The sequence below is a fragment of the Synechococcus sp. PCC 6717 genome (assembly GCF_022698185.1).
Taxonomy (GTDB): domain Bacteria; phylum Cyanobacteriota; class Cyanobacteriia; order Thermosynechococcales; family Thermosynechococcaceae; genus Thermosynechococcus; species Thermosynechococcus lividus.
In genome coordinates, this window is sequence record NZ_JAKLTV010000001.1 from 115,343 (window position 1) to 230,685 (window position 115,343).

105 protein-coding genes, 3 tRNA genes and 2 pseudogenes (1 of these 110 cut by a window edge) are annotated in these 115,343 nt (G+C 53.8%); 59 read left to right on the forward strand and 51 right to left on the reverse strand.

All coding sequences use genetic code 11. The annotated features are described in order from the left end of the window. The first annotated feature begins 140 nt into the window (after window positions 1-140). Window positions 141-935, forward strand: a complete 795-nt coding sequence (locus L5470_RS00570) for a TrkA C-terminal domain-containing protein (protein ID WP_499497504.1) — start codon at window positions 141-143, stop codon at window positions 933-935. A 78-nt stretch (window positions 936-1,013) separates the two neighbouring features. On the opposite strand, the gene L5470_RS00575 is transcribed toward L5470_RS00570, so the two are convergent. From L5470_RS00575 to L5470_RS00640, 14 genes are all read right to left on the reverse strand, one after another. After that, window positions 1,014-1,538: a transposase family protein gene (locus L5470_RS00575; RefSeq protein WP_499497506.1), complete on the reverse strand. Its 525-nt coding sequence runs from the start codon at window positions 1,536-1,538 to the stop codon at window positions 1,014-1,016. A gap of 128 nt (window positions 1,539-1,666) precedes the next feature. Beyond that, entirely contained in the window at window positions 1,667-2,512 is an 846-nt protein-coding gene (locus L5470_RS00580; protein WP_499497508.1) for an aminotransferase class IV, read from the reverse strand. A gap of 12 nt (window positions 2,513-2,524) precedes the next feature. Then, complete coding sequence (locus L5470_RS00585; RefSeq protein WP_448515072.1) at window positions 2,525-2,848, reverse strand: DUF1825 family protein; 324 nt, start codon at window positions 2,846-2,848, stop codon at window positions 2,525-2,527. Between the two features lie 100 nt (window positions 2,849-2,948). Next, a complete protein-coding gene (gene pdxA / locus L5470_RS00590) occupies window positions 2,949-3,992 on the reverse strand; it encodes a 4-hydroxythreonine-4-phosphate dehydrogenase PdxA (RefSeq protein ID WP_499497509.1) in 1,044 nt (347 codons plus the stop codon). A 1-nt stretch (window position 3,993) separates the two neighbouring features. After that, window positions 3,994-4,977 carry a 30S ribosomal protein S1 gene (locus tag L5470_RS00595; protein WP_099799021.1) on the reverse strand — a complete coding sequence of 328 codons (984 nt, stop codon included), beginning with the start codon at window positions 4,975-4,977 and terminating at the stop codon, window positions 3,994-3,996. Window positions 4,978-5,879: 902 nt separating this feature from the next. Then, complete coding sequence (gene sbcD, locus L5470_RS00600) at window positions 5,880-7,157, reverse strand: exonuclease subunit SbcD (RefSeq protein ID WP_099798516.1); 1,278 nt, start codon at window positions 7,155-7,157, stop codon at window positions 5,880-5,882. A gap of 2 nt (window positions 7,158-7,159) precedes the next feature. Then, on the reverse strand, window positions 7,160-8,794 hold the full coding sequence (locus L5470_RS00605) for an alpha-D-glucose phosphate-specific phosphoglucomutase (protein WP_099798515.1): 1,635 nt from the start codon (window positions 8,792-8,794) through the stop codon (window positions 7,160-7,162). Window positions 8,795-8,855: 61 nt separating this feature from the next. Further along, the gene (locus L5470_RS00610) at window positions 8,856-9,035 is read right to left on the reverse strand and encodes a hypothetical protein (RefSeq protein WP_099798514.1); all 180 of its coding nucleotides are present in this window, start codon (window positions 9,033-9,035) and stop codon (window positions 8,856-8,858) included. An 11-nt stretch (window positions 9,036-9,046) separates the two neighbouring features. Next, a complete protein-coding gene (lepA, locus tag L5470_RS00615) occupies window positions 9,047-10,858 on the reverse strand; it encodes a translation elongation factor 4 (protein WP_499497510.1) in 1,812 nt (603 codons plus the stop codon). A gap of 136 nt (window positions 10,859-10,994) precedes the next feature. After that, entirely contained in the window at window positions 10,995-12,173 is a 1,179-nt protein-coding gene (locus L5470_RS00620) for an LL-diaminopimelate aminotransferase (protein WP_499497511.1), read from the reverse strand. A 2-nt stretch (window positions 12,174-12,175) separates the two neighbouring features. Continuing rightward, complete coding sequence (gene ftsY / locus L5470_RS00625; RefSeq protein WP_099798511.1) at window positions 12,176-13,540, reverse strand: signal recognition particle-docking protein FtsY; 1,365 nt, start codon at window positions 13,538-13,540, stop codon at window positions 12,176-12,178. A 278-nt stretch (window positions 13,541-13,818) separates the two neighbouring features. Continuing rightward, a complete protein-coding gene (locus L5470_RS00630) occupies window positions 13,819-14,646 on the reverse strand; it encodes an alpha/beta hydrolase (RefSeq protein WP_099798510.1) in 828 nt (275 codons plus the stop codon). Next, window positions 14,646-16,226 carry a photosynthetic/respiratory NAD(P)H-quinone oxidoreductase subunit D1 gene (ndhD1, locus tag L5470_RS00635; RefSeq protein ID WP_099798509.1) on the reverse strand — a complete coding sequence of 527 codons (1,581 nt, stop codon included), beginning with the start codon at window positions 16,224-16,226 and terminating at the stop codon, window positions 14,646-14,648. Before ndhD1 ends, L5470_RS00630 begins: the two co-directional genes overlap by 1 nt. Before the next feature lie 70 nt (window positions 16,227-16,296). Next, entirely contained in the window at window positions 16,297-18,270 is a 1,974-nt protein-coding gene (locus L5470_RS00640; RefSeq protein ID WP_499497514.1) for an NAD(P)H-quinone oxidoreductase subunit 5, read from the reverse strand. A gap of 284 nt (window positions 18,271-18,554) precedes the next feature. Here L5470_RS00640 and L5470_RS00645 point away from each other — a divergent pair, with 284 nt between their 5' ends. The 4 genes from L5470_RS00645 to gap all read left to right on the forward strand — a co-directional run bounded on the left by L5470_RS00645 (window position 18,555) and on the right by gap (window position 22,393). Beyond that, window positions 18,555-19,286, forward strand: a complete 732-nt coding sequence (locus L5470_RS00645) for a lipid-binding SYLF domain-containing protein (RefSeq protein WP_499497516.1) — start codon at window positions 18,555-18,557, stop codon at window positions 19,284-19,286. Between the two features lie 101 nt (window positions 19,287-19,387). After that, window positions 19,388-20,926 (forward strand): NAD(P)H-quinone oxidoreductase subunit N, encoded by a 1,539-nt coding sequence (locus L5470_RS00650; RefSeq protein WP_499497518.1) that lies wholly within the window; start codon window positions 19,388-19,390, stop codon window positions 20,924-20,926. A 68-nt stretch (window positions 20,927-20,994) separates the two neighbouring features. Further along, on the forward strand, window positions 20,995-21,333 hold the full coding sequence (locus tag L5470_RS00655) for a rhodanese-like domain-containing protein (protein ID WP_499497520.1): 339 nt from the start codon (window positions 20,995-20,997) through the stop codon (window positions 21,331-21,333). A 37-nt stretch (window positions 21,334-21,370) separates the two neighbouring features. Continuing rightward, the gene (gap, locus tag L5470_RS00660; protein WP_099798505.1) at window positions 21,371-22,393 is read left to right on the forward strand and encodes a type I glyceraldehyde-3-phosphate dehydrogenase; all 1,023 of its coding nucleotides are present in this window, start codon (window positions 21,371-21,373) and stop codon (window positions 22,391-22,393) included. On the opposite strand, the gene L5470_RS00665 is transcribed toward gap, so the two are convergent. From L5470_RS00665 to gyrB, 3 genes are all read right to left on the reverse strand, one after another. Next, window positions 22,390-23,064, reverse strand: coding sequence for a lysophospholipid acyltransferase family protein (locus L5470_RS00665; protein WP_227517580.1), 675 nt, complete (start codon window positions 23,062-23,064; stop codon window positions 22,390-22,392). The two genes, gap and L5470_RS00665, sit on opposite strands and share 4 nt — an antisense overlap. Next, the gene (gene fabD / locus L5470_RS00670; RefSeq protein ID WP_499497523.1) at window positions 23,037-23,921 is read right to left on the reverse strand and encodes an ACP S-malonyltransferase; all 885 of its coding nucleotides are present in this window, start codon (window positions 23,919-23,921) and stop codon (window positions 23,037-23,039) included. Before fabD ends, L5470_RS00665 begins: the two co-directional genes overlap by 28 nt. Window positions 23,922-24,015: 94 nt before the next feature. Then, window positions 24,016-25,938 (reverse strand): DNA topoisomerase (ATP-hydrolyzing) subunit B, encoded by a 1,923-nt coding sequence (gene gyrB / locus L5470_RS00675; RefSeq protein WP_099798502.1) that lies wholly within the window; start codon window positions 25,936-25,938, stop codon window positions 24,016-24,018. A 127-nt stretch (window positions 25,939-26,065) separates the two neighbouring features. Between gyrB and miaA the strand changes: the two genes are divergently transcribed. Beyond that, window positions 26,066-26,953 carry a tRNA (adenosine(37)-N6)-dimethylallyltransferase MiaA gene (miaA, locus tag L5470_RS00680; RefSeq protein WP_499497526.1) on the forward strand — a complete coding sequence of 296 codons (888 nt, stop codon included), beginning with the start codon at window positions 26,066-26,068 and terminating at the stop codon, window positions 26,951-26,953. Here the strand turns inward: miaA and L5470_RS00685 are convergent. After that, entirely contained in the window at window positions 26,936-27,709 is a 774-nt protein-coding gene (locus L5470_RS00685) for a type 1 glutamine amidotransferase (RefSeq protein WP_499497528.1), read from the reverse strand. The two genes, miaA and L5470_RS00685, sit on opposite strands and share 18 nt — an antisense overlap. 27 nt (window positions 27,710-27,736) lie before the next feature. Then, the gene (locus L5470_RS00690; RefSeq protein ID WP_499497530.1) at window positions 27,737-29,332 is read right to left on the reverse strand and encodes a DUF6930 domain-containing protein; all 1,596 of its coding nucleotides are present in this window, start codon (window positions 29,330-29,332) and stop codon (window positions 27,737-27,739) included. Between the two features lie 93 nt (window positions 29,333-29,425). On the opposite strand from L5470_RS00690, the gene L5470_RS00695 reads away from it, so the two are divergent. The 4 genes from L5470_RS00695 to L5470_RS00710 all read left to right on the forward strand — a co-directional run bounded on the left by L5470_RS00695 (window position 29,426) and on the right by L5470_RS00710 (window position 34,405). Further along, window positions 29,426-30,535, forward strand: coding sequence for a zinc-dependent dehydrogenase (locus L5470_RS00695; protein WP_499497532.1), 1,110 nt, complete (start codon window positions 29,426-29,428; stop codon window positions 30,533-30,535). Continuing rightward, the gene (locus tag L5470_RS00700) at window positions 30,535-30,855 is read left to right on the forward strand and encodes a DUF2499 domain-containing protein (protein ID WP_099798497.1); all 321 of its coding nucleotides are present in this window, start codon (window positions 30,535-30,537) and stop codon (window positions 30,853-30,855) included. Before L5470_RS00695 ends, L5470_RS00700 begins: the two co-directional genes overlap by 1 nt. Window positions 30,856-31,029: 174 nt before the next feature. Then, the gene (locus L5470_RS00705) at window positions 31,030-32,907 is read left to right on the forward strand and encodes a cation:proton antiporter (RefSeq protein WP_499497534.1); all 1,878 of its coding nucleotides are present in this window, start codon (window positions 31,030-31,032) and stop codon (window positions 32,905-32,907) included. A 142-nt stretch (window positions 32,908-33,049) separates the two neighbouring features. Then, the gene (locus L5470_RS00710; RefSeq protein ID WP_099798495.1) at window positions 33,050-34,405 is read left to right on the forward strand and encodes an S-layer homology domain-containing protein; all 1,356 of its coding nucleotides are present in this window, start codon (window positions 33,050-33,052) and stop codon (window positions 34,403-34,405) included. Between the two features lie 26 nt (window positions 34,406-34,431). Here the strand turns inward: L5470_RS00710 and L5470_RS00715 are convergent, their stop codons facing one another. The 9 genes from L5470_RS00715 to argZ all read right to left on the reverse strand — a co-directional run bounded on the left by L5470_RS00715 (window position 34,432) and on the right by argZ (window position 43,840). Further along, window positions 34,432-35,373: an SWIM zinc finger family protein gene (locus tag L5470_RS00715; protein ID WP_499497537.1), complete on the reverse strand. Its 942-nt coding sequence runs from the start codon at window positions 35,371-35,373 to the stop codon at window positions 34,432-34,434. Between the two features lie 145 nt (window positions 35,374-35,518). Then, on the reverse strand, window positions 35,519-36,682 hold the full coding sequence (locus tag L5470_RS00720; RefSeq protein ID WP_099798493.1) for a pyridoxal phosphate-dependent aminotransferase: 1,164 nt from the start codon (window positions 36,680-36,682) through the stop codon (window positions 35,519-35,521). A 77-nt stretch (window positions 36,683-36,759) separates the two neighbouring features. Then, window positions 36,760-37,863, reverse strand: a complete 1,104-nt coding sequence (gene arsB, locus L5470_RS00725; protein ID WP_099798492.1) for an ACR3 family arsenite efflux transporter — start codon at window positions 37,861-37,863, stop codon at window positions 36,760-36,762. A gap of 184 nt (window positions 37,864-38,047) precedes the next feature. Next, window positions 38,048-38,629, reverse strand: a complete 582-nt coding sequence (locus tag L5470_RS00730) for a CPBP family intramembrane glutamic endopeptidase (protein WP_448533638.1) — start codon at window positions 38,627-38,629, stop codon at window positions 38,048-38,050. A gap of 8 nt (window positions 38,630-38,637) precedes the next feature. Further along, window positions 38,638-38,964 (reverse strand): 2Fe-2S iron-sulfur cluster-binding protein, encoded by a 327-nt coding sequence (locus tag L5470_RS00735; protein ID WP_099798490.1) that lies wholly within the window; start codon window positions 38,962-38,964, stop codon window positions 38,638-38,640. A 197-nt stretch (window positions 38,965-39,161) separates the two neighbouring features. Beyond that, entirely contained in the window at window positions 39,162-39,821 is a 660-nt protein-coding gene (locus L5470_RS00740) for a response regulator transcription factor (protein WP_499497540.1), read from the reverse strand. 5 nt (window positions 39,822-39,826) lie between these two features. Next, a complete protein-coding gene (locus tag L5470_RS00745) occupies window positions 39,827-41,035 on the reverse strand; it encodes a M20 metallopeptidase family protein (protein ID WP_499497542.1) in 1,209 nt (402 codons plus the stop codon). A 97-nt stretch (window positions 41,036-41,132) separates the two neighbouring features. Then, on the reverse strand, window positions 41,133-41,573 hold the full coding sequence (dcm, locus tag L5470_RS00750) for a DNA (cytosine-5-)-methyltransferase (protein ID WP_499497544.1): 441 nt from the start codon (window positions 41,571-41,573) through the stop codon (window positions 41,133-41,135). Window positions 41,574-41,740: 167 nt separating this feature from the next. Beyond that, window positions 41,741-43,840: a bifunctional arginine dihydrolase/ornithine cyclodeaminase gene (gene argZ / locus L5470_RS00755; protein ID WP_499497545.1), complete on the reverse strand. Its 2,100-nt coding sequence runs from the start codon at window positions 43,838-43,840 to the stop codon at window positions 41,741-41,743. A gap of 275 nt (window positions 43,841-44,115) precedes the next feature. On the opposite strand from argZ, the gene tig reads away from it, so the two are divergent. The 4 genes and pseudogenes from tig (at window position 44,116) to L5470_RS00775 (ending at window position 47,819) form a co-directional block, all read left to right on the forward strand. After that, the gene (gene tig / locus L5470_RS00760; protein ID WP_499497547.1) at window positions 44,116-45,561 is read left to right on the forward strand and encodes a trigger factor; all 1,446 of its coding nucleotides are present in this window, start codon (window positions 44,116-44,118) and stop codon (window positions 45,559-45,561) included. Window positions 45,562-45,701: 140 nt separating this feature from the next. Beyond that, a pseudogene (gene clpP / locus L5470_RS00765) lies at window positions 45,702-46,316 on the forward strand (ATP-dependent Clp endopeptidase proteolytic subunit ClpP); the annotation flags it as partial. Between the two features lie 41 nt (window positions 46,317-46,357). Beyond that, the gene (gene clpX, locus L5470_RS00770) at window positions 46,358-47,680 is read left to right on the forward strand and encodes an ATP-dependent protease ATP-binding subunit ClpX (RefSeq protein WP_499497549.1); all 1,323 of its coding nucleotides are present in this window, start codon (window positions 46,358-46,360) and stop codon (window positions 47,678-47,680) included. 52 nt (window positions 47,681-47,732) lie between these two features. Then, window positions 47,733-47,819: transfer RNA gene (locus L5470_RS00775), tRNA-Ser, on the forward strand. Between the two features lie 286 nt (window positions 47,820-48,105). Here the strand turns inward: L5470_RS00775 and L5470_RS00780 are convergent. Further along, a tRNA-Arg gene (locus L5470_RS00780) sits at window positions 48,106-48,179 on the reverse strand. 66 nt (window positions 48,180-48,245) lie between these two features. On the opposite strand from L5470_RS00780, the gene nblR reads away from it, so the two are divergent. From nblR to L5470_RS00805, 5 genes are read left to right on the forward strand one after another with little or no spacing between them, the layout of a single operon-like run. After that, window positions 48,246-48,935 carry a response regulator transcription factor NblR gene (gene nblR / locus L5470_RS00785; RefSeq protein WP_499497552.1) on the forward strand — a complete coding sequence of 230 codons (690 nt, stop codon included), beginning with the start codon at window positions 48,246-48,248 and terminating at the stop codon, window positions 48,933-48,935. Next, window positions 48,916-49,443 (forward strand): DUF192 domain-containing protein, encoded by a 528-nt coding sequence (locus L5470_RS00790; RefSeq protein ID WP_099798481.1) that lies wholly within the window; start codon window positions 48,916-48,918, stop codon window positions 49,441-49,443. The genes nblR and L5470_RS00790 overlap by 20 nt, the downstream gene beginning before the upstream one ends. 32 nt (window positions 49,444-49,475) lie before the next feature. Beyond that, window positions 49,476-49,679: a DUF751 family protein gene (locus L5470_RS00795; protein WP_099798480.1), complete on the forward strand. Its 204-nt coding sequence runs from the start codon at window positions 49,476-49,478 to the stop codon at window positions 49,677-49,679. Window positions 49,680-49,693: 14 nt separating this feature from the next. After that, a complete protein-coding gene (locus L5470_RS00800) occupies window positions 49,694-50,302 on the forward strand; it encodes a DUF3038 domain-containing protein (protein WP_499497555.1) in 609 nt (202 codons plus the stop codon). Next, entirely contained in the window at window positions 50,302-51,438 is a 1,137-nt protein-coding gene (locus L5470_RS00805) for a DUF4335 domain-containing protein (protein ID WP_499497557.1), read from the forward strand. The genes L5470_RS00800 and L5470_RS00805 overlap by 1 nt, the downstream gene beginning before the upstream one ends. Before the next feature lie 530 nt (window positions 51,439-51,968). Here L5470_RS00805 and L5470_RS00810 read toward each other — a convergent pair. Both L5470_RS00810 and L5470_RS00815 read right to left on the reverse strand, forming a co-directional pair. Next, window positions 51,969-53,450 carry a carotenoid oxygenase family protein gene (locus tag L5470_RS00810; protein WP_499497559.1) on the reverse strand — a complete coding sequence of 494 codons (1,482 nt, stop codon included), beginning with the start codon at window positions 53,448-53,450 and terminating at the stop codon, window positions 51,969-51,971. Continuing rightward, window positions 53,447-54,817 carry a folate/biopterin family MFS transporter gene (locus tag L5470_RS00815; protein ID WP_499497561.1) on the reverse strand — a complete coding sequence of 457 codons (1,371 nt, stop codon included), beginning with the start codon at window positions 54,815-54,817 and terminating at the stop codon, window positions 53,447-53,449. Before L5470_RS00815 ends, L5470_RS00810 begins: the two co-directional genes overlap by 4 nt. A gap of 232 nt (window positions 54,818-55,049) precedes the next feature. On the opposite strand from L5470_RS00815, the gene rpsB reads away from it, so the two are divergent. The 3 genes from rpsB (at window position 55,050) to L5470_RS00830 (ending at window position 57,581) form a co-directional block, all read left to right on the forward strand. Next, entirely contained in the window at window positions 55,050-55,826 is a 777-nt protein-coding gene (rpsB, locus tag L5470_RS00820; protein WP_099798477.1) for a 30S ribosomal protein S2, read from the forward strand. 17 nt (window positions 55,827-55,843) lie between these two features. Then, entirely contained in the window at window positions 55,844-56,638 is a 795-nt protein-coding gene (gene tsf, locus L5470_RS00825) for a translation elongation factor Ts (protein ID WP_099798476.1), read from the forward strand. Window positions 56,639-56,711: 73 nt separating this feature from the next. Further along, window positions 56,712-57,581: a tRNA (5-methylaminomethyl-2-thiouridine)(34)-methyltransferase MnmD gene (locus L5470_RS00830; protein ID WP_499497564.1), complete on the forward strand. Its 870-nt coding sequence runs from the start codon at window positions 56,712-56,714 to the stop codon at window positions 57,579-57,581. 299 nt (window positions 57,582-57,880) lie between these two features. On the opposite strand, the gene L5470_RS00835 is transcribed toward L5470_RS00830, so the two are convergent. From L5470_RS00835 to hslO, 4 genes are all read right to left on the reverse strand, one after another. Continuing rightward, window positions 57,881-58,546 (reverse strand): M50 family metallopeptidase, encoded by a 666-nt coding sequence (locus L5470_RS00835; protein WP_499497566.1) that lies wholly within the window; start codon window positions 58,544-58,546, stop codon window positions 57,881-57,883. Window positions 58,547-58,560: 14 nt separating this feature from the next. After that, window positions 58,561-59,055: a translation initiation factor IF-3 gene (infC, locus tag L5470_RS00840; RefSeq protein WP_376787932.1), complete on the reverse strand. Its 495-nt coding sequence runs from the start codon at window positions 59,053-59,055 to the stop codon at window positions 58,561-58,563. 177 nt (window positions 59,056-59,232) lie between these two features. Next, on the reverse strand, window positions 59,233-60,609 hold the full coding sequence (locus L5470_RS00845; RefSeq protein WP_499497568.1) for a 1-acyl-sn-glycerol-3-phosphate acyltransferase: 1,377 nt from the start codon (window positions 60,607-60,609) through the stop codon (window positions 59,233-59,235). Between the two features lie 22 nt (window positions 60,610-60,631). After that, the gene (gene hslO / locus L5470_RS00850) at window positions 60,632-61,531 is read right to left on the reverse strand and encodes an Hsp33 family molecular chaperone HslO (protein WP_448514819.1); all 900 of its coding nucleotides are present in this window, start codon (window positions 61,529-61,531) and stop codon (window positions 60,632-60,634) included. Window positions 61,532-61,721: 190 nt separating this feature from the next. Between hslO and mazG the strand changes: the two genes are divergently transcribed. Beyond that, window positions 61,722-62,819 carry a nucleoside triphosphate pyrophosphohydrolase gene (mazG, locus tag L5470_RS00855; RefSeq protein WP_499497569.1) on the forward strand — a complete coding sequence of 366 codons (1,098 nt, stop codon included), beginning with the start codon at window positions 61,722-61,724 and terminating at the stop codon, window positions 62,817-62,819. A gap of 110 nt (window positions 62,820-62,929) precedes the next feature. Here mazG and L5470_RS00860 read toward each other — a convergent pair whose 3' ends face one another. Then, on the reverse strand, window positions 62,930-63,652 hold the full coding sequence (locus L5470_RS00860) for an ACT domain-containing protein (protein WP_099798473.1): 723 nt from the start codon (window positions 63,650-63,652) through the stop codon (window positions 62,930-62,932). 89 nt (window positions 63,653-63,741) lie between these two features. Between L5470_RS00860 and L5470_RS00865 the strand changes: the two genes are divergently transcribed. Further along, complete coding sequence (locus L5470_RS00865) at window positions 63,742-64,272, forward strand: GNAT family N-acetyltransferase (protein ID WP_099798472.1); 531 nt, start codon at window positions 63,742-63,744, stop codon at window positions 64,270-64,272. Here L5470_RS00865 and L5470_RS00870 read toward each other — a convergent pair. Together L5470_RS00870 and L5470_RS00875 are read right to left on the reverse strand one after the other, a co-directional pair. Then, window positions 64,238-65,377, reverse strand: a complete 1,140-nt coding sequence (locus L5470_RS00870) for an NAD(P)/FAD-dependent oxidoreductase (RefSeq protein ID WP_099798471.1) — start codon at window positions 65,375-65,377, stop codon at window positions 64,238-64,240. The genes L5470_RS00865 and L5470_RS00870 overlap by 35 nt on opposite strands. Then, on the reverse strand, window positions 65,374-65,727 hold the full coding sequence (locus L5470_RS00875; protein WP_499497573.1) for a hypothetical protein: 354 nt from the start codon (window positions 65,725-65,727) through the stop codon (window positions 65,374-65,376). Before L5470_RS00875 ends, L5470_RS00870 begins: the two co-directional genes overlap by 4 nt. A 216-nt stretch (window positions 65,728-65,943) precedes the next feature. Here L5470_RS00875 and tmk point away from each other — a divergent pair, with 216 nt between their 5' ends. Continuing rightward, entirely contained in the window at window positions 65,944-66,630 is a 687-nt protein-coding gene (tmk, locus tag L5470_RS00880) for a dTMP kinase (protein WP_227517575.1), read from the forward strand. Window positions 66,631-66,763: 133 nt separating this feature from the next. On the opposite strand, the gene L5470_RS00885 is transcribed toward tmk, so the two are convergent. Both L5470_RS00885 and L5470_RS00890 read right to left on the reverse strand, forming a co-directional pair. Further along, entirely contained in the window at window positions 66,764-66,970 is a 207-nt protein-coding gene (locus tag L5470_RS00885; protein ID WP_099798468.1) for a glycogen debranching protein, read from the reverse strand. 106 nt (window positions 66,971-67,076) lie between these two features. Then, on the reverse strand, window positions 67,077-67,748 hold the full coding sequence (locus L5470_RS00890) for a hypothetical protein (protein ID WP_499497575.1): 672 nt from the start codon (window positions 67,746-67,748) through the stop codon (window positions 67,077-67,079). Between the two features lie 379 nt (window positions 67,749-68,127). On the opposite strand from L5470_RS00890, the gene L5470_RS00895 reads away from it, so the two are divergent. Next, complete coding sequence (locus tag L5470_RS00895) at window positions 68,128-71,217, forward strand: FHA domain-containing protein (protein ID WP_499497577.1); 3,090 nt, start codon at window positions 68,128-68,130, stop codon at window positions 71,215-71,217. On the opposite strand, the gene L5470_RS00900 is transcribed toward L5470_RS00895, so the two are convergent. Beyond that, window positions 71,218-71,288: transfer RNA gene (locus tag L5470_RS00900), tRNA-Gly, on the reverse strand. It abuts the gene before it with no gap. 5 nt (window positions 71,289-71,293) lie between these two features. Between L5470_RS00900 and L5470_RS00905 the strand changes: the two genes are divergently transcribed. Continuing rightward, on the forward strand, window positions 71,294-71,437 hold the full coding sequence (locus tag L5470_RS00905; protein WP_157768327.1) for a hypothetical protein: 144 nt from the start codon (window positions 71,294-71,296) through the stop codon (window positions 71,435-71,437). Between the two features lie 156 nt (window positions 71,438-71,593). Here L5470_RS00905 and L5470_RS00910 read toward each other — a convergent pair whose 3' ends face one another. Then, window positions 71,594-72,256 (reverse strand): lysophospholipid acyltransferase family protein, encoded by a 663-nt coding sequence (locus L5470_RS00910; protein WP_099798466.1) that lies wholly within the window; start codon window positions 72,254-72,256, stop codon window positions 71,594-71,596. Window positions 72,257-72,326: 70 nt separating this feature from the next. Here L5470_RS00910 and L5470_RS00915 point away from each other — a divergent pair, with 70 nt between their 5' ends. After that, window positions 72,327-74,270, forward strand: coding sequence for an ABC transporter ATP-binding protein/permease (locus L5470_RS00915; RefSeq protein WP_499497580.1), 1,944 nt, complete (start codon window positions 72,327-72,329; stop codon window positions 74,268-74,270). 123 nt (window positions 74,271-74,393) lie between these two features. Further along, the gene (locus tag L5470_RS00920) at window positions 74,394-75,983 is read left to right on the forward strand and encodes a glycoside hydrolase family 57 protein (protein ID WP_499497581.1); all 1,590 of its coding nucleotides are present in this window, start codon (window positions 74,394-74,396) and stop codon (window positions 75,981-75,983) included. Here L5470_RS00920 and L5470_RS00925 read toward each other — a convergent pair. Next, window positions 75,980-77,350, reverse strand: a complete 1,371-nt coding sequence (locus L5470_RS00925; protein ID WP_499497583.1) for an NAD-dependent succinate-semialdehyde dehydrogenase — start codon at window positions 77,348-77,350, stop codon at window positions 75,980-75,982. The genes L5470_RS00920 and L5470_RS00925 overlap by 4 nt on opposite strands. A gap of 95 nt (window positions 77,351-77,445) precedes the next feature. Between L5470_RS00925 and L5470_RS00930 the strand changes: the two genes are divergently transcribed. Continuing rightward, window positions 77,446-77,892, forward strand: a complete 447-nt coding sequence (locus tag L5470_RS00930) for a fasciclin domain-containing protein (protein ID WP_099798463.1) — start codon at window positions 77,446-77,448, stop codon at window positions 77,890-77,892. 17 nt (window positions 77,893-77,909) lie between these two features. Here L5470_RS00930 and L5470_RS00935 read toward each other — a convergent pair whose 3' ends face one another. Further along, window positions 77,910-80,054: an HAD-IIB family hydrolase gene (locus L5470_RS00935; protein WP_499497585.1), complete on the reverse strand. Its 2,145-nt coding sequence runs from the start codon at window positions 80,052-80,054 to the stop codon at window positions 77,910-77,912. A 73-nt stretch (window positions 80,055-80,127) separates the two neighbouring features. On the opposite strand from L5470_RS00935, the gene L5470_RS00940 reads away from it, so the two are divergent. Beyond that, window positions 80,128-80,859: an energy-coupling factor ABC transporter ATP-binding protein gene (locus L5470_RS00940; RefSeq protein WP_499497587.1), complete on the forward strand. Its 732-nt coding sequence runs from the start codon at window positions 80,128-80,130 to the stop codon at window positions 80,857-80,859. On the opposite strand, the gene L5470_RS00945 is transcribed toward L5470_RS00940, so the two are convergent. Next, complete coding sequence (locus L5470_RS00945; RefSeq protein ID WP_099798460.1) at window positions 80,836-81,162, reverse strand: slr1957 family protein; 327 nt, start codon at window positions 81,160-81,162, stop codon at window positions 80,836-80,838. The genes L5470_RS00940 and L5470_RS00945 overlap by 24 nt on opposite strands. A gap of 321 nt (window positions 81,163-81,483) precedes the next feature. Between L5470_RS00945 and hemC the strand changes: the two genes are divergently transcribed. Together hemC and mrdA are read left to right on the forward strand one after the other, a co-directional pair. Next, a complete protein-coding gene (gene hemC / locus L5470_RS00950) occupies window positions 81,484-82,452 on the forward strand; it encodes a hydroxymethylbilane synthase (RefSeq protein ID WP_499497589.1) in 969 nt (322 codons plus the stop codon). 86 nt (window positions 82,453-82,538) lie between these two features. Beyond that, complete coding sequence (gene mrdA, locus L5470_RS00955; protein ID WP_499497591.1) at window positions 82,539-84,308, forward strand: penicillin-binding protein 2; 1,770 nt, start codon at window positions 82,539-82,541, stop codon at window positions 84,306-84,308. Between the two features lie 460 nt (window positions 84,309-84,768). On the opposite strand, the gene L5470_RS00960 is transcribed toward mrdA, so the two are convergent. Both L5470_RS00960 and L5470_RS00965 read right to left on the reverse strand, forming a co-directional pair. Next, on the reverse strand, window positions 84,769-84,891 hold the full coding sequence (locus L5470_RS00960) for a photosystem I reaction center subunit VIII (protein WP_099798457.1): 123 nt from the start codon (window positions 84,889-84,891) through the stop codon (window positions 84,769-84,771). Window positions 84,892-84,947: 56 nt separating this feature from the next. After that, window positions 84,948-85,415 carry a photosystem I reaction center protein subunit XI gene (locus L5470_RS00965; RefSeq protein WP_099798456.1) on the reverse strand — a complete coding sequence of 156 codons (468 nt, stop codon included), beginning with the start codon at window positions 85,413-85,415 and terminating at the stop codon, window positions 84,948-84,950. Window positions 85,416-85,842: 427 nt separating this feature from the next. Between L5470_RS00965 and L5470_RS00970 the strand changes: the two genes are divergently transcribed. The 3 genes from L5470_RS00970 to rnhA all read left to right on the forward strand — a co-directional run bounded on the left by L5470_RS00970 (window position 85,843) and on the right by rnhA (window position 87,214). Continuing rightward, window positions 85,843-86,196, forward strand: a complete 354-nt coding sequence (locus L5470_RS00970; protein WP_099798455.1) for an MgtC/SapB family protein — start codon at window positions 85,843-85,845, stop codon at window positions 86,194-86,196. A gap of 215 nt (window positions 86,197-86,411) precedes the next feature. After that, entirely contained in the window at window positions 86,412-86,717 is a 306-nt protein-coding gene (locus L5470_RS00975; RefSeq protein ID WP_499497593.1) for a hypothetical protein, read from the forward strand. 26 nt (window positions 86,718-86,743) lie between these two features. Continuing rightward, window positions 86,744-87,214 carry a ribonuclease HI gene (gene rnhA, locus L5470_RS00980; RefSeq protein WP_227517570.1) on the forward strand — a complete coding sequence of 157 codons (471 nt, stop codon included), beginning with the start codon at window positions 86,744-86,746 and terminating at the stop codon, window positions 87,212-87,214. Here the strand turns inward: rnhA and L5470_RS00985 are convergent. After that, a complete protein-coding gene (locus L5470_RS00985; protein WP_499497595.1) occupies window positions 87,162-87,941 on the reverse strand; it encodes a TIGR01548 family HAD-type hydrolase in 780 nt (259 codons plus the stop codon). The genes rnhA and L5470_RS00985 overlap by 53 nt on opposite strands. A 101-nt stretch (window positions 87,942-88,042) precedes the next feature. On the opposite strand from L5470_RS00985, the gene L5470_RS00990 reads away from it, so the two are divergent. The 22 genes and pseudogenes from L5470_RS00990 to L5470_RS01095 all read left to right on the forward strand — a co-directional run bounded on the left by L5470_RS00990 (window position 88,043) and on the right by L5470_RS01095 (window position 111,406). After that, window positions 88,043-88,342 carry a 30S ribosomal protein PSRP-3 gene (locus tag L5470_RS00990; RefSeq protein WP_198406159.1) on the forward strand — a complete coding sequence of 100 codons (300 nt, stop codon included), beginning with the start codon at window positions 88,043-88,045 and terminating at the stop codon, window positions 88,340-88,342. Between the two features lie 43 nt (window positions 88,343-88,385). Further along, window positions 88,386-88,478 (forward strand): cytochrome b6-f complex subunit PetL, encoded by a 93-nt coding sequence (gene petL, locus L5470_RS00995; protein ID WP_099798452.1) that lies wholly within the window; start codon window positions 88,386-88,388, stop codon window positions 88,476-88,478. 52 nt (window positions 88,479-88,530) lie between these two features. Beyond that, window positions 88,531-89,952, forward strand: a complete 1,422-nt coding sequence (gene ffh, locus L5470_RS01000) for a signal recognition particle protein (RefSeq protein ID WP_099798451.1) — start codon at window positions 88,531-88,533, stop codon at window positions 89,950-89,952. A 2-nt stretch (window positions 89,953-89,954) separates the two neighbouring features. Further along, on the forward strand, window positions 89,955-90,794 hold the full coding sequence (gene budA / locus L5470_RS01005) for an acetolactate decarboxylase (RefSeq protein ID WP_499497598.1): 840 nt from the start codon (window positions 89,955-89,957) through the stop codon (window positions 90,792-90,794). An 8-nt stretch (window positions 90,795-90,802) separates the two neighbouring features. After that, window positions 90,803-91,786 (forward strand): hopanoid-associated sugar epimerase, encoded by a 984-nt coding sequence (gene hpnA, locus L5470_RS01010; RefSeq protein ID WP_099798449.1) that lies wholly within the window; start codon window positions 90,803-90,805, stop codon window positions 91,784-91,786. A 10-nt stretch (window positions 91,787-91,796) separates the two neighbouring features. After that, window positions 91,797-92,525 (forward strand): phosphoribosylaminoimidazolesuccinocarboxamide synthase, encoded by a 729-nt coding sequence (gene purC, locus L5470_RS01015; protein ID WP_099799830.1) that lies wholly within the window; start codon window positions 91,797-91,799, stop codon window positions 92,523-92,525. 15 nt (window positions 92,526-92,540) lie between these two features. Beyond that, window positions 92,541-93,521, forward strand: a complete 981-nt coding sequence (locus L5470_RS01020; protein ID WP_499497600.1) for a glucokinase — start codon at window positions 92,541-92,543, stop codon at window positions 93,519-93,521. Window positions 93,522-93,609: 88 nt separating this feature from the next. Next, on the forward strand, window positions 93,610-96,192 hold the full coding sequence (locus L5470_RS01025) for a M1 family aminopeptidase (protein WP_499497602.1): 2,583 nt from the start codon (window positions 93,610-93,612) through the stop codon (window positions 96,190-96,192). An 88-nt stretch (window positions 96,193-96,280) separates the two neighbouring features. After that, window positions 96,281-97,060, forward strand: a complete 780-nt coding sequence (gene fabI / locus L5470_RS01030; protein ID WP_099798447.1) for an enoyl-ACP reductase FabI — start codon at window positions 96,281-96,283, stop codon at window positions 97,058-97,060. Window positions 97,061-97,162: 102 nt separating this feature from the next. After that, window positions 97,163-97,981 carry a PspA/IM30 family protein gene (locus tag L5470_RS01035; protein WP_099798446.1) on the forward strand — a complete coding sequence of 273 codons (819 nt, stop codon included), beginning with the start codon at window positions 97,163-97,165 and terminating at the stop codon, window positions 97,979-97,981. A gap of 538 nt (window positions 97,982-98,519) precedes the next feature. Next, the gene (pflB, locus tag L5470_RS01040; protein WP_499497605.1) at window positions 98,520-100,775 is read left to right on the forward strand and encodes a formate C-acetyltransferase; all 2,256 of its coding nucleotides are present in this window, start codon (window positions 98,520-98,522) and stop codon (window positions 100,773-100,775) included. A 144-nt stretch (window positions 100,776-100,919) separates the two neighbouring features. After that, entirely contained in the window at window positions 100,920-101,477 is a 558-nt protein-coding gene (locus tag L5470_RS01045) for a hypothetical protein (protein ID WP_499497607.1), read from the forward strand. Window positions 101,478-101,557: 80 nt separating this feature from the next. Continuing rightward, a complete protein-coding gene (locus tag L5470_RS01050) occupies window positions 101,558-102,340 on the forward strand; it encodes an ABC transporter permease (RefSeq protein ID WP_448525204.1) in 783 nt (260 codons plus the stop codon). Between the two features lie 80 nt (window positions 102,341-102,420). Further along, a complete protein-coding gene (locus L5470_RS01055) occupies window positions 102,421-103,359 on the forward strand; it encodes a tetratricopeptide repeat protein (RefSeq protein ID WP_227517568.1) in 939 nt (312 codons plus the stop codon). A 2-nt stretch (window positions 103,360-103,361) separates the two neighbouring features. Then, on the forward strand, window positions 103,362-103,907 hold the full coding sequence (locus L5470_RS01060; RefSeq protein ID WP_499497609.1) for a GNAT family N-acetyltransferase: 546 nt from the start codon (window positions 103,362-103,364) through the stop codon (window positions 103,905-103,907). A gap of 990 nt (window positions 103,908-104,897) precedes the next feature. Continuing rightward, a pseudogene (locus L5470_RS01065) lies at window positions 104,898-105,254 on the forward strand (cell division protein SepF); the annotation flags it as partial. Then, complete coding sequence (proC, locus tag L5470_RS01070; protein WP_099798374.1) at window positions 105,247-106,050, forward strand: pyrroline-5-carboxylate reductase; 804 nt, start codon at window positions 105,247-105,249, stop codon at window positions 106,048-106,050. The pseudogene L5470_RS01065 and the gene proC, both read left to right, overlap by 8 nt. A gap of 7 nt (window positions 106,051-106,057) precedes the next feature. Next, window positions 106,058-106,534 carry a hypothetical protein gene (locus L5470_RS01075; RefSeq protein WP_499497612.1) on the forward strand — a complete coding sequence of 159 codons (477 nt, stop codon included), beginning with the start codon at window positions 106,058-106,060 and terminating at the stop codon, window positions 106,532-106,534. Continuing rightward, window positions 106,534-107,421: a 4-hydroxy-tetrahydrodipicolinate synthase gene (gene dapA, locus L5470_RS01080; protein ID WP_448526821.1), complete on the forward strand. Its 888-nt coding sequence runs from the start codon at window positions 106,534-106,536 to the stop codon at window positions 107,419-107,421. The genes L5470_RS01075 and dapA overlap by 1 nt, the downstream gene beginning before the upstream one ends. A gap of 75 nt (window positions 107,422-107,496) precedes the next feature. Beyond that, window positions 107,497-109,248 (forward strand): ribonuclease J, encoded by a 1,752-nt coding sequence (locus L5470_RS01085; protein WP_099798377.1) that lies wholly within the window; start codon window positions 107,497-107,499, stop codon window positions 109,246-109,248. A 210-nt stretch (window positions 109,249-109,458) separates the two neighbouring features. Next, a complete protein-coding gene (locus tag L5470_RS01090) occupies window positions 109,459-109,848 on the forward strand; it encodes a hypothetical protein (protein ID WP_099798378.1) in 390 nt (129 codons plus the stop codon). A gap of 10 nt (window positions 109,849-109,858) precedes the next feature. Then, a complete protein-coding gene (locus L5470_RS01095; protein WP_099798379.1) occupies window positions 109,859-111,406 on the forward strand; it encodes a YcjF family protein in 1,548 nt (515 codons plus the stop codon). Here the strand turns inward: L5470_RS01095 and gcvT are convergent. Genes gcvT through folB form a run of 3 tightly spaced genes read right to left on the reverse strand, consistent with a single transcriptional unit; the run spans window position 111,403 to window position 114,955 of the window. Beyond that, the gene (gene gcvT / locus L5470_RS01100) at window positions 111,403-112,485 is read right to left on the reverse strand and encodes a glycine cleavage system aminomethyltransferase GcvT (RefSeq protein ID WP_499497615.1); all 1,083 of its coding nucleotides are present in this window, start codon (window positions 112,483-112,485) and stop codon (window positions 111,403-111,405) included. The genes L5470_RS01095 and gcvT overlap by 4 nt on opposite strands. Window positions 112,486-112,505: 20 nt before the next feature. After that, window positions 112,506-114,563, reverse strand: a complete 2,058-nt coding sequence (locus L5470_RS01105) for a thioredoxin domain-containing protein (protein ID WP_499497617.1) — start codon at window positions 114,561-114,563, stop codon at window positions 112,506-112,508. Beyond that, window positions 114,560-114,955: a dihydroneopterin aldolase gene (gene folB, locus L5470_RS01110; protein WP_499497619.1), complete on the reverse strand. Its 396-nt coding sequence runs from the start codon at window positions 114,953-114,955 to the stop codon at window positions 114,560-114,562. Before folB ends, L5470_RS01105 begins: the two co-directional genes overlap by 4 nt. On the opposite strand from folB, the gene cax reads away from it, so the two are divergent. Then, window positions 114,954-115,343: the 5' portion of a calcium/proton exchanger gene (gene cax / locus L5470_RS01115; protein WP_499497621.1), read on the forward strand. Its footprint extends 687 nt past the window's final position; 390 of the gene's 1,077 nt are visible here — the first part of the coding sequence; the start codon lies at window positions 114,954-114,956; the stop codon falls past the right edge of the window. The two genes, folB and cax, sit on opposite strands and share 2 nt — an antisense overlap.

The following is a 115,343-nucleotide window of genomic DNA, read 5'->3' on the forward strand; positions in this document are numbered from 1 at the left end:
TGATTACGAGCTATCTCAGCGTATGCTAAGGATTGTGGCTTAGAACCACAGAGACACTGAGGGCATGGAGAAGTGGCGCTGTATCTCTGTGGTGAAATTTCAGGTTATGGAGTCCTCTAGTCAGTTAGGAGGTGCTTTGCTTGGCAGCGCTAATCTCTGTTTTAGTGACCATTACTCTGTCGCTATTGATCACTCGGATTGCCGCTGAAGCATTGACCTTGACTGGGCTATCTCGTGAGGCGGCTAAATTTCAAGCCCATTCTGCCATCACAGGTTCGGGTTTCACGACAAGTGAATCTGAGCTGGTGGTTGCTCACCCTGTACGCCGCCGTATTTTGATGTGGCTGATGTTGCTGGGTAATGCTGGGCTGATTACGGTGATTTCTTCACTGGTGTTGACGTTTATTAATGTGGCAGGGCCGCAAGAGTGGCTGCCTCGGCTGGGGTTGCTTTTGTTGGGAATTGCGGTACTGTGGGTGCTGTCAACGAATCGCTGGGTCAGTCGTTTGCTCTCGCATTGGGTGGAGTGGGCGCTCCGGCGTTGGACCCATTTAGACGTGCGAGATTATGCCAGCCTGCTGCGCCTTGCGGAAGATTATGGGGTGATCGAACTACAAATTGACCCCGACGATTGGCTGGCAGACAAGCCGTTGCAGGAAACGGATCTGTATCAGGAGGGGATGCTGGTGCTAGGAATCCAACGGTCTGATGGAACATATATTGGGGCACCTCAGGGTTCGACGGTGATTCATCCTGGAGATGTGGTGATTTTGTATGGTCGCCTAGATGCCTTCAGTGAGTTAGATTCTCGAAAAGCAGGGAGTGCGGGAGATCAGGCGCATCAGGAGGCGATCGCCCATTATCAAGAGCAGATCCGTTTAGCTGAGAGGGGGGTAGATCAGCCCCGCACTGTACCGTCGAGAGGTGGTCAGTGACGGGATACAGCCCCCGGCGCCAGTCTGCGACTGGCAGTCGTGACACTCCCCGCCGTGGAACGGCGAGGCTTCTCTGAGTTAGGCTAGAGCAAAGCCAATCTGCTCTAACTTGACCTTAGAAGGGGCTGCCACAGCCCCTCTACACACTCCACTCAAATCGATATTGAGCTTTGTGCTTTTTTTACTGACATACTGTACCATTGACCATACTTCTTCATCAGTGAGACCATTTGAAATTGCAACATTATGAATGTCGCTGTGCAAAACCTGTTGCACGATTGACTGAGCAAATCGATCCGTTTGCTTGCGACGATTGCCGATGAAATCGAGCGTTTCACTGAATGGCTTACCACAAGTTCGACACTTAAACTGGCGACGATTGATCTTAAGAATCTTAAGAAATACGGTTCGTCCACTGATGCTTAAATCTCGCACTAGATACCAATGATTCTGGTGTAAATGACAACTTTTTTGTTGGCAACGTGGGCAAATCGCCTCGGTTGTCTTTGCTTCCACTATAAGAATCAATTCTCCCGCAATATCGGTATAATCTTCAACCTCAATTCCAGGTAGGTTGAGTAGATCAGTTAGAAGTAGCTGCATATCTTAGATTTCGTATAGCATGTTACATTAGCATACCAAGTCCGATAGACCCTTTGAAGTTTCAAACAGTACCTGTTCCCCTCTAATTCATAGCTCCATTCAGCAATGCCTTCTGTGCAACGCCCGAATTAGTGGTTCTCCATCACCTCCAGTAAAGCGTCCCATAGCCGTTGGCTAACGGGTCCCGGGCAGGGGAGCAGAGTTTCATCCACTTGGCGAATGGGCATCAGTAAGCGCACAGAGGAGCTTAAAAATGCTTCGGAAGCGTTGGCCAAGTCCACTGGGGTGAGAATGGTTTCACGATGGGGTATCTCTAGCTGTTGCAAAATCTCTAATAGGGTGGCGCGGGTAATGCCGTGGAGAATGCCGACGCTAGGGGGAGGGGTTTCCACCACCCCAGCCCGCACTATCCAAACATTACTGGTGGTGGCCTCGGTGATCTGGCCTGCCCCGTTCAGCAGCAGGGCATCATCAAACCCACGCTGCTGCGCCTCTAGGAGCGCCAAGATATTGTTCAGGTAATTGCCAGTTTTAGCAGCAGGGTCAAGGGCTTCAATACTGGTGCGCTGCCGCTGGGCAATGGTTAAACGCACTCCTGCCGAGTTGAGATGGGGTTCGGGGGCGATCGCCATCAGGACAATGAGCAATCGCGGCTGGGTCGTCGGTTCAGGGCACAGGCCAATCCGTTGGTCCGCTCCCCGGGTCACCACAATGCGAATATAGTACTCCCCTTTAGGGGCAGCGGCTAAGGTACGCTCAACCTCCCTAATAATATGGGCATCGTCCCAAGGCACCGCCATGTATAGGTAAGCTGCCGACGCTCGCAGGCGAGCCAGATGATCTAGCAAGGCAAAGGGAACACCACCGTAGGTACGGATCACTTCATAGACGCTATCCCCGTAGAGAAACCCGCGATCTAAAACAGAAATGCTAGCTTCGGTACTGATAACACCGTCAAGATTAAATAGCAGCACAGCCGCAATGTCCTAGGGTTGGCGCTCTACCTCGGCCTTCATGCGCTCAAGCGTTTGATGCATCTGATCAAACATTGCTTGAGCTGACAGCCCAAACTGACTCAACTGGGTTTCTAGCTGCTTGACCGTCATCTGCGCCATAAAATCATCGGATAGCTCAAACCGCTTCATAAAGATACGGTAGCGCTCCATCAATTCTTCCATTTTTTCGATGTAGATTTTTTTACCCTCACGGTCAAATTTGCCGTACTCAGAGCCAAGCTGCATCAACTGCTGGTAATCCAGAAACAGGTTTTGCGCCTCTTGCTGAACAATTTCTGAATCAAAAAATCCCATAGTGGTTTCTGCCCGACACAGCAATCAATGGAGTTTATCCTTAAGTGCTAAAGAGTTGGCAATACGGGTGGTGACCGTTTAGTCCTCTGCTGGCATTCTATCAAACTCCCCTGAGGCAAGTATGGGCGGGAAAACCGATCTTGCCGGTGGTGGTCAGCTCTTGTGCCCAATGGATTGCTGCGAGGAGGCTGCGGGGGTCGGCAATGCCCTGACCGGCAATATCAAAGGCGGTGCCGTGATCGGGAGAGGTGCGAATAAAGGGCAGCCCAATGGTGGTGTTCACCGCGTCATGAAAGGCTAGCATCTTAACTGGAATCAGACCTTGATCGTGGTAGAGGGCAAGGTAGGCATCGTAACTGGGGTGCTGAGAGGGGGTGCCCCACCATGCGTGCGCCGCACCAATCCAGAGGGTATCCGGTGGCACAGGTCCAACAATTTGAACGTGGGGGTACTGCTGCTGAGCCGTTGTTAACCACGGGATGAGCCACTCCACTTCTTCGCGGCCAAGGTGCCCCTGCTCGCCACTGTGGGGATTGAGGCCAGCAACGGCAATGCGCGGCCGTGCTAATCCCCGGCAGTGCTGCAAAAAACTGACAAGTAACTCTAGTTTCTGGGTTAACAGGGCTGGGGTTAAGTGATGCGGCACTTGGGACAGGGGAATATGGGTTGTAGCCAGCAGGGTCGTGAGTACCCAGTGGGTCTGGGGCGATCGCCCCAAAAAGAGCATCCCCACCTCAGAACCACCCGTATGGCAAGCCAGAACCTCCGTTTGGCCAGAGTAATCATAGCCGGCTGCGTGCCACAACGCCTTACTAATGGGTGCGGTCACAATACCCGCCACCGTTCCAGTTTTAGCAGCAGCAATGGCGGTTTCTAGGTAAGCAAAACTCATTGCCCCCGTTGCTGAGCTGGGGTAGCCGGGACGTACATTGGAGATCAGGGGATGATCCCATACCTGTAGCAGGGCTGGATGCACAACGGCTTGACCGCGCTGGCTGAGCCAACCGTAGGTGTCCTCAAGGAGGGAGCGACTGCCACTGATAAAAAACTGGCCTAACGCCTCAGGAGGGAAGTGCGCTAGGGCTTTGAGAACAATTTCAGCGCCAATGCCAGCGGGATCCCCAAGGGTAATGGCGAGAGCCAAGCTATGCCTCTTGTAGCATGGGTTCAGCAGCGTCTTCGTCGGTGGCTGCGGGGAGGTCGTCAGTCTCTTGTTCTGCCATAGCCGCTTGCTGTTGTTGCAGGAGTTGCTGACGGTAGCGAGCGGCCATTTCCTCCGCCTTCTCATAGACTAACTGCGGATTTCTGACCATGTCGCCCGGCTCTGGCTCTAACTGTTTGGTGGAGAGGGAGATACGTCCGCGCTCAGCATCGAGATCAATGATCATCACCTTCAACTGATCATTGACATTGAAGACACTGTGGGGCGTATCAATGTGATCATGGGAGATTTCGGAGATGTGGAGCAGGCCACTGACCCCGCCGATGTCAATAAAGGCACCGTAGGGCTTAATACCCCGCACCGTCCCAACCACTACTTCGCAGACTTCCAGCTTGTTCATCTTACGTTCAACAAGGGCACGGCGATGACTGAGGACAAGGCGGTTGCGCTCTTCATCCACTTCTAGGAATTTTAGGGGGAGCTCCTCACCGACCAGTTCTTCTTTGTTGACACGGGTACTAATGTGGGAACCGGGAATAAAGCCTCGCAGCCCTTCAATGCGCACTAAGGCACCGCCACGATTAGTGGCAAAGACCTGAGAGCGCACCGTGGCATCTTCAGCCTGAAGCTGGCGTACCCGCTCCCATGCCCGCATGTACTCAATGCGACGGATGGAAAGGGTAAGTTGCCCTTCTTCGTTTTCATCCGCAAGAATGAAAAACTCCCGGGTTTCATTGGATTGCAGGACTTCTTCGGGGCTATCGATGCGGTTGATTGACATTTCTTGAATGGGGATGTAGGCCGCAGTTTTTGCGCCTATGTCAATCAGGGCGCCTTTTGGCTCGATGCTAAAAACTGTCCCTGCTACAATATCGCCGGGATTGAAATGATAGTCGTATCGGTCGAGTAAGGCTGCAAAATCAGCGTGCGTAAAGCCCACATCTAACGTTTTTTCCTGATTGACCATGCGAGTATGTTCCTAGCTCCTTTAACGAAAATTAAGATGTATAGTGAGTTCTCAAGCGGGCAGAGTGGGTGCCATACGCAATGATACCAGCGATCGCTCGAACACTTTCTGACTGGATCTATAATAGTAGCCTAGAGTTCCCGTATTGGCTAGGCACGTCAGAAAAATCCTGCTGCGTCCAGTAAATCAACTGGAGTGGTAGGAGAGCGTGTCCCTTATCGGAAGAAAAAGGTGCTGAGGATCGCGGCAGCCGTTGAGATAAGTGCAACGGCGGGCTAGCACTTKGGGKGCATGGGGKGGATGCCAGCTGGCTCCTGATCGTTGAACCCGTCGGTCAATCCGTGTCACCCAAGACTCAACACATCCACAGCCAATGGCACAAACAATTTGAGGATGCCTCAATTCTGAGTGTTCTACTCAGTCTGAGTGTTCTACTCAGAAGGTGGCACGCCCCTAGATATACCATTGTCCTCTGAAAGGGAATAGATTAGTAAAAGGAGAGGAGTGCTATCAACGAGTAGAGAATCTGATGTGGGTAGCGGGAGCAAAGGAAGTAAAGGAGGAGTACAGTAAACGATGCAACGTTGATATTTTTATCGAGAATTAAAACAGACAGCTGGGGTAGCAAATTGCCAATGCTGCAAAGCCCAGATTCAGCACAATTATATTGCTTGTGCATTGTTAGTGGGGGTCAACCTAAAGGAATTTGCGAACGCCTGTAAGACTTCTGTCTATGCCATCAAACAGAAAATTACGTCTCACATCCTGCAATCCAAAACCAATCCCTMCCCCCAGACCGCCAATAAAAGCGAGGTCGTTTGACCTGTTTACCAGCAGAATGTGACATCCTCCCGACGCTGACCTTTCAGGTACAGTGCGGGACTTATAGCCCCCTGAACCCCTCAAATTAGCCGTAGCTGCTCAATCTTCAGTTCAGTCTCCTCGGTGAGCTGTGGAGTGATCTCGGTATCGCTGGGGCACAGCGTATGCAGGGCGTTTAATAAGTCTTGCCGCAGTGGCTCTAGCTCAGGATGGTGGTCGAGGTAGAGGTGCAGGGCATGGCTCGGATCGAGGGCTTGTTCTAGGGCTGTGCTAGGAAGACGGGCGATCGCCTGCGTATTCACCAGTTGGGGTAAAAAGCTAACGCTGTGGGCATCTGTCAGGGATTGTTGCAGTTCCCCAAGGTTAATCTGCGAGAGTTGATCGCTACGCAGTTGGTAAATCACCCGAATCACAGCACCACGTGTGGGGCGATGGGCGATCGCCGCTAACAATGCGGCTTGGGGATCTCCTTCAATCTCCGTTAGGTCAACTCGAATTGTCTGAAATGGTCGGGTTGGCAGGGGGCAAAACTGAAAGTGGGTTTTACCCTTGTGCAGATCAATCAGGACGTACCCTTTCTCCTCTGCCTCTTCGCCAAAGTCCACCCGCTCAATACTGCCGGGATAGACCACAGGCGGATCATAGCACAGCACTTGATGGCGATGGACGTGCCCCAAGGCGACATAGTCGAAACAGGGGCGAGCCAACAGGCTGAGGGGAAGCGTGAACCCTTTGCCAGCACTTAAGTAGCGTTCGGAACCGTACTGCGCAGTATCCACCATGGCATGAGCCAGTAGCACCGTTGGCAGTGCTGGATCTAGCTGGCGAATTTCGCCCTCAAGAGCAACACTCAGGCGATCCAGCAGCAGTTGATGAACCTCTGCAAGGGACAACCCCACGGTTTCCGGGCGGGTTAACAGTGCCGAGCGGGTCAACCACGGCAGGGTGATGATTTGAACAGCACCAGCGCGGGTGTGCAGGCGATGGGTGGCTAGGCGATCGCCAACAATAAACCCAGGGACACCGAGGGTGCGGTAAAGGGATAAACTCGCGCCCCCCTGCCCTTGGGCGTGTTGATCGTGGTTGCCCACCAGCAGTACCGTAGGAATTTGGGCATCGGCTAAACGGCGAAACTGCTGGGCAAAGGCTTCGTGAACAAAGGGAGGGGGCGTTGCATCGGGAAAGGCATCGCCCCCAAATAGAACTAAATCCACTGGCTCGGCAAGTGCGCGATCAATGCAGGTGCCCAGCGCAGCAATAAAGTCCTCCAGCCGCGTATTGAGTCCTGTGGCCGGATTGATGTGGCCATGACTGAGGCCACTGCCAAGGTGAATGTCAGAAACGTGGAGGACGTTCATGTCTAGGTAATCACGGTGGGGCGATCGCGACCCGTTAACCCTTGGATATTGGCCACTTGGTTGGCCAATTCAATGAGATCCGCAAGGGCAACTTGGGCATCTAGGTGCTGGTGGTGGGGATTCGGCTCAAAGCGCTCCAAATACACCCGTAAGGTCGAGCCTTGCGTTCCTGTACCCGAGAGGCGATAGACAATGCGGCTGCCGTCGTCAAAGATCAGACGCAGACCCTGCTGGGTACTAACACTGTGATCCACCGGATCGGTGTAGCTAAAGTTATCGGCGATCGCCACGGTGTACGCCCCAAAAGACTGCCCCACCATCTGCGGTAGCTTTTGCTCGAGTTGGGTCATCAGGGTATGGGCGCGATCGCTGTCGATGCCTTCGTAATCGTGGCGGGAATAGTAATTACGGCCATAGGTGCGCCAATGAGACTGCACAATATCTGCCACTGACTGTTGCTTGATCGCCAGAATATTGAGCCAAAATAGCACCGCCCAAAGCCCATCCTTTTCTCGCACATGGTTAGAGCCAGTGCCAAAACTTTCTTCGCCGCAGAGGGTTGCTTTGCCCGCATCCAAGAGATTGCCAAAAAACTTCCAACCCGTTGGGGTTTCGTAGCAGTCAATGCCTAGGGTGGCCGCTACACGATCGGCCGCTTGGCTGGTGGGCATGGAACGGGCAATGCCCGCCAGACCCTCCTTATAGCCGGGCACTAAGGTGGCGTTTGCCGCTAAGATGGCCAGACTATCACTGGGGGTAACAAAGCAATTCGCGCCTAAAATCATGTTGCGATCGCCATCGCCATCAGAGGCAGCACCAAACACCGGCGGATCGTCACCAAAGAGTTGCTGCACCAAGTCATGGGCATAGACCAAATTAGGATCCGGGTGACCCCCGCCAAAATCCGGCAGCGGCACCCCATGTTGCACGGTGCCCCGGGGTGCCCCTAGGCGCGTCTCTAAAATCTGGTGGGCATAGGGACCTGTGACAGCATGCATGGCATCAAAGATCAGGGACAGTCGCCCACCCGTGATGGCATCGTGAATACAGTCAAAGTCAAACAGGCTTTCCAAAAGCGCCTGATAGTCAGCAACCGGATCAATCACCTCAACAATCATTTCCCCTAGGGGGAACTCCCCAAGGGTATGCAGGCTCACATCGGGTGCTGTGTAGATGGTGTACTGGCGGAGGCTACAGCTGCGTTCATAGATTGCATTGGTGACTTTTTCCGGTGCGGGGCCACCATTGGCGGTGTTGAACTTAACGCCAAAGTCGCCTTGGGGACCGGCAGGGTTGTGGCTAGCTGAAAGGATAATCCCACCAATGGCACCGTACTTGCGGATGACGCAGGAGGCCGCAGGGGTAGAAAGAATTCCGTTTTGCCCTACCTTGACGCGGGAAAAGCCATTGGCCGCCGCCATCTTGAGGATCGTTTGAATCGCTTCAGCATTGAAATAGCGACCATCACCCCCTAGGACAAGGGGTCGCCCTTGGGGATCGCCAATGGTGTCGAAAATTGCTTGGATAAAGTTTTCAAGGTAGTGGGGTTTCTGGAAGACCGGTACTGCTTTGCGAAGTCCGGACGTGCCCGGTTTTTGATCACTAAAGGGAGTCGTAGGAATGACTTGAATACCCATGTCGCGTCCTAAGCCTGTCAAGGCTAGTGTACTGCGAGTTGGGGCGCTGCGGTAGGCAACATCAAAGAACGTTGGAGGAGTACCATCCCCCAAGCTGCAAGGCGAATCTAAGTAGTAGTCCCATCGGTGCGGGCTGGAAGTCGCCCCGCCAATCTAAAAGCTGCACCAGTAGGAGGTAGCCCACCCCCAGCAGTAAGGAAATAACGCCGGTGACGACGGCCACCCATTTTGATGTGGACATCTGTATGCTCCCTATTCGTCCTTCAGCCGCAGAACGGCCATAAATGCTTCTTGGGGCACATCGACACTCCCGATGGCTTTCATGCGTTTTTTACCCGCCTTTTGCTTCTCTAGCAGTTTACGTTTGCGCGAGACATCCCCGCCATAGCATTTGGCTAGCACATCTTTGCGCAAAGCAGGAATACTCTCACTGGCAATAATGCGCGAACCAATGGCCGCCTGAATGGGAATCTTAAACTGATGCCGTGGAATCAAGTCTTTGAGTTTGCTGACAAGGGCACGGCCAACGTAGTATGCCTTATCGCGATGGACAATGGCCGCTAGGGAATCCACCGGATCATTGTTAATGAGCAAATCCAGTTTCACCAAGTCGTTTTCACGGTAGCCAATCAGGTGGTACTCCATACTGGCGTAGCCTCGCGATCGCGACTTCATTTGGTCGAAAAAGTCAGTAACAATTTCCGCTAGGGGCAGCTCGTAGATGAGGGTGGTGCGCCCTTGCGTGAGATAGCGCATATCCTTAAAAAYCCCCCGCCGTGATTGGGCTAACTCCATCAGGGTGCCGACGTAGGTTTCGGGGGTAATCATTTCCACTTGGACGTAGGGTTCTTCAATTTTCTGGCGGTATTGCGGCTCAGGCAGGAGGCTGGGGTTGTCAATGGTCAGCACATCCCCCTTCAAGGTGGTGACCCGATAGACCACGGACGGAGCGGTAATGATTAAGTCTAGATTGTACTCGCGCTCTAGGCGCTCCTGAATAATTTCCATGTGCAGCAGCCCCAAAAAGCCACAGCGGAAGCCAAATCCCATGGCACTGGAGGTTTCCGGCTCATAGTGCAAGGACGCATCGTTCAGCTTGAGCTTTTCAAGGGCATCCCGCAGGTCTTCAAACTGCGCTGCATCGGTGGGGAATAACCCGCAAAATACCATGGGCTTGGCCTCGGTATAGCCCGGCAGGGGAGCCTTGGCTGGTTTGGTGGCAAGGGTAATGGTATCGCCGACCCGGGCATCTCCTACCGCTTTAATAGCTGCGGCGAGGTAGCCCACTTCTCCGGCGTGGAGGCTCTCAACGGGTGTTTGGTTGGGGGCAAGCACCCCTAGTTCGTCAATCTCGTACTCTTTGCCGGATGCCATTAAACGGATGCGATCGCCCCGGTGCACCACCCCATCCATGACGCGGAAATAGACGATGACACCGCGGTAGGGGTCGTAGTAACTGTCAAAAATCAACGCCCGTAGGGGATCCGCTACGGTATCTTGGGGCGGCGGCACGAGGTGGACAATCGACTCAAGAATCTCGGCAATGCCAATCCCCTCTTTCGCAGAGGCCAAGACAGCTTGGGAGCAATCTAGCCCCACAATTTCCTCAATTTCCCCCTTCACTCGCTCCGGCTCTGCCCCCGGTAGGTCAATTTTATTGAGGACTGGAATAATTTCAAGGTTGTGCTCAAGGGCAAGATAAACGTTGGCGAGGGTTTGGGCTTCCACCCCTTGGGACGCATCCACGACGAGCAAGGCGCCTTCACAGGCGGCCAAGGAGCGGGACACTTCGTAGGAAAAGTCCACATGGCCGGGGGTATCAATCAGGTTGAGGATGTAGGTTTGGCCATCGCGCCCTGTGTAGGTCATTCGTGCTGCTTGCAGCTTAATGGTAATCCCCCGCTCCCGCTCTAAATCCATATTGTCGAGGAACTGTTCCTTCATGTCCCGCGCATCGACGGTGCCAGTAAATTGCAAGAGGCGATCGGCAAGGGTCGATTTACCATGATCAATGTGGGCAATAATCGAAAAATTACGAATATGGGAAACTGGAACGTCAGTCATAAAAATGCAGCCGCAAACTTGTAGAAATGTTAAAAGACCCCTGACTTGATTTTGACATACTACTTACTCATACGAGGTTGATTGGGGTTTTGATGACGTGTTGGCGATCGCCTGAGGCACAGGGTGACGTGCTGCTCTAAAGAAGTGAACCTTCTTTTAGGGTAAAGGCGGCAATATGAGCTGCCGCAATTTCTAAACAGGGGCGATCGCGCACAAGGGCAAACCGGACATAGCCTTCGCCGCCTTGGCCAAAGCCAGATCCAGGTGCGGCTGCAATGCCAGTCGCTTTGACCAAGGATTGACAAAAGCCAAGGGAGTCTTGGTGCCACGGCGGGGGGRGCTGAGCCCAAACGTACATGGTGGCGGGTGGCAGGGGTACGAACCAGCCGTGATCTGCGAGGGCTTGGACAAAGGCATCCCGCCGCGTCCGGAACGTCTCGCAAGTTTGGCGCACGCAGGCTTGATCCTCGGTGAGAGCAGCGATCGCCCCGCGTAAAATTCCCGCATACTGGTTAAAGTCAATGACCGATTTCACCTGACGCAACCCAGCAATGCAGTCAGTGCGACCAATGGCAAAGCCAATGCGAAAGCCGCCCATATTGTAAGACTTTGATAGGCTATAAAACTCAATCCCCACTTGGCGATCGCGATCCACCTCAAAAATCGAGGGGGCGCGCTCACGATCAAACACTAAATCAACGTAGGGAAAGTCGTGCACCAGAATAATACCGTGGCGATCGCAAAAGGTCACCGCCTCTTCAAAAAATGCTAGGGGGGCGACTGCTGCGGTAGGGTTATGGGGATAGCTGAGAATCAGGAGTTTGGCCTGCTCACGAACAGCTAAGGGGACAGCCTCTAAGTCCGGTAAAAACTGGTTCTCTGCCCGTAGCGGCAAGGGATAGACCTGCCCGCCTGCCAAATAGACCCCACCCACATGGGACGGATAGCCCGGATCGAGCACAAGAGCATACTCGCGGGGATTCATCACCGCAAGGGGGAGGTGAGCCGTTCCCTCCTGTGAGCCAATCAGCGTGAGCACTTCCCGTTCCGGGTCAACTTTGAGGCCAAATCGCCGTTCATACCACGTTGCCACTGCCACCCGAAAGGCAGCGGTGCTGGCAAATAACTGGTAGCCATAGGTACTCGGATCCTGCAGGGCGGCTTCAATCGCCCTCAGAATATGGGGGGCAACCGGTAAATCCGCAGAGCCTAAGGATAAATCCACAATCGACTGCCCTGTGGCCGCCACGGTTGCTTTAACCCGATCCATGGCATCAAAGACATTGCTGCGGAAGTACCCGAGGCGATCGGCCAAGATCACGCCGCCACCTCCACCTCACTGGAGAGCAAGGCCTCTACAAACTCAAAACTGGAAAACGGTCGTAAATCCTTAATGCCTTCGCCTGCCCCCACAAAACGGATCGGTAGCCCCAACTCTTGAACCACAGCTAAGGCAACCCCCCCCTTGGCCGTGCCATCCAACTTCGTCAAGATCACCCCCGTAAGCTGTGCCGCCTCAGCAAACACCTGCGCCTGCCGCAGGCCGTTTTGCCCTAGGGTGGCATCGAGCACTAGTAGCGATTCAATGGTGGCATTGCTGGCTTTTTTATCAATAATGCGGCGAATTTTTTTGAGTTCTTCCATGAGGTTGGCCTTATTTTGCAGCCGTCCGGCGGTATCCACCAACAGCAGTTCGGTGCCCCGGGCTTGGGCAGCACCGATCGCATCAAACACAACTGCCGCCGGGTCAGTATTTTTACCGGGATTGGCAATAACCTCAACATTGGAGCGTTGCCCCCAAACTTTAACCTGTTCTGTGGCCGCGGCTCGAAAGGTATCCGCCGCCGCAATCAAACAGCGATAGCCCGATTGGCTGGCAATATGAGCCAATTTGCCAATGGTCGTCGTTTTACCTACACCGTTCACCCCAGCGATCAGCCAAATGTTGAGCTGCCCTTTCTGGGGGGCAAAATCTTGGGCATAGCCGTTGCGAAAAGGGGCATCTAGCGTATCGCGCAGAATTTGCTTGAGGTAGGCGATCGCCTGATCGGCGGGTAAGGTCTCTTGGCGAATTTTGGCTTGCAGTGCGGCGATAATCTGATCCGTGGCCTTCACCCCCACATCAGATTGCAGCAGCAGCATTTCAATCTCTTCAACCGCATCACGCCCTAACGGGCCTTGACCCACAATGGAGCGCAGTTGATGCACCAGCCCGCGGCGGGTCTTGCCTAAGCCTTGACGTAGTCGTTGTAGCCACGTAATTTCCTCGAGATCCACCTCTTCAGGGCGACGACCTTGGGCAGCTAACACTTCCGCTGACCACAAAAATCCAGCATCGAGAGCAACCGGTGCCACGGTCTCTGCGGCCTCCGGTTCCTCTGCTGCCACTGGATGTACGATGTCCGGAGGGGGTGCCTCGGACACAGCATCTGGTGGTGCATCGCTGACCTCAGTTGCAGTGATTGTTTCCGCTGTTTCCGTCGTCCTAGGATTCTGGCGCGACTGGATAGATTGCAGAGCCGTTTTCGCCCAATTGAGAAGGCCGCCCTCAGCCGCCTGGGAGTCTGGTTCTAGGTCTGGTGGCGCTGCGGAAGCCTCTGGCTGCGGCGTGGCAACCGTATCAGCGGGTACCTCACTCTCGCCACTACCACCAAACTTACGCCGAAACCAGTTAAAAACCATCCGCTCTTCTCTCTTTATTCCTTCTAGATCAATCCCTGACAGATTATTGTATGTCTCACCGTTGCGGCAATCTGCCGGTAGTTAGTTGTACAGGTAGCGCAACCGATGGAGCCACTGCTCCATGGGGGACTGTTGCGCGTAGACCTGCGATCCCTTGTACTGGCAGGCTGGTGCCATGGCATTATCGTAGCAGACATAGAAAGGTGTGCGACCGATGCAACCGGTCTCCAAAATCAACCTTTACTTGGACGAGGCGGCAACATACCTATGGCACACCGCTAGTCGTTAGTTCGCAAACCGTGCAGAATGTGGGCAAAGTCTTGCAGTGCCTGCCGGTGGCGATCGCCCGCAACAGCACTAAAATCGTTGTGACCAGCACCCTCAACCCACAGGGAAAATTTGGGGGTGGCCGCAGTGGCAAATAGGGCTTGGGCATGCTCAAAAGGCACGACCTCATCGGCAGTCCCGTGCAGGATTAAAACCGGCACCGGCACCTGCGGTAGCTTGGCTTGATTGGTGAATTTATCGAACGGAAACAAGGGAAAAGGCACCACAACCCGAAAGGCAGAGGTAAACGTGCTTTCTAAGATCAGCCCAGCAACAGGTACGTGGGTCGCCAGTTCTGTGGCGACACCGCCCCCGAGCGATCGCCCGTACAGTATGACCTGCTCTGGTGGAACGTTGAGAGTCTGGGTCAGGTACTTGTAGGCGGCTCTGGCATCTTGGTAGGCATTGGCTTCGCTGGGGGTGCCCGTACTCAGCCCATAGCCACGGTAGTCGTAGGCCAACACAGCAAACCCCCAATCGCGGTACTGGGTCAAGAGGGGTTCAATTACCCCCAAATCTTCGGCATTGCCGTGACTGTACAGCAGCGTGAACGTAGCTGCGGGATTCGGTAAATACAGCACCGCGAGGCGATCGCCCCCCTCCATGGGGATAAGGCGCATCTGAGCCAACAAATCATAGGTGGGAGGCGGCGGCCGAAAGATCATAGCATCAGCACGGACGTAAACGTAGGCCGCCACAAGGACGTAGATCAGGACTGCTGAGCGCACCAGCCGCTGCCAACTAACCTCCCCCAGCAGGTAGTGCCGCAGCTGCCCCATTAGGCGTTTAGCTCTGGTGCCACCTTCGGCATGTCGGCCACTGAGGAGCTAGGGTGTTGGGCAAGGGTCGGTACGACCTCGCGCACTCGCGCAATCACCTGTACGGTGGTGGCATCGTAAATTTGCGTCAGCAGCTTGGGATATAGGCCAATACCAATAATCGGCACCAACAGGCAGGCAATAATAAAGACCTCCCGGGGTTCAGCATCGATCAGCGCCTCATGCTCCGTCAGTTCCTTGTTTTCTGGCCCAAAGAAAATTTCCCGCAACATCGACAGAAGGTAAATGGGCGTGAGGATAACCCCCACCGCTGCTAAAAAGACCACAAGAATCCGAAAGGGCAAGGAGTAGGCATCACTGGTGGCAAAGCCGATAAATACGAGTAGCTCCGCCACAAAGCCACTCATCCCTGGCAATGCCAAGGAGGCCAGCGAGCAGGCCGTAAACATCGCAAAGATCTTCTTCATTTTTTGGCCAACCCCCCCCATTTCCTCGAGGATCAGCGTATGGGTGCGATCGTAGGTTGCCCCAACTAAGAAAAAGAGGCTGGCGCCAATGAGACCGTGAGACACCATTTGCAGAACAGCACCGCTCATCCCCAAATTAGTAAACGAAGCAATGCCAATGAGCACAAACCCCATATGGGAAATTGACGAGTAGGCAATTTTGCGCTTGAGGTTGCGCTGGGCATAGGACGTCAGAGCAGCATAGATAATATTCACCACCCCCAAAATCACCAAGACTGGTGCAAAGGTGGCGTGGGCTGCCGGCAGCATATCCACATTCATACGAATAAGCGCATAGCCACCCATTTTCAAGAGAATACCGGCTAAGAGCATGTGCACCGGGGCGGTTGCCTCACCGTGGGCATCCGGTAGCCATGTGTGCAGCGGTACAATCGGCAGTTTTACCCCATAAGCTACCAAAAAGCCAGCATAGACCAGCAGTTGAAAGCCCATGGCATAGTCTTTCATCGCTAGGGTATGCATATCAAAGCTAATGGTGTCGCCGTAGAAGGCCATGGCCAAGCCCGCTACCAGAATAAACAGGGAGCTACCCGCGGTGTAGAGAATAAATTTTGTGGCGGCGTACTGCCGCTTATAGCCCCCCCAAATGGCCAGCAGCAGGTAAACCGGAATCAACTCCAGTTCCCATGCCAAAAAGAACACCAGCATATCCTGGACGGCAAAGACAGCAATTTGACCGCCGTACATCGCCAACATCAGGAAGTAGAAAAGACGCGGCTTGAGGGTAACAGGCCAGGCCGCTAAAATTGCCAGCGTGGTAATAAAGCCCGTCAGCAAAATTAAGGGCATTGAGAGACCATCCGCCCCCACAGACCAGCGCAACCCCAAGGTCGGAATCCAATCATAGCTTTCCCACAATTGCAGCCCAGGGGTATTTAGGTCGTAGAAGTTCGTGAAGGCATAAACAATGGCCGCAAAATCAATCAGGCCAATGACAAGGGCATACCAACGAATGGGTCGTCCTTTCCCTTCAGGGTCGGGAATCAGGGGAATCGCAAAGGAGGCCACAATCGGAAAAAGGATGATTGCAGTCAACCAAGGAAAGTTACTCATGGGGGTACTCGTTACTCCTCAAGGAATAGATAATGTCCATGATGGTCAATGGTGGGGTAAGAAGAAGCGCTTAAGTTTGCACCGAGAAGATCACGAAGCCCAGCACCGCCAGTAAAACAATGAGGGCGTAGAATTGGGCACGACCATTCTGAAAGTACTTCAGCCCTTCACCGGTGACCATGGTGACAAAGCCGGTGAGGTTGACCACACCATCCACGACGTTGTAGTCCACTTCCAACACCTGCCGTGCTAAGCGGCGGCAGCCTTTGACAAATACTGCGTCGTACAGCTCATCAAAGTACCACTTGTGCAGGGAAAACTGGTAGAGGGGTTCGATCGCCTTGGCAATGCTTTGGGGGCTGGGCGTGCCCTTGAGGTACATCAAGGAGGCAACAGTAATGCCAATGAGGCCAATGCCAACGGAGCTGCCCGCCAGCACTAAAAACTCCGTTAAATCAAAACTATGGGCTGCGATCGCCTCTCCGGGAGCATGAACAAACGCTTCAAAGAGATTGTTAAAGGGGGTGCCCAGCAAACCAATGAGCATTGAGGGAATAGCCAACACGACCAAGGGAACCGTCATTGTCCAAGGCGATTCGTGGGGTGCGGCAGCATGGTGCTTGCCATGCCCCTGATCGTGATGTGCTTGAAGCTCGGCAGGGACGTTACGAAACGGCCCCTCAAAGGTCATGAAATACATCCGAAACATATAAAAGGCCGTTAGACCCGCAGTCAGCCAAGTCAGTACCCACATCGCAGGGTTGGCATGGAACACCGCCCCAAGAATCTCATCCTTGGACCAAAACCCAGCAAAGGGAGGAACCCCAGAAATGGCTAAGCACCCAATTAAAAAGGTTAGCCCCGTAATGGGCATATATTTGCGCAAGCCTCCCATATAGCGCATATCTTGGGCAAGGTTAGGATCGTGACCCACAACGCCTTCCATGCCGTGAATGACAGAACCTGACCCCAAAAAGAGCATGGCCTTGAAGTAAGCGTGGGTCATCAGGTGAAATAATCCAGCACTGTACGCGCCCACGCCCATCCCCATCACCATGTACCCGAGCTGAGAAATGGTGGAGTAGGCAAGGCTTTTTTTAATGTCGTTTTGGGTAATGGCAATGGTGGCACCCATGAAGGCGGTAAATGCCCCTGTCCAAGCAATGATGTCCATGACGATAGGGAGTTGCTCAAAGACCGGGAACATACGGGCAATGAGAAACACTCCCGCCGCCACCATTGTTGCCGCGTGGATCAGTGCCGAAATGGGGGTGGGACCTTCCATGGCATCGGGAAGCCAGACGTGCAGGGGAAATTGGGCGGATTTGGCCACCGGACCGAGAAACACAAGGATGGCCAGAATGGCGGCCAACTGCGAAGAGAGCAAGCCACTGTTTAGTAACTCGGTGAGGCGATCGCCCATTTCACCAAATTCAAAGGTACCGGTTGCCCAAAAGAGACCCACCATCCCCAGCAGCAGGCCAAAGTCGCCAACGCGATTGGTAACAAACGCTTTTTGAGCCGCTTCTGCCGCACTTTTGCGGTCGTACCAAAACCCCACCAGTAGGTACGAGCACATCCCCACCAGTTCCCAGAAAATATAGACCTGTACCAAGTTAGGGCTGACCACTAACCCCAGCATCGAGGAGCCAAACAGGCTGAGGTAGGCATAAAACCGTACATACCCCGGATCGTGTGCCATGTAGCCATCGGTGTAGAGCATCACCAGAAACGCAACGCTGGTAACCACCACGAGCATCATGGCTGCGAGGGGGTCAATGACATAGCCCATGACGATATGCAGGCTGCCCGCTGCCGCCCATTCAATCATCTGGGTATAGGGAGCGTGCCCGTGGCTTTGGCTCCACAAAATGGCGAGGGAATGGCCAAGGGCGATCGCCATGAGAGCCATGATGAAAATGGCGCTGGGTCGCCGCAGGCGGCTGGTGGTCTCAGAGAAGGAAATGAGGCCAAAACCAACAACTAAGGCACCCAGCAAGGGTAAGACGGGAATGAGCCATGCGTATTGATACAGGGGTTCCATGTGTGCAACCTAACCTTGAGCTGATCTGCTCTATCTAGGGATATACTCTAGGTCTATGGGGACTTTAGTAGGTATTAATCGCTAGTCTAGGCAAAACCCTTTACATTCTGCCATATCCCCTCACGAACACGGGTAGTGGTGCTGGTTACAGAAAATTACAAAACAGATTTTCTTTAGATTTGGTCAGGCCTTGGGGGCACGATGGAAAGAGAGGCGATCGGGAACGTGGGCTGCCGCGACTGCCGTCAATAATTTCTATGGTTGATTTGAGGTAACTTGAAGCGATGACGGTTGTACACGTACATTTGCTGTGGGGGGGAGTACTCCGGCAATGGGGTTTGATTGCCCTAGGGGCGATCGCCGTGGTCTTTTTTCCCCGATGGGTTACTGCTCAAACTGTACCCGATCCCGCTATGGTGCAGCGGGTAGAAAACGCCACCTTTGTCCTCGGACAGTTTAGCTTCAATAACAATCAACGCATTCCGCCACGGATTATCCAGCGGGCACAGGGGATTGCCATTGTTCCCAATGTTGTGCAAGCTGGGTTCCTCTTTGGTGGTCGCCGTGGGGCAGGCATTTTGCTAGTGCGCGACAACAATAACGATTGGAGTAAACCCGCCTTCATCACCATTACTGGCGGCAGTTTTGGCCTGCAAATTGGTGCCCAGTCCAGCGATGTCATTTTGGCCTTTATGGATAAATCCGTTGTCCTGCGCAGTTTAGCGCAGTCCTTTCGGCTGGGGGGCAATGTCTCGGTGGCTGCCGGACCTGTGGGCGGCGATATTGTCAGCCCTACGGATCCTAGCCCTCAAGTCTATTCCTATGCCCGCAATGCTGGGTTGTTTGCCGGGGTTGCCATCGAAGGGGCAACCATTAGCTTTGACCGCAATGCCAACACCCGCTTCTATGGCCAGCGCAACCTGACACCAACTCAAATTTTCGAGAATGCTGTTGCGCTGCCGTCCCCGCCGGTACTCAACGGTCTGTACAATGCCCTAGCGCGTGCTGCCCGTTAAAAAACCTATCCTAGGTATAAGCAGAACCTGATCGCAGTGCCCCCATTAAACGAAAACGCGGGTGATATGATATGGGGGACTCAATCAATGCGCGGATAGTTATGGATCTGGTAACACTGGCGGCACAGTTGAATGCGGGTACCATTGTACCTGAGACAATTGTTATTGTTACTCTTCTCATCGTCCTTCTTGCCGATCTGATTCAGGGGCGCAGCGCCGATCGCTGGACTCCCTACTTGGCGATCGCTGGCTTGGCCGGTGCAGTGTTGGCCATGATTCCGCAATGGGGACAGGCAGAGACGGCGAGCTTCTTGGGCAGCTTCCGCTCCGATAACCTCAGCCTTGTCTTTCGCGGCTTGATTGCCCTGTCGGCCTTGGGCACAATTTTGATGTCCATTCGCTACGTGGAGCAAACCGGTAGCTCCTTGGGCGAATTTATGACGATTTTGTTAACGGCCACTGTTGGCGGTATGTTTGTGTCCGGTGCCGAAGAGCTAGTCTTTATCTTTATTGCCCTTGAAACCCTGAGTATTGCCTCCTACCTATTAACTGGCTATACAAAGCGCGACAGCCGCTCTAACGAAGCTGCCTTGAAGTACTTGCTGATTGGTGCAGCGAGTTCCGCTATCTTCCTATACGGGTCGTCCCTCCTTTACGGCCTCTCCGGTGGGCATACCCACTTACCCGAAATTGCCCACGCCTTATCCTCCCAATCCCTTGGCTTAGTCGTGGCCTTGGTGTTTGTGATTGCTGGCATTAGCTTCAAAATTTCCGCTGTGCCCTTTCACCAGTGGACGCCAGATGTCTATGAAGGGGCACCGACCCCTGTTGTCGCCTTTCTCTCGGTTGGGTCAAAGGCAGCGGGGTTTGCCTTGGCCATCCGCTTTTTGACCTTGGCCTTTCCCAGTGTGACGGCGCAATGGCAGTTAATCTTTACGGTACTGGCCATTCTCAGCATGATCTTAGGCAATATTGTTGCCCTTGCCCAAACCAGTATGAAGCGGATGCTGGCCTACTCCTCCATTGCCCAAGCGGGGTTTGTGATGATTGGCTTTGTGGTGGGCACCGAAGCAGGCTATGCCAGTATGCTGTTTTATTTGCTGGTCTATCTGTTCATGAATTTGGGCGCCTTTACCTGTGTGATCCTGTTCTCACTGCGTACGGGCACCGATCAAATTAGTGAGTATGCGGGGCTGTACCAAAAAGATCCACTGCTGACCCTTGGTTTAAGCCTCTGTCTGCTGTCCTTGGGCGGCATTCCTCCCCTAGCGGGGTTCTTTGGCAAAATTTATCTGTTCTGGGCTGGTTGGCAGGCGGGAGCCTACGGTCTGGTGATTTTGGGGCTATTGACCAGTGTGGTCTCGATCTATTACTACATCCGCGTTGTCAAGATGATGGTGGTCAAGGAACCCAAGGAAATGTCCGTGGCAGTGCAACGCTATCCAGAGGTCTCGTGGTCTGCTTTTGGGATGCGTCCTTTGCAGGTAGGGCTAGTGACGATGGTGGTGGCCACCTCTTTGGCCGGGATTCTGGCCAACCCAATCTTTAACTTGGTGAATACCGCGATCCTTGATGTGCCGAGTGTGGCGGCTCAGCCCCTCAGTGTTGAGGTGGCCTATCAGCCGCTCCAATCCCCCTAAGCTTAACGATGATTTAACTGGGATCGCTGGCATCCTCTGGCACAATCGGGGGATGATTTGGGGAAGGGATGATGCTGGGGCAAATTAGCGTGAAGGAGCTGGCGCAGCGGCTGGCTAGTGAGGCGCAGGTGCTGCAACTTGTCGATGTTCGTGAACCCTCAGAGTGGGCGATCGCCCACCTCCCTCACTTTAGGTTGTTACCCCTGAGCCAGTTTGCCGAGTGGTCACCCCAAATTTGCCAGATTCTTGATCCGGCCAAAGAAACCCTAGTGCTGTGTCACCATGGGGTACGCTCCGCCCAAATGGGTCACTGGCTTGTGCAGCAGGGCTTTTKCAATGTCAAGAACATTGTCGGTGGCATTGATGCCTACGCTACTGCGGTTGATCCCACCCTACCCCGCTATTAATCTTGATTAATCTTGTTGTTGCCTCAGGAGATTCTCCATGACTCTAAAAGTTGGCATTAATGGCTTTGGCCGCATTGGTCGCCTAGTTCTACGGGCTGGCTTAGCCTGTAACACTATCGAATTTGTCGGCATTAACGATCTCGTTCCTGCGGATAACCTTGCTTACCTGTTTAAGTACGATTCCACCCACGGTATCTATGGCGGCAGTGTCAAGGCAACGGGCGATGGCATTGAGATTGATGGCCGCTTTATTCCCTGCACCGCTATACGCAACCCCGCCGAATTGCCTTGGGGAAAAGTGGGAGCAGATTATATTGTGGAGTCAACTGGACTGTTTACGGGGTTTGAGGGGGCGACTCAGCACCTACAGGCAGGGGCAAAGCGCGTCGTCATTTCGGCTCCGACGAAGGATGCGGATAAGGTAAAAACCATTGTGGTGGGTGTGAACCACGATACCTTTGATCCGGCGGTGGATGTTGTGGTCTCCAATGCCAGTTGCACAACGAATTGTCTGGCGCCAGTGGCTAAGGTGCTCCACGAGCAGTTTGGCGTGGCGGAAGGGTTAATGACCACCGTCCACTCGGTAACTGCCACCCAGCCTACTGTGGATGGCCCCAGTAAGAAAGACTGGCGCGGTGGGCGCGGTGCTGGCCAAAATATTATTCCTGCCTCCACCGGAGCGGCCAAGGCGGTGACATTGGTGCTCCCGCAACTGAAGGGTAAGCTAACGGGGATGGCCTTTCGGGTGCCTACTCCCGATGTGTCTGTGGTGGATCTGACCTTCAAAACAGAGACAGCAACCAGTTATGCCGAGATCTGTGCTGCGATGAAGGCTGCCGCCGCAGGGGAACTCAATGGCATTCTGGGCTATACCGAGGAGGCGGTTGTCTCCAGCGACTTTATTGGGGATGGCCGCTCCAGTATTTTTGATGCCACCGCTGGCATTGAGCTAAACAGCAACTTTTTCAAGGTGGTGGCATGGTATGACAACGAGTGGGGCTACTCGAATCGCGTGGTGGACTTAATGAAGGTTATGGCCACGAAAGAGGGCTTGCTCTAGCGGCCTTGGGCGTGCAGCGCGTTAATGCAGCGGCAGCAGTCTTGGGTAGTGGCTTCTAGGTGATGGCGATCGCCACTTAAGGGAGGGGCAATCGGCTCACCAATGCGGACGGTAATTGGCACGGGTCTGGGAAATCGCCCCTTGGCAAGGATCTCCTGAGTTCCCCACAGGCATACTGGCAGCAGGGGGGCTTGGGCTTTAGCTGCAATAAGCGCCGCCCCCAGCTTGGGATCGTAGATGCGACCGTCCGCAGTGCGGGTGCCTTCGAGAAAGACGCCTACGACCCAGCCTTGATCGAGGGCGTGCAAAGCCGCTTGCAGGGCACGGCGATCGCTAGCACCCCGCTTGACGGGATAGGCACCATACCACCGAATCAGGGTGCGCAAAATAGGCACGCGAAAGAGTTCTTCCTTCGCCATCCACGCCACGGGTCGCCGCACACAGTTGGAAATCAGGGGAGGGTCAAAGTAGCTAGCATGATTGGCCACCACCACCAACGGCCCCCGCTGGGGAACGTGGTGCGCGCCATAGATGCGCCCGCGAAAGTAGGTGTGCAGCACGGGGCTGACCACTGACCACTTGAACAGATGGTACAACACCAGACTAATGAAGGGTTCGCGATCGCGGGGCACAGCGACGACTCCTAGGCGGGCAAGGTAGCGATGGAGCAAACCCCCGTCACATTAATGTCTGGGGTGGTGCGCTTGACTAAGCCTGCTAGGACAGCCCCCGGCCCGACTTCTAAAGCTTGGGTCACCCCTGCGGTAGCCAAGGCATGGCAGGTCTCTACCCAGCGAACGGAACCCGTCATTTGCTGGCGTAGGCGCTCTTTAATAACGCTGGCCTCGGTTGTGGGGTGGGGCTCCACATTGTTTAAGACCGGCATCACTGCATCGTGGAAGGTACAGTTCCCTAAGACGCTGGCAAATTCCGCCGCCGCTTCTGCCATAAAGGGGGAGTGAAAGGCGCCGCTGACATTGAGGGGCACTGCCCGCTTCACCTTGACTTGGGTCAGGAGGGTATCGACGGCAGCAGGGGTGCCTGAGATCACCACTTGCCCGGGATGATTATCGTTGGCCAGCACGACATCAGGGGTGGTGGCGATCGCCGCCAACAGCGCATCGCGATCAAAGCCAATGAGCGCCACCATTTTGCCGCCCCCGGCAGCATTCATCAGTTCAGCGCGTTTTTGCACCAGCTTCAGACCCGTCACAAAGTCAAAGACATCGGCAGCATACAGCGCCACGTACTCCCCTAAGCTATGGCCTGCCACAACGTCTGCTGTTGCGCCACGGTCTTTGAGGGCATCCACCAACAGACTCTCCACCACAAACAGACTTGGCTGCGTATAAAGGGTTTGATCTAAATTACCCGTGGTTCCGGCACAGCAGTCGAGCACCGACCAGCCTAGGATCGATGCTGCCAGATCACAGCGTTCCTGAGCGGGGGGATAGGCCTCCAGTAAATCCGCCATCATACCGCTGTGCTGCGAGCCTTGGCCGGGAAACAACCATGCTGTTTTTGTCATGCGTGCTGCTCAACCTAGAATATCGAGAACGGGGTGCAGGTCACCCACTGGTTTTCTAGCCTACGGGCAGTTTTTTTTATTTAAGCATCAAAAATTAAATATCTAGACTCTCCAAGGCCAACTGCGGGCCATAGGTCTCAATAAATTCGCGCCGGGGTGCGACGCGATCGCCCATGAGAATTGTAAAAATGCGGTCGGCTTCAGCCGCATCCTCAATTTCCACCAGCTTCAGGATCCGGGTTTGGGGGTTCATGGTAGTTTCCCATAGCTGCGCAGGCATCATTTCCCCTAGTCCCTTAAAGCGTTGGATGGTGTAGTTGGCATTCTCCGGAAACGTAGCCAGTTGCTGTTGCAGTTCGCGATCGCTATAGCAGTAAAAATGCTGTCGCCCCCGCTCCACCTTATAGAGAGGAGGGCAGGCAATGTACACAAAGCCACGGTTAATGAGTTCTTGTTGATAGCGGTAGAAAAATGTCAGCAGGAGGGTACGAATATGGGAGCCATCCACATCCGCATCGGTCATCAAGATCACCTTGTGGTAGCGCAGCTTATCTGGATCAAATTCCTCCCCCTTGACCCCTAAGCCCAAGGCGGTAATTAAGGCTTGCACTTCGTTGTTTTTGTAAATTTTGGCATCATCGGTTTTTTCGATATTCAGGATCTTGCCCCGTAGCGGTAGAATCGCTTGAAAGCGGCGATCGCGCCCTTGCTTGGCGCTGCCTCCCGCAGAGTCGCCCTCCACAATGAAAATCTCCGATTCTGATGCATCTCGGGAGCTACAGTCTGCCAGCTTACCGGGCAGGGTTGAAGACTCCAACACCGACTTGCGTCGCACCATTTCCCGCGCTCGCCGGGCGGCTTCTGCGGCATTAAAGGCCTGAATGGCTTTTTCGAGGATGGTATCCGTCACACTGGGGTGAAAATCAAGGTACTCGGTGAGGGCTTCCCCCACAATGGAGTCCACAATCCCCCGTACCTCGGTATTGCCCAGTTTGGTTTTAGTTTGCCCTTCAAATTCGGGGTTGGGAACTTTCACCGAGATAATGGCGGTTAAGCCTTCACGGATATTTTCCCCCGCTAAATTGGCGTCATTTTCCTTGAGTTTATTCCGCTTGCGGCCAAAGGTATTGAGGGTGCGGGTGAGGACGGCCTTTAACCCCTCCATGTGGGTGCCCCCATCCACAGTACGAATGTTGTTGGCAAATCCCAGCAAGTTCTCGCTGTAGGCATCGGCACACCATTGCAGCGCTGCCTCTACCTGCACATCATTTTTTTCCCCTTGGACGTAAATAATTTCTGGGTGCAGGGGGTCTTTTTCCTGCACCATATAGCGAACGTATTCGCGAATGCCGCCTTCGTAGCAATAGGTTTCCCGCAGAGGAGGGGTGGGGCGTAAATCCTGAAACTCAATCTGAATACCAGCATTGAGATAGGCCAATTCCCGCAGGCGAGTCATCAGGACTTTGGCATCAAAGTCGATGGTTTCAGTAAAAATTTGCCGATCGGGAAAGAAGGTGACGGATGTGCCTCGGCGCTGGGTGGTATCCGGTGTTTTCTCAAGGGCAGTGATGGGCACCCCCCGCTCGTAGCGTTGACGGTGCATGGCGCCACCCCGCCACACCGTGACTTCCAGCCATTCCGAGAGGGCATTGACGACAGAGACCCCAACACCGTGCAACCCACCGGAGACCTTGTAGCCGCCATCCCCAAATTTGCCACCCGCATGGAGAACCGTCATCACCGTTTCCACCCCAGACACGCCGGTATCTGGATGGGTATCGGTGGGGATCCCACGGCCATTATCGGTGACGGTGACCGAGCCATCCGCATTAATCTGCACTAAAATAAGGGAGCAGTATCCTGCTAAGGCCTCATCAACAGCGTTGTCCACCACTTCATATACCAAGTGATGGAGTCCTTTGGGGCCTGTACTACCGATGTACATTCCCGGACGGGTTCGCACTGGTTCAAGGCCTTTGAGCACCCGTAACTGGGCAGAAGAATACTCGGCGGTCATGACAACTCCCTAACTGCGATGTCAGTGGGGCAAATAATGGTTTGGCTTGCCCTCAGGTTAAATCTGACCTAAATTTTAACATGGAAGGGTTATAGGCGATTCTAGGAAATTTTCAGGCTGTATTTGTGTGGGGGATGCAGGCTTAATTGTTATCGCGGGGGCAACAGCCACGGGGAAATCGGCCTTGGCGATCGCCCTCGCCGAGGTGCTCGACACAGTGATTTTAAGTGCCGATTCGCGGCAAGTCTATCGTGGCTTTGACATTGGCACCGCCAAGCCAACGGCGGCAGATCAAGCGCGGGTGCGCCACCATTTGCTGGATATCTGTGACCCCACCGACCCCTTGACCCTAGGTACCTATCAACAACAGGCGCAAGGGTTGATTGCCGAGTACCACGCTCAGGGCATTACCCCAGTGCTAGTTGGGGGAACTGGGCTGTATATCCGCAGCATTACCCAGGGGTTACGGATGCCCGATGTGCCACCGCAGCCAGACTTGCGCGCCCAATTACGCCACTACGGCCAATCCCAGTGCTATCAGTGGCTCCAGCAGGTGGATCCCCAAGCAGCGCAGCGCATCCATCCCCACGATCAGGTGCGGACCTTGCGGGCGCTGGAGGTCTATTACACCACAGGGATACCACTGACTCAACAACAGCAGCGGCAGCCGCCAGACTATCCGGTGTGGTATTTCGTCCTTGGCGGGGGCGATCGCCAGCGGATTGCCCAGCGGACTCACCAGATGGTAGCGCAGGGGTGGCTCGCAGAAATTCGGCGGTTACAGGCACAGTACGGGGATGATCTACCTCTGCTCGATACCTTGGGCTACCGGGAAATGCGCCAACACTTGCGGGGAGAGATCACCTTAAGCGAGGCCATTGAGTTAACCGTGCGTCATACCCAACAGTTTGCCAAGCGTCAGCGCACCTGGTTTCGCCAAGAACCCAATGCCCTGTGGGTGCTGGGCACCACCCTCGAAGCGCAAATGGCTGAGATCCTAAGCCATCTCCCTTAGAATCTTTTGCGATCCCACCCGCGAGTAGCCGAGCACCACCTCCACAAAACGCTGAATGAGGCGGTTGGCATGGGGGGKGGGCTGAGCACTGTCCTTGAGGCGAGCTAAGGCATGACCGTCTAAATGATAGCGATCGCAGTAGCGGGTGATCCGGGCAATCAAATCCCGATCATTCACCTCCGGGTGAAACTGAAACCCATAGAAGGGTTTGCCCGCCAAGCGAAAGGCATGATAGGGGCAGCGCTCACTGTAGGCCAGTAAAATCGCTCCTTGGGGCAGCCTGAGGGCGCGCTCTTGGTGCCCAGAAATCGCCAAAAAGGGATTGGGACACCCCTGAAACAGTGGATCCTGCTCTCCCTCTGGTGTGAGATACATCGCATAGGTGCCCATCTCCATGCGATCGCGATCCACAATCACCTCGCCGCCCAACGCCTGCACCGCCAACTGAAAGCCAAAACAGGAGGCGAGCACCGGAATATCCTGCTCAATGCAGGCCAAAATCAAGGCCATAGCAGGGGGCACAAAGCGGTACACCTGCGGCTTGAGTACCGTTGCATCACTAGAGCCGCCAATAAACAGCGCGTCAAACCCTTGAATACAACTGGGGGCAAAATCAGGACACTCAAAGCCGTTTAATACCGTAAATTGACTGCGATCTAGGCCACTAAACGCCACGAACTCTGCTAGCTCTTCTGCTTGGGTCAGTGCATCCCCGCGAGCCTGAAGTAATAGAATCCGTGGTGCGGGCGCAGTCATGATTTTGTTAGCTCAGAACGGATTGGGCTATTTACGGCGTTCAATGGGCTGGGGGGKGGGGGGGCGATCGCGATCGATGTGGTTCGGCTGCAGAAACACTTCATAAAAGCCCACCATTTGTTTTAGGGTGGGATGGCGCAGGGTTTTGCCAGACATCCCATAGGCAATGGCTAGCCCACAGGCTCCCTTGCCCTTTGCTATCGCCCTAAACCATTCGTCCAGCTCTGCCACCTCCCGTGAACTGAGGGTCTGGCACATCCAGAAATGATTTGCGTTCGTTTGCAGCAGTACAAGAGAGTCAGAGCCACGATCACCATGGGACACAAGCGTCAGATGGTGCACCCCTCCTTCACTAGCAAGCGCCCCTGCTATCGCTAGGGCTTGGGGCTTTGTGGTTTGGATGATGAGGATGGGGTAGCGCTCAACGGTGGCAGGGACTGTCCCGGGCTGATAATAGCTTACTGCTTGGCGCAATTCAGTAAGAGACTCTGGCGTTTCAAACCGAAAGAGCGTGTAGAAGTCTGCTGGAATAGTTTTAATTTCAACAGGTGCTAACTCCTGCTCCTTAGCGGCCATATCCTGCTGCATCTGCTCCAGTAAGTCCGGGTCGGTACTTACTTGCACCTGATAGCTCAGGGCAGAGTGGAGCGGGGAAGAAATGGTTAGGGGCATTTCAATACTTGGATAAGCATTGCGACGGAACTTTTTACCGTGCCGCTGCCAAAACTGGATCAGGGCATCGAGCACCACATAGACCATTTCCGCTTCTTCAGGGGCAAAGAAGTGGCGCACCCCTTCCAGGGGATGAACAACGCCCACATCAAACATGTAATATTGCCCCTTCAGTTGAAAGAAGGCGTGGTCTAGGGCATCGACGGTATCGGCAACTTCAAAATTAAGCAGGAGGCAATCTTGATCTAAAAGGCTGGGGTCGTCGTACTCGTCGTCGTCATCCTCCTCGGCAACAGCCGGTGCCGTCATGGCTCGCTGCCAAAAGTCCCAAAAGGCCTTTTCCCCCCGATAGAGCATGACACCAAACTCGCGGTTCATGCTGTCGCTTTCGCGATTAATAAACAGAGCAATCAATGTGGGCGACTCCCAAGACTCACAGTAGAGTTTTAGGGGTTGCATATTACATAGATGCTGACAAAGATCGAGTTCAGCAAAGGCTTTGACTTTAGGTAGAAAAAGCTCTGCGTATTCTGGTGGCAGGACGTCTTGCTCTTCTGCCTCGTCAATTAACTCTGACTCCATAAAGGCAAAAAATTCCTGTAGCAAAGGAATATCTTTGCTGTACTGCACCTCAATTTCGAGGGGAAGGAGGATACCCCGCAAGAAAAACTGTAGTTCTAAATCGTTAACAATAATTGTCTGCGGTCGGCAGGGGGAATTTTTGGGATGGGGGTGCTCCATTGCCTGCACCAACAGCCGCATCAGTTGTTGCTTGCTAAAGGGGTGCTCCACAACTTCCATGCTGCGAACAGACTGACTGTTGGCATCTAGCCATGCACCGCAGTAGGCTTCGGTATCATCAGCAACAAAGGCACAGACTCCACCAACCCACACCGTTGGGAATTGGGGTAAATTCAGCAGGCGGCGGCAGGTGGCAGCAGGTAAAGTCACAAAAACAGTACACGTAATAACGGGTAGATACTTTTCTACTTTACCGCACTATACGTATAGGCTATGTAGGGGTCGCGCTACCCGTCACTTGCTGTGCGTGCCACTGGCGATTATCTTAGGGGTGACGAGTTAGTAGGTCAGCCACTAGCGATGAAAGCACAGGTGTTCCGAGGGGTGAACCAGCTTAGCTACGAGGAGTTACCCATTCCGGAAATTGCAGCGGATGAGGTGCTGGTACGGGTTAAGGTGGTGGGGTTGTGCCAGTCGGACATTAAAAAAATCCGCTACCCTCTCTATGAGCCACCGCGCATTTTTGGGCATGAAACAGCCGGGGAAATTGCTGCCGTGGGGGCAGCGGTAAAGGGCTGGCAGGTGGGCCAGCGGGTTGTGGTGATGCACCACATCCCCTGTATGCACTGTACCTACTGCCTGAATGAAAACTATTCGATGTGCCATGTCTATAAAACGATTACAACAACCGCAGGGTTTATTCCCAGCGGCGGTGGGTTTGCTGAATACGTGAAGGTTCCCGGTCACATTGTGCAGCACGGTGGGCTGATTCCAATTCCTGAGGACATCAGCGATGAGCAAGCTAGTTTTGTGGAGCCGACGAACTGCTGCCTGAAGGCGGTCAAGAAGGCGGGGATTGCCCCCGGTCAAACGGTGCTGATTACCGGCGCCGGACCAATTGGTCTGATGTTTATTATGCTGGTGAATCTGTTTGGGGCACGGGCGATCGCCACCGATTTACTCCCCTCCCGCATTGCTAAAGCCAAAGAAGTGGGTGCTGCTGCTGCCTTTGATGCCCGGGATGCGGATCTCAATGCCAAGATTCAAGCGCTCACCCAAGGATTAGGGGTGGATGTCAGTTTGTTGGCCGTTCCGAGCGAGAGCGCCTTTTTTCAAGCCCTGGAGTGCACCCGCAAGGGGGGCAAAATTCTCTTCTTTGCTGAATTTCCCGATGAAGTGGAGATTCCCCTCAATCCCAATGTTCTTTATCGCCGGGAAATCGATCTCCTCGGCAGCTATAGTTCCTCCTATCGCCTTCAGTCCTTGGCCAGTGACATTATTTTTAATCGTCGTATTGATGTGGATGCCCTCATCAGCGATCGCTATCCCTTGGCAAAGCTGGCTGAGGCCGTCGAGCAGGCCGTCTCCCCCACCGCCGACACCTACAAGATTCTCATCTATCCGGATGCCTAATGCACGCGCTTTCTCTCCCCACGTGGGTTATTCATATTTCCAGTGTCCTTGAGTGGATAGCCGCCATCTGGTTTGTGCAGCAACTCCATCGATACCGCCCCCAAGAAGGCTGGCGATGGTTAGCCTGGGCAATGCTGCCGGCGCTTGTTAGTGCGATGTGTGCCTGTACATGGCATTACTTCGATAATGCCCCTCGTCTGGCATGGCTTGTGGATCTGCAAGCAATTCTCACCTTTGTCGGCAACTGCACCCTGTGTCTTGCAGCCGCATGGCTGTGGTGGCGGGGGCGGCAACGCTATCGTCCTGACAGGATTGATTGAAATTGGCAGTTCTTAAAGACTTCCAGTATGCTGTTATCATGCTTGCCTCACGGAATGATTGGATTGCGTATCACAATTGGCAGCTCTGAGCCGGTACCTAGCGTAGAGCAAGGAGAAACGTTTCCCCGTCAATCCATCCCTGAACGCCGAGACTGAGGACGTGCGGAGGTCGCCATGGACAGTAGTACCCAACTGACTGGTTTGTTTGTTATCACAGTCGTTCTGGGCATTGGTGCGCAAGTCGCTGCCCAGTGGTTACGCCTGCCCAGCATTGTGCTGCTATTGTTGGCTGGAATTCTCTGCGGCCCCAGCGGTTTGGGGTTAGTGCATCCGGACATATTGGGGGACGGCCTAGAGGTACTTGTGCCCCTGTGTGTAGCGCTCATTCTGTTTGAGGGGGGATTAAGTTTAGACCTCAGCCGTGCCGATCAAGATATTACCGGTAGCCTCTGGAAGTTGGTGACTGTAGGGGGCCTAATCACCCTTGTCGCGGGTGCGATGGTGGCTCACTGGATTGGTGATTTTCCGTGGCGCATTGCCTTTTTGTACGCCTCGCTTGTGGTTGTGACCGGGCCCACGGTCGTAGGACCGCTGCTGCGGCAGGKGGGGGTTGAGCACAAGCTGGCGGTAATCCTTGAAGGGGAAGGGGTATTAATTGATCCCATCGGCGCTATTTTGGCGGTGGTGGTGCTGAATGTGGTGCTAGAGCAAGACCTCGGGGTGGCGGCGATCGCCACGGGAATGGCACAGCGACTGGCCACTGGGGCAGTCATCGGCGGTGTTGGCGGCTGGCTCTTGAGCCGATTTTTGCGCTGGGCGTGGTTTTTAGAGGACGAGCTACGAAATCTGGTGGTGTTGGCGGTACTGTGGGGGCTGGTGTGGCTCTCCCAGGAAATGGTGAGTGAATCGGGACTAATGACTGCTGTTGTCTTTGGGCTGATGCTGCGCTGGTGTGAAGTGCCCGGCGAGCGGCTGTTGCGGCGGTTCAAAGGACAACTCAGTACCCTCTCCATTTCAGTGCTCTTTGTGCTTTTAGCCGCTGATCTGTCCATTGCTAGCTTAAGGGAGCTAGGGGGGGCGGGGATATTAACGGTTCTGTGGTTAATGCTGGTGATTCGCCCCTTGGTGGTAGCGGTGTGTACGTGGGGCAGTGATCTAAGCTGGCAGCAAAAGGCCTTTTTGAGTTGGATTGCCCCGCGGGGGATTGTTGCTGCCTCGGTGGCATCGTTGTTTGCCATTACCCTCACCAATGCTGGGATCAGTGGCGGTGATGCCATCAAAGCTCAAGTGTTCCTGACGATTTTGATGACGGTCTTTGCCCAAGGCTTAACAGCCCGCTGGGTTGCTACCAAGCTCAATGTGCGGGCACAAGGAGCCTCTGGGGTATTGATTGCTGGGTGTACTCCCTTGGGTCGTCTTCTCGCACGACTATTGCGCGATCGCGGTGAAGAAGTGGTGATGATTGACACCGATGCCGAAGCCGTAGAAATTGCCCGCAAAGAACACGTGCCGGTGTACCTTAGCAGTGCCCTTGACTTAAATATTCTGCAGGAGGCGGGGATTACCCAATTGGGAACCTACTTGGCCGTTACCAAAAATACTGAAGTCAATGCTGTTTTAGCGCAGCGAGTCCTCGAAGAATTTCACCCACCCCGGGTCTTAGCTGCCCTGAGTCTTGAGGAGTGCCCCCTCGGCATGAGTGCGGCCTTTACCTCCCAACTCTCGATCAAAGCGTGGAATCAATATATCGCGACTGAGGCAGTACGGATTGGTGAACTGGTGATCGAGGAGGAGCAATCCCATCTGCAACGGGATCACCTTGATGCGCTGATCCGCTCCGGAAAAGTTCTGCCGCTATTGGTGGAGCGTCCCGAGGGGCTGCGCATTGTCCGAGCGAATGAAGAATGGCAGCCCGGCGATCGCCTCATCTATTTGCTGCACAATCCCAAACCCCATACACTACCGCAGGCGCTCATCTCTGGCTGGCCCGTCAATACCCACGTGGAATCTGTATTGGTGCCCAGTGAAACACCATCCCCCCAAGGAACCTGAAGCAGCAATTCCCGTCATAGGGCGTAACCATCTAACCATGGCTATGGTGATTGCCCCAGTGTGGAGACCCTGAGCAGGCTCTGCAGGGGTCAAGCCTTGCAAAATTTTTGCAGAAATTGTTCAACTTTTTGGAGATGTTGCGATGCACAACATAGCACAGCGCGGCATGGCGTTTTTTAGCTGCGGTTTACTCAGTTCAGGGACTCTTGCCACCCTCTTGATGACTCCTGTTCAGGCGCAATCCCGCTTTATAGATACTCAAAATACATGGGCGCAAGCCTGTATTGATCACTTGGCCAGCCGCAATATTATTAGCGGTTACCCCGATGGCACCTTTCGCCCTAATGCCGCCGTGACGCGAGCGGAGTATGCCGCCATGCTGGGGAAAGCTTTTCCCAATGCACCCGTGGTGCGCACCCCCAGTACCTTTAACGATGTTCCCAGTAATTTCTGGGCGTTTAGTGCCATTCAAAATGCAACCCGTACTGGATTTTTGAGCGGCTATCCGGGGAATGTCTTTCAACCCAATCAAAATATTCCCCGAGTACAGGCGGTAGTGGCCTTAGCCAGTGGCCTGCAGTATCCTGCCCCAGCCTCTGTGGAGGCAACCTTGGCTCAATTCAGTGATGCAACGGCGATTCCCGAGTATGGGCGTTCGGGGGTGGCGGCAGCAACCGCTAAACAAGTGGTCGTGAACTATCCCAACGTGCAATTTTTTGCCCCCAATCAACTGGCCACCCGTGCCGACATTGCTGCGTTCCTCTGCCAAGCGACTCGCACAGCCGGTGCTCAAGCCTTAGTGCCCATGCAGTATGTTGCAGGAGCCAGTGCAACCCCCATGGCTCTATCGGCAGGCCAACGAATTCCGGCTCGCTTCCCCGATGCTGAGCGCATTATTGTTACTCCCAAGGAAACTGTGCCGATTCGTCTGGTGGCGGCGGCGGATGTCCGCGATAGCCAAGGTCGAGTAGTGATTCCCAGCGGTAGCGAAATCTATGGCCAAATTCAACCCTCTCAAGGCGGCTCTCGGTTCGTGGCCAATACGGTAGTCATTAATAACCAGCAGATTCCCCTAGCGGCAACCTCAAATGTAGTCAAAAAAATTCGCGATACCCGCGATCCCGATATTGGGAATGTCTTTCGCAATGCGGCGATCGGTGCTGCTGTCGCGGCAGGGATTTCTGGCTTGGCGGGCGATCGCACCATTACTCCCCTAAAAGTGCTAACGGGGGCAACCGCTGGCGCAGCCATTGAAACAAACCAAGGTCGTCCAGCAAGCTCTGTTGTCCGTGACTCCCTCATTGGGGCGGCCTTGGCCACGGGTGCCTCTGCTGTTATTGGCGATCGCCAGATTACCCCAGAAAAAGTCATTACCGGTGCGGCTGCCGGCGCAACCATTGGTGGGGTGATTGATCCTGCGGTTCGTCGTGTTGTGGTTATTGATGCTAATACGGATTTAGGGTTGACCTTAACACAGTCTTTCACTGTGACACCCTAAGACTTAGCGGGGTCTCCACCTGCTCCCTAGTCTGATGGCTCCAAGGGCTCGCTCATAGCTAATTGACAGGCAGCCAAACTTGCCGTGTTATACATCTGCTGTAAACAATTCATTAAGTGAGAGGCCTCACCGGCATTCTCGTGGGGAAGGGGGAGGAGCACCGACAGGACAGCATCCGGTTGCCCTAGGGGCACAAGCACTACCAAATCGGCAGGAAGTGGGGCAGTGTACTGCCAAAACCTAGCATCGGTTTTGGGGGGAGTATAGGTCAGTAGGGGGGGTGGGGGTAGTGGCTGGGACTCTGGAGTTGCGCGGGAGTGCCGCATCTGCCGCAAAATCTCGTCTTTGGTTCTACCTCGCAACTGAAACAGCAAAAAGGGGTCTTCCTTAAAGCGTTGACCCAGCAGGTAATAGACTGCACCAATGTGCTTACAGGGATTGACGGGATCTGGGCAATTGCAGCGGCTGTGGATATCGAACTTGGTGAAGGGGAACAAACTCAACCCCGCTTGGGTAAAGACCTCTTCAATGCTGGGGGGCAACTCTCCGGCTAAGAGTTTTGCGCTGTAGAGAGCTTGCTGAGCCATGCTGTCAATAACGTATTGCCACTGCTCAGCGGTAAAAGCATCGAGGTGTAGTGTCACATGGTAGGGGGCAGGAGCAGTTCCTTGCACTTGGGCATGCACCTGATTGCCTTTGAACTCTAGGGTTAGCACACGTCCTTCGCGCACATAAATCCGCGCCCGCTCCATCCGTCGTCGCCAGCCAAAGGATTCTAGAACACTGATCCAACGCTCACTCCACCACTGTTGGCGATCGGGCGATAACGCTTGAGGGTCAGTGGCCACAACGGCAGCCTCAGTTGGAGTTGAAGGGCTGGTGGTTGCAGGCGCCTGTTGTTGCTGCTTTTGTTTTTCCTTGAGGCTGGCAGCCTTACGGGTAATTCTTAAAATCTGGGGCTGTTTCATAGGAGGGGTGACCTTGCAAACGTTTGCGCAGACTGAAAGAATTGACCGCACGCCATCGGAGCAGGGTTGATCTCGTGCTCCGATCCTAGCCATGAATACCGCGATTCGACAAGACTGGTGCTGAGCCGTCTCCTGTTGACCACGTTCACAGTTGGGCGACAAACGCTGCTAGCCGCTCCAACCCCTTTTCTATCGTTTCAATATCCGTCGCATAGGACAGGCGAATATGATCATCCATGCCAAAGGCTTTACCTGGAATAGTGGCTACTTTGGCCTCTTCGAGGAGGCGATCGCAAAACTCCACGGAACTCAGCCCGGTTTTGGCAATGTCCACAAATAGATAAAATGCCCCTTGGGGTTGGACGCAACGCAGTTGGGGAATGCCTGTAATTCCGGCATACATCCGCTGGCGACGCTGGCGAAAGGCTGCTAGCATCTGGGCGACGCAATCTTGGCTGCCTTGGAGAGCGGCGATCGCCCCGTACTGCGCAAACGTGCAGACATTCGAGGTGCTGTGCCCCTGAATTTTTGTCGTGGCTTTAATCAGCTCAGCGGAACCAGCAAGGTACCCCACTCGCCACCCTGTCATGGCGTAGGCCTTCGCAAAACCACTGCTGACAATGGTGTAGCTAAAGGCAGCGTCGCTAACAGCACCAATACTTAAGTGTTCTGCCTCATCGTAGAGAATTTTTTCATAAATTTCATCCGACACCACCCACAACCGATGGCGCACAACGACCTCTGCCAATGCCCGAATTTCCGCTGGGGTATAGACCATACCCGTGGGGTTGCTGGGGGAGTTGAGGACAAACAGGCGGGTTTTGGGGGTGATCGCCGCCTCCAGTTGAGCGGGGGTAATGCGGTAGCCTGTTTCAGCAGTGGTGTGGACAATGACAGGCGTGCCACTCGCCAAATGCACCATTTCTGGATAGCTGACCCAATAGGGTGCTGGAATAATGACCTCATCCCCAGGGTTGATCAGCGCCAGCATTAAGTTAAAAAGGGACTGCTTGCCGCCATTGGTCACAAGAATGTTTTCAGCGGTGTAAGGGAGGTGGTTCTCAGTTCTGAGTTTGTCGGCAATGGCTTGACGTAAGGCGGGTTCGCCTGCTGCTGGCCCATAACGGGTTTTGCCTTGATCCAGAGCCATCTTAGCAGCGTCGCGGATGTGGGCAGGGGTGTCAAAGTCCGGTTCTCCGGCACTAAAGCTACAAACATCTTCCCCTGCGGCTCGCATGGCCTTTGCTTTGGCATCAATCATTAAAGTTACCGACGGCGTGACCCGCATCACCCGCGTTGCCAACTCCATCCTTACGTCTCCCTTCGGCACGGATTTTTCTACCTTATTGTAGTTGCTACCCCAAACGGCGAGGGGCTGGGGTGGCTTTACTCCAAAATTCGACAGCGTGGATCCACTAAACTGGCTTTGTGTGGTTCTCGTGGGAACCAAAATGCTGTGCGCTGACAAATGCCCACTAGCATCAGCATGACGGGCACTTCAATTAAGACCCCCACAACGGTGGCCAGTGCTGCACCAGAGTTCAGCCCAAACAATGTAACAGCGGTCGCGATCGCCACTTCAAAATGATTACTTGCCCCAATCATCGCAGCCGGAGCCGCATCTTCGTAGCAGAGCTTGAGTTTTAGCGCCGCCACATAACCTATCCAGAAAATAAGGTTGGTTTGAATAAACAGCGGTACGGCAATTAAGAAGATATGGAATGGATTATTGACAATCAATTCCCCCTTAAAAGTAAACAGCAACACCAAGGTAATCAGCAGCGCTGAAATAGCCACCGGATCGAGATATTTCAAAAACTGTTTTTCAAACCACTCGGAACCTTTGTGTTTCAAAATCCAGTGACGACTATAAACCCCACACAGCAGCGGTAACCCCACATAAATTAAAACTGACAGCATAATCGTGGCCCAAGGTACCGATAAGTGACTGGCAGACAACAGCAACCGACCCAGCGGTGCATACAAAAACAGCATCGTGAGGGAATTAATGGCCACCATCACCAGTGTTAGTCCTTGGTTTCCAAAGGCGAGGTACCCCCACATCAGCACCATCGCGGTACAGGGGGCAATCCCCAGCAGCACCGCTCCGGCAATATAGGACTGCGTGAGGGAAATCTCCTGTCCGTGAATCAGTTCTGTGCCTGCCAGCCAAGGACTGAAGAGCCACCCTAAAAAGAATTGGGCGATCGCCAACATAGTAAAAGGCTTGATCAACCAGTTCACCACTAAGGTCAGCACCACCGGTTTAGGGGTGCGAAAGGCGCGATCGATTTGGGTAAAATCAATCTTGACCATGATCGGGTACATCATGAAAAACAAACAGATGGCGATGGGAATGGATACTTGGTAAATGCTCATGGTATCCAGAGCCACAGCAACATTTGGAAATAGTCGCCCTAATGCAATGCCTACCAAAATACACAAACATACCCAAAGGGTGAGGTAGCGCTGAAATAGACCTAGCTTCATCAAAAAACCTCCGAGCCCCCACCTTGCATTAGCAGGTAGGATTTTTTGAATACTCTATTGCTACTGAATTGATGTTGATAGTTGAGACACAGATACCACTCTAGCGTAGGCTCAGCGGTGGGTCATTGACCTAATTCCTTGGGGTTGAGCCACGATACGAAAATTTGAAGCACTTAGGAGCCACTTATTGGCGAGGGTTTGGCAGCCTCTGTTGAATCTTCCAGAGGATGGCTGCCAGCCAATTCGTGCAGGTGTGTGCCACAATCGGCAAGAGTAAGTTGTGGGTGGCCACAGCACTATAGGCAAAAAGCCCACCCACAATAGTTGCCCACAGGGCATAGGGCCAGTGTTGTCGGGTTCCGGCGTGAAGAATCCCAAAACAAATAGAGGTGCCAATAATGCCCGCCCAGTTGAGACCTAAACTGGGGAGCAGTACCCCCCGAAACAGGAGTTCTTCGCTCAGGCCGGGCAACAGGCCAATCCATAGCAGATCTGGCCACGCTAAGGGAGTGAGGACAAAGGTGAGATAGGTATCGGAGGCTTGGCGATAGGACGGCCACACGGCGTAGAGAAGTCCACTTAGCCCTGTAATGCCACAGCACAACCCCAAGCCAATGCTAAACGCCCATCCGTTCCATTCAAGGGGCAGTAGCCCGCCAGCAAAGGGGGTGTATAGCCAAATGCGAGCCAAGATCAGCCAGAGGATGGCAGTGAGCGCCATGGCCACGAGAATTTGGGTACGGCTGAGGGCAGGCAAATCATCCATGAAAGCCCCTACGATTTCTGGAACTGACCAAACTGGAGGTTATAGACCTCTTCTTCTTTTTCCGAAATAAGTTTGAGATCAGAGCAGGGGCGCGCTACACACAACAGCACATAGCCCTTGTCCCGTAGGTCTGGACTTAAGCCCATGGCATCACCATGATCAACGGTGCCCTCCTGGATTTGAGCAGCACAGGTGGTGCACACCCCAGCATTGCAAGAACTGGGTAAATCAATGCCAGCGGCGGTGGCCGATCGCAAAATAGGCTTATCGGCTGCTGCTGCAAAGTGGTAGGTTTGGCCGTGGTGGGATAGTTCAATGTGGAAGGTTTGGGTCATTGCCAATCGTTAGAGCTTAAGTGTGACATCTCCCTTATTATCTCCATGAACTACCCTACCGCATAGACAGATGGGTAATTCGGCACAACTAACTCATAGCTCCATTCAGCAATGCCGGCTCTAGGCGCGGCAGTCGTGGATAGTTCCACACAGATTCTTGGCCGGGTCGCGGGGGAATGCGTTCCATGGCGGCACCCTTACGCCTTACTCTGAGGGTGACGCTCCACTAAACCCTGCTCAATCGCTAGGCGCACCAACTCCGCCCGATTGTGCACTGAGGCTTTTTGGAAGAGACTACTGACATGCTTTTCAATGGTACGGGCACTCAAGTGCAGGCGATCGCCAATTTGGGCATTGGACAGCCCCGCTGCCAACAACTCGATTACCTGCTTTTCGCGCTGGGTCATTGCTAAATGCAGCGACTGGGATGACGCTGCCGAGGGTTGCTGCTGACGCTGGCGCCATTCCACCTGCATTTGCACCAACTGAGAACGATCCAGCAAATTGCGTGCGACCGCCGCCAACTCATTCAGATCAAAGGGTTTAGCCAGATACACATCACCGCCAGTACGGTAGGCACGAATCCGCTCCTCCACTTCTGTGCGGGCAGTCAGATAAATAACGGGCAACAGCCGCAGGGACGGGTGCTGCCGCACCTGTCGCACCAGTTCATAACCATTCATGTTGGGCATGGCAATATCGGTGATCAGCAAATGGGGCTGATAGCGATGAATCATTTCTAAGGCTTGGGTACCAYCCCCCGCCGTCAAACAGCAGTATCCTAGCGACTCCAAAAATTGGCTAACCGATAGCCGAATACTGGCATCATCATCGGCAATTAAGAGCGTCAGGGACATAGCGGCTAGCTCTCAACTAAACCACAAAACTTTTCGATACAGCGAAGAAACAATTCCACACCAATACTTAGTACGGTTTCATCGAAGTCAAAGCGCGGATGATGGTGAGGAAAATCTAACCCCAGTGTGCCATTGGCAGAGCCTAAAAAGAAATAGCAGCCCGGTACCGCCTGCAAAAAGAAGGACATATCCTCGGCAGCCATGGTTTGGCAGTGGGGGGTAACGCCGGTGGGCACCTCCATCACTGACTCCGCCACAGAACGTACTAAGTCCGCCATTTTCGGATCATTGACCGTTGGTGGGTACATCCGCTGATAGTCAAATCGATAGCTAGCCCCATGGCTTTGGCAGATACCAGCAATTACCTCTTCAATGCGCTGCGGTAGCCACTCCCCCAACTCCGGCTTGAAGTAGCGCACCGTGCCGCGAAAGGTGGCTGTGTCCGCAATCACATTCTTGGCGGTACCGGCATGAACCGCACCGACAGAAATGACAGCGGTTTCCAGAGGATCAACATTGCGCGAGACAATGGTGTGCAAGGCGGTAATCACCTGGGCAACGACCAGCACTGTATCCACCGTAAATTGCGGCAGGGCAGCGTGTCCGCCCTTACCGTGGATGGTGCACTCGAAAAACTCTGCTGCTGCCATCAGCGGGCCACTGCGCACGCCCACCGTACCCACGGGTAAAAAATTCCACAGGTGGAGGCCAATAATGGCATCCACCTTGGGGGTATCGAGTACCCCAGCCTCAATCATGGGCTTTGCACCGCCGGGGCCTTCCTCCGCAGGCTGAAAAATAATTTTAACCGTACCGGCAAAATCGCGGTGGCTAGCAAGGTATTTTGCAGTACCGAGGGCGATCGCTGTGTGCCCATCATGGCCGCAGGCGTGCATTTTGCCCTCATGGAGTGAGCGATAGGGCGTTTCATTTTCTTCCTGCACTGGCAGGGCATCCATATCGGCACGAATTGCCAGTACAGGTCCTGGACGCAGCCCCGGAATCACCGCCACAATCCCCGTTTGCGCAATACCGCAACGGTGTTGAATTCCCCATGCCTGCAACTTGCTGTGGATAAAATCTGCCGTCAACTGCTCTTGAAACCCCAGTTCTGGACGTTGGTGGAGATACCGTCGCCATGTGACTAATTCTGGTTGTAGTGCCGCCACATCCGGTCGAAGGTGGCAGGTTAGCTGGGGAAGGTGGAAGGCCATGGCGAAAATGTTTAGAATTTGTTAAGCGTTACTTTCTAGGATAAACGATGGTCTTTACTGCTGCTAGGAAGAGGGCTGGCTGTTGACAGCCTTGCTGCTAGGGAGCTTGTGACGCACCTCCGACTGCGCAAATGGACGTACTCTGAGTCTTTTCATGGCTCTGTAAGTTTTTAACATTTTCTAATAAAAAAGCCTTCGGTTTTTTGTCTGCGAGAATTCTCACTATCTCAAAAAATAAATTACCTTGAGTAGGGTGATCAAAACCATGCTTTACACCCAAAGCATTATGCTTACTGACTCCAGCAATACTAAATGGCTGGCAAGGGAACCCTGCAAGTAAAATATCATGCTCTGGAATTTCATCAGTGGTAATTTGGGTAATATCTCCAGCAGGCATTTCAGAAAAATTGGCTGCATAAGTTATTTGGGCAAACTTATTCCACTCTGAACTGAAAACACATCTTGCTCCTGCTTGAGTAAATGCCAAACGCATCCCACCAATGCCAGCAAAAAGATCAATAAATGTTAGGCTTGTCATAGGACTAGTATGAATGCGCTATACTAGCATCTTAATTTCTAGATTAGAATCACTGAGCGGGTAATTCTTTCCTAATTATCACCTTAATTTTGAGGATCTCTTGCTGGCGGGGTGAGCATATCTAGTGACAATAATGCGCAGGCGATCGCCTTGTTGCGGCTAGAGGATCACGCAACCGTATAGGGTCGGTTCAGGCGATCCAACTGCTGCACCATCAGGCTTAGGAATAACCCCACATCCGTGACCACACCGATGGACTCCACAGAGCCACGATCTGCCAATTTTGTCACTACCGCTGGGTTAATGTCCACACACACTAACTTCACACCCGCAGGGGTCATGTTCCCCACCCCAATGGAGTGGAGCATAGACGAGAGCATCAGGATCATGTTGGCACCCTGCACCAAGCGGCTATACTCCCGCTGGGCTTGTATTAAGTCCATGAGGGTATCGGGCAATGGCCCATCATCACGAATGGAACCGGCTAAGACAAAGGGGATATTGCGCTGAACGCATTCGTACATCACGCCGCTGGTGAGAATCCCTTGGCGCACGGCCTCGGCAATACTGCCACACCGGCGAATCGTGTTAATGACCTTCAAATGGTGCCGATGCCCACCCCGGACGGGCACGCCCCGCTGCATATCAACGCCTAGGGAGGTGCCCATCATTGCTTGCTCCATATCATGAACGGCAATAGCGTTCCCCCCCAGTAGCCCTTGGACGTAGCCTTCACGGATAAGCTTCGCAAGGTGTTCACCGCCGCCGGTGTGAATCACCACTGGCCCTGCTACAACGACGACTTTACCTCCCTGATCGCGAATGCGCCGCAGTTCCCAAGCAATTTGTTCAACGACGAGTTCCACCCGCCGCTCGCTAGAAACCCCCGACCCCATAAAGGTAAATTCTTGGCTGTTGCGCTGTGAGTCGGCCTTACGCACGGTGCGAATCCCTTCGACCCCAACTACGACGCGATCGCCCACCTCTAAATCTCGCAGGAGGCGGCATTCGGCCACGGTGCCCTCTGGAGTGGAGCGCACCACAATCGCCCCATCCATCCGCTGGTTTTGTACCCGCACCCACTGGCAGTTCACCCGCACTTCTGTTGGATAAATTGTGGTGACGTAGAAATCATCCGGTGCCACCCCAGCGAGGGTCACCGTCTCGAGCGTGGCATCGCAGACCTCGCTCGGTGGCAAAATGGCTCCCAAATCAATGAGTTGAGCCATAATCTCGTCCATGACGGCGGCATCCGGTGCCATCACCCGCACATCGGCTTGGGAGGGACTCTGCCGCTGCTCCCCAAGGTTAAATTGCAGTACTTGGAAGCTGCCGCCACTTTCGACAATGGTATCGAGGACACGATTCACTAAGCCGGAGTCTAGTAAATGCCCCTCTAAGTGAATGACACGGCTGGGGAGGGTTGCAGGCGCACGAAGTTCTGCCCGCACTGGCTCGGTGACCCGTAGGGTTAAGCATTTGGAGGCACCGCCCGCCTTGAGAAACTCGGTTAAGGGGGTTTCCACCACCTCAAAGCCTGCGGCGGCTAGGGCATTTTTCAGGTCTTGACTGGCACGGTTGAGAATTACCGTATGCTMAATATTGACAGCATTACAGGMAAAATTAACGGCATCCGCCTCTTGGACAACAATCCGTTTTGCCGCTGGCACCCGCAGTTCAATCAGGCGGTTCGAGTAGGCATCGAAGGCCGGGGGGTAGTACAGGAGGTAGCCATCGGTGAGAGGGCAAAAACAGGTATCGAGGTGATAAAAACGCTCATCCATTAAGCGCAGCGATAGGACTTCAATATCCAACCATTTGGCTAAGTAAGCGTGGGAGTCTAGTTCGGAGCGGAAGCCGTAGCCGGCCCATAACCAGCGACCTTCGCGATCTAAAAGTGCATCCCCTGCTCCTTCAAAGGGGACTTGTTTGGGCAGTTCAAAGACCTGATAGCCCTCAGAGGTAAACCATGCCTTGAAGTAGGGTTCTTCTCCTTGGCGCTCAGGGTGGTAAAAGCGACTGAGCACGACGCGATCGCCAAGTACTAGCCCGGCATTGGCTGTAAAGACCATATCTGGCCAGCCGCGTTGGGGTTCGATCAGGCTAACGGTTGCCCGTGCCTGAATAATGTCGTAGAGTTGCTGCCACTGCACCTGTGCCCGCTCTTGAGAAGACTTGTGAATATTTCCTTCCATCCATGGGTTAATGACATAGTCCACCTCGTAATAGGTGGGAGGGCACATGAGGAATCGCAGTGTAGAACTCATAAAAATAATGGCGATGTAAAACGGCAGAGGCGGGCATAGCAATGCGCTATGCACAACCTTTTATCGTATAATGAAAAACTATCTGAAGTGCCGCCAGCGTTATCAAACCTTGATATTTTAGGGGCAGCTATGGGCAACAATGATTGCTACGTTGCCTCGCACCAGAGGAACTAGCACGACAGCGGCCAGCGCGTACGATACGATAATCATTTGTGCGATCGCCACTGGATGTTACCGCTGCACACTAAATTTGAAATTTGCGAAGGGGAATTGCCTTGACTAACGCGACTGAATTGATTTCGATTACTACAGAAGCTCGTCCCAACAGCCAGCTTGCTGCCMCCATTGAGGTCACCGCCGATCGCTCCCAACAGGTCTATAACCAAGTTCTCAACGACCTTGTGCGCAACACCCAACTGCCGGGATTTCGCAAAGGTAAAGCCCCTAAACAACTCCTGTTAAAACAGATTGGTGCGCAGCGGTTGCGTTACGCTGCTATGGAAAAGCTCATTGAAGACACCGTTAAAGAAGCCGTTAAGCAACAGAATATTCCCTACCTCGGCAACCTCAAGCTGGAGGGGGATGTCGCTGAGGTACTGGAGCAGTTTGACCCCCAACAGCCCTTCCGGTTTAGTGTCACCTTTGACGTGACCCCTGAGGTGAGCGTCAGCAGTTACCAAGGGTTGACCATTGAGTATTCGCCCGTCACCTACGACCCAGCCATGGTGGACGAGGTTTTGCAGCGACACCAGCGCGAGCACGCCACCCTTATCCCCGTTGAGGATCGGCCTGCACAGTGGGGGGATGATGTCACCATCAAACTAGAGACCAAGGATGCCAAAACAGGGGAGATTATCGACACCCTTTCCGCCGCTGAGTTGCCCCTCACCCTCGATGAACAACAGCCCTTTGTGCTCCGAGAAATCCCCGCTGCTGTTGTGGGGATGGCGATCGCCGAGACGAAAACGGTTACCGTTACCCTACCCCAGGAGACTGAGGGGGCAGCAGAGGAGCCAACTACAGCCATCGCCGAGATTGAGTTACTGGAAATCAAAGCCCCAGAGTTGCCCCCCCTCGATGATGCCTTTGCAACAGAGCACAGCGAATTTAGCACCATGGCGGAACTGCGCTCACACTTAGAGACTACCTATCAGGAGCGCGCCCAAAAGGAGGATAAAACTGCGAAGGAGAACGCCCTCATCGATGCGCTGATCGCTGCCAATGAGGTGCCAGTGCCTGCCACCTTGGTCGATAGGGAAGCAGAACATGAGGTCAAAGAATCCCTTTACCGCTTGCAATCTCAAGGCTTGGATCTGTCTAAAGTCCTCACCCGCGACCTCTACGACAAAATGCTGGTGGAGGCGAAGCCAGCGGCGGCACGAAACGTCAAGGCAAATCTTTTGCTGCGGGCGATCGCCAAAGCGGAGGGGATTGTACCAACGGAGGAAGCGATTGCCGAGCGGGTTAAGGAGTATATGGCTGCCCTTGGCAACACCAGCCCTAAACAGCGGGAGGCTTTGCGGGATATTGCCAGCACCGAACTCACCAAGTCCCAAACCCTTGCATGGCTGCTCGAACACAATCAGTTTCAACCCCTAGCGGCGCCAACACCACCCGAGCCAGACGCAGAACATGCCACGGCTGAAGCGGCTGAGCCTGCTCCGGCCAAGGCCAAAAAACGGTCGGGGAAAAAGGCCACACCCCCTCTAGGGATCGAATAGTTCGCCATAATAAAAATAGTTTCATGCCCATGCTATCGGGCAGATGGCTAGAATACTGTAGTAACCGGTCATTAAACGCCACTATGCTGCATTCTCACTACAATCGCCGCTCGCCAGAGCTAAACTTGCCTGCTCCCCATGCCAATATCGTGCCCATGGTGGTTGAGCAGTCAGGCCGAGGGGAGCGAGCGTTTGATATTTACTCCCGCCTGTTGCGAGAGCGGATTATTTTTCTGGGCGGGGGATCCGGCGATCGCCGTGGTATTGATGATGCCGTTGCCGATGCGATCGTGGCGCAACTGCTCTTCCTCGATGCTGAAGACCCAGAAAAGGATATTTATCTTTATATCAACTCGCCCGGAGGCTCTGTGACGGCAGGGATGGCGATTTACGATACCATGAAGCACGTTCGCCCGGATGTGTGCACATTGTGCTTTGGGTTGGCGGCCAGCATGGGGGCATTTCTACTGTCGGGAGGCACCCCGGGCAAGCGGATGGCTCTACCCCACGCCCGCATTATGATTCACCAGCCCCTTGGCGGTGCCCAAGGGCAAGCGGTTGATATTGAGATTCAAGCCCGCGAAATTCTCTACCATAAGCGCAAGCTCAATGAACTTTTAGCGCTCCACACCGGCCAACCCATCGAGCGCATTGAGGCAGATACGGAGCGCGACTTCTTTATGTCTGCCGAGGAAGCCAAAGCCTACGGCCTTATCGATCAAGTCGTGACACGGCAAACTCTGCCTAGCCATTAAATCCCTCCCACTTTGCTAGCCTGCAACCCTAGAGGTTCCCTATGGCCAAATATGATACCCACCTCAAGTGCTCCTTTTGTGGCAAGTCACAGGAACAGGTGCGTAAACTCATCGCTGGCCCTGGGGTCTATATCTGCGATGAGTGCGTTGAATTGTGCAATGAAATTTTGGATGAGGAATTAACCACAGTTCCTAACCCCACCCCCCCGCGGCGCGAACCCGCCACGCCGCGATCGCCCCGCAGTCAGCCGCGTCCTCGCCCTTTAGGACAAGTGCCTAAACCTCGCGAAATTAAGGAATACCTTGATAACTATGTGGTGGGTCAGCACGAAGCCAAAAAAATCCTCTCGGTTGCAGTCTATAACCATTACAAGCGCCTGAGCTTGCTTGATACTGAGCAGCAGGGGGATGATAGCGTTGAGCTGCAAAAATCCAATATCCTCTTGATTGGGCCAACTGGCAGCGGTAAAACCCTGTTGGCGCAAACCCTTGCCAAAATGTTGGATGTGCCCTTTGCCGTTGCCGATGCCACGACCCTTACTGAAGCGGGCTATGTGGGGGAAGATGTGGAAAATATTCTGCTGCGGCTGTTGCAAACCGCTAACCTCGATGTGGAAGAAGCGCAGCGCGGCATTATTTACATTGACGAAATTGATAAAATCGCCCGCAAAAGCGAAAATCCTTCGATTACCCGAGATGTTTCTGGGGAAGGGGTGCAGCAAGCCCTGCTGAAAATGCTGGAAGGAACCATTGCCAACGTGCCACCCCAAGGTGGGCGCAAGCACCCCTACCAAGACTGTATTCAAATTGACACCACGAACATCCTCTTTATCTGTGGGGGAGCCTTTGTGGGTCTTGAGAAGACCATTGAGCTACGAATTGGCAAGAAGGCCATGGGCTTTGTTCGCGATGGTGAACCCCTACCCAAGGAAAAACGCGCCGCCGACTTGCTGCAACACCTTGAGCCGCAGGACTTGGTGAAGTATGGCATGATTCCAGAGTTTATTGGTCGCATTCCGGTACTTGGGGTGCTAGAGCCGTTGAATGTTGAAGCCCTCGCAGAAATTCTCACGCAACCTCAAAATGCTCTCCTCAAGCAGTATCAGAAGTTAATGCGCATGGATAGCGTTGAGTTGCGCTTTGAACCGGCTGCGGTTGAGGCGATCGCCAAAGAAGCTTACCGCCGCAAAACGGGTGCGCGTGCCCTCCGTGCCATTGTCGAAGAAATCATGCTAGATGTGATGTACGAGTTACCCTCCCGCAAGGATCTGCGAGAATGCACCATTACCCCAGAAATGGTTGAAAAACGCTCTACCGCAGAGTTGCTGCTTCATCCGTCGTCGCTGCCTACGCTCTCGGCCTAGCGTATCTTTGCGAGGGGCGATCGCCTTTGCTATGATGAAAAACCGTGCTACTGGAGAGGTGGCAGAGTGGTTGAATGCGCTTGACTCGAAATCAAGTTTAGGGTCACACCTAACGGGGGTTCGAATCCCCCCCTCTCCGTAATCGCTCAACGCCTTACGGCATCCGAGATACAACAAATAGGGGAACACACCTATTTGTCAGGACTGACGCAAGGGATATTGGAATGGATGGATGCTTCCGTTGCTCCATCAAGTCGTTCGACAGCATCCCATGCTTAATCTGATCTGAAGACCCTTCTGCGTCAGTCCTGTTGGTTTCTGTAAACTACTCCCAGCTAAAGCAGGGAGCTTTTAGTAGCCCTGCAGTGACGATACCGTCTCACCAAGCTTGTGGTGCTAGCCAGTCCAGTACCCATAGGCTACAACACGCCCGGTTGGACTCGAACCAACGACCAATCGCTTAGAAGGCGATTGCTCTATTCCACTGAGCTACGGGCGCACCTCACAAATCATTTTCTCACAGCGCATAAGCTAGAAGAAGAACTGCACACCAAGGATACTATCGATGGAGTCTTTTGCACCGCCATCTCGCCTACTGCTTGTTTGCACGGACAATAATTTATCGCAACGGCTAGGCCAAGACTTACAGGCTGCGGGCTATGACCCAGTCATTGCTACCTCAGAGAAGGACTGTCATCTAGCCTGTGAAGAGTGGCAGCCTGCGCTGATTGTGATGGATCGCTATATCGGGCGTCTGAGCAACCTAGAACTGTGCCAACGGCTACGGGAAGCAGGTATGAGCCTTCCGATTGTGGTGCTCATGGAAAGCGATCGCCTCGAGGATCGCATCGCAGTCCTAGAGTCAGGCGCAGACGATTACTTGTTACTGCCCTACACCCCCAAGCCATTTCTGCAGATGATCCAGCTCTACCTTAAGCCTCCCGTTGCGCACGGGGAAGTCCTACGGTTTGATAATTTGTCCCTTGACTTGCTCACCCGCCGTGCAGAGCACAATGGCCGCACTATTGACCTGACGATGAAGGAGTATGAACTCCTAAAATTTTTAATGGAGCACCCCCGGGACGTTCTCAGCCGTGAACAGATTCTTGAAAATGTTTGGGGCTACGACTTTTTAGGGGAGTCTAACGTCATTGAAGTCTATGTGCGCTATTTGCGCTTAAAAATTGAACCGGAGGGGGAGAAACGGTTGATTCACACTGTACGGGGAGTGGGCTATGTTTTACGGGAAGGGTAACATCCGTTTTTTGGGGGTGCTACTCATCAGCATCAGTCTATTGCTCGGCTGCCAAGCCCTCAGTCAAGGCGATCGCCCCCCAGGGATCAGTAGGGGGGTACCGCAATACCTACCAATTACCGCCAAGGTCAACATTCATGACACTTGGATTGAGTTGGAGGTAGCGCGTACCCCAGCACAGCAGCAACTGGGGTTGATGTTTCGATCGCAATTAGCTGCCAATCGCGGCATGCTCTTTCCGGTGTCACCGCCCCAAGTGGCCAGTTTTTGGATGAAGAACTGTTTAATTGCCTTAGACTTAATCTTTATTCGATCCGGCCAAGTGGTGGCCATTGTTGCCGATGCTCCCCCCTGCCAAACCCAAGAGTGTCCGACCTACGAGTCTGGGGTACCCGTTGATTATGTCTTGGAACTGGCGGCAGGACGGGCGGATGAACTGGGACTCAGGGTGGGCGATCCCCTCACCATTCAATACTTAGATGCACCACAATCGATGCTGCCAAAGTAGTATCATGGTGGCAATTTCCAAGGAAACCAATCATGGATGGCTTTTGGGAAAACGTTCTACGGTATCAACGCTACTTTGTCACAGTGTTGCTCGGGGTGGTCTGGAATGTCGTTGAACCACTGGTGCCTCTCTTTAAGCGCCCCGCCAGCGCGATCGCCTTGGTGGGGCTAATGGTCGGCCTGTTGGCGTTTGTGGCCTTAACGCTACGAGCCATGCTGGGCCTCCCGGTTGTTTGACCCATTCCTACCCTATGCTGGCCACCTCACTGCCGATCAAAGCGCAGATTGACCTGATTCTCCTCAGCCTTGAGGCACTGGCTCATATTGGCTCAGGTGAGGTTTTGGCCTTGGCGGGAGCCATGGGGTTTGAAGCGTACCTACCGGATCGGGTTGGGCTATGGCGACTACGCCAATCCAGCCCCTTGCGGCGGGGKCGTAGTGGTCGTCGCAAGCTGGATATTGATGAAGCCCGTGCTCTTGCTCTTGTCTGCAGCCGCTTAGCTCAGCGCCATCAGCAAACCATTCGCACAGCGGTCGAGCATTGGCAACAGCAGGTGGAACAGCAGCACCCTCCATACCATGATCCCCTGCTAGGGGATTATCTGGATCGTTTTACCAGTTTGTATGCAGAACGAATGGCTAGTCCCAGCCTCAATGGCGAAGAGCTGACGCAGTTAGGCTTAGACTTACTGGTTGATCTGCTGTTTTACAGTACGCCCCAAGGATCGCGCCGCCTTTGGATGGCGCTACTAGAGCGAACTGCCCCACCAGAAGAGCCACCTCTAGAGCTACTGGAGCCAGAACCCMCCCCACAMCCCACCGCCGATCTACCCACCCTGTTTCCCCACTCAGATGCCTGATGAGTACGACGCTAAGCTATCACCAGCCCACTTGCGAGCTTGAGGTCGCCGCTGAATTTTTGCCCCTGAGCCAAACCTTGCCCCGTGCCCCCGTGCGATCGCTGCACTTTACCCTCCACCTCGGTCAACAACTCACTGTGACAGGCAACGATCGCCAGCTTTATCGCTTAAAAACCGCCGTCAATACCTACATTGATGCGCTGCTGAGTCGCCGAGTCACACCAGTTACCGTTAGGGAAGATAACATTTCCCTGCGATCGCGATCTCTCTTGGAGCACGAACTCCATTGGCCAGAGCACGAGGTTGTGGCTCTCAAACTGACCGAGCTGTACGACTTAGCCACCGTCTTAGATGACTGGTCAGCCGCCATGCAACCCTTACCAGAGCTGGTGGCCACCTCCCAAGCCAAACTGGCACAAATTCCCATTTGGCTTAAGAGCACTGCCATTGCCGTAGGGGTTTTAGCTGTCTTCACCCTCAGCCAACAGTGGTTGCTGCGCTCACCGATGCCCCTCAGTCAAGCGCCTATTCCCACAGATCAGGCCAGCTTGCCATCGTTAACAACACCGCTGCCCTTGCCGGAACCAACCCTGAATCCTGAACTTGCTCCCCTGCCAACCACACCAGAGGCTCCCCCGGCCACCCCCCCCMGTACCACCGAGCTAGTTCCCCTACCGCCGCCACCGGAGATGCCCCCACCGGCAGTGCTCCCTCCCCCACCTATCGCTGCTGTTGAACCCGCTCCCGTGCCGGATCAAAATCCGGATCAAAATAATGTGGTGGTCGAGTCTCCCCAAAGTCGCGTCTCTGCAGGCATTAGCGCCGCACCAATTGCGCCGCCCGCCAGTAGTTCTGTGTCAGCCACAACCCTGCGGGAAGTAAAAACGTATTTTCAAGATCGCTGGCAGCCCCCCACTAGTTTAGACACATCTCTAGAGTATCGGCTGGTTCTGAATCCTGACGGCACCCTTGCCCAGGCATTACCCCTGAACGGCGCTGCGGTACGCTTTATTGATCGCACCCCCATTCCCCTACGGGAAAGCCCCTTGGCTAGTCCCTTTGGCAGCAATCAGCCCATCTTGCTACGGTTAGTGCTGATGCCGTCCGGCACTGTACAGGTTTTTGGCGAGAGTTAAATCCTTTGAGGGGTTTAGTTGAGGGATCCTTTTCACCACGTTGAGAAAGACAACACAGAGGGTTAGCTTGGTAGCTCCGTACTTTAGTACGGGGTGGAAAAGCCCTAAAGCAACTTTAGTTGCTCTGTGTTAAACTATACTTGGTCGCCATCCTTGGTGAAAAACCCAATCGGCGACAGTTGTTACAAGTAAGCAGAACCTTGGGGCTTTGCCTCTAGGAACTGTGTAGGGGCGTCTTGACAACGCCTTTATGAGTTCGTTTATGGACTGCGTAAGAATCCCCCACCTTTAGGTGGTGGGAGTGTCAATCCAACGCAACGCCTGCCATAGCCCTACGTTGTGCGCGTGGCTGAGGCTATCTAGAGAGGGTAGAGAGTCACAGCGAATTTCGGATCGCCACAACTCTGGAAGAGATGGCCCATAAAGACAGTTGTAATACAGCGGTTTCCGCAACGATATGGGACAATTCTTGCAGAAACAATTTCTGAGACGTTGAAGAATGACTTTGCTCACTGCTGCTGCTGTGCCAGTTAGTTATGCAAACCGCTGTAAGTTGTAAATGAGCCGTGCAACCCATAGGGGATATGGTGCTTTAGGTGCAGACGGGCAATGGGGCCGCCATGGATGGCCGCAGCATCAAAAATCAGTAATTGGGACGTGTGGGAACTGGCATCGTACATGACCTGTAACACCCAGCCATCGTCTTCGTCTTGGGAGCCGTGCCAGAGAAAACTCCCCTGATCGAGACCCCGGGGGACAAAAATGGGTTCGCCGACAAATCCTTGGGGTGCTGCTGACCAAAACTGCTGCTCACCGCTGTGGCGATCGCGCCGCCAAAGTGCCTGCAAAGGGGCATTGATCTTAGGATCATGACCAGCCGCTAGGTAGGTGTAGCGGTAGGGCTGCCCCACCTTAGCTGGATGCACCACTGGAAATTCGCAGGGGCGATCGTCCACTATGGTTGAGATTACCTTGTCCGTGGGTCGATGGATGGTGATGTGCCACAGCAAACTGGCGGGGRGAGATGCAAAAWTCACCTCACGAAAATCTGTGCCCGGGTCGAGGGTGGGGAAGTGGCTGTAGGCAATGGACTCGATGTGAATCTCGTCGCCAGCTTCATAGGCATTGGCATGATGAAAGACAAAGCAGGCTGGCATTGTGAACTGTTGCGGTGCCCCCCCCGCTCTTGGCAAAAGCCAGATGCGCGTGGGCTCGTTGGCATTAAATTGAATACACTGCGCTGCTCCGCGCAATCCCAATAGGTAAGGTAAGGGGTTGAGCCGCACCGGGTTTTGAAACACAATGGCGTAGTGTGGGGTGAGCGCAATGTCGTGAATAAAGGCAAACCCAGGAATCTGGAAGACGGGCTGCGAGACACACTCTCCCGTGGCAGCAAATTCGTAGAGGTGAATGCGGGTATTGAGTCCGGGYTTGAGTGCAAAGTTAACAAGCCGTTGCGTTTGGGGGTCAAAGCGGGGATGCGCTGCAAAGGCATCGTGTTCGCCTAAGAGGCCGTCTAGATTGTCTAACCCTAGGGTCTCTAGGGTGGCCGGATCCAGACGATGGGGAAGACCCGCTTCCCACAAAGCCAGTAACTTGCCCCCCCAATAAATGATGTGGGTATTGGCAATATTTTTAATGCGAGTGTCTAAAAAATTCGCCAGCCAGCCCCCAGGCTTTTGGGTGCCAAAGACACCGCGATAGAGAAGGCGATCGGCTTTTTCTTCTTCTAGAAACCCGGCTGTGCGCACGTAGCGATTGCGAAAGTGCACCCGCCCCTGTTCAAAGCGAAAGGCGCAGATCATGCCATCACCATCAAAGGGATGGGCAAGGGAGACCCCACCCCGCTCCAGTAAGCCAGGGCCATTACGGTAGAGGGTACCGTTGAGATCCTTGGGAACAGTGCCCTCCACTTCATCAATCCAATAGTCGTATTCTTCAGTGAGAGACTGAGTACCGCCCCGCCAGTCGGCCATGCTATAGGGGCGATCGCCGGTCAATAATCCAGTCATGAGACACTTGGCTCCAATTCAACATCAACAGAGACAGTCGCCTTGGTGGCGCTAGAGGTGGGGGGCTTAATCTGCTGGGGTAGCCAACCGAGCAGGGGCAAGGGCAGCAGCGTACTCACGTTGGTTATTAGCACCAGCAACCACAATCGGTCAAAATTATGCTCTGTAATCCCCAACCAATGGGTCAGAAGCGCCCCCAGTTCATGGGAGACCAAATTAGCAAGATTACTAATGGACATCAGTAGCGCAAACAGAGTGGCTTCAATCCCTGGGGGGCACAGGCGTGCGGCTAACACTAACACTGGCATGAAAGCAATTTGACCCATCACCGCCAGAACAAGGCTATCCCCCACGCTAAACCACTCATCACTAATGCCCCATTGGCGATTGAGATGGGTCACCAGAATTAAACTCGATAAACCCAGCACGGCTGAGAGAATGGTACTCCAGAAAAAGATTGTACGAATGGGTAAAGTTTTAAGGTAGCGCTGAAAGAGCCATACTCCCAGTAGCGATGCCACACTGGTGACAAGGCGCACCCGTCCCAGAAATTCTGGCTCAAACCCTAGCGCATTGGTGGTGAAAAAGAAAAACGCTGATTCTGACCCCGGTGTAGCCTGCCAAAGAAAGAGAAAAGCGACCGGCAGCCAAATGGTCTTTTGCATCATTGCCGTGCGCACGCGACCAATGTGCTGCCATGTTTGCCGCAGGTCTGGAGCAACCCTGATGCGATCTTCAGCGATCGCCCCTGCCACCGCTGAAACCAGTAGGGGAAAGGTGGCCGTGAGCAAAAACACCGTGCGCGTACTCACCCATTGCAGCAGTTGACCACTGAAGTAAGCCGTGAGGATTCCCCCCAAGGCCGTGGCTGCCCAGCTTAGGGATTGCAGCGTTCCTGTTTCAGTGGCTGACTCCTGACGCGCCCGCTCCACCACTAAGGAGTCAACAATGACATCACTGAGGGCAATGGCAATGGAGGCAACCAGAATCGCTAGGGTCGCTTGCCACGCCGTTTGCACCCAAGTTCCCAAGCTCAGCCATGCCCCGCAGCCCAATAGCCCCGAAAGGACTAGGTAGGAGCGGCGCCGAAAGCCAAAGAGGGGCCAACTATCGGAGACCAAGCCAAATACCGGCTTGATCACCCACGGTAGTGCCGCCACCCCCATCAACGCTGCCACTTCAGCCGGAGAGAGACCCAATTCATCCTTAAAGAAAAAACTGATGGCTAGCCGTGCCAACCCCAAAACCCCTTGCACAAAATAGACCAACAAAATGGCAAACAATTCACCACTGGGGTCTTGGCCAAACAGCAGTGTTTTTTGTAGCCACTGAAACCAGCGTTGAGGTTGCGAAGGTTGTACCAACATTACTAAATGTTAAGTAACGGCATTGCCTCCATCATATCGAGGGATGCTGGAAATTGCTATGGGAGTCTGACGCTAGGATGCTCTGGTTTCTGCTGCGGCACAAAAATGCGCCTCAAACAAGAGAGACTAAACTTGCTATGATAGGAAGTCTGTGAATTTTACACATCCGTCCCCTTGGGTGTCCTCACCGGATGATGGCGGATGGTCGCTTAACCCATAGGAGTACAACTGAATGTCTGTTTTAAGCCTTGCCCAGATGCTCGAGGCAGGGGTTCACTTTGGCCACCAAGCGCGGCGTTGGAACCCCCGCATGGCACCCTACATTTTTACCGTTCGCAATGGGGTGCACATCATTGACCTTGTGCAAACGGCTCAACTGGTGGATGAAGCCTATCACTACATCCGTGAGGCCTCCGAAAAAGGCAAACGCTTCTTGTTTATTGGCACAAAGCGGCAAGCAGCGGGCATCATCCATCAAGAGGCGTTGCGTTGCGGCAGCTACTATGTGAACCAACGCTGGTTGGGGGGAATGCTCACCAACTGGAATACGATTAAAACCCGCGTGGATCGCCTCAAAGAACTAGAAAGCATGGAAGAAAGTGGCCTCATTGATCTGCGTCCCAAGCAAGAAGCCTCGACACTGCGGCGAGAGCTATCGCGACTGCAAAAGTACCTTGGTGGTATTAAGCAAATGCGTCGCTTGCCCGATGTGGCCATCATCGTTGATGTCAAACGAGAGTACAATGCCGTAGCTGAGTGTCAAAAGTTAGGCATTCCCATTGTGGCGCTATTAGATACCAACTGTGACCCCAATCAAGTGGATATTCCCATTCCGGCTAACGATGATGCCATTCGTTCCATTAAGCTGATTGTGGGCAAGCTGGCCGATGCGATCTACGAAGGTCGCCATGGCCAGTTGGATGAGCCAGAACTCGATCTTCCTGAAGAGGATGAAAGTGCAGATGGCGATGCTGAATCCCTTGATATTCCCGATGAATCTGACGCTTAATCGTTGAGGAACACACCATGGCAGAGATTTCAGCCAAATTAGTCAAAGAACTGCGCGACAAGACCGGCGCCGGTATGATGGACTGCAAAAAAGCGCTGCAAGAGTCTAACGGCGATATGGAAGCGGCCATTGCTTGGCTACGGCAAAAGGGCTTAGCCTCAGCCGGTAAAAAGGCAGGCCGTGTCACCAGTGAAGGACTGGTGGATAGCTACATCCACACCGGCGGTCGCATTGGGGTTCTGGTCGAGGTCAACTGCGAGACCGACTTTGTTGCCCGCAACGAAAAATTCAAGGCACTGGTTCAAGATATTGCCAAGCAAATTGCTGCGTGTCCAAACGTGGAATTTGTCTCTATCGATGATATTCCGGCTGACTATAAGGAAAAGGAACGCCAAATTGCCCTTGGCTCTGATGCCCTGCAAGGTAAGCCACCGGAGGTCAAGGAAAAAATTGTTGCCGGCAAGCTAGAAAAAACGCTGAAAGAGTTGTGTTTGCTGAATCAGCCCTTTATTCGCGATCAGTCTAAGACCGTTGAAGAGCTAGTGAAGGAAAAAATCGCTGAACTAGGGGAAAATATCCAAGTACGGCGATTCCAACGCTTTGTTTTGGGGGAAGGTATCGAAAAGCAGGAGACTAATCTTGCGCAGGAGGTAGCAGCACAAACCCAAGCCATGGCTGCTGCTGCGCCGGCACCGGAACCGGCTCCCTCACCAACGGAGGCCGAGTCGAAAGGCTTTGCTGGTTCAAGTTCGAAAAGCAAGAAAGGGAGCGGTAAGAGCCGTTCCACTGGCAAAAACAAAAAGGGGTCATAGCTACCACGAGGCATCGTCTATTCGCTAGGGTTGCGTGTTGCCCAATTTGTATTTGTGAATGTCGGAGCGTCCCATGAGTGTATGGCTGCCTCAACCTACCGCTGATGGCTCGGCCACCTTCTTCTCCGCAGAATTTGGTGAGAGCTTTCATAGCCGCACGGGTGCGCAGCAGGAAGCTCTAGAAAAGTTTGCGATCGCCACTGCGCTAGAAGAAAAAAGCCAACGCTCCCATGTCACCCTCTTGGATATTTGCTATGGCCTTGGCTACAATACCGCCGCCGCCCTCGATGTGATCTGGCAGCGGCATCCCCATTGCCATATTACAGTGGTTGGTCTGGAACTGGATGCAACGGTTCCGGTGGCGGCGATCGCCATCATGCCACCCTGGCCGGAGTCCGTCCTCGAGGTTCTACGTGCCTTGGCGCACCACCACCGCTACACCACAGCGAACTGTCAGGCGCAACTGTGCCTAGGCGATGCCCGCCAAACCATTCAAGACCTTGCAGCTAGCGGCTTTCAGGCCGATGCAATTTTCCTTGACCCCTTTTCGCCGCAGCGGTGTCCCCAATTGTGGAGCGTCGAGTTTTTGCGGGTTGTGGCGCGGTGTCTGGCGCCCGATGGGTATCTGGCCACCTACTCCCGCGCAGCAGCGGTGCGATCTGCACTGTTAGCGGCCGGTTTGCACATTGGCACCCTGCCCTTGCGTGCCCCCCACGCCCCTCATGAGTGGTCTCAGGGCACCATTGCCCGCTGGCAGTCTTCAGGCTTGATTCCCCTGTCTGCGATGGAACAGGAGCACCTGCAAACCCGCGCCGGCATTCCCTATCGTGACCCCTGCCTTATAGATACGCCGCAGCAGATTCAGGCACGGCGGTATGCCGAGCAGCAGACCTCAGGGCGGGAGTCCMCCAGCCAATGGCGACGACGCTGGGGAATTTACTGAGGCAGCGAGGGGGGAGAGCTATAGGCGGTTTTCAGGCTCCATACCAGCAGCGCCACTGTCAAGAACGAAATTGCCGCACCCCACAGCCAATAGGGCAAAAACAGATACTTTTGTAGTAAACCCGTGTCGGAGAGGTGACCACTGGGAATACTGTAGGTAAACTACTCCCAGCTAAAGCAGGGAGCTTTTAGTAGCCCTGCAGTTAGCAAGCCAACCACGAGCCTCTGGGGTGGTTTACAGCACCCCCAATCGACCGTTACCAGTGCCCTGAACAGCTGTTTCTGGTGTCCGCACTACAATTATAACCTAAAGCAACTAAAGTTGCTAAAGGAGCTTTCCTCCCCGTACTGAAGTACGGGGCTTCCAGCCCTACCCGATGTGAAGAGGTAGCCCACCTGCTGAAAGGTACTAATACAGGCTTGCACCCCCAAAAATTGAATACTAAAGTCCTTCAGCCAGCGGCTTCCCCGATAGGCAATCAATAGTACCCCTAACCCAATGAGGGGCATCACGAGAATGCCAAACAGGGAGCGCACCCACAAAAGGGTTGAAACCATGATAATAATGCCTAAGGCCTGGAGGCAAAGGCTAGTTGCATGCGGCGATCGCGATGACAAAATCAACACACTACCAGCAATGGCTGGCCCCAGTGGCCCGCCGATCGCCACCAACCCATGCCCCAACCGCCCCAACAACACCTCGCCACCATAGTGGGCAAACCCTGAACCATTGGGGAAAATGACTAATTCACGGAAGTAGCCCCCCAGCAGGATAGCGGTGAGGCCGTGCCCCATTTCATGAAACCATGTGGCTAAAATTGTAAACGGATAGAGAAGGTAGTTCCCCAGCGGTACCTGCCAGAGGATCACTGTGGCAACAGCGGCAGCAATTAACCAGAGACCCCCGTGGGAGGACACAGGTGCCACCGGTAGTTGCAACGAGCGATCGGGGCGAAACTTAACCATTGCGACTAGCAAAATCAGCGTTTCGGTGCCAAAAACATAATCATATTGCGGCCTTCTTGTTTTGGAGGTTGCTGCACCTCGGCTATGGCTTGTAAATCATTGGCCATCCGCTTGAGCAGGTCTTCTGCAAGGTGAGAGTGCTGAATTTCCCGTCCCCGGAAGGTGACTGTTGCTTTTACCTTATCTCCTGCTTTGATGAAGCGCTCCGCGCGGTTAATGCAAACATTGTAATCGTGTTCTTCAATTTTGTAGCGCATCTTCACCTCCTTAACATCAGAGGTGTGTTGCTTTTTGCGGGCTTCACGCGCTTTCTTTTCTTGCTCAAAACGAAACTTACCGTAATCAATGATTTTACACACCGGCGGATCGGCCTTATCGCTGACAAGAACGAGGTCAAGTTCTTTTTCGCGGGCGATCGCCATCGCCTCTTGAGAGGTCATAATGCCCAATTGAGAGCCGTCGCTATCAACAACTCGCACCCGTGGAAAACGAATGCGCTCATTAATCATGGGTTGATCTTGCTGTGTTTTTTTGGTGAGAGCCACTGGTACCTGTGTCGTAATACAATCAATGAGCAAATATACAAGAGCAATGAATTGCTCCTACTTAGGGTAACAAGCATTGCTGCTCCCTGCTATACATCTTAGCGGAGGAATGGCAGAACCCTCAGCACAGATGGTGGTTGGTTATCCGTTCGTTGTGGGCACAATAAGGGCTTCAAACTGCGCTCGAATAGCAGTGGTGACGTCGTTAAGGGCTTGCCGCGCCCCCCGGCGATCGCGGCGATAGAGGGGCCAGTAATGCTCCAAATCAATTGGTTCACCGACACTTAAGCGCACCTGCCGCGGCCCTACTAGCCCATTGACATTCGAGTGCTTTCCTTCGAGCCAATCAAAGGTGCGCCAGAGGATGAGCACCACCTCAGCAAAGCGATCAATACTGGGTTGCTCGCGCACATAGCTGCCGGTCACTGAGGTAAACCGCTCCGCTAAACGCATATGCCGGAGCCGCACATTCGCTTCTTCTGCCAGCCAGTCTGCCAGACAGCGCTCTACGGTAGAAAGCTGATCTAAGTCTCCGCGAAACATTCGCTCCCACGCGGCGTACTCAATGCGCCGACAGCGATCCATAAAATCCTCGCTGGGCTTGAGGCCAAAGTAGTCTTCCGCAACCACAAGGACACTGTGCAACAGCCGCTGCAACCGCGCCGCCAACTCGGCATTGGCATTCTCAAAGGCTGGCAGCGGGGGAAACTGCTGCCGATAAGACTTGGCATAAAACTCTTCTAAGCAATCTAACAAGTGCATTGCCACGTTAAATAAGCGACGGTACAACAGTTCTACATCCGTACCGCTTGCAGTGGTGCCACACCCCAGTCGCTGCTCTAGCTGATCCATGAGGTGCGCAATCCGTGCCCATGAGGGGCTAGCTAGGGTGTATTGAATGCCAATGGGCAAAATCACCACAGGGAGCGATCGCCCGGCTTTGGCTAAATCCTCTAAGCACCAAAACCCCAGTTGAGCCACCCCGGGTTCTAAGGGTGCCACCAATTCATTGTGCTCATTTGTGGCTCCCTCCGGTGCTGCTGCCAAGGGAAATCGCCCCTCCAGTAACAACTCCCGCGCTGCCCGCAACGCTTGGGTATCCAGCTTGCCGCGGATAATGGAACTGCCCCCTAGGCGCRAAAAGAGCCATCCTACCGCCTCTCCCGCCCACAGGGGAATCCCGCGATCGTAGAGAAAATAGCCGTTGGTGGGCGATTTTAAGGGAATCCCGATTTGTCTGGCGGTACGGGGCAATAGGTGCCACATCAGGTAGCCCATGACCAAGGGATCATCGGTACTGGGATGGCGAAACGCCAGCAACAACCGCAGTTGACCGGCTTGAAATTGCTGATAGGTACGTGCCAGGGTCTCAACATTGACCCCCTCTATCTTGCGAAAGCCTAGGCCGTAACGTAAGTACAGCGGTAACAGCCGCGAGCACCCCCACCACACTGGATAACTAAACCGTTGCGGTAAAAAGTGCAACGGGGGACGAGCAGCAGTCACAGCACTAGACATGGGCAGCCTCCTCAGCAGCGGATTAAACCGGGGCAGTTGCTAGCTCGGCAATTAACTGCTCTAGCATAGGCTGATCCGCCCAGTAAACAGCATTACAGAACTGACACGTTGCTTCAGCCTTTGCCTCTGTGGCTAGAATATCCTTTAATTCTGCTTCCCCCAAGAGCTTGAGTGCCGCTAACATCCGTTCTTGGGAACAGCCACAGTGAAAGCGTACCATTTGCCGTTGGGGTAGAATCTGTAGCTCCATATCCCCCAATAATTCCTGAAAAATATCTGGCAAGGTGCGACCGGCCTGTAACAGCGGTGTAAATCCTCGTAAATTGGCAACCCGCTGCTCAAGGGTGGCAATGAGATGCTCATCATTGGCTGCTTTGGGTAAGACTTGCAGCATTAAGCCACCCGCAGCAGTGACCCCCTCTTCGCCAACAAACACTCCAAGCATTAGTGCCGAAGGGGTTTGCTCTGAGGTGGCAAGGTAATAGGTGATATCCTCGGCAATTTCCCCAGAAACCAGTTCGACGGTACTGGAGTAAGGATAGCCGTAGCCCAGATCATGAATCACGTAGAGGTACCCCTGCCCTCCCACGGCGGCACCCACATCTAATTTGCCTTGGGAATTGGGCGGTAACTCCACTTGGGGCTGTTGGACGTAGCCACGCACGGTACCATCACTGCCAGCGTCTGCAAAAATAATTCCCAATGGACCATTGCCCTTGATGCGGAGGTTAACCCGGGCTTGGGGCTGCTTGAAACTAGAGGCTAAAATGAGGCCTGCTGCCATGGTGCGGCCAAGGGCAGCGGTGGCCACGTAGGACAATTGGTGTCGCTGCCGAGCGTCATCGGTAAGCTGGGTGGTAATCACCCCTACTGCCCGAATGCCTTCGGCTGCTGCTGTTGCTCGTAACAAAAAGTCCGCCATGATGACCCTACGTTTGCAATCTTTCGTTACATTTAGCATAACTGGCTGTTGAGCCACTGCTCAATTGAGGGTTAGCTTGGGCGTACCTGTAACTCTGCAAATCGCCTGAATCGACGTAAAATAGGGAGACAAGCAGGAATGGGGTTGCACAGTAGTGGTGAATTGGGCAGCAATCAAGGATCAGTCCGCCATGGCGACTCCCTTAACCGTTTTAACTGCGGCAACTGCACTGGCAGAAGGCTCCGTGCTGCCCGAAGGGGGGCTAGTGACCCAGATTCCGACGCTGGCGATCGCCCACCGTTTAAGTGAACAGCTTCAGTCCCATTGGCCTACTACAACAACCGTCAGCCTGATTGATGCCCAGCAGCAGGCGATCGCCCTATCCCTTGGCGACCTCAGCAACCTCACCAGCGCAGAGTGTCCCCTCCAACTCTACCTTCCGCCGCCGTTACCACCGGCTCTTGCTCAGCTGAACCAACTCATCGCAGTGGTACGGCAACTCCGCCATCCAGAAACTGGCTGTCCGTGGGACTTGCAGCAAACCCCCACCAGTTTAATTCCCTACATTCTTGAGGAAGCCTACGAAGTAGTGCATGCCCTACAACAGGAGCAGCCAGCGGCCATTGCTGAAGAATTAGGGGATCTGTTGCTACAGGTGGTGCTACAAAGCCAACTCGCCGCCGAAGCAGATCAATTCACCATAGCTGACGTAGCCCAGCGCATTACCGAGAAACTGATCCGCCGTCATCCCCACGTGTTTGGCACCGTGGAACTCACCACTGCCGAAGACGTACGAGATCAATGGGAGCACATTAAAGCTAGCGAAAAAGGCGAGGAGGCCTCTTTACCCCTCAGTCAAAAACTGCACCGCTATGCCCGTACTCTTCCTCCCCTGATCGCAGGCATCAAAATTGGTGAGCGTGCCAGCCGATCTGGCTTGGACTGGCCGACCATTAGTGGCGCGTGGGAAAAATTCTATGAAGAGCTAGCAGAATTTCAAGAAGCACTGCTGAAGGGCGAACCCAGCCAGCAGGCCGCTGAACTGGGGGATTTACTATTTAGTGTGATTAACCTTGCCCGTTGGTGCCAGCTCGACCCCGTGCAAGCCCTGCAACAGACCTATCAACGTTTTATTCAGCGCCTAGAACTAATTGAAGCAGCGATTGACCGCCCCCTTGAGGATTATAGTTTGGCGGAGCTAGACGCCCTGTGGCAACAGGCAAAGCAGCAGCTTGAGGGAGCGTCTGAGGCTGAGCAACCTGAAGAGCCGCCTATTGAGCAAAAGTGAACGACTCCCGACACTCATCTTCGTTGAGTAAGCACAATTCACACATACAGKGGGGGGCTTCCCGCCGATGTTGCGAAACCCCGTCCCTCTCAAGGGCGGGGAAGTTTACATTACCCATTCCCTGTTAAATGCTCTTTGATTTTAGTGGCGATCCGTGACCCCAAATAGTCTGGAATGAGGTTGCCATTGGGGCCAAGGAGGTACAACAGCAGCCGCACCCGCCCTTGCCAGAGCATAAAGTTAACATTTACCACCAACAGTTCTTCTTGCCAAATAGCATGCATTACTTTATAGAGCAGAGCAGGATGGTTGGTGGACTCGATCAACAGCGCTGGCAGATGAAACACTTGATCCACGTAAAAACTAGTGTTGATTTGGCTGAGTCCTTCCCCGAGGTTAAACTCCACCGCCAGCATTTCTTCGACGGCAAACTCACCGCTAAGGGTTTGCTGCAACGCACGGCGTACACTTTCACTGCGCTTTTTGGACAAAGGGCGACCCTGATCTGACAGCACCAATTTTACGAATACCAGCATCGGTGGCCGTACATGGCCATAAAGAGAGACATTATGAATCGTTAACTTGTAGGCCGCCATCACCCCAAACAGATCACTGAGGAGGTAGGAGTGATTACGGTGGGCAAAGTGGAGAACCGAGCGATCGCCCTCTGGGACAATATAGATAACAGCCTGATTCGTTTTATGGATTTGAAACCCCAGCTTGAGGTTTTGCAGTTGCACATCTCGACCTACAAACTGCTCGTAAAAATCTGGAAACGACCGATTAAACCGCTTCAGAACATCGAGGTTACGGAGTTGAAAATCGGAAACCATAGGTAGAGAGTCGCTATACTATAGCCTAGGCCGGGTTACACTTGGTCACGTCCCAATACTTGGGTTATTCCCATCTCCAGCATACTGGCATGAGCTTCTGGAAATCGCTGTTTAATTCGCAACCATCAACGAGCGCGACAACAACCGCCGTTGGTCTTGGTTCTCAGGCTGCCCTAGAACGGGACAGCAGTACGGAAGGGCAAATTATCTTTAGCAAGGATAAAGAAATTGACGTTTACGAACTTGAGGAGCTGTGTGATGCCGTGGGCTGGTCGCGTCGTCCCATCCGCAAGGTCAAAAAAGCCATCCAGTTCAGCTTCTTGGTAATTTCCATGTGGGAGCAGCGGGGAGCGTATCGGCGCTTAATCGGGTTTTCCCGCGCCACCTCAGATCACGCGTTTAATGCCACTATCTGGGACGTAGTGGTGCACCCTGAGTTTCAGGGGCAGGGGCTAGGCAAAGAACTCATGCGCCAGATGATCAAAGAACTCCGCAGTGAAGACATTAGCAATATCACCCTGTTTGCCGATCCCCACGTCGTTGATTTCTATCGACAGTTAGGCTTTCGCCCTGATCCTGAGGGGATTAAGGGGATGTTTTGGTATCCGAATTCTCGCTAGGGTCACTAACAGGCTGCTGTGCTTTGTGCCCCTTGCCCACGGCTAAATGTTCTTCTAGTGCTTGGCGCACCAACTGGGCAGTGATGGGTGCCAGCAGGATGCCATTGCGGTAGTGACCGCTGGCTACCCACACCCGCGGCTGAAGTTGCTCAATAACGGGGGCAGGGCGATCGCAGGGTCGCGGACGCAGCCCTTGCCAGTGCCGCAGGAGGGGGGCAGTTTTCAATGCTGGCCAGAGGTGGCTTGCCTGTTCACGCAGGGTTGCTAGGGCTTGGGAATCCCCTGTGGAGCGATCGCCTTCGACGGTTGCCCCCACCCACACCCGGTGTGGATCAACAGGAACAAGGTGAAGATCCTCTGCAGTGAGCACTGGTAAGGTAGGAGGCGCTGCCCAGCCAAACTCAAGGGCTTGCCCCAGTACTGGCTGTAGCAGTACTGGATGATTGATCTGCTGAGCCAAGGGCGTTGTCCCGAGTCCTGCGGCCAAAATCAAGTACTCCGTTGTTAAGGTGCCTGTTTCAAGGCGTAACTGTAGCGGCTGCTCCCCGGCCTGTTTGACCTCAAGCACTTTACTGTGGTACCAAAATTCTACGCCTTGCTGTTGGGCAGCTTGGCGCAATGCTGCGGTGAGGCGGCGGGGATGCACTTGGCGATCGCCCTTTGCCCAGAGGGCACCGTGCACCACTTGGGGATTGATCATCGGAAACTCAGAGACCACTGCCGCTGGCTCCAGCCATTCTAAGGAGGGGTCGCTATGGATTGCTAGCCATGACTGAGTGGCGATCGCCGCCTCTGGGGTTGTCAAGACCTCTAGAATCCCCCGCCGTTGGTAAGGAATCTCTACGCCTGTGGCCGCCTCCAGTTCAGGGATGAGGGTGTCATAGCGTGCCAAACTTGCCTGTCGCAGTTGAAAATTGCGCCCCCGCCGCCGCCGACTCAGCTGCACAATTAAGACCCCAAGGGCAGCGCCAGTAGCCGCAAACTCAGTCTCTGAGCGAGCTTCAAGGACAACAATAGCAGCGCTCAGAGCGCGGCTGAGTTCGTAGGCGATCGCCGCACCAATCACCCCAGCCCCAACAATCGTAATTGTGGCCGTTGTTTTCACATTGTTGCCACGTTATTCAACAACTCCCAATTTTCGTTTTCGGCAATGGCACGGCTGATGCGGTCAAACCAGGCAAAACAATGGTTGTCTTTTTTGAGGGTTAACTCTTTATTTTTGAGCACCAAGTCAAACGTAGTCACGTCTGACTGGGCGGTTGCGTTATCAATCAGCACTTCCACCGTGACCAGTTGCGACATAGAGACATCGTCGAGGTCAGTTTCTCGGGCAACAACATAATCCTCACCGACGTGCATCACCGTCAGCTCACAGGCCTGTAATGTTTGCACTAACTGTTCCTTCAGCCGTGCTCGGGGCAGTGCAATAGTGACAACACGAGCATATCGAGCCATAATCGTACAGTGGTAAGCCGTTTATTCGCAAACAGTGGTTCCAGTGTAATCGGTGTATGCCCAACTTGACGAGCCAACCCTCAGCCATCACTAGAAATTGGGATTTGGCGATCGCTATGACTGCTGCTAACACCCCAAGGAGGACTGGAGATGCTAAGACAGGATGCCGCGATTATACCAAAACTTTACTCAATGTCATCCTGATTCATGCAATCTGTGTCTAAGGTGATCGCGGTGCCCGCTCGGGGATCGTTTATTGTGCTGGAAGGGGGTGAAGGGGCAGGCAAAACAACCCAACTCCAAGAGATTGCCCAATGGTTGCAGGCCAGTGGATGGCTGGCAAAACTCCGTAGTCGTGGCATTGACCCGCCGCTGGTGGTTACCCGCGAACCCGGAGGAACTGCCCTTGGGCAAGATCTGCGCCACCTGCTGTTGCACACCACAATGGAGATTGCCCCCCTTAGTGAATTACTGCTGTACGCCGCCGATCGCGCCCAGCATGTGGCCACCTGCATTCAACCCCAGTTAGCCCAAGGCGGAATTGTTTTGTGCGATCGYTTTACCGCCTCAACCGTGGCTTATCAAGGCTATGGTCGCGGTTTAGATTTAGCCTTAATTGATCAAGTCAACCGCATTGCCACTGCTGGAGTGGTGCCGGATCTGGTGTTGTGGCTTGATGTCCCCCCGCAAGTGGGTCTAGAGCGCAGTCGCCAGCGGGGGAGGAGCGATCGCTTTGAGCAAACAGCACTTGCGTTTCATGAGCGGGTGCAAGCAGGATTTGCTGCCCAAGCTGCCGCTGGAGGCGATCGCTGGCAACGAATTCAGGCAGATGCCCCTCCAGAGGTGATCCGTCAGGCCATTCAAACCTGTGTGGATCAGCATCTACGGCAGTGGTATGACTAGCACTCAAGTGCTTGAAAATGCTGATCGATAATTATTTCATAATTATTTGTTGCATTTGTAACCAAATCATCGCAGTTTGGCTACTTTTTTCTGTCTTTCTTTACCAAACTCAGCACCCGTGGCTGATGCTAACTTAGCCAAGCTTCAGAGCTGTGCTGGGCACATCTTCCCAAGAGGTGACCGTACGTAACCGAACCTGCCAACCCGCTGCCTTTTGCGCCGGTGTGAGATTTTTTTCAAATGACTGTACACACTCTTGGGCTTGAGCCTCATCACAGCAAGCGATACAGGCGTAGAGTAGACCCGATGGGTCAATTTGTTCACTTACCCATATCGTCATGCTTGGCTCCCTTACAGTCAGTGTGAATGATTAGAGGTATTGTACAGATGACCAAGTCGTGATTTTCCAGCCGGTTAGACGCACTGGTCAAGAGTTTATAGGAAACCTACGCCATAACTGTTACAGGAACACCAGACTTCTGTAGCTGTTTGGTGAATTGCGGCAGGATACGTTGGCATTGATTGATGAAGGCCGCTAGCCACCCTTCTAGATGTTCTAGCTGTTCTTGCGTTAAGTAGATGTCGCGGGTGGATTGATAAGACTGGCACAGAACGTGACCCTCATTGTTAATACTAAAGTCAGCAAACCAGCTACTGTAGGGACGAGTCCCCCGCCAATAGTTAGCAACAATCATTTTGCCCAAATATTTTTGCGCTACATCCCCTACTTTGTTAAATTGATCGAGTACCTCTGCCAACGTCAAGGCTTTGGTGGCAGCATGGCTATCGGCATCAGAGACCATCTCCTGCAACGGTAGCGTCATCTCTGTTACCTCATCATCATTTTTGGGCACTAAGCCCATGAGGGCAAAGAGTTTGTTTTCAAGGTTGGCCAGATAACTGTTGTAGGTTTGGCCATTTCGGCTCAGGGTTTGGTGCATGCGAACAATCAGATCAATTTCTGCTAACTTAGTGGTTGCCAGAGATTCTAGCCGCGCCAATTGATCGGCAAAGCCTTGACTGTCAGTATCGGTAGCACTGACGTTCAAGCCAAGCAATTCAGCACGCTCGGCAAGGAGGCGGCGAATATAGTAACGGGTCATTGGGGTGAGCGACATAGCGAACCTCGCGCAATCGTTAGAAACACAGCTTGTAAACTTTTGTAAACTAGCGTAACACGGCTCCTGCAGTTTACGCAAAACCGGTAAAGTACCGTCTGGCATTATTCATCAAGTATTTTGGTCAAAATCGGGGTTGCTACTAGAGGACGTTACGAACAACGGGGTTGTTCCAAAGGTACAAGAGAAAAGGATGTAGGCCTTAGGATTTACTGTAGGTGACATGCTGGCCTATTGGTTGCGTGCTTTTACGGAAATTCACCTCAATTCCCTCACCTTTTACGGAAATTCATCTCAATCCCCCCAACCCGTTACGTTTTGTAATCCCTTCCATAATCCAGTACACTGACTGGCATTGAACCTTTTTTGTACCAAGGTCATGACTCAAACCGCTTGGTTAGAACTGGTCAAGTCGGTGAGTGAGCACGGTTTCCAGTTGCCTGCCACCGGCCTCACCATTGGCCGTGCCCCAGATAACACCATTGTCCTTAACGATGTGGCGGTTTCGCGCTACCATGCTCGCTTTGAATGGCATGATGACCAGGTACACATTGTTGACCTTGAAAGTAAAGCGGGCACGCAGCTCAATGGCCAACCCTTGGTACCTCATACACCAATTCCCCTTGAGGACGCAGATTTAATTACCCTTGGCAACTCGGCGCTGCGGTTTCGCCTCGTGTGGCAGTATCAAGAGTATCAMCCCCGAGCCACAGAAATCAGCAAAGACGTAGCGATCCCTGTAATTGAGGTACAAACCAAAACGTGGCGGCAACGCTGGGGGTTATCGGAGGTCACGAGTTTGCTGGGCACCCATCCAGCCTGTGATGTGGTGGTGGATGTGCCAGAGGTACTGCCCTGCCATCTGCGGCTAAAGAGGGTGGACAATCACTTGCAGGTGGTCGATCTGAGTGATCCGAACCCTGCAATGAATGTGTGGTTGGGCAATGGCGACAGCTACGCCTTAACAGAGTATGTCAGTCTTAGCTTTTTGGGGCAGGAGTTACCGGATCGCATTGATACGCAGCGGCATGCGGTGGTGTTTAGTCCGGCAACTGAGCTGCGCTTGACGGGCACAGCGACGGTACTCGCTATTCCAGAGGCTGATGCAACCGCAACGGTGCCTGTCAAGACGATTTCGCTGCTAGGTTATACCACCTTTACGATTGGTCGAGATCCCAGTAATGATCTGGTGATTGAGCATCCGACGGTATCCCGCCACCACGCTAAGATTGAGCGCCGCCATAGTGACTTTATCCTTACAGACTTAGGTTCTAGTAACGGCACGTTTGTCAATGGTCGGGAGGTGGAGGAGCCAGTTTTACTGCGGGTCGGCGACAGTATCCGCATTGGTAGCGATCGCCTAGTCTTAAATGTTGATGAAACCCTGACCCAGTATGCTGAGTCGGGTCACATGCGCCTAGATGCAGTGAACCTGAGTAAGGTGGTGGGCAAGGGCACTAAAATTCTCCACGATATTTCGCTGTCGATTCTGCCTAAGGAGTTTGTGGCTATCTTAGGCCCAAGCGGCAGTGGTAAATCCACTCTCTTGGATGCGCTCAACGGTCTGCGCCCTGCCACCAGTGGCACGGTGATGGTGAACGGTACAAATTTTTACCGCAACTATCAAGCCTTCCAAGCCCAACTGGGGTATGTACCACAGCGGAATATTATCCACGAAGAGCTAACGATTGCCCAAGCCCTAGACTATGCAGCGCGGTTGCGGATGCCCCCAGACACGACCGCAGCCGAACGGGCACAACGGGTTACGGCGGTCTTAGCAGAGCTAGGCTTAAGCCATCGTCGGAATGTTCCCATTAACCGCTTAAGTGGAGGGCAGCAGCGCCGGGTGTGTATTGGGGCGGAACTGCTGACCCAACCCAGTCTCTTTTTCCTAGATGAAGCCACCTCTGGCTTGGATCCGGGTACGGAAGCAGACATGATGTTTTTGTTGCGGCAGTTGGCGGATCAAGGCCGTACGATTTTAATTATTACCCATGCTACCCAAAATATTCGTGAGTGCGATCTGGTGGTGTATATGGCGGAGGGGGGACGGCTTGCCTATTTTGGGCCACCGGATCAGTTACTGCCCTATTTTCGGGCGACCTTTGGCGATCGCTTCAGTGGCATTAAGCTGGAAGATTTTTCTGGGATTTATCGCGCTCTTGACAAGGAGAAAAACCCCAATGCCCCCAGTTCCGAGGAACTGGAGCAAGCTTACCGGCGATCGCGCCTCTACCAAGAATACGTGGTCGGGCGGCAGCAGGTGCTCGCTCACACCACTGATGACTCCCAACGTCGCCCCCGTAGCAGCCAACGCCGATCTAAGGAGCCCAAGTCAAAAATTTCGGCATGGCAGCAGTTTTGGATTTTGACGCAGCGCAACCTGACGATTTTGGGGCAGGATCGCAGTAACCTGCTGCTGACGCTGTTGATTGCACCCCTGTTGGGTAGCCTTAGTTTTGTCTCGTGGCAGCGCAATCTTTTCAATCCGGACACTGGGAACGCTGGCCAAGCCCTGACGATGATCTTTGTCACTAGTTTGATTGCGGTGATGATTGGGGCAATGACGACCATGCGGGAGCTGGTCAAGGAAGTGGAGGTGTACCGCCGCGAGCGCATGATTGGACTGCGAGTTTTGCCCTATATTGCCTCGAAGGTGGCGATCGCCCTCGGCCTTGCCCTTTACCAAGCTGCCACTTATCTATTGGTGACAAAGCTGGCCGTGATTTTACCGGGCGACTGGTCAACGACCGTTGCCATGTACATTACCCTTGCCCTAGCAATTTTTGGGGGGATGGCTATGGGGCTATTAGTCTCTGCGCTTGCGCCTAGCCAAAATATTGTGCCTCTACTCGTGTTGATGTTTTTGGTGCCGCAAATTATTTTTAGTGGTGGCATCCAGCCGGTAGCGTCCTTTGGCTTACCTGGCCAGATAATTAACCATCTCACAGTGATTAAGTGGCCGTTTGAGGCAATGGTCAAGTTAACCGGTATGGGAGATGACATAGCCAACGATCCCTGCTGGTTGGAACCGGAAGACGAGCGGGAAAAAATGACAGAAGCCATGCAGCGGGATTTTTGCCTTTGCTATGGCCCCGGTCTCTTTAAAACCTGTAACTTTCCGGGTATTCGCGCCAAGTACGTGCCTGAGGTGGATGAACCCGCCCCACCGCGTCCCGAATCTCCCGGAGATCCGCCCAGTGATCCACTAGAACTACAGGACTATATGAGGCGGCTGCAAGCCTATCAGGAGGCGATGGATGAGTGGGAGCTGAAGTACTCGGCATGGAATCGCCAACGTAGTCGTGCCATTAATGAGGCTCAAGGTATCATTAGCCGCTTCCAGCGCGATCAAGGCTATATGTTTAGCGTTGATGTTCGCCAGCACTGGCGTAATCAGGCAATTTTAATTTTGGCGATGCTTGTTGCTCTGCCCTTCTGCCAGAAACGCCGTGACTTTGGCCATTGAAGCGGGCAGACGGAATCGAACCGACAACATTAGCTTGGAAGGCTAAGGTTTTACCATTAAACTATGCCCGCACATTATGCACAGACTATTAACCTACCATAGCGATGGGGCGATCGCCAATCTTGGCCCCCTTGAGCTGCCCGTTCGCCATTTGTGCCAGTGCGGAACTGTGCTGGACAGAGACCCCAACGCAGCTATCAGCATTGTGGAGCTAGGTTGACGGACTGTGGGGCACACAGAACCTTACGCCGGTGGAGAGGAGGCCGCTACTCATCTTCTGGAAACAGCGGTTGAGCACGTCACCTCGTTGACGCAGGAACCTTCATCGGCGACGATGGAATCCCCTTCCTGAGCGCAGCGAAGGCAGAGGGGGATGTCAATCAACCTGTGCTGCCTGAGTGACTGCATCCAGTAGTGCCTTGTGCAGTTCCTCAGTGAGCTGTTGTGCCCGCTGTTTAAGGGGTTGGCGATCGCAACCGTTGCGCTCTACCCATAGCGGCGGTGCAATATAAACGCTGACCCGACAGCGAAATTGAGGGCAGGGAGTATAAACAATACCAACCGGGAAAATGGGAATAGGGCGATCGCCTTGTGCTTGCAGTACCAGTCGAGCCAGCCCAGGTTTGAGTGGACGTACTGGTAATTCCCGCTCGATCCCGCCCTCTGGAAACAGAACTAAGGGCTGTCCGGTTTTGAGAATCTCGAGGGCATGGCGCAGGCTACTGGCTTGGGGGCGATTGAGGTTAATGGAAAACGCCCCTAAACGACGAATAAACCATCCCTGCACCCCCCTAAACTCAATGGCATTGGTCATAAACCGCAGCGGACGGAACCACACCAACGCCAGAATCACCGGATCCCAACGGCTATAGTGCTTGGGTGCCAACACAAAGCCGCCATCCTTGGGCAATTGTTCGCGGCCAACAATCGTAATCTTGGCAAAATAGAACCACAATAGGAGGCGGTGAAATGGCCAGAGTCCCCAGTATAGCCACGGCACAATTCTAGAGGTTGTTTGCGACGTGTTTTGTTCTGCCATGCATTCGTCTCCGTAGCCACCCCCACTACAATAGTAGGCCTGTAGCCTATTAACGCTTCGGTACTGTCCAGTGTCTCAACCTAGCCATCGTTTTGATGCCCGCGTTTGGGGGCAATTTATTACTATTGCCCAGCCCTATTTCTTCCCGCGCGATCGCCGCGGCAGCAGCGGCATCTTTATTCTGCTGCTCTTTTTAGTGATTGCGCTGATGTTTGGGTGTCTCTTTGCCCTAACGGCGGCTGTGACCTTTGGTCTCAATGCCCTTGCCCCGGAACTAATGGGGCAAATTGCTGGCGGCTTAATGGATCTCATCCGCTCACTTTGGTCTGATCCCTTCAGCCGTAGCCTCATCCTTGCCACGGTTATCGTGCCCCTTGGGGTGTTTGTGCTCTTACGCCGCGACCTCCTCCCCCGCTGGCAAGCGTGGACCCTATTAGGGCTATTGCTAATGCTGTCGCTGTCCGTGAGTGGCCTCAACGTCATTATCAGCTTTGTGGGGCGATTCTTCCAGACGGCACTGGCGGAAAAAAATGCGGATACCTACTGGCGGTTTCTTGGCGTGTATGCTGGGGTGTTTGTCGTGGGCACCCCCATTGTCGTGATTTACCGCTATGTGCGCGAGTACTTGGGGCTATGCTGGCGGGWTTGGCTGACACGCCACTTCTTGGATCGCTATTTTCAAAACCGCTCCTACTATGCCATTGAAAATGCCAGTGACATTGATAACCCTGACCAACGGATCACCGAAGATATTCGCTCCTTTACCCAAACCTCTTTGCAGTTTTTGTTGATTATCCTCAGCGATATTATTGACTTAGTTGCCTTTAGTGGCATTCTCTGGAGTATCTCCCAGACCCTGACCCTAACCCTGATTGGTTATGCGGTGGTCGGTACGGTTGTGACGATTCTCATCGGCCAACGCTTAATTCGCCTCAATTTTAACCAACTGCGCCGTGAAGCTGATTTCCGCTATGGCTTGGTACATGTGCGCGATAACGCTGAGTCCATCGCCTTTTACCGCGGCGAAGCCCAAGAATCGCTACAGGTGCGTCAACGGTTCATTGAAGTGCTCCGTAACTTTAATCTGCTCATTGGCTGGCAGCGAAACCTTGACTTCTTTACAACTGCCTACAATTACTTTGTGATTATTGTTCCCGCTGCGGTTGTGGCACCGCGCTATTTTGCTGGCGAAATCGACTTTGGTGCCATTAGTCAGGCTAGTTTTGCGTTTTCCCAAGTTTTAGGCTCCCTTTCGATTATTGTGAACCAATTTGCAAACTTGAGTGGCTTTATCGCGGGTATCGAGCGCTTAGCGGAGTTTAATGATGCCCTAGTCACACCAGTGTCGCTTGGTGAATCGCAAATTGAGCTGGTGGAGCAGCCGCGCTTTGCCCTAGAGAAGGTCACCATCGCAACCCCCAATTTGGCACGGCAGTTGGTACAAGACGTAACGTTTGCCTTAGATAGCGGCGAAAGTGTCGTGATTATGGGGCCCAGTGGGGTCGGTAAAAGTTCAATGCTGCGGGCGATCGCTGGTCTATGGCAAAGTGGTAGTGGCCGCATTATCCGACCCCCCATCAGTGACGTTCTCTTTTTGCCCCAGCGACCCTATATGGTTTTGGGAACCCTACGAACCCAGTTACTCTATCCGGGGGGCGATCGCGATACTAGCGATGATGGGTTACTCTATGCACTTGCGCAGGTGAATTTAGAACACTTACCGGATCGTGTGGGCGGGTTTGATGTGGAGCTAGCTTGGGATGACGTGCTGTCTCTTGGAGAGCAACAGCGGTTGGCGATCGCCCGTTTGCTACTCAACAAGCGTCCCTATGCCATTTTGGACGAGGCCACTAGCGCCCTTGACCTTGACAATGAGCAGCGCGTTTATGCGCATATTCAACGGATCGCCCATAATTACATTAGTGTTGGCCACCGCGAAAGCTTAATTCAATACCACACTTATATTCTCGAACTTAAGAGTAATCAGGCGTGGGAGTTTCGCCCAGCTCATTAAGGCTGTAAAATCCTAAAAATTTCCCGTTGCAGCGCGAGCCATTTGACCTAAGATGGTGGAAACTTCAACGATCCCCTTGATCTCCTGCGGTTATCCCCCAGCGTATTGGTAGGCAAACTTTCTATGGCAATTGGTTATTTAGCACTGGTTTTGCACGCTCACCTCCCCTTTGTTCGTCACCCAGAGAGCGACTACGTTCTAGAAGAAGAATGGCTCTTTGAAGCCATTACCGAAACCTACGTTCCCCTCCTGTGGATGTTTGAAGGTCTCAAGCGGGATGGCGTAGATTTCAAAATCACCATGAGCATGACCCCGCCCCTCATTTCAATGCTGCGGGATCCGCTCCTGCAAGAGCGCTACGATCAACACCTTGCCCAGCTAGAAGAGTTAGCCGAGCTAGAAGTTGAACGGAATACCTTTAATGGTCACCTTCGCTATCTAGCGGAGCACTACGCCCAAGAGTTTAACCGCGTGCGTCAAACGTGGGAACGCTACGATCGCGATCTGGTTACGGCGTTCAAGCAATTTCAAGACTCCAATAACCTTGAAATTATTACCTGTGGTGCCACCCACGGCTACTTGCCGCTGATGAAAATGTACCCCCAAGCGGTGTGGGCGCAGTTACAAGTGGCCTGCGAACACTACGAGCAAACGTTTGGCCGTCCGCCCAAGGGCATTTGGTTGCCGGAGTGTGCTTACTACGAAGGCTTAGAGCGGATGCTAGCAGATGCGGGGCTGCGCTATTTTATTACCGATGGGCATGGGATTCTCTACGGTCGCCCCCGCCCTCGGTTTGGCACCTACGCGCCTATTTTTACCGAAACAGGGGTAGCTGCCTTTGGCCGCGATCACGAGTCATCGCAGCAGGTGTGGTCTTCGGAGGTGGGTTACCCAGGGGCAGCAGAGTATCGTGAATTCTACAAAGATTTGGGCTGGGAGGCGGAGTACGAGTACATTAAGCCCTACATTATGCCCAATGGCCAGCGCAAAAATACCGGCATTAAGTACCACAAAATCACTGGCCGTGGCTTGGGGTTAGGGGACAAACAACTCTACGATCCCTACTGGGCGCGGGAAAAAGCTGCAGAGCACGCGGCTAATTTTATGTTTAACCGCGAAAACCAAATTCGTTATCTACATCACCTGATGCAACGGCCACCCATCGTTGTCTCTCCCTATGATGCCGAGCTTTACGGACACTGGTGGTACGAAGGCCCGTGGTTTTTAGACTTTCTGTTCCGCAAAGTGTGGTTTGACCAAGATACCTTTGCCATGACCCATCTAGCAGACTACCTACGCGCCCACCCCACCCAGCAGGTGTGTCGCCCCTCCCAATCGAGTTGGGGGTATAAAGGCTTCCATGAGTACTGGTTAAATGACACCAATGCGTGGATTTATCCCCACCTGCACAAAGCAGCAGAGCGAATGATTGAACTGGCGAAAGGGGAGCCGTGGGATGAACTCAGTTGGCGTGCCCTCAACCAAGCGGCTCGTGAGTTGCTGCTAGCGCAATCCTCGGACTGGGCGTTTATCATGCGCACTGGGACAATGGTGCCCTATGCGGTTCGCCGCACCCGCAGTCACCTCACCCGCTTCCATAAGCTCTACGACGATATCAAGGCTCAAAAAATTGATGCGGGCTGGCTCGAAAAAGTCGAGGCGATTGATAATATCTTTCCCCAAATCAATTACCGGGTTTATCGCCCTCTTTAATAGCGGCATACGGTTTTAATATTCACAAACTCGAGAATCCCCGCCCGTCCCAGTTCTCGGCCATAGCCCGATCGCTTGGTGCCGCCAAAGGGTAAGCGGGGGTCAGACTTGACCATGCCGTTGATAAAGACGGCTCCTGCCTCTAGATCTCGAATCAGGCGATCGCCTTCGCTGGCGTCTGCTGTCCAAGCACTGGCTCCCAAACCAAAGGGGGTGGCATTGGCCAGTTCGATGGCCGCGTCTAGAGAGCTAACTCGAAATAGGAGCGCAACCGGCCCAAAAAACTCCTGCACAAATACCGGATTGTCGCGGCTAATCTCCGCCAAGAGGGTTGGAGGATAAAAATACCCCTGCTGACAGTGGGGGGGCAACTCTCCCTGATAAATCAGCTTGGCACCATGAGCTAGCGCCAGTTCCACTTGGGTGCGCAGTTCCTCGCGGATCGTGGCCGTGGCCAAGGGCCCCAGTTGCGTGGCAGGGTCAACCGGATCCCCTATCCGCCATGCGTCAAATGCTGCTTGTAGGCCCGCCACAAAAGCATCATAAACGGCGGTATGGACAATGAACCGTTTGGCGGCAATACAGGACTGGCCATTATTGATCATCCGTGCCTTAACAGCGGTGGCGATCGCCCGGGGTAGATCCGCGCTGGGGAGCACAATAAACGGATCGCTGCCCCCTAACTCCAAGACGGTTTTCTTAATGTGCTGGGATGCGGCCACGGCCAAACTGATGCCGGCAGGTTCACTACCCGTGAGGGTGGCCGCCCGAATGCGCCGATCCGCCAGCAAAGCGGCAACACGACCCGCAGGAATGAGGAGGGTTTGAAAGGCTCCCACTGGAATCCCTGCGGCGGCAAACAGGTCGGCGATCGCCAGGGCACACTGGGGTACATTGGAGGCGTGTTTGAGCAGTGCCACATTGCCTGCCATTAGCGCTGGTGCCGCAAAGCGAAACACCTGCCAAAAGGGGAAATTCCAAGGCATCACCGCCAAAATAATGCCAAGAGGCTGATAGTGTATAGCGCTGTAGGTAGCGTCTGTAGCCACTATCTCCGGTGCTAAAAATGCCTCTGCCTGCTCTGCGTAATACCGACAGACCCACGCACACTTTTCCACCTCTGCGATGGCTTCCGTAATGGGTTTGCCCATTTCAAGGGTCATTAACTGTGCCAAGGATTGGCATTGCTGCTCTAAAAGAGCGGCTGCCGCTAACAGCCAGTGCGATCGCTGTTGAAAGGTTGTCTGACGATAGCTTTCAAAGGCAGTGGCTGCTCGCTCCAAACAGGCCTGTAGTTCTGCTTCACTCAGGGGACAAAAGGTTTTAACCACTTCCCCCGTGGTGGGATTAACAGACGCGATTGCCATGATTAAAATTCCCTATCTTCGGCAGCGGCCAAAGGCCTAGCTTCTGCCGCAGCGGTTCAGTATGCTAATTCTAGCGAAATTCAGGGCAGGCATCTATGGCGACCATTGTGGATATTGCGGTCAATACACCAGGGTTCTCTACCCTTGTTACTGCGGTCAAAGTGGCTAATTTAGTCGATGCCCTGCAATCTGCCGGCCCATTTACCGTGTTTGCCCCCAACGATGATGCCTTTGCTAAGCTACCGGATGGCACCATCACCTCCTTAGTGCAAAACCCACCCCAGCTTGCCCGCATCCTGAAGTACCACGTCCTTGCGGGTGCCTACACTGCTGCGGAGCTAAAAAAGATGGGGGTGGTCACCTCCCTTGAAGGCTCAACCATTCCCATTCATGGCGAGACCCCCCTTGAAGTGAAAAATGCAACGGTTCTTGCTGCTGACATTCAGGCTGACAACGGTATCATCCATGTCATTGACACGGTTATTTTAATGGGCTTAGACCCAGCGCACTCATTCCAAGACACAGATGTTCCCTACCGTTGAGTGCCTTCCCCAACCCCCTAGAAGCCATAGTAGTCAATCGCTTCCAAAATGCCTTGGGCATAGTGCCCCTCGGCAAAGTAGATCTGAGGAACGTCCCGCAGTTTGTCGAGTTCTGGGCTATGATTCCCAACCACCACCGCTAGGGTATTGCCGGTTAGCATTTGCTCATCGTTCCCCGAGTCGCCGGCCACGAGCAATTTTTGCAGCGGGTATCCCCACTTCAGGGCAAGGTAGCGGAGGGCATCCCCTTTGGAGGCTCGCAGGGGCAAAATATCTAAAAACTGATTGTGGGAAAAAATGGAGCGACAGTGGAGTTTTTGCTGCCGTAGGAGCCGCAACACAGGGGTAATGGAGGGCAAAACCTCTATATCCACCGTATAGCTAATTTTGTGGGAGCGTTGATTGTCCTTGGGTTGTAAAGTTAACCCAGGCACATTGGCCAGTATGTCCCGCACCCGCTGTGGTTCCCAGCGATAGCTAATGTGCTGACTCCAGCTTGTATCGGGTACTAGGTGTGGGCCGTAGTGAATTTCACTGCCAACGGAGGTAATGAGCACGTCGGGCAGGGGAACTCCCCATTCGTTTAAGACATCAAGGGTGATTTCTAAGTGGCGACCTGTAGCAACCCCAAACCCCAGTTCAAGGCGGTGCTGTAGGACTTCAAGCAAGCGCTCAAGGGCGCTGCGATCGCCAATGAGGGTATTGTCAATATCACTCACAAGTAACCGTTCAAGCGTGAGCAGGCGGTTACGGTTGGTGGGGGTTGCATTGCGGCGGTAGGGCGCAGGTTGGCGTTGTACACTCAAGGCCGGCAGGACGGATTTCTCTGCAAGTTGGCTAATTGCTTTCAGGTACGCCTCCACATGACTGTGCCACGAGTAGTGCTGCTGTACCCCCTTGAGGCCATTGTTTGACCATTCCTGCCACTGAGTATCGCTAGCGAAGGCTTGGTGCAAGGCGGTACGGATTGCCTCCGGATCTAAGGCATCAAAGAGCAAGCCATTCTGACAGTTGCGGATAATTTCCTTAGGACCACCATCGGCGGTGGCCAAAATGGGTAGCCCACAGGCTGAGGCTTCAATGAGGGKGAGGCCAAAGGGTTCCGTCAGCGCCGGATTGATAAACACCCCCCGCTGTTGTGCGGCTAAACGGTAGAGATCCGGTACCTCATCACTGGTATGGGTTTTAGGGTAGGCGACCTTACCGTAGAGATCGTAGCGATCCACTAAGGAAAAGAGTTCCGTGAAGACCTGCCGAGGGCTGGCCTCCATCTTGCTGATGTCAGTGCGGTTGCCCAATACCAGCACGAGGTTGGCACGCTCTTGTAGCATCGGGTCTGTACCATACACCTTCACCAAAGCGGCAACATTTTTGCGGGGAACTGGCCGAGATAGGCAGAAAATAAAGGGTTTTTCCGGCTCTACTAAAAAGCGGCGTAATTCTTTTAGTATCGGCAGATCGGAACTCACTGCCGCCGGATAAAAGCGTTCGGTATCCAAGCCCGGCGGAATCACCATCATGCGCTCAGGATTGTAATGGTCGTAAAGGCTGTACTGCTCTTCGACCTCTTGGTGGGTACTGGCAATAATCAGGGAGGCACTGGCAAGGGTTTGCTCTTCCGCTTCGATGCGGGTGGTGAAGTGAAACTGCTCTTCGATAACGTCGGGTTTACTGCCTTGATCCAGCAGCCGTTGCCGCTTCACTCGCCCCAAGGAGTGCCCTGTGTGAACCAACGGCACGCCTAGCCAGCCCGCCACCCGGCAGCCAACATAACCAGCATCTGCATAATGACTATGGATAACGTCGGGCATCCGGCCACTTTGGCGTAGATGGCGTAGTAGCTCGTCTGCAAAGACATCGAGGTACGGCCAGAGCACTTCTTTGCGTAGGTAACGCCGTGGTCCACAGGGTAGGCGCACAATACGGGCGCGATCCGCAATGGGTTCAATGGGCTGGGCGTAGTCGGCACTGACTTTGGGGTCGTTGATCAAGCGGGTGACTAAATCTACTTGCGCCACGCGGGGATGGGCTGCTAACTGTCTGGCCAGTTCGACAACATAGSGGGTTTGACCGCCAGTATCAGCATCACGCCCTAGTTCAAGGCGATCGCCGCGGATTAACCCATGAATGCTGATGAGGACAATGTATAATCCCTGTTGCATAGCTCCTCCCCTTGTGTGGTTAGTTGCTCACCCAGTTGGGGATAACCGTTCCCCCCTCACCTTACCAAATATCATGGCAATTGTCCAAAATAGTGTGTCGCCACCCCCGGCGATCGCCCTCAAAGACGTTTCGTTTGGTTGGTCACCGGAGACATTACTGCTGAATCGCGTGTCGCTGACGATTCCCCAAGGGCAACTGTGGATGCTGCTAGGTCGCAATGGCAGCGGCAAGTCCACATTAATTCGTTTGTTGGCCGGGCTGTTGCCCCCCGAATCCGGCGAGTGCTACATTGCGCAGCCCTTTGGCTTTGTGTTTCAAAATCCGGATCATCAATTGGTAATGCCCAGCGTTGGTGCCGATATTGCCTTTAGCTTGAATGGTGAATCGTTGACCTACTGGGAGGTGCGACAGCGGGTCAGTGCGGCCTTGCAAGCGGTGAACCTGCAAGGGCTAGAGCGCCGCCCTATCTATGCCCTCAGTGGCGGTCAAAARCAAMGGGTGGCCATTGCTGGGGCGATCGCTCGCCAGTGCCGTGTCCTTTTGTTGGATGAACCCACTGCCTTACTTGATCCTGAGAGCCAGCAGGAACTCTTGGACTATGTCCGCCAACTGGTGAACTGCCAAGGCATCACTGCCCTGTGGGTCACCCACCGATTAGATGAGTTAGCCCAAGCGGATGGAGCCATTGTGCTGGATAATGGCAAAATTATTGGCCAAGGCGCTCCTGCAGCGATGATGCCCCTCATTTATCGGCAACAATCCTTGGCAACAAATGAGGATTTAGGCATCTTGGGCAGCAATTAAAAGAGCGCAGGCACTAAAACCCACTAATAAGGGCATCAGGGACTGAAACCAGCAACTCATCCCTGTGGCGACAAGGGCGATCGCCAAGGACAGCGTCTGCAAACATCGCTGCTGTGGCGATGTAACTGTGGGCAATTCAATAAGGTGTAGCGCCTGAGAGGGCAGCGGCAAGGGCATCACCCCACCCGGCGGAAAGGCCCAGTACTGGTACTGCTCGACAAACAAATCGGTCCAGCCGTTCTCTTGGCACCATGCCAAGGCTGATTTGTAAGAGTATTTCAGCAACGACGAGGGGCTATCCATAGGCAGTACTGGACTCAAAATGAGTAAAAAATGAGTAACAAGATTGAAGTCTTCTATTGCGACCATAACAGACAGAGCAAATTCTCTTGAACGGCTTGTTGTAACTCTTAATCCTTTGGTTGCAGAGAATAAACAAAAGACAACATCCCTTATGCGTCACGCTAGGCGACTCTGATGTTCCGCTGACGCTATTAAAGGTTTGCAAGGGGATAGTGTGCCTCAGTTCTGCTGCAGGGGAATGTTCGATGCCTTGCTCGCTGGGATCCGTGCGACCTATAATGGCTTGGTGCTTCACACCCCTTCGACCCTTGAACTGACCCTATGACTGCCACCCCCTCAACCCAGCGACCTATCCGCATTGGCTCACGCAAAAGTCAACTGGCCCTTGTGCAAACAGAATGGGTACAGGCACAACTGCAAGCCCGCCATGGCGATCGCTCCTTTGAAGTGGTGACCATGACTACCCAGGGAGATAATATTCTGGACGTGGCCTTGGCCAAAATTGGGGATAAGGGTCTGTTTACCAAAGAACTCGAACTGTCGATGCTGCGGCAAGAGACTGATTTGGCGGTGCACTCCCTCAAGGATTTGCCCACCCACCTGCCAGACGGGCTGATGCTGGGCGCAATTACCCGGCGGGAAGACCCTGCTGATGCCCTAGTGTTGGGGGCAAAATGGCTGGGGTACACCCTCGAAACTCTACCCGCAGGTACGATCATTGGCACCTCATCCCTACGGCGGCTCGCTCAACTGCGCCACCACTATCCTCACCTGTCCTTTAAGGATGTGCGGGGCAACCTGAATACCCGTCTGGCCAAGTTGGATGCGGGAGAGTACGATGGCCTGATTTTGGCGGTGGCGGGGTTACGTCGCCTTGGCTTTGGCGATCGCATCAGTCAAGTTCTGCCCGCCAGTGTATCCCTATACGCTGTTGGCCAAGGCGCGCTTGGCATTGAGTGCCGCAGCAACGACCCGGAGATCCTGAGCCTCATTAAAACCCTTGAAGACCCTGAAACCGCTGCCCGCTGCCTCGCCGAACGTGCCTTTTTGCGGCAACTAGAAGGCGGTTGCCAAGTCCCCATTGGCGTACATACGGTGATTGAGCAAGGGCAACTCCGCCTAACGGGGTTAGTCGCTAGCCTGGATGGGCAACGGCTTGTAAAAGATACGATCACTGGCGATCCGAGCACTGCTGAAGTACTGGGCGCGTCCTTGGCCTTGACCTTAAGAGAACAGGGAGCCTCCGAAATTCTGGCCGAAATTTTTGCCACGGTGCGTTCCGAACGCTAGCTGCTACCGTCAACGTTAGGCGCACTATTGCGTAATTCTTGGTAGAGTGGCAGTGTTGTGGTTCACCAACATCATCCTCACTGCCTATGGCCATGCTGAAAACGCGAGCTGCGACTTATCAAGCCTACGATCGCGCGGTGGGTAAGCAAGGACGGGTTCTCGTCCTGTTATGTGTGATGAGCGCGTTCCTCTTTGGTGGCATTGGTGCTCGCCTTGGTTATTTACAGTTGGTTGAGGGCGATCGCAATCGCCAAATGGCAGATGAAAACCGCATTCGCCTGATTCCCAAACCACCGGAGCGGGGCAAAATTTTGGATCGTAAAGGGCGGATTTTAGCAGGGAACACCTTCTCCTACTCCGTCTTCCTATGGCCACTGGCAGCCAAAAAACCAGAATGGCCGCAAACCGTCGCGTTACTCGCCAAAATTCTCAAAATTCCGCCAGCAGAAATTCAGCAGCGGGTCGAGCAAGCGGGCGTGAATTCACCGTCACTCATTCGTATTGCCCAAGGCATTAGCCAAGCTCAAATTGTCGCCCTTGAAGAACATCGCAGCTTTCTGAGCGGGGTTGAAGTGGATCGGGAGGCCTTGCGGTTTTATCCCCACGGGGAAATTGGCGCACATATTCTTGGCTACATTGGCGAGCTAAATGAAGAAGAATTGGCAGCCCGCCGCGATCAAGGGTATCGCCTTGGGGATGTTATAGGAAAAATGGGGGTGGAAGCCACCTACGAAACAACACTACGGGGAACCTGGGGTGGGCAACAGGTTGAAGTGGATGGTCAAGGTAGGGTGATTCGCATCCTTGGTCAAAAGGTCGCCCGCCCGGGCAATGACATCGTCCTTTCAGTTGATCTGGATTTGCAAAAAGCAGCGGAAGCCGCTCTAGGCAATAGAAACGGGGCGATCGTGGCGATGGATCCTCGGGATGGTGCTATTCTGGCCTTGGCCAGCTATCCAGCCTTTGATCCCAACTGGTTTGCGCGGCGCATGACCCAAGCTCAGTGGGATGAATTACAACGACGGCAATTTCCGTTTGTCAATCGTGCCCTCCAAGGGTTTCCTCCCGCAAGCACCTTTAAGGTGGTGACAGCAGTAGCGGGGTTAGAGTCCGGTAAGTTTAGCCCCGATACTGTGCTGATGACCTATCCTGCCCTCTACACGGGTGGGTTTGCCTTTCACGACTGGAACCGGGCTGGTTTTGGCCCCCAAGGGTTTGCTGGCGCATTGGCATGGAGTAGTAATACTTTTTTTGGGCAAGTGGGGCGACGGATCGGCCCTAAAACATTAGTGGAGTGGGCGCGCCGTTTCGGCATGGGGTCAAAAACGGGGATTGATCTGCCTGGGGAGGCGGCGGGGTTTGTGCCAGATCCCCAGTGGAAAAAGGAGACCTTTGGCGAGGGGTGGTACGATGGCGATTCGTTAATTATGTCCATTGGCCAAGGCGCATTGCAAGTGAGTCCTCTACAGGCAGCAGTGATGTTTGCGGTGCCTGCCAACGGTGGCTATAAAGTTCGTCCCCATTTAATTCGCTCTGATAACCCCGATCGCTGGCGCCAGTCCTTGAACTTAAAACCCTCAACGGTCAGGGTTGTGCGTCAAGGGTTGCGGCAGGTGGTGACCAATGGAACCGGCAGTGCCTTAAATGTTCCTGACGTGGCGATCGCTGGCAAGAGTGGCACTGGCGAAGACCCACCGCGACCTCACCACACGTGGTTTGGCGGCTATGCACCCGCTGATAATCCAGAAATTGTCGTTGTTGCTTTTGCTGAAAACTCCGGTGGCGGCGGTGGCTCCATCTGTGGGCCTATGGTTCTCAAGGTCATTCAAGCCTACATGAAGACGCGCGATCGCTAGAAACATGGAATGGCAGTACCTTTGTGAAAAAGGGAACTGCCCCGCAAGGGGGAACGACTGGGGAAACACGCACCTCTGCGTTTGCGGGGCAACCCAAGGACGTAAGTGCTGTCGTAGAACCAGTAACAAGACTTCCCCAGCTTTAGCTGCGGGGAGTATGTCAACTAACCAGCCTTTGACTATTCTGCTTGACACTCCCACCACCTAAAGGTGGGGGATTCTTACGTAGTCCACAAACGAACTCGTAAAGGCGTGAGCAAACCGCCCATACACAGTTCCTTGAGGCAAAGCCCCAAAGTTCTGCTTACTTTTGGGTTTTCTGGCTACTACCTGTCGGGTTTTGCACCAACTTTAGGTAGTTCTATTATACCAAAGCAACTAAAGTTGCTTGAGGGCTTTTCCACCCCGTACTAAAGTACGGGGCTACCAAGCTATCCTTCTGTGTAAGGCTAGATTGCCGCTAAGCTTGGGCATCTCCTTCAATGTAAAGAAAGAGTAAGCCCATCACAACAACCGGCATGAGCCAGCAGACAACGGGAATAAAAATCCAAGGCAAAAAGGACGCAGCGTAAGATCCCATCATAATCAGCGGTTCTCCTTGAGGGTCAACAAGTCAATCAAATGGGTAAGCCATTCGTTTTAGTTAAAGAGGCCCTTCATAATGCCATCAACAACGGCAAAGTTTTCTAGTAAAAAGAAGGCCACAAAGGCACCACCCATGGCACCTACAAAGAAGCCAGCGGTAAACTGACTCCAGCCTTCACCAGTCTTCAGGGCATCGCCACTACTACTCGCTTTTTGGAAGCTAACCAGTCCATAGGCAGCTAAGCAAGCGGTCGCCAATAGAATTAAGGTAATACCGGAAATCAGACCGCCCAAGTTGGCAACATCCGAGTCCCGCAGCGGACCTAGCTTCACCCAAGGGCCAATCAAAAAATAACCGTGCGCCATCCCAACCTCAAGACCCCGCAAAATGGGGGATAAGCCTTGACGATAGGCGGGCAAGTTACTGATAAATGTCTTCACAAGGCCAGAGTCAGAGATTGGCGTGGATAAATGCCCCGCAAAGGGATCGCCATTGTACGGCTTAACCAGTTCGTCTGCCATGATTTTTATTTCCCTAGCATTCCGTCATGTCTGATTGCACAAGGCACAGACCTAAGTGGTTATTCTAGGGAAGCATGGGCGATCGCGGGAGAGGCAAAGGCTATCTCTTCAAGAAAGTTCATGTATCGCAACATCTTCTTAATCCAAGGGGCACGGCTTGCCCAAGATGCCCAGCAAATGATTGATTTTTACACGGGGAAAAATCGCGGTGAGTTGAGTTTAGGGTAATGGCGGCTGGGCAACTGAGTGAGTAATAACTTGACAGTGCTGGGGAGAGATTTTAGGATGCTTATACATAATTGTTTATTGTATTAGTATATTTTTTGTATTTGTAGCCAAGCCCTCGCAGTTTGGCTACTTTTTTCTGTCTTTCTTTACCAAATTCAACCCTCGTGGGTCATAGGATAGCAGGCTTGAGACTCTAGGAATGGCTTGGTCAGATTTTATGACGCGGCTGATTGCGGCGGCGTTCTTTGGGGCTGTCCTAGGTTTTGAACGGCAGTGGCGGCACCGGATGGCAGGGCTAGTCACCAATACCTTGGTGTCGATGGGGGCGGCTATCTTTGTCATGTTTTCACTGATGATTCCGGGGGAGACTAGCCCAACGCGCGTTGCTGCTCAAGTGGTGTCTGGAATTGGTTTTTTGGGGGGKGGGGTGATCCTACAGCAGGGGTTAACCATCCGTGGCCTCAATACGGCAGCAACCCTTTGGTGTGCGGCGGCTTTGGGTATTCTTGCCGGTGGGGGCTATGTCATTCACGGGCTAGTGGCCACGGTTTGACACTCCCACCACCTAAAGGTGGGGGATTCTTACGCAGTCCATAAACGGACTCATAAAGGCGCTGTCAAGACGCCCCTACACAGTTCCTTGAGGCAAAGCCCCAAAGTTCTGCTTACTTTTGGTTTTTTGGCTACTACCTGTCGGGTTTTTCACCAACTTTGGGTAGTTCTCTACTATATTATACCAGTATATTATACCAAAGCAACTAAAGTTGCTTGAGGGCTTTTCCTCCCCGTACTTTAGTACGGGGCTACCAAGCTATCCTTCTGTGTGAAGTCATAGCTCGACTGGAGGAGGAAAGTCTCATTCGCACGATTTTGTTAACCAGTATTAGTGGCGACCTCCAAGTGCGATCGCTGTGGAGCCAGCATCCAGCAGACAAACCACAGCAAGTGATCATTCGGCTAGAACTCGTTTGCCATGAACGTCGCGATATGGCGGTGGAAGTACTCATGAATCGCCTCAGTCTGGAGCCGGGGGTATGGGCAACGCGGTGGTCTGTGGAGGAGCGGCTGATCTAGTTGTTCTAATGGTAGGAGGTGGAGCATTGACAGCTATTTATACCGATGGCGCTTGTGAGGGCAATCCAGGACCAGGCGGCTGGGCAGTGGTGATGTATTTTGAGGATGATGCAGTTCACGAAGTGGGCGGTGGGGATCCGCAAACCACCAATAATCGGATGGAACTACAAGCGGCCATTGAAGCCCTGAAGTTGTGGCGGCAGATCAGCCCTAGGGGGGAGATCGCCCTTTACACCGACAGCGAGTACGTGCTCAAGGGCATTACTCAATGGATTCATAATTGGAAGCGACGGGGGTGGAAAACCGCAGCCAACAAGCCTGTCTTAAATCAAGACCTGTGGCAAGCCTTAGATGCCCTCAACGATCCTGCGGTGACATGGCATCACGTCCGCGGTCACAGTGGTAACGTGGGGAATGAACGCTGTGATGCGATCGCCCGTAGCTTTAGTCGTGGCCAGCCGATTCCCCTAAGACAGCATCCAAGACTGCGGGGGTAATGTCACGGGTTGACTCAAAGACCGCTGTAGCCCCTGCGGCTCGGAGGCGATCGCCATAGTGCGGCCGATCTGCTGGCTGGACGTGGGGCGGAATCMCCCCCAAGCCATACCAACGGCTAGGCACGGCGTGGCGAGCATTAACCACGGTTTGCATATCTGCCACGGTGTCGCCCACATAAAAGACAGGAACATCTCCGTCAGGGATAGCTTGACGATAGGCGCAGATCAGCCCTTGCGGGTTGGGTTTGCCCGGGGCATCCTCCATAGCAATCAGGAGGGGATGATGCAATTGCAAGCGCTGCTTGAGGACATACTCTGCTGAGTCGCGGGTGGCACCACTGACGAACCCCCAGGCGATCGCCGCCGTACTGAAGGCTTGGAAATAGTCTAAATCCACCAACAGCGGTTCATCTTGGATATAGCCAGACCAGTTTTGCCCCGTATAGCGATCTTCAAAAAATGTTACGAGGGTATCGTAGTCGAGGGCAACCTGGTGACGCTGATGTCCGTGTTGCTCAAAATAACGGTAAATCAGTTCCTGAGCACCATCCCAATCATTATTCCAGCAGCCTTCGGCCTTGAGATCGTCAATCTCTTTTTGAGTCGGGCGGTAGGCACCGTGGGTAAAATATTCCACCGTATCCGCAAGGGCACGGCGATAGGAACGGCTGACATCACGGATCACCCCATCAATATCAAAAAAGGTACAGGCTCGTGGGCTAGACACGCGAAGGCTCCCGACACGCTTCAAGACAACTTGTGAGACGTTGAACTAATTCGCTATTATAGAAGACGCTCTATATTCAAAACTCGCTTGGGAGGTTCCACTTGTCCCGCTTCACCCTTAGAGTGCTTTGGTTGGAAAAAGATGTGGCGATCGCTGTCGATCAGGTGGTGGGAAAAGGCACTAGCCCCCTCACCTCCTATTTTTTCTGGCCGCGCACCGATGCTTGGGAACTCCTGAAGGCTGAACTGGAAAGTAAATCGTGGATTTCGGAAACTGAGCGCATTGAGCTGTTAAATCGTGCCACAGAGATCATTAACTACTGGCAGGAGGAAGGTAAAAACCGTCCAGTTGCCGAAGCCCAAAAACGGTTTAGCGACATCAGTTTTGTCGGCACTGCCTAGGTTCCCCCAACACAAACCCTAAAACCACAGAGGAGAAACCACTATGGGTGTTATCGTGTATGGCGTTGTTATTGCCGGTGCTATTGCGTTGGCCGTAGGCTTATTCTATGCCCTGCGCACCGTCAAACTCATCTAGGTTGACGCGTTGCACGTGTTAACTCCACTGTTCTGTTTCAATCTGCGATCTCATGTTTGACGCGCTTGCCGAACGCCTTGAATCTGCTTGGAAAACCCTCCGCGGCCAAGACAAAATTACCGAAACCAATATTCAAGAAGCGTTGCGAGAAGTTCGGCGCGCTCTGCTAGAGGCAGATGTCAACCTGCAAGTGGCCAAAGACTTTATCGAGACCGTCCGGCAGCGGGCGATCGGGGCAGAGGTCATTGCTGGGGTACGTCCGGATCAGCAGTTTATCAAAATTGTTTACGATGCCCTCGTAGAAATTATGGGGGAGTCCTACAGTCCCCTTGCCCAGGCCGACCCCAGTCCTACTATTATCTTGATGGCTGGCTTACAGGGCACTGGCAAAACCACCGCCGCCGCAAAGCTTGCCCTCCATTTGCGCAAAGAGAATCGCCGCGCCCTGCTGGTGGCCACCGATGTCTATCGTCCTGCTGCCATTGACCAGTTAGTGACCCTCGGAAAGCAAATTGATGTACCGGTTTTTGAGCTAGGCACCGAGGCTAATCCCGTGGAAATAGCCCAGCGCGGGGTTGCCCACGCCAAGGCCTTGGGGGTAGATACCGTTATTATTGATACCGCAGGTCGGCTGCAAATTGATACCGAAATGATGGCAGAGCTAGCCGCCATTAAAGACGCCGTACAGCCCCACGAAACCCTCCTAGTCGTGGATGCCATGACCGGTCAGGAGGCAGCGAACCTTACCCGTGCTTTCCATGAACAGGTGGGAATTACCGGTGCTATTCTCACCAAGCTGGATGGTGATACTCGCGGTGGTGCAGCCCTATCGGTGCGGCAGGTGTCCGGCCAACCCATCAAGTTTATTGGCGTGGGCGAAAAAGTCGAAGCCCTCCAGCCCTTTTATCCCGATCGCCTCGCCTCGCGAATTCTGGGGATGGGGGATGTGCTCACCTTGGTGGAAAAAGCCCAAGAGGAAGTGGACTTGGCGGATGCCGAAAAAATGTCCCGCAAAATCCTCGAAGCTCAGTTTGACTTTGATGACTTTCTCAAGCAAATGCGGCTCCTCAGGAATATGGGATCCTTGGCGGGGATCATGAAACTGATTCCGGGAATGAACAAAGTCTCGAGTGAGCAGCTACAGCAGGGAGAGGTGCAACTGAAGCGGGCAGAAGCCATGATTAACTCCATGACCCGCGAAGAGCGCCGCAATCCAGAGCTACTCGCGGGATCCCCCAGTCGCCGTCAACGGGTGGCCAAGGGATCCGGTTATCAGGTGGCGGATGTCAGCAAACTGGTGAGTGACTTCCAGCGGATGCGCTCCCTCATGCAGCAGATGGGGCAAGGCCAGTTTGGGATGCCGGGGATGCCCATGATGCCGGGCATGAATCCTCTGGCTGGACGGGGCGGGCGCGCTCAAGCAGCGAAAAAGCCTAAAAAGCAGAAAAAACGTAAGGGTTTTGGAGTGCTCTAACCATGGCAGAAACCCACGTCCTTCTGTGTGCGATCGCTCCCCATCTGAAGGATGCCCTAGAGCAACACCGCCGCGTCAGTGGTCAAAGCCTGAGTCAAATTTTAGAGCAGGCGCTCAGCCAGTACCTCAAGGTGGGCGAAGAAACCCTGTTTCAAACCTCGACGATTAGCGCGTTGGTAGAAGGGGTGTATCGCGGGGATCTAACCATTGGCGAACTCAAGCAGCAGGGAAATTTTGGCCTAGGCACCTTTGATGACCTCGATGGGGAAATGGTGGTGCTGGAGGGGGAAGTCTATCAGTTGCGCAGTGATGGCACAGTTGCCATGGTGCCAGAAACAGTAAAAACTCCCTTTGCCACCGTGACTGTCTGGAACCAAGACGTGCTCCATGTTTGCCATGACGCCCTGAACTACGACGGTTTACAAGCTCACCTCAAATCCCTGCTGCCCTCCGATAACCTGTTTTATGCCATTCGCATTGAGGGCACTTTTCCTCTGATTAAAACCCGCACCGTCAGCCGCCAAACGGGGGCAACTCGGCTGATTGATGCGGCAGCACAGGCGCAAATTTGTCGGTTTGAACAGATTCAAGGTACCCTCGTTGGCTTTTGGGTGCCGCTGTACATGCAAATGGTGAATATCCCCGGCTTTCATTTTCATTTCCTCAGCCACGATCGCTCCTGTGGAGGGCACCTACTGGATTGTCTGACTGGGAACATAACGATTGCCTTTGATGAAACCCCCTATACCCAGATTGCCTTGCCGGATACAGATGCCTTTCGCGGTGTGGATCTAACGAAGGATACCCGCCACGAATTAGAAGCCGCAGAGCAGGATCGTTAGCTTTGCCTATGCAGGTGTTTGTCACTGGTGCGAGTGGCTTTGTGGGAACCCACGTTGCCACAGTCCTCATGGAAAAGGGCTACCGGGTGCGAGCCTTAGTGCGGCAGCCTGATCGTGCCCCCCACTTAAGAACGTTAGGGGTGGAAGTGGTGCAAGGGGATCTCGTTCACAGCGATTTGGTACCCCTGATGCAGGGCTGTCAAGCACTCTTCCATGTGGCGGCTCACTACAGCCTCTGGCGGCGGGAGCGCGATCGCCTCTACCAAGTGAATGTGGTGGGAACCCAGCGCGTACTGGCGGCTGCCCAACAGGCAGGGGTCGAGCGCACCGTTTATACCAGTTCTGTGGCTGCCATTGGCGTGGATCCCAGTGGTAAACCGGCGACCGAGCGCTACCAAAGCCCCCCAGACAAGTTAATTAGTGAGTACAAACGCTCGAAGTATTGGGCAGAGCAGGCCGCCCACAAGGCAGTGGCGACAGGCCAAGATATTGTAATTGTCAACCCAAGCACCCCCATTGGAGCCTGGGATGCCAAGCCCACGCCCACCGGAGACATGATTCTGCGCTTTTTGCGACGGCAGATGCCCTTTTACGTGGAAACAGGTTTGAACCTGATTCATGTGCGGGATGTGGCGATCGGTCATGTCTTGGCGCTGGAAAAAGGCAGAACGGGCGATCGCTACATTCTGGGGCATCAGAATCTGACCCTTGGCGAAATTCTCAACCGCTTAGCAGCGCTGACGGGGCTACCCCCACCCCGTGGTGCAATTCCAGTGTGGCTGCCCTTGGCGATCGCCTGGATCGATGAAGTGGTCTTGGGCGCGCTTGGCACCCCCCCTCGCATTCCGGTGGATGGCGTGCGGATGGCTCAGCAAACGATGTTCTACGATGCCACTAAAGCGGTACAGGAATTGGGACTGCCCCAAACACCGATTGATCAGGCATTGGCCGAGGCAGTTGCATGGTACCGTGACCGGGGGTATTGCCATTGAGGACTTTGCCATGAGTGATCATCCCCTGCTCTACGAAGGGAAAGCCAAGAAAATCTATGCAACACCTGATCCTGACATTCTCTTGGCGGAATTTAAGGATGATGCCACCGCCTTTAATGCCCAAAAGCGGGGTTCCATTCAAAATAAAGGCGTGATGAACTGCGCGATCGCCAGTCATCTGTTCCAGTATTTGGCGGCTCAGGGTATCCCCAACCACTTCATTGCCCAAGTGGCACCACAACAGATGCAGGTGCGCCGCGTTGAAATTATTCCCCTAGAAGTGGTTGTGCGCAATCGTGCCGCCGGCAGCCTGTGCCGTCAGACGGGGCTACCCCTTGGCCTAGAGCTAACCCCACCCCTAGTGGAGTTTTACCTCAAGGACGATGCCCTTGGCGATCCGCTGCTGACGCGCGATCGCCTGCGGCTCCTTAACCTTGTCACCCCTGCTGAGGAAGACACCCTCATTGAGATGGCCTTAGGGGTCAATCACCATCTGCAGGGCTTTTTCCAAGACTGTGGCATTACCCTAGTGGACTTTAAGCTGGAGTTTGGCCGCCGCGATGGCACGATTCTTCTTGCTGATGAAATTAGCCCCGACAGTTGTCGCCTGTGGAATCAAGAGGAGGCGGATCCGCAAAAACGGATTCTAGATAAGGATCGCTTCCGCCAAGATCTAGGTGCGATTGAAGAGGCCTACGCCCTCGTTATGCAGCGGGTGCTCGCCCATTCCCAACCCTAACGATGGAGACGCAACATGAGCATTATCCTCGGCGCTGATGTTGGTGGCACAAAGACCCTTGTGCAGTTGTGGGAAGTTGTTGGTAGTGATTGGCACTTACTGCGCAGCGCGACGTATGCTAGCCGCGACTTTGCCAATTTAACCCAGTTGTTACAGGACTTTCTCAGCCAAGGCTCCGTGGTGCCACAGCGGGCGTGCCTCGGCATCCCTGGGCCAGTCATTGATCAAACCGCGCAAGTTACAAATTTAGGCTGGCGGGKAAGCGCCGACGAGTTACAGGACGCTCTCAATATTCCCTGTGTCACTCTCCTGAATGATTTTGCCGCCGTGGCCTATGGCTCGTTGGTGTTGCCCCCGAGCGACATTGTGGTATTGCAGGAGCGACCGCGGCGATCGCAGGCGCCCATTGCCTTATTGGGGGCAGGCACCGGTTTAGGAGAAGCCCTCATGCTCTGGCAGGGCGATCGCTATCAGGTGTTACCCATTGAGGGGGGGCACACCGACTTTCCTCCCCGGAATGAACTAGAAATTGGCCTATTGCGCTACCTGTGGCAACACTACGAGCGGGTCTCGGTCGAGCGGGTGGTCTCAGGTCCGGGGTTAGTGAATATCTACGACTACCTCAAAAGTATTGAATTTGCCCCAGAAACCGCAGCGGTACAAACAGCGATGGCCACCATGGATCGGGCGGCGGTTATTAGTCAGTTTGGCATGGCGGGGGATCCCCTGTGTGCTCAAGCCTTGACGATGTTTGTGGCGGCCTACGGCGCTGAGGCGGGAAATCTTGCCCTCAAAAGCCTCCCCTTGGGGGGGATTTTTATTGCTGGCGGAATTGCGGCAAAAATTTTACCGAAGATGACCGATGGCACGTTCTTAACTCATTTTCTAGATAAGGGGCGATTCCGGCCATTGATGGAGCAGTTATTTGTTGCCGTCATTACCAACCCAGAGGTGGGGCTGCTGGGCACCGTTCATCTTGCGGCTCAGGGCGGGTGAGGCAAGGGTTGGCGGAGAGTGCAGTTATGGCTCGATCCTGTGGATGGGATACACTGAGAACTGTTTGCTGGTTGGCTACCTTCGCTCCATGGCTGTCTCATCCAATCCCTTTGTCCTCAGCGGTGCTCGTCCCCACTACAGCCCCGATCGCCCCGTTCGGGTTGAGCATATTTTTCTGGATTTGACCCTTGATCTGGCACAGCATCAGTGTTGGGGACACTGCCACCTACACCTGCGCCCCCTGCACCCCCACGTCCGGCACCTGCGCCTCAATGCTGTTGGCCAACGCATTCAGGGGGTGACCCTCCAGCACCAGATCCACCCCTTCACCTACGATGGCGAACACCTCGACCTTGCCCTAGAGCCGAATTTTCCCCTCAGCCCCGATCAAAGCCTACTGCTGACGATTGAGTACCATCTCGATCGCCCCCAGCGTGGCCTTTATTTTGTGGACACGACCCCGCCGCAAGCATGGACGCAAGGGGAAGACGAAGACTCCCGCTATTGGTTTCCCTGTTTTGACTACCCCGGCCAGTTGGCCACCTCCGAAGTGCGGGTGCGGGTGCCCCACGCCCTACAGGCCATTTCCAATGGGGAACTACGCGCCAGCTACCCAGAGGGCGATTGGCAGGTTTTCCACTGGTACCAACCCCAAGTTCACCCCACCTACCTGATGACCTTGGCCGTCGGGGACTTTGCTGTTTTCGACGATCAGTGGCAGGGTAAACCCGTCACCTATTATGTGGCCAAAGAGCGCGCTGATGATGCCCGCCGCAGCCTAGGCAAAACCCCCCAGATGATTGACTTTTTTAGTCGCATCTATGACTATCCCTATCCCTATCCCAAGTATGCCCAAGTCTGTGTGGCGGATTTTATCTTTGGAGGGATGGAAAATACCTCCACCACCCTGCTCACCGATCGCTGTTTGTTGGACGAGCGCGCGGCGCAAGACGATTTCCGCACTGAAAGTTTGGTAGCGCACGAGTTAGCGCATCAGTGGTTTGGCGATTTAGTGGTGATTAAGCACTGGTCTCACGCTTGGCTAAAGGAGGGGATGGCCTCCTATGCCGAAGTGCTCTGGTTTGAGGAGGAATACGGGGCTGATTTTGCCGCCTACTATCGCCTCGGAGAGTTGCGCAACTACCTCAGTGAAGATAGCGATCGCTACCGCCGTCCCATTGTTACCCATATCTACCGCGAAGCCATTGAACTGTACGATCGCCACCTCTACGAAAAAGGCGCGTGTGTCTATCACATGATCCGCCAAGCGCTAGGGGATGACCTGTTCTGGAAAGCTATCCAGACCTTTGTGAAAACCTATGCCCACCAAACCGTGGAAACGGTGGATCTGCTGCGTGCCATTGAAACCGCCACTGGACGGAACCTGCTCCCCCTATTTGACCAGTACGTGTTTCGCGGTGGTCATCCCGACTTCTATGTGAGCTATCGCTGGGAGAGTACCGATCGCTTAGCGGTCTTAACCATCAAGCAGCAACAGGTCACGGAGGGAGTGAGTCCCCTAGAGCGAAATCTCTTTGATCTGCGCATTCCGGTGGCGATCGGCACCGTTGAGGCGGGGGGCAACGTATCGCTGCAAACGCTCACCCTGCGGGTCTATGAACCTGAGCACACCTTTTACCTMCCCCTGCCGCAGCAGCCCAGCTTTGTGAGTTTTGATGCCGGCAACCACACCCTCAAAACCGTGACCCTAGAGTACCCCCTCCCAGAATTAATGGCTCAGTTGCGCCACGATCCAGACGTACTAGGGCGGATTCACGCCGCGATCGCTCTGGGCAAAAAAGGCAATCTGGAGGTGGTCAACGCCTTGGCAACAGCACTAAAGGAAGAGCCGTTCTGGGGAGTCCGGCAGGAAATTGCCAGCGTCTTGGGAACCATCCGCCTCGATCAAAGCTTAGAGGCGCTCTGCTGTGCCCTTGAAGACCCCCAACCTCAGGTGCGCAACGCTGCCGTTGCGGCGATCGCCAGTTTTAAGAGTGCGGCCGCCTACAACCATCTCAAAGCCATTGCCAAGCACGGTGATCCGAGCTACCGTGTGGAAGCCGCTGCCCTCAAAGGCATCGGGATGATTGCTGCGGCTAAGCCCCAACCCAAACCCAGCCCCGAAAAAGTTCTCAAGCGGTTGCGCAGTGCTCTAGACACTCGCCAAGGGTGGAATGAAGTGGTGCGCTGTGGGGCGATCGCCGGTGTAGGGTACCTCAAAGAGTTACCAGAGGCCGTGGAACTGGTACTCAGCTATACAGCAGCCACGGTACCTCAACCACTGCGCCTTGCCGCTATTCGCACGCTGGGTGCCATGGGCGATCGCCATCATCCCCAGCTGCGCCAGATCCTCGAGCGTTTAGAGCAGTTGAGCCATGAAACCTTTTTCTTGACCCAAGTGGCGGTTGTCCAAGCCCTCAGTCAAATTGATCATCCCCGCGTATTGGCGATTTTGCAGGCTGTGGGCGATCGCACCAGCGATGGCCGCATCAAGCGACTGGTGGATGAGAGCATTGCCAAGCTGAAAAACGCCCTTGGTACAGATGAGCGCTTAAAAACCCTCGAAACGACCCTCAGCGACCTGCAAAAGGAAAACCAAACCCTCAAAAGTCGCTTGGAGCATCTAGAAGCCAAAACGAAGGCTACCCATGCCGACGCAGCAGCAAATTAGCCCCATTTACGCTTGCGGAGAATACTAGGGTGGGCATCCCTCCCTCTGCTACGATCAAGTCTTGGATCATCAATGAAGGCCGTACACCATGCTCCTAGACCTGTCGGGAAAACGCGCTCTTGTCACGGGGATTGCGAATAATCGCTCCATTGCGTGGGGCATTGCCCAGCAACTCCATGCCGCTGGTGCTGAACTGGCTGTAACGTACCTGCCTGATGAGCGCGGCAAGCTTAAACAAAAGGTTGAAGAACTGACTGCCCCCCTGAGTCCAAAGCTTGTATTGCCCCTCGATGTGCAGCAGCCCCAGCAGATCACAGATGCGTTTGAATCACTTGCAGCCGCATGGGGAGGGCTGGATATTTTGATTCACTGCCTCGCCTTTGCCCAAAAAGAGGATCTGAGTGGGGATTTTTCTGCGGTGTCTGTGGAGGGGTTTAACCTTGCCCTTGATATTAGTGCCTATTCCCTCATTGCCCTCAGTCGTGCTGCTAAGCCCCTAATGACAAGCGGTGGGGCGATTGTTACCCTCACCTACTTGGGAGGGGTACGGGTTGTGCCTAACTATAATGTCATGGGTATTGCCAAGGCCGCCTTGGAAATGAATGTGCGTTACCTTGCTGCGGAATTGGGCGCTCAGGGGGTACGGGTAAACGGTATTTCGGCAGGGCCTATTCGCACCCTTGCCTCTTCCGCCGTCGGTGGCATCCTTGACATGATTCACCATGTTGAGGCAACAGCCCCTCTGCGTCGCACGGTCACCCAAACCGAAGTGGGCAATGCCGCTGCCTTTTTGGCCAGTGACTTAGCGAGCGGCATTACCGGACAGATTCTTTACGTGGATTCGGGCTATTGCATTATGGGCATTTGACATACTCCCCATGCCTGAAGGCAGGGGCTTTACGGCGTTTTTTTGGTAATTTGGAGTTGGTGCGCTACAGTAGAGTCAACGAGTTACTTAGTGAGGCGAAGCATGGGTTTACTCGAACGGGTCGGCATGGCCGTGCGCTCTAACCTCAATGCCCTTGTCAGTGCTGCTGAGGATCCAGAAAAAATTCTGGAGCAAACCATCATTGACATGAATGAAGATTTGGTTAAACTGCGCCAAGCCGTAGCTCAGGCGATCGCCGCGCAAAAACGCCTTGAACAACAATATACCCAAAACCTGCAACAGGCTCGGCAATGGGAAGATCGGGCACGACTTGCCCTCAGCAAAGGGGATGAAGCCCTTGCCATGGAAGCCCTCAGCCGCAAAAAGACCGCTACAGATACCGCCGCTGCCTTAAAAACCCAAGTGGATCAAATGGGGGCACAGGTCAAAACGCTTAAGGATAATTTGACGGCTCTAGAGAGCAAACTGGCGGAGGCCAAAACCAAAAAAGAAATGCTCAAAGCGCGGGCTCGGGCCGCCAAAGCCTCAGAGCAAATCCATCAGGCGGTCAGTAAGGTAAGCACCTCCAATGCCATGGCTGTATTTGATCGCATGGAAGATAAAGTTCTGCAGATGGAAGCTCGCTCCCAAGCCATTGCCGAGTTGAGTGGGGATACGCTGGAAAGCAAATTTCAAGCCCTTGAAAGCAGTGCGGGTAGCGATGAGGTGCAATTTGAGCTGCTAGAAATGAAAAAACAACTTGGCTTATTACCAGATACCTCGCCAGCAGGCACGCTACCACAAGCGGTTACTGATACCAGTCCAAGAGCGTCCACCCCTCCTGCGATCACTGATATACAAGATGCCTCACCCAGTTCCGGGGAGGATGACATAGCATATCTGCGTGAGCTTCTCAAATGAATCAGCACTAGGGGCAACTTCATACCACCCAAGCTCGCGAACAAACGGTGATTGGTCGCTGCTGTTCGCGCTAATTTTTTGGCGTTGCTGAATAGACGTATGACTTTCGGGTTTGAGTCTTTTGCCGCCCTCACCCTAGCCCTCTCCCAAAAGAGAGGGAACAAGAATCCTAGCTCCCTTCTCCCTAGGGAGAACGGTTGGGGATGAGGGAATTCATAGTCACATTGAGCAACACCGATCTTCTCAAGAGATAGCGTTAACTCTTGGTAGTTCAGGATACAAAAACCGATGACCAAAGACTGGAGTTATAATAGTAGTACTGGTGTGGGAGTACCGTACTAAACTCCATTTCAGTTGTCCAAACCGTCCAATCATCCGTTTCTTGAATACGTTTTGGGAGCACAATTTCTTCCCATCTCAAAGCTCAGCTTGATTGGCATCATTCAAGAGTGCCTTTTGCATTAAAAAGCATTAAAAACCATTAAAAATAGCGATCGCAAATGACGCTGATTTGTTGCATTACTGAGGATTGTAAATTATGAACTGTACACGCTACACTGACCTCCCTGAGGTTGCATGGCATGGCTTTACGGGTGGCGATTGGGTCACGCGGGTGGATGTACGCGATTTTATTCAGCGCAACTATACGCCCTACCTAGGAGATGCGGCATTTTTAGCCCAAGCCAGCGATCGCACCCAACAGTTATGGGCAAAAGTGCGTGACCTGATGGCTCTAGAGCGGGAAAAAGGTGTGCTCGATGTCGATACCAGCGTTCCTTCCAGTATTACCGCCCATGCCCCCGGCTACATTGACCGCGATCTAGAACAGATTGTGGGTCTGCAAACCGATAAACCCCTCAAACGCGCCATCATGCCCTTTGGCGGTATTCGTGTTGTCGAAACCTCTCTCAACGCCTATGGCTACGAGCTAGATCCTCGTACCAAAGAGATCTTCACCAAGTACCGCAAAACCCATAACGACGGCGTTTTTGATGCCTACACTCCAGAAATGCGCCGCTGTCGTAAGTCCGGCATTATTACAGGCCTGCCAGATGCCTACGGTCGGGGACGCATTATTGGTGACTATCGTCGGGTGGCACTCTACGGGGTGGATCGCCTAATTGCCGACAAACAGGCGCAGCAAGCCTCCCTAGAACTGGACACAATTGACGAAGCGACCATTCGCCTACGCGAAGAACTCTCAGAGCAGATTAAGGCTCTCAAAGAACTCAAAGAGATGGCCGCCAGCTATGGTATTGATATTACCAAGCCTGCCAGCACCGGCAAAGAAGCCGTTCAATGGCTCTACTTTGGGTACTTGGCTGCAGTCAAAGAGCAAAACGGCGCTGCCATGTCCTTGGGACGGGTCTCCACGTTTTTAGATATTTACTTCGAGCGGGATCTACGCCTCGGTACCGCCAGCGAAGCGGACATTCAGGAGTGGCTCGATCACTTTKTGATGAAAMTGCGGATGGTGCGGTTCCTGCGAACTCCCGAATACAACGAGCTATTCTCCGGCGATCCAACATGGGTTACAGAATCTATCGGTGGGATTGGCTTAGATGGCCGTCCGCTGGTCACCAAGACTAGTTTTCGGATCCTCAATACGCTCTATACTCTGGGGCCAGCGCCTGAGCCAAACTTAACGGTGTTGTGGTCAGAGCACTTGCCGCAGGCATTCAAACAGTTCTGTGCTCAGGTGTCCATCGACACCAGTTCCATCCAGTATGAAAACGACGACCTGATGCGTCCCTACTGGGGAGATGACTATGCCATTGCCTGCTGTGTCTCAGCAATGCGGGTGGGCAAACAAATGCAGTTCTTTGGCGCGCGGGTCAACCTAGCAAAAGCCCTACTCTACGCCATCAACGGTGGCCGTGATGAACAATCAGGGATGCAGGTGGCTCCCATGTTTGCCCCGATTACCGGTGACACCCTCCGGTGGGAGGATGTGCTGCCGCGCTTGCAACAAATGATGGCGTGGTTGGCCAAAGTGTATGTCAACACCCTCAACGTCATCCACTACATGCACGATAAGTACTGCTACGAACGGCTCGAGATGGCGCTCCACGATCGCGATGTATTTCGTACCATGGCCTGTGGTGTGGCGGGGCTATCGGTGGTGGCGGATGCCCTCTCGGCCATTAAATACGCTGAGGTGACGATCATCCGCAATGCCGAAGGATTGGCGGTGGATTATGCGATCAAGGGTGACTTTCCTAAGTACGGGAACAACGATGACCGCGTCGATAGCTTGGCCGTATGGCTGGTGGAAACCTTCATGAATGAGATCCGCAAGCATAAGACCTACCGTGATGCCGTGCCGACGCAATCGGTGCTGACCATTACCTCCAACGTCGTCTATGGCAAGAAAACCGGCAGCACCCCCGATGGCCGCAAAGCCGGTGAACCCTTTGCGCCGGGAGCCAACCCTATGCACGGTCGCGATACCAAAGGGGCGATCGCCTCGTTAGCATCGGTGGCCAAACTGCCGTACATCCATGCCCAAGATGGCATCTCGAATACGTTTTCTATTGTGCCCAGCGCCCTTGGCAAAACTCGCGAGGATCAAATTGCCAACCTTGCCAATATGTTGGATGGTTACATCCACGATCAAGGGTTCCACATCAATGTCAACGTCCTCAACCGCGAGATGTTACTCGATGCGATGGATCATCCTGAACTCTACCCGCAACTCACCATTCGGGTTTCGGGCTACGCGGTGAACTTTATCAAACTCACCCGTGAACAACAGTTGGATGTTATTAACCGCACCTTCCATGAACGCCTCTAAACGCCTCTAGGTGCAGTTCGGTCTAGATTAGGGCTACATTTTCTGCCTCGGTTGCCTAGCGATCGGGGTGGTTTTTTTGAGTCATTTAGCGTGGGGTTCTCCCGTTTGGGTAAGCTGATCTGTATCACTTCATGAACGCTATCCATGTTGGAAACCTGTCCCCGTTGTTCGGCTCGCTTAGGGCCGCCCCTTTCTACTGGGCGCCAAGTGTGTAGCGTCTGTGGCTGGAGTTGCGTGGTTGTGGAGCGAGGAACGTCTTCCGCCTCAACAGCACAAACCAAAACAGGACTGGTGTTACTGTTGGCGCAACTCGGACGTTTAATACGCCGGTTTTTCCAATACCTGATCTTGCAAGTACGCCTGTTTTGGCAAGGATTAGGCGATCGCGTCCGTCGCCAGCGACAACAACCCCGCCAAAGTTTTGTAGAGCGTTTGGCTAACAAGCTGCAACGTCTAGAAACCCAAATTCCCACCGGCGACCCCCGCCAAGAATGGCTGACCCCGGAAGAAGCCTTTGAGCTGTTAGGCGGTCAGCTAGACAACCCCCACTCAAAGGTGAGTACCCTCAATGGCAAGCGTTGCATTGGGCTGTCTGCCTTTCGTCGTTTGGTGAATACGGCTGAGTATGCTGATTTTGGGTTTGAGTACTCCAGCGATCGCCGCCTCAAAAACCTACCTTACCTTCGCCGCCTCCCCCAGTAGCCTACAATGGGAGCACAGGTCTTGGCGGCCTTGGTATGGCACCCATGGCCGGAAACGTTTCCCAAGTTGACTAGGCACCTATGATGGAGTTGGCACTGAGTCGTCTGTGGACAGTCTCCCGTAACGTTTTTAACGAAATCTTCCGTGAGCGTATTCTTTACGTCACTGCGGTGTTTGCCCTAGGGCTTGCCTTAGCGGTCGTCATTCTGGGTCAGGTTTCCGCAGGTACTCAAGATAAGATCAGCCTCGATGTGGGAATGGCTGGGATTTCGCTGTTTGGTTTAATGATTGCGGCCTTTGTGGGGGGCAGCCTGCTGAACAAAGAACTAGAAAAACGCACCATCCTCGTCATGCTGGCCAAGCCCATTAGTCGTGCTGAGTTTGTTATTGGCAAGCATTTAGGACTCTCGGCCGTTCTCCTTGTCCTTGTGGCACTGATGACCCTCATTCTCTTTGGCATTATGAGTATTAATCAGTTTGCCTACCCTGTAGGGGCACTGAGTTTGACCTCGCTCTATATTGCCCTACAACTCTCACTGCTGACAGCGGCAGCATTACTTTTTGGCAGCTTCACCAGTTCACTGATTGCAACGCTCCTCACCATTGCCCTCTACTTTATGGGGCACTTTAGCCAAAATCTGGTGATTCTCAGCCAAAAAATGGAGAGTGAGGCAGTGCGGCAACTCATGCGGTTTCTGTATCTTATCTTCCCAGATTTGTCACGATTAGATTTTAAGAATACCGCTGTCTATGGCATGATCCCGCCCTTGGGGGATCTGGTTGCTAGTGCCTTCTATGGCGTTATCTATACGGTGGCGCTGTTGGCGATCGCCACATGGATTTTTTCCCGCCGTAATCTCTGAGCCACTGCCGATGAGAGCAAACGGTACTGATGTTTGCGGGATACGCTGATCTTCAAAGCAACAGTATAGAATACTGACAAGTGGACAGCCTGTGGCAAACCAAAGAGGAACCTGCTGTGCTCAATAACCCGAAAACGTCTGCCCTGCTTAGGGTGGTTGCTCGTCTTGCCCTTGGTCTGGGTATTCTGGTCATGAGTAGCGGTGTGGCAACCGCGCAGGTAGTTTTGCCGCGAACCCTTGAGCTGAATCCCAAAGAAATGGAGCAAAATGGCTTCATTGTGGCTCAAGAAGCCCTACAGCTTGCCCAGTTTCAGCAGTTTCAAGAGGCGCTCATTCGTGCCAAACTCGCGGTGCAGTTGGCACCCCAAGCCCACGAAATTTGGGCGTTACTGGGAGGACTTTACCTCACCGTTGATGAGCCGCAAGAGGCAGTGGTTGCCCTTGAGCGCTCCCTTAAACTCAATGATCAAAATCCGGGGGTGTATTTTAATCTGGGGTCAGCCTATTTTCGGCAAGGGCAGTATGCAGCCTCTATTCGGGTGATTGAGCAGGGGCTAGCCCTAAAACCCGATGCCACTGAAGAGTGGTTTAATTTGGGGAATGCCTACCTCAAGCTGGGACAGACGGATCGTGCCATTGCCCAGTATCGGCGGTCGCTGCGTAACGATAAACGGTTTTGGCCTGCCTACACCAATATTGGTTTAGTGCTCTACGAACAGGGGAATATCCGTCAAGCAGCTAAAAATTGGGAGCAGGCGGCGGAGATTGACCCGAAGGCCAGTGAGCCGAAACTAGCCTTAGCGACAGCCCTGCTGAAACTAGGGAATGAAGCAGAGGCGCTCAAGCTGGCGGAGGAAGCCCTGCGCCTCGATAGTCGCTACGGCACTGTTGATTTTCAGCGCGAGAATCTGTGGGGCGATCGCCTTGTTGCGGATACCCAAGCCCTACTGGCCAAGCCGCCCCTACGGGCACTGCTGAGCCAATTACAACCAGAGCAATCTGCCCTTCCTCAGCCCTAAGAATGATAGAAATTCGGCTTGCTGCTGCGGCAGATATACCGAGTGTGGCTCTGCTGGTTGCCTTTAGTTTTCACCCCGGGAATGGCTGGCAGGCGCTTTGGCGGAGTTTTGTCCAACTGGGTATAGAGCATGACCTGCGCGATCGCTGGCGGAGTGCTAGCCCTCACTATCGTTGCTGGTTAGCCATTACCACCACGCCCCAGCCGCTGTGCGTCGGGAGTGTTGAGCTTGACCTACGCCCGATCAATGGTCATCCCCAGCCCTACCTCTCTAACTTGGCGGTGCATCCTGACTACCGCCGCCAAGGCATTGGCCGCAAACTCTTGAGCACTGTTACTGCCAGTTTGGCGGCATCCCCTTACTCCTCGTTGTACCTTCACGTTTTGGCAAAGAATAACGCGGCGCGGCAGCTTTATCGCCGCTGCGGATTCGTCGTCATTGGTGAGGACACCACCGTTTGGGGGGAGCGGAAGTTACTGTTGAGTCAGCCCCTCACGGGCGATCGCTACTGTCAAAATGCAGCGCAGGAAAACCTTACGGTAGGTTAGGGCTTGACTTCTCCCCTCCTTGAAAGAGAGGGGATTCCCAAAGGATGCTACGCAACGGGCTGAAGCCGCGTTGCTTCGCTTTTCCCTTGAGCTGTCACCCACAACTTAATGCGGGTGGGGGCAGTCAAAGACCCCCTACTCACCTCAAGCATTTCTGCTATTGGGACTACGTTTATGTTTCGGTTTGTGGTTTCGCACTTTTCAACACTAGCCAATTCGATACGCTCAACATCCTGCCATTGCTTGCAGTGGTTTAGGCTTGCCGCCAAAGCGGTAGTGACTTACTTGCCGGGATTTCTCCGTACTAGGATGTTTCTTCGCGTAGTTGATACGCCTACTTCCACGTTTTTAGTTTAACATATAAAGGGGCTAAAGCTCCCTGAGTTGGCTGTATCCCCTCGCTAAAGCGGAGGGGTTTTAGCCCGCCCGCATCTCTATAAATTACTTTATATAAATTTATATAGACTTTAACTTATATAGACTTTGCCTCTAGTTATACACAACGTCACCCTTGACAAAGTCATGCAAAAACGGGAAACTTTAGGCCAAATCAATGTTTTTCTACAGCTTTGATGTAAAATGTCCAGCTAGGGTCTCTCATTGTTTTAGTCCCCAATTTGCTTTGGACACTTGTGCATAATGTCGCAGCCTCCTGCGCAAATTAGGATGTTGAAACACGAGATAGAATCTGGACATTAGCTTATTCTTTTGCTAATCCTTTTTGGCAAAAGAAGTCGGTTGTATTTTACCAACTCATAAATTTATTGGGAGCAATGGTGAGTCGTTATGTTGGGCAAACTACGTGACCTGATGGGTCTCACGCCAGACGGTGAAATCTATGACGAGGAATATCCTGACCCGTCAGTCGCTACAGGCACAAGTACACTGACGTTGGAATCACCCACAGAGTCAGGGTCAATGTCGCGTCCAACATTGGGTCACCATCCTGAGCCATCGCCTTCTCCTAGGATGGAGACTGCCTCTACCGGGTCAAATGTTATTGGTATGCCGAATGCAGGACGATGGTGGGGCGCCGTGGCAGAGGTCATTGTCATGCAACCCCGCAGCTTTAGCGAAATGCCAGAGGTGATCAAAGCCCTCAAAGAACGCAAATCAGTGGTGTTGAACTTGACCTTAATGGAAGCAGATCAAGCCCAGCGGTCAGTGGATTTTGTTGCCGGTGCCACATTTACGATTGATGGTCACCAAGAACGCATTGGTGAAAGTATCTTTCTGTTTACCCCCAACTGTGTCAAAGTGAGTACGCAGGTGGGAGGGGTGCGTCCAGCTACAGCACCGGTGGCCGCTTCCCCCTGGGATCTCCAGTCGCAGCCCCGCAGTGCCTAGTTCCTACTCCCTCGGTATCCTTGGTTGTGGTCGCATGGCAGAAGCCATGCTATCGCGGCTGCTTGCCAACGGCTATGGGGCAAATCAGGTCATTGTGTCGGCGCGATCGCCTGAGCGGCAAGCCTATCTCCATAGCACCTACGGCGTGACGGTGGCCAGTAATTCTGACGTTGCCGCTGCCCACACGGTTATCTTAGCTGTTAAGCCGCAGGTCTTTAGCGAGATTGAATCAGAGCTGGCAGATAGCTCTGTTGTGCAGCATCCCGGTACAGTCCTCTCGATCATGGCGGGGATTCCCAGTGCGCGGCTTCGTCGCCTGTTTCCCCAGCGGCTCACGTTTCGAGCGATGCCAAACACCCCCGCCCAAGTGGGAGCCGGCGTCATTGCCCTTGCTACCGACAGTGCCGCCACCGAAGCAGAGGTGGTGGCCGTTAAAGAGCTGTTGAGTGTTCTTGGGGAGGTGGTGGTGCTCAGAGAAAACCAGATGGATGCGGTCACTGCTCTTTCGGGGTCTGGGCCTGCATTCATTGCCCTCATTGTTGAAGCACTCTGTGATGCTGGCGTGGCGGTTGGCCTGTCGCGATCGCTGACACAAACGCTAGTTTATGGCACAATAGCAGGCACAGTGAAATTACTCGACGAGCGCGAGATCCATCCGGCGCAACTCAAAGACGCAGTGACCAGCCCGGCGGGTACCACCATTGCGGGGATTGAGGTGCTAGAAACGGCTGGCGTGCGCGGAACCCTAATCCAAACCGTAAAAGCAGCCTATCAGCGTGCCCAAGCCCTCAACTGAATTGCCTATGACCAACCCCCACGCGAGCCCTGACGCTGATCCCCCACCCATCGAGGGTCTGGATGTCAAGGTGGTATTTATTTACTATTTCGCTTGGGTCACAGCCATTACTGCTTTTACCACGAGCCAAGTTTTTCACTGGAGCCTATTGTCGCCCTTTCCCTACCGTTGGGGCTTGGCAGTGGGGAGTGTTGCTGGCGTGGTGGCGGCCTACTGGAACCATACAACGATGCTGGCGTTACCCCTTGCAAACCCACGACAGCTACCGCGGCAGTTACAGGTATGGCTGACGGAGCATGGCTATGCCCTTGCAGACGCCAATGAGAATATGCAAATCTATCGCCCTCGGTTTTGGCACACGTGGCTCCACGGCACGATTGTTGTAGAATCCCTGAGCGATCGCCTGCGGCTCTATAGTCGCTCTGGCACTATCAAGCAGTTACGGCAGGATTTAGCCAAGGTTCTAGAGGAAGACCAACAGTGATGGATTTTGGGCGCGTTATTACGGCAATGATTACACCATTCCGTGCCGATGGCGCGATCGCCTACGATGTTGCTGCAGCACTTGCTGAGCACCTTGTGGCGAACGGCTCTGATAGTCTTGTTGTGTGTGGTACAACGGGAGAGTCGCCAACCCTGACATGGGAGGAAGAGTTTCAACTCTTTCAAACCGTCCAGCAAGCAGTTGCAGGCAAGGCCAAGGTCATTGCGGGAACTGGCTCTAACTCGACCCGCGAGGCCATTCACGCCACCACAAAAGCCGCAGAGTTAGGCTTAGATGGTGCTCTACTCGTCGTTCCCTACTATAATAAGCCGCCCCAAGAGGGGCTGGATGCCCATTTCCGGGCGATCGCCACCGCCGTGCCCGAATTTCCCCTCATGCTCTATAACATTCCTGGACGAACAGGGCAAAACCTGCTGCCAGAAACGGTGGTGCGCCTAGCGGAACTGCCCAACATTGTGGCCATCAAAGAAGCCAGCGGCAACCTAGATCAAGCCAGCGCCCTACGCTCACAATTACCCGACACCTTTCGCATTTACTCCGGTGATGATTCCCTCACCTTGCCCTTACTTGCCGTTGGTGGTTATGGTGTAGTCAGTGTGGCCAGTCATCTCGTGGGGATTCAACTACAGCACATGATTCAAGCGTATATTCAAGGTAATACTGCCACCGCCACCGCCCTACACTGTCAACTCCTGCCATTGTTCAAGGCGTTGTTTGTCACGACCAATCCCATTCCCATCAAAGCGGCGCTTGCTCTACAGGGGTGGAGCGTGGGAGACCCCCGACTGCCTTTAGTGGCCGCCAACGAAGGTGTCATCAACCAGATCAAACCAGTCCTGCTCTCTTTGGGCTTACTCAAACGCTGAGTCCCTAGATCACCAGCGACACGTTTGCGCCATCAAGCTTCTTAGTCATTTCATTCTTCAACTTAAAGGAGACTTATGAGTCAATCCGTTGCTAATGCCGCTCTGAAAATTATTCCCTTAGGAGGGTTACACGAAATCGGCAAAAACACCTGCGTGTTTGAATACAACGATGAAATTATCCTGCTGGATGCTGGGTTAGCCTTCCCCACCGATGGTATGCATGGGGTGAACATTGTCCTGCCGGATATGACCTACCTGCGGCAAAACCGCGACAAAATTCAGGGAATGATTGTTACCCACGGCCACGAAGATCACATTGGCGGTATTGCCTTTCACCTCAAGCAATTTGATATTCCTGTCATCTACGGGCCACGCTTAGCAATGGCGCTACTCCAGGGCAAGCTTGAAGAGGCAGGGGTGGCCGATCGCACGGAAATTCGCACCGTTCGTCCTAGGGATATGGTGCGCCTTGGCAAAAACTTCTTAGTGGAGTACATCCGCAATACGCACTCCATTGCCGATAGTTTCTCGGTGGCCATCCACACCCCCATCGGTGTCATTATCCATACGGGGGATTTTAAGTTTGACTTTACCCCCGTCGATGGTGAGTGTTTCGATATTCAGCGCCTAGCCGAACATGGTGAAAAAGGGGTGCTCTGCCTCATTAGTGACTCTACCAATTCCGAAGTTCCCGGCCATACCCCCTCGGAGCGATCGGTCTTTCCCAATCTAGATCGTGCCTTTAGTCAAGCGGCAGGCCGGATTATCTTTACCACCTTTGCCTCCTCGGTGCATCGCTTAAACATGGCCTTAGAACTGGCGCAAAAGTATGGCCGGGTTGTTTCAGTGTTGGGGCGCTCTATGCTGAATGTGATTGCCCACGCGCGACAGTTGGGGTACATCCACTGCCCCGATAACCTCTTTGTGCCCCTGCATATGATCCACAAGTACCCCGATCACCAAGTGATGTACTTGACCACTGGCTCGCAAGGAGAGCCGCTCTCGGCTTTGACCCGCATCTCCAAAGGGGAGCACAACAAAATTAAAATTCGCGAAGGCGATACCGTAATTCTCTCGGCGCACCCAATTCCAGGAAACACCATTGCGGTGGTGAATATGATTGACCGGCTGATGATGCAAGGGGCTAAGGTAATCTATGGCCGTGAGCAGGGAATTCACGTGTCGGGGCATGCCTGCCAAGAAGATCAAAAGCTCATGCTGGCCTTGACAAAACCAAAGTTCTTTTTGCCGGTGCACGGTGAGCATCGGATGCTAGTGAAGCATGCCCAAACCGCTCAGAGCATGGGGATTCCCCCTGAAAATATGGTGATTATTGATAATGGCGATGTGGTTGAACTCACCCGCGACTCGCTGCGGGTTGTGGATAAGGTACCGGCAGGCATTGAGCTGATGGATCGGGGGGGGCTGGTCAAAGCCCATGTCCTGCAAGAGCGTCAGCAGTTAGCGGAAGAAGGCATTATTACTGTAGCCGTTGCGGTAGGCAGTGATGGCAGTCTGAAAGCGGCGCCAGAAATCCATTTGCGTGGTGTGGTCACCCCCATTGAACCCCCAGCATGGCAAGCATGGGTACACGCGACGGTGGATACTGCCCTAAGCGATCGCTGGAGTGAGTATGCTCGCAACGGTGAAGTGGATTGGGCCGGCATCAAAGCACATCTAGAGCGCGAACTGGTGCGTTTAGTGCGCCGCGAGTTGCAAGGCAATGCCACTGTCTTGTTGTTGTTGCAGCCCATCGAGGTTGAGAGCAGCCCCACGGCGACAACCGGAATTCGTCGCCGCCGCAGCACGGCTTCCCTTGTGTCCTAATGAGCAGCATGGCAACCAAATACCATCCAATTAAGGATTAAGGATAGAGTGTTGCATTAGGCTGGGAGCAGCACCTAAGATCCCCAACTCCCCAATTCGCTAAGATCAAAAAGCTGAAGGATTGAAGGATGCACCACCGTTGTTGCGCTCATACGTCCTGCCCTGAATCCCTAACGGCATAGCATAGGTGGGGTACCTCGGAGGTTTTTGATGGAGCCGCCTGTCTTTGAACCCGTCGATCGCGAGGCGTTTACAAATCCCACGTTGCAGCGATTGTGGTTGTTTGTCTATCTGCTGCCCATTTTTGGCGTGATTCCAGCCCTGTGGCAGTTGAGCCAGCGCAGTGGCGATCGCCATGCCCGGCGAGTCAGTCGCTTAGCGGTGCTGATGGCCGTGGTCTGGGTGCTGGGGTATGGTCTGCTGAATGGGGCAGCGGCAGCTACGGAACTATCTTCGATCCCCCACGGGGTGGTGCTCTTGGCCAATAGTGTGTGGGGGTCGGGGTACTTTCTGCTGAATGTTTGGCTGATGGTGCGGCTATGGCGGGGGCGTTCCCTTGAGGTGCCGCTGCTGAGTCGGCTGACGAAGTACTTGCCCTAAGTCTGCTGCGATGACCCCTGCACGCTGGTTTTGGCTCATCCTTGGTCTGGGTGTCATTCTGGGGCTAATGCTCTGGCTGGTGACAGCGTTGCATTGGCTCTACATTCAGGTAGCGTTTACGACACCGTTCTTAGCCAATATTTTACTGTTACTGCTGATTGGCCTGCTGGGGGGGCTGCTCTACGTTTTCTTTCGTTATCTGTACTTGCTGAATCGCAAGGGACGGCGATCGCCCACCTTTCAGGTGCCAGCGGCCAAAACAGATGCCGCCGCCGAAAACCTGAAAGCACTACGGCAACAACTTAGCCAAATTGAAGACGAAGTGGCACGGCAAGCTTTGCTAGCCCGCGCTCGTGAGCTAGAGGACGAGTTTCATCGCCAAGAATTGCGGTTGGTAGTCTTTGGCACTGGGTCTGCGGGCAAAACCTCCTTGGTCAATGCCCTGATTGGGGAGATGGTTGGCGAGGTTGCCCCCACCATGGGCACCACTGAGGTGGGGCAAACCTACCAGTTTTGGCTGCCCTATACGGATCAAGAGATTGTGATTACCGACACTCCCGGAATTCTAGAAGCGGGGGTGGCTGGCACCTACCGCGAACAGATGGCGCGGCAACTGGCCGCCGAGGCTGATCTGCTGCTATTTGTGCTGGACGATGATCTGCGGCAGTCGGAATATACCCCGCTGGTGAATTTGGTGGAAATGGGCAAGCGATCGCTACTGGTGCTCAACAAAATGGACTTGCGCTCAGAAGCTGATCAACTGGCGCTGCTGAAACATTTACGGCAGCGGGTCAGGGGCCTCATTCCCCCGGAAGATGTGGTGGGGATTGCCGCCCATCCGCAGCCTGTGCGCTTACCCACAGGGGAGTGGCTGGAGCCAGAACCACACATTTTGCCCCTCATTCGCCGCATCACCGCGGTTCTACGGGAGGAAGGGGATGATCTAGTGGCCGATAATATCCTCTTGCAATCACAGCGCCTCGGGGAGCAAGCCCGCAAAATTATTGATCAGCAGCGGCGACGACAGGCAGATAAGGTGGTGGAGCGCTATCAGTGGATTGGCGCTGGCGTGGTTTGTGTGACCCCAATTCCTGTGGTTGATTTACTAGCGGCGGCAGCGGTCAATGCGCAAATGGTAATGGAAATTGGCACAGTTTATGGGTGCGACCTCAATCGCGATCGCGCCCGCGAGCTAGCCCTTTCCTTGGGCAAGACCTTGGCGAGCCTTGGCATTGTCAAAGGAGCGATGGATTTAATTGCCACAGCACTCCAGCTCAGCGTGGGCGGAATGGTGATTGGCAAAGCGGTGCAGAGTATTACGGCAGCTTACCTGACGCGCATTGCGGGTAAAAGCTTTATTGAATACTTCCGCCACAATCAAGACTGGGGCGATGGCGGCATTAGTGAGGTGGTGCAGGAACAGTTTCAGTTGAATCGGCGGGATGAATTTATCCAGTCGTTTATTCAGCAGGCGATCGCCCGCTTACCCGCTCAGCTTGGGCAAGTCATTCCAGAGTCCTTCAAGCTCCCCCAAGAAGACCCCATGGCCGAGGATTAGCGAGGGCGACGGTAAAAGGGGCGTGGCACCACAACCGCAGGGACGTGGCGATCGCGCACCTGCACTGTCAGTTCACGCCCCACATTAGCAAACTCAGGAAAGACATACCCTAGGGCGATCGCATTGCCCAGTGTAGGCGAGAGGGTGCCACTGGTGACCTTACCAACCGCCTGTGCTTGCCAGTAGATAGGGTAATCGTGGCGGGCAATCCCCTTTCCTTGCAGTTCTAGCCCCACCAATTGGCGTTCAATTCCCTCCTGCTTTTGCCGTGATAGCGCCTCGCGCCCCACAAAGGTACGTTTTTGCCAATCAATGAGCCACTCTAACCCCGCTTCTAGGGGGGTGGTCTCCTCGTCCATATCCTGACCATAGAGCAGCATCGCCGCCTCTAGGCGCAGGGTATCCCGCGCGCCCAAGCCACAGGGAGTCACTCCCGCCTCTAAAAGGGCTTGCCAAAGGCGCTCACCCGTGTCGCTGTCCACCAGAATTTCAACGCCATCTTCACCGGTGTACCCTGTCCGTGCCACCCAAGCGGGCTGACCCAATATCTTCACCGCCCGGTGGCGATAGGGTTTAAGGGGGGCTAGGGAGTCTGCACAGAGGGGATCAAGGGTGGCTGTTGCTGCTGGCCCTTGGACGGCTAGTAGCACCTTAGTGGCCGATTCATCAACGATTTCACACTCAGGCGGTAAATAGCGGCGCAACCACGCCATATCCTTGGCCGCTGTTGCCGCATTAACAATACAGCGTACCGCTGCCTCCTCAATGTAGAGAATCACATCATCGACAAYCCCCCCCGCCTCATTGAGCAGCACCGTATATTTGGCCTGACCGGCACGGAGGCGGCTCAGATCCGTGGGCACGAGGACTTGCAGAGCCGCGTGCACCCCAGCCCCGTGTAAAAGAAACTTACCCATGTGGGAAATGTCGAACATCCCCACGCGCTGACGCACGGCATGGTGCTCTTGCAAAATGCTGCTGTACTGTAGGGGCATCTCCCACTCGCCAAAAGGGGTAAAGCGGGCGTTCAGGGCTTGGTGTTGGGAAAATAGCGGTGTGCGGCGTAACGTGTCAGTCATGCAAACCTTGGAACTAGCATTCAATGGTGTAGATAGAGGGTAGCTAGGTGAGTATGGAGTTGCTCTAAGGTAAAGGCCGGTTCTCGACAGCGCAGGCCTTCGCAAACCAAGGCAAGGGGCTGCGGCTCGCCCTCGCTCAGCCGTTCCCGCAGTTTTAGCACAGCCGTGGGTAGCCAGTAGCCAGACACCTGATCCATTGTTTCGGCACGGATCTGAAGACTGACAGGGTACAGATACCACTGCAAGGCTGCAAGCAGGCTGGGACAACTTTGGGGAGAGTCCTTGAGTAACGCGCCAAAGTAGCGTAGGCTCGTCTCCGCTTTGGTTAAATAGGCCGGGTTGTCGGTCAGCAGAAAAAGCTGCACCAAGTTGGCGATCGCCACGCCATTGGCTGAAGGGGTGGCCTGATCAATTCCCTCGCGCTGCCGCAGAATTAAATCGGGTCGCTCAGGGGCATTGTAGTACCCCCCATCCGTCGCCCCTAGGTGCTGATCAAATCGATCCTGATAGTCACAGGCAAGCTCTAACCACGGGGTCGCGGTGTCCCCCAAAACCAGACTGGCTTGGTGCAAAGTAAGCAGTGCCTGAATCCAGTAGGCATAGTCTTCCGCTTGCGCTATTTCTGCCACCGCACCCCCATAGTTCAAGCGATAGAGTTGATTGCCCTGTAACTGATGCTGGTGGAGCCACTGGGCGGCGCGTACGGCTCGCTGCCAGTACCCCTGATGCTGCCAGACCAAGGCCGCCGTGGCCAAGCCGGTAATCATCAGGCTATTCCAAGCGAGGATCATCTTGGTATCGGTGACAGGGGGAATGCGCCCTGGCCATGGCTGCCCCTTAGCGGTGCGGTTATCCGTGGCCACAGGCATGGGCTGATCTTTAGGGGTGGCCGCCCCATAGCGAAGGGCAAACAGCGTATCGAGGACGGGGGCGATCGCCGCCGGATCCTCCCTGCGATGGCGAGCCTTCAAGACAATCTTGCCCTCAAAATTTCCTTCAGGCGTGATCTCAAAGTCCCTTTGCAGTTGGCTCAATTCCTCAGGGGATAAGTGCGCTGTCAGTTCGCCGTAGTCCCAGCAGTAAAATGCCCCTTCCTCCGGTTCTGAATCCACTGCTGAGCGGAAACTATCGGCATCCTGCGCCGCATAGAAGTAGCCTTGGGGTGCCGTCATTTCGCGGTCAAGCCACTGCACCGTTTGGGCAATGGCATAGGGGATGTGGGGGTGGCGATCGCCCTGCTGCCAGAGACGAGCTAGGTACGTGATGATCTGGCCATTGTCGTAGAGCATCTTTTCAAAGTGCGGCACCGTCCATTGGGGATCAACCGTGTAGCGATGCCAGCCGCCCCCCACATGGTCGTAAATTCCCCCCAAAAGGAGTGAGGTGCCCCGTTGGCGGCACAGCCCCTCCAGCCTCGCTGCCTCAGAACTCACCGCCACTCCCTGTAACAGCGCTTGGGCATAGGGAATCATGGGAAAACAGGTGCCGTGGGGGCGATCCTCAAGAATTGGCATAGTTTGGTGGATGCCGGAGCACAACAGATCACGATTCAGCTCTAGCTCTGGTGAGAGGTCGGTGGTCGGTGCTAGGTATTGCCACAGCGTTGCCTGCTGCGCCGCTAGCTTCTCTTTCTGTTCATCGTAAAACCGCCGTACCGCGTGCAGCACTTGCAAAAAACCAGGTCGCCCGTAGCGGGGTTGCAGCGGGAAATAGGTACCCCCATAAAAAGGGCGGCAATCCTGCGGTGTTAAAAAAATATTCAGGGGCCATCCCCCCTGCCCCGTCATCAATTGCAGGGCGTGCATATACAGGCTGTCAATATCTGGGCGCTCTTCGCGATCCACCTTAATCGGCAGAAAGTACTGATTGAGATAGGCCGCAATCTCTAAATCCGAGAATGCTTCTCCCTCCATGACAGTGCACCAGTGGCAACTGGAGTAGCCGATAGACAGAAAAATCACCCGATCTTCGGCGGCCGCTTTGGCCAGAGCCGCTTCCCCCCAGGGCCACCAGTCAATCGGGTTCTCGGCGTGCTTGCGCAGGTAAAGGCTTTGGCATTGGGCAAGGCGATTTGTCATGGGGCTTGGCGATCGCGCTCCAGTTCTACACTAATCTGTCCGGTAAAGTTAGGCACAGGGGGGGCTAGTTTGGTCACCCGGATGGCCGCTCGCTGCACGTGATCGGGCCTCAAGCAAAGGTCAACAATGGCGGTGGCCAAGGTCTCGATCAGATGAAATCGCTGCTGCTGCATCAGCTCGGTAATAGCCGCGAGCAGAGGACGGTAGTCAAGGGTATCCGCCAGACAATCCGTTTGGGCCGGTTGTGTCATATCAAACCAGAGCCTAATATCAATTTCAAACCACTGGCCGAGAATTTGTTCTTCTGGTAATGCACCAGTATAACCATAGCAGCGAATTCCTGAGAGGTGTAAGCAATCCTGATGTTTTTTCGTTGAGGGCATTCTATCCATGACGACGCAGCAAAAAATTCTCCTCGGGTTACTGATCTTTGTCCCTGTTGCCCTCTTAAACTTTATCTTCAAACTGCCGCCTATGGTGAGCTTTATCATCAGTGGCTTAGCCATTGTGCCCCTAGCTGCAGGGATTGCCAACGCTACGGAGGCCATCTCGGAGGTGATTGGCCCGACCCTCGGTGGGCTGCTCAATGCCACCTTTGGCAATGTCACGGAAATGATTATTGCGATCGTGGCATTGCGTCAGGGCTTGACAGAAGTAGTCAAGGCAAGTTTAAGCGGGTCGATTATTGCCAACTTACTCCTTGGCTTGGGGCTGGCCATCCTCGCTGGCGGGCTGCGGTTTCGTGAGCAGCAGTTTCCGGTGGCGGTTGCCCGCATTAAT

What these genes read in the sequence shown, in the direction of transcription:
- L5470_RS00575 (WP_499497506.1), bottom strand. Translation starts at nt 1,538, where the DNA reads ATGCAGCTACTTCTAACTGATCTACTCAACCTACCTGGAATTGAGGTT.
- L5470_RS00585 (WP_448515072.1), bottom strand. Translation starts at nt 2,848, where the DNA reads ATGGGATTTTTTGATTCAGAAATTGTTCAGCAAGAGGCGCAAAACCTG.
- L5470_RS00595 (WP_099799021.1), bottom strand. Translation starts at nt 4,977, where the DNA reads ATGGTCAATCAGGAAAAAACGTTAGATGTGGGCTTTACGCACGCTGAT.
- sbcD (WP_099798516.1), bottom strand. Translation starts at nt 7,157, where the DNA reads ATGAACGTCCTCCACGTTTCTGACATTCACCTTGGCAGTGGCCTCAGT.
- L5470_RS00605 (WP_099798515.1), bottom strand. Translation starts at nt 8,794, where the DNA reads ATGGGTATTCAAGTCATTCCTACGACTCCCTTTAGTGATCAAAAACCG.
- L5470_RS00610 (WP_099798514.1), bottom strand. Translation starts at nt 9,035, where the DNA reads ATGTCCACATCAAAATGGGTGGCCGTCGTCACCGGCGTTATTTCCTTA.
- ftsY (WP_099798511.1), bottom strand. Translation starts at nt 13,540, where the DNA reads ATGGTTTTTAACTGGTTTCGGCGTAAGTTTGGTGGTAGTGGCGAGAGT.
- L5470_RS00630 (WP_099798510.1), bottom strand. Translation starts at nt 14,646, where the DNA reads ATGGGGCAGCTGCGGCACTACCTGCTGGGGGAGGTTAGTTGGCAGCGG.
- ndhD1 (WP_099798509.1), bottom strand. Translation starts at nt 16,226, where the DNA reads ATGAGTAACTTTCCTTGGTTGACTGCAATCATCCTTTTTCCGATTGTG.
- L5470_RS00640 (WP_499497514.1), bottom strand. Translation starts at nt 18,270, where the DNA reads ATGGAACCCCTGTATCAATACGCATGGCTCATTCCCGTCTTACCCTTG.
- L5470_RS00645 (WP_499497516.1), top strand. Translation starts at nt 18,555, where the DNA reads ATGACGGTTGTACACGTACATTTGCTGTGGGGGGGAGTACTCCGGCAA.
- L5470_RS00650 (WP_499497518.1), top strand. Translation starts at nt 19,388, where the DNA reads ATGGATCTGGTAACACTGGCGGCACAGTTGAATGCGGGTACCATTGTA.
- gap (WP_099798505.1), top strand. Translation starts at nt 21,371, where the DNA reads ATGACTCTAAAAGTTGGCATTAATGGCTTTGGCCGCATTGGTCGCCTA.
- fabD (WP_499497523.1), bottom strand. Translation starts at nt 23,921, where the DNA reads ATGACAAAAACAGCATGGTTGTTTCCCGGCCAAGGCTCGCAGCACAGC.
- gyrB (WP_099798502.1), bottom strand. Translation starts at nt 25,938, where the DNA reads ATGACCGCCGAGTATTCTTCTGCCCAGTTACGGGTGCTCAAAGGCCTT.
- L5470_RS00700 (WP_099798497.1), top strand. Translation starts at nt 30,535, where the DNA reads ATGCACGCGCTTTCTCTCCCCACGTGGGTTATTCATATTTCCAGTGTC.
- L5470_RS00710 (WP_099798495.1), top strand. Translation starts at nt 33,050, where the DNA reads ATGCACAACATAGCACAGCGCGGCATGGCGTTTTTTAGCTGCGGTTTA.
- L5470_RS00715 (WP_499497537.1), bottom strand. Translation starts at nt 35,373, where the DNA reads ATGAAACAGCCCCAGATTTTAAGAATTACCCGTAAGGCTGCCAGCCTC.
- L5470_RS00720 (WP_099798493.1), bottom strand. Translation starts at nt 36,682, where the DNA reads ATGGAGTTGGCAACGCGGGTGATGCGGGTCACGCCGTCGGTAACTTTA.
- arsB (WP_099798492.1), bottom strand. Translation starts at nt 37,863, where the DNA reads ATGAAGCTAGGTCTATTTCAGCGCTACCTCACCCTTTGGGTATGTTTG.
- L5470_RS00730 (WP_448533638.1), bottom strand. Translation starts at nt 38,629, where the DNA reads ATGGATGATTTGCCTGCCCTCAGCCGTACCCAAATTCTCGTGGCCATG.
- L5470_RS00735 (WP_099798490.1), bottom strand. Translation starts at nt 38,964, where the DNA reads ATGACCCAAACCTTCCACATTGAACTATCCCACCACGGCCAAACCTAC.
- L5470_RS00745 (WP_499497542.1), bottom strand. Translation starts at nt 41,035, where the DNA reads ATGGCCTTCCACCTTCCCCAGCTAACCTGCCACCTTCGACCGGATGTG.
- dcm (WP_499497544.1), bottom strand. Translation starts at nt 41,573, where the DNA reads ATGACAAGCCTAACATTTATTGATCTTTTTGCTGGCATTGGTGGGATG.
- clpX (WP_499497549.1), top strand. Translation starts at nt 46,358, where the DNA reads ATGGCCAAATATGATACCCACCTCAAGTGCTCCTTTTGTGGCAAGTCA.
- nblR (WP_499497552.1), top strand. Translation starts at nt 48,246, where the DNA reads ATGGAGTCTTTTGCACCGCCATCTCGCCTACTGCTTGTTTGCACGGAC.
- L5470_RS00790 (WP_099798481.1), top strand. Translation starts at nt 48,916, where the DNA reads ATGTTTTACGGGAAGGGTAACATCCGTTTTTTGGGGGTGCTACTCATC.
- L5470_RS00795 (WP_099798480.1), top strand. Translation starts at nt 49,476, where the DNA reads ATGGATGGCTTTTGGGAAAACGTTCTACGGTATCAACGCTACTTTGTC.
- L5470_RS00815 (WP_499497561.1), bottom strand. Translation starts at nt 54,817, where the DNA reads ATGTTGGTACAACCTTCGCAACCTCAACGCTGGTTTCAGTGGCTACAA.
- rpsB (WP_099798477.1), top strand. Translation starts at nt 55,050, where the DNA reads ATGTCTGTTTTAAGCCTTGCCCAGATGCTCGAGGCAGGGGTTCACTTT.
- tsf (WP_099798476.1), top strand. Translation starts at nt 55,844, where the DNA reads ATGGCAGAGATTTCAGCCAAATTAGTCAAAGAACTGCGCGACAAGACC.
- L5470_RS00835 (WP_499497566.1), bottom strand. Translation starts at nt 58,546, where the DNA reads ATGGTTAAGTTTCGCCCCGATCGCTCGTTGCAACTACCGGTGGCACCT.
- infC (WP_376787932.1), bottom strand. Translation starts at nt 59,055, where the DNA reads ATGATTAATGAGCGCATTCGTTTTCCACGGGTGCGAGTTGTTGATAGC.
- hslO (WP_448514819.1), bottom strand. Translation starts at nt 61,531, where the DNA reads ATGGCGGACTTTTTGTTACGAGCAACAGCAGCAGCCGAAGGCATTCGG.
- mazG (WP_499497569.1), top strand. Translation starts at nt 61,722, where the DNA reads ATGGCGACTCCCTTAACCGTTTTAACTGCGGCAACTGCACTGGCAGAA.
- L5470_RS00860 (WP_099798473.1), bottom strand. Translation starts at nt 63,652, where the DNA reads ATGGTTTCCGATTTTCAACTCCGTAACCTCGATGTTCTGAAGCGGTTT.
- L5470_RS00865 (WP_099798472.1), top strand. Translation starts at nt 63,742, where the DNA reads ATGAGCTTCTGGAAATCGCTGTTTAATTCGCAACCATCAACGAGCGCG.
- L5470_RS00875 (WP_499497573.1), bottom strand. Translation starts at nt 65,727, where the DNA reads ATGGCTCGATATGCTCGTGTTGTCACTATTGCACTGCCCCGAGCACGG.
- L5470_RS00885 (WP_099798468.1), bottom strand. Translation starts at nt 66,970, where the DNA reads ATGACGATATGGGTAAGTGAACAAATTGACCCATCGGGTCTACTCTAC.
- L5470_RS00890 (WP_499497575.1), bottom strand. Translation starts at nt 67,748, where the DNA reads ATGTCGCTCACCCCAATGACCCGTTACTATATTCGCCGCCTCCTTGCC.
- L5470_RS00905 (WP_157768327.1), top strand. Translation starts at nt 71,294, where the DNA reads ATGCACAGACTATTAACCTACCATAGCGATGGGGCGATCGCCAATCTT.
- L5470_RS00910 (WP_099798466.1), bottom strand. Translation starts at nt 72,256, where the DNA reads ATGGCAGAACAAAACACGTCGCAAACAACCTCTAGAATTGTGCCGTGG.
- L5470_RS00920 (WP_499497581.1), top strand. Translation starts at nt 74,394, where the DNA reads ATGGCAATTGGTTATTTAGCACTGGTTTTGCACGCTCACCTCCCCTTT.
- L5470_RS00925 (WP_499497583.1), bottom strand. Translation starts at nt 77,350, where the DNA reads ATGGCAATCGCGTCTGTTAATCCCACCACGGGGGAAGTGGTTAAAACC.
- L5470_RS00930 (WP_099798463.1), top strand. Translation starts at nt 77,446, where the DNA reads ATGGCGACCATTGTGGATATTGCGGTCAATACACCAGGGTTCTCTACC.
- L5470_RS00945 (WP_099798460.1), bottom strand. Translation starts at nt 81,162, where the DNA reads ATGGATAGCCCCTCGTCGTTGCTGAAATACTCTTACAAATCAGCCTTG.
- hemC (WP_499497589.1), top strand. Translation starts at nt 81,484, where the DNA reads ATGACTGCCACCCCCTCAACCCAGCGACCTATCCGCATTGGCTCACGC.
- mrdA (WP_499497591.1), top strand. Translation starts at nt 82,539, where the DNA reads ATGGCCATGCTGAAAACGCGAGCTGCGACTTATCAAGCCTACGATCGC.
- L5470_RS00960 (WP_099798457.1), bottom strand. Translation starts at nt 84,891, where the DNA reads ATGATGGGATCTTACGCTGCGTCCTTTTTGCCTTGGATTTTTATTCCC.
- L5470_RS00965 (WP_099798456.1), bottom strand. Translation starts at nt 85,415, where the DNA reads ATGGCAGACGAACTGGTTAAGCCGTACAATGGCGATCCCTTTGCGGGG.
- petL (WP_099798452.1), top strand. Translation starts at nt 88,386, where the DNA reads ATGGGTGTTATCGTGTATGGCGTTGTTATTGCCGGTGCTATTGCGTTG.
- ffh (WP_099798451.1), top strand. Translation starts at nt 88,531, where the DNA reads ATGTTTGACGCGCTTGCCGAACGCCTTGAATCTGCTTGGAAAACCCTC.
- budA (WP_499497598.1), top strand. Translation starts at nt 89,955, where the DNA reads ATGGCAGAAACCCACGTCCTTCTGTGTGCGATCGCTCCCCATCTGAAG.
- hpnA (WP_099798449.1), top strand. Translation starts at nt 90,803, where the DNA reads ATGCAGGTGTTTGTCACTGGTGCGAGTGGCTTTGTGGGAACCCACGTT.
- purC (WP_099799830.1), top strand. Translation starts at nt 91,797, where the DNA reads ATGAGTGATCATCCCCTGCTCTACGAAGGGAAAGCCAAGAAAATCTAT.
- fabI (WP_099798447.1), top strand. Translation starts at nt 96,281, where the DNA reads ATGCTCCTAGACCTGTCGGGAAAACGCGCTCTTGTCACGGGGATTGCG.
- L5470_RS01035 (WP_099798446.1), top strand. Translation starts at nt 97,163, where the DNA reads ATGGGTTTACTCGAACGGGTCGGCATGGCCGTGCGCTCTAACCTCAAT.
- L5470_RS01045 (WP_499497607.1), top strand. Translation starts at nt 100,920, where the DNA reads ATGTTGGAAACCTGTCCCCGTTGTTCGGCTCGCTTAGGGCCGCCCCTT.
- L5470_RS01050 (WP_448525204.1), top strand. Translation starts at nt 101,558, where the DNA reads ATGATGGAGTTGGCACTGAGTCGTCTGTGGACAGTCTCCCGTAACGTT.
- L5470_RS01060 (WP_499497609.1), top strand. Translation starts at nt 103,362, where the DNA reads ATGATAGAAATTCGGCTTGCTGCTGCGGCAGATATACCGAGTGTGGCT.
- L5470_RS01075 (WP_499497612.1), top strand. Translation starts at nt 106,058, where the DNA reads ATGACCAACCCCCACGCGAGCCCTGACGCTGATCCCCCACCCATCGAG.
- dapA (WP_448526821.1), top strand. Translation starts at nt 106,534, where the DNA reads ATGGATTTTGGGCGCGTTATTACGGCAATGATTACACCATTCCGTGCC.
- L5470_RS01085 (WP_099798377.1), top strand. Translation starts at nt 107,497, where the DNA reads ATGAGTCAATCCGTTGCTAATGCCGCTCTGAAAATTATTCCCTTAGGA.
- L5470_RS01090 (WP_099798378.1), top strand. Translation starts at nt 109,459, where the DNA reads ATGGAGCCGCCTGTCTTTGAACCCGTCGATCGCGAGGCGTTTACAAAT.
- L5470_RS01095 (WP_099798379.1), top strand. Translation starts at nt 109,859, where the DNA reads ATGACCCCTGCACGCTGGTTTTGGCTCATCCTTGGTCTGGGTGTCATT.
- L5470_RS01105 (WP_499497617.1), bottom strand. Translation starts at nt 114,563, where the DNA reads ATGACAAATCGCCTTGCCCAATGCCAAAGCCTTTACCTGCGCAAGCAC.
- folB (WP_499497619.1), bottom strand. Translation starts at nt 114,955, where the DNA reads ATGGATAGAATGCCCTCAACGAAAAAACATCAGGATTGCTTACACCTC.